The 112,980-nt window shown below is 68.6% G+C and carries 110 protein-coding genes and 1 tRNA gene (1 of these 111 only partly in view); 56 read left to right on the top strand and 55 right to left on the bottom strand.

Annotated features, from left to right (window positions below):
- On the bottom strand, positions 1–360 hold the 5' portion of the coding sequence (gene rho, locus KLK06_RS08705; RefSeq protein WP_308168166.1) for a transcription termination factor Rho. The gene continues 744 nt to the left of window position 1, outside the view; the window shows 360 of its 1,104 coding nt (coding positions 1–360); its start codon is at positions 358–360; its stop codon lies beyond the left edge, outside the window.
- Positions 361–740: 380 nt separating this feature from the next.
- Here rho and KLK06_RS08700 point away from each other — a divergent pair, with 380 nt between their 5' ends.
- Both KLK06_RS08700 and KLK06_RS08695 read left to right on the top strand, forming a co-directional pair.
- Positions 741–884 (top strand): hypothetical protein, encoded by a 144-nt coding sequence (locus KLK06_RS08700; protein WP_214634839.1) that lies wholly within the window; start codon positions 741–743, stop codon positions 882–884.
- Between the two features lie 9 nt (positions 885–893).
- Positions 894–1,634, top strand: coding sequence for an MBL fold metallo-hydrolase (locus KLK06_RS08695; RefSeq protein WP_250905146.1), 741 nt, complete (start codon positions 894–896; stop codon positions 1,632–1,634).
- 104 nt (positions 1,635–1,738) lie between these two features.
- Here the strand turns inward: KLK06_RS08695 and KLK06_RS08690 are convergent, their stop codons facing one another.
- Positions 1,739–3,631 carry a nitrate- and nitrite sensing domain-containing protein gene (locus KLK06_RS08690; RefSeq protein WP_214634838.1) on the bottom strand — a complete coding sequence of 631 codons (1,893 nt, stop codon included), beginning with the start codon at positions 3,629–3,631 and terminating at the stop codon, positions 1,739–1,741.
- Between the two features lie 134 nt (positions 3,632–3,765).
- Positions 3,766–4,173: a hypothetical protein gene (locus KLK06_RS08685; RefSeq protein WP_214634837.1), complete on the bottom strand. Its 408-nt coding sequence runs from the start codon at positions 4,171–4,173 to the stop codon at positions 3,766–3,768.
- 105 nt (positions 4,174–4,278) lie between these two features.
- Here KLK06_RS08685 and KLK06_RS08680 point away from each other — a divergent pair, with 105 nt between their 5' ends.
- Positions 4,279–4,806 (top strand): DUF6886 family protein, encoded by a 528-nt coding sequence (locus KLK06_RS08680; protein WP_250905145.1) that lies wholly within the window; start codon positions 4,279–4,281, stop codon positions 4,804–4,806.
- On the opposite strand, the gene KLK06_RS08675 is transcribed toward KLK06_RS08680, so the two are convergent.
- The 3 genes from KLK06_RS08675 to KLK06_RS08665 form a co-directional block, all read right to left on the bottom strand.
- Entirely contained in the window at positions 4,772–5,743 is a 972-nt protein-coding gene (locus KLK06_RS08675; RefSeq protein ID WP_214634836.1) for a ketopantoate reductase family protein, read from the bottom strand. The two genes, KLK06_RS08680 and KLK06_RS08675, sit on opposite strands and share 35 nt — an antisense overlap.
- Before the next feature lie 19 nt (positions 5,744–5,762).
- Positions 5,763–6,485, bottom strand: a complete 723-nt coding sequence (locus tag KLK06_RS08670) for a glycosyltransferase family 2 protein (protein WP_214634835.1) — start codon at positions 6,483–6,485, stop codon at positions 5,763–5,765.
- A gap of 82 nt (positions 6,486–6,567) precedes the next feature.
- A complete protein-coding gene (locus tag KLK06_RS08665) occupies positions 6,568–7,032 on the bottom strand; it encodes a DUF2000 domain-containing protein (protein ID WP_214634834.1) in 465 nt (154 codons plus the stop codon).
- 116 nt (positions 7,033–7,148) lie between these two features.
- Here KLK06_RS08665 and KLK06_RS08660 point away from each other — a divergent pair, with 116 nt between their 5' ends.
- Positions 7,149–7,640 (top strand): Lrp/AsnC family transcriptional regulator, encoded by a 492-nt coding sequence (locus KLK06_RS08660; RefSeq protein ID WP_308168165.1) that lies wholly within the window; start codon positions 7,149–7,151, stop codon positions 7,638–7,640.
- Positions 7,641–7,798: 158 nt separating this feature from the next.
- Here the strand turns inward: KLK06_RS08660 and lysS are convergent, their stop codons facing one another.
- The 10 genes from lysS to KLK06_RS08615 form a co-directional block, all read right to left on the bottom strand.
- A complete protein-coding gene (gene lysS / locus KLK06_RS08655; protein WP_214634832.1) occupies positions 7,799–9,418 on the bottom strand; it encodes a lysine--tRNA ligase in 1,620 nt (539 codons plus the stop codon).
- 48 nt (positions 9,419–9,466) lie between these two features.
- Positions 9,467–10,087 carry a VOC family protein gene (locus KLK06_RS08650; RefSeq protein ID WP_214634831.1) on the bottom strand — a complete coding sequence of 207 codons (621 nt, stop codon included), beginning with the start codon at positions 10,085–10,087 and terminating at the stop codon, positions 9,467–9,469.
- 49 nt (positions 10,088–10,136) lie between these two features.
- Complete coding sequence (locus tag KLK06_RS59680; protein ID WP_250905144.1) at positions 10,137–10,700, bottom strand: alkylhydroperoxidase domain protein; 564 nt, start codon at positions 10,698–10,700, stop codon at positions 10,137–10,139.
- Positions 10,697–11,290: a CMD domain protein gene (locus KLK06_RS59675; RefSeq protein WP_250905143.1), complete on the bottom strand. Its 594-nt coding sequence runs from the start codon at positions 11,288–11,290 to the stop codon at positions 10,697–10,699. Before KLK06_RS59675 ends, KLK06_RS59680 begins: the two co-directional genes overlap by 4 nt.
- Positions 11,287–12,273, bottom strand: a complete 987-nt coding sequence (locus tag KLK06_RS08640) for a putative FMN-dependent luciferase-like monooxygenase (RefSeq protein WP_214634830.1) — start codon at positions 12,271–12,273, stop codon at positions 11,287–11,289. Before KLK06_RS08640 ends, KLK06_RS59675 begins: the two co-directional genes overlap by 4 nt.
- On the bottom strand, positions 12,270–13,838 hold the full coding sequence (locus tag KLK06_RS08635; protein ID WP_214634829.1) for an ABC transporter ATP-binding protein: 1,569 nt from the start codon (positions 13,836–13,838) through the stop codon (positions 12,270–12,272). Before KLK06_RS08635 ends, KLK06_RS08640 begins: the two co-directional genes overlap by 4 nt.
- Positions 13,835–14,614 (bottom strand): ABC transporter permease, encoded by a 780-nt coding sequence (locus tag KLK06_RS08630; protein WP_214634828.1) that lies wholly within the window; start codon positions 14,612–14,614, stop codon positions 13,835–13,837. The genes KLK06_RS08635 and KLK06_RS08630 overlap by 4 nt, the downstream gene beginning before the upstream one ends.
- Positions 14,611–15,543, bottom strand: a complete 933-nt coding sequence (locus KLK06_RS08625; RefSeq protein ID WP_214634827.1) for an ABC transporter permease — start codon at positions 15,541–15,543, stop codon at positions 14,611–14,613. Before KLK06_RS08625 ends, KLK06_RS08630 begins: the two co-directional genes overlap by 4 nt.
- Positions 15,540–17,144, bottom strand: coding sequence for a TIGR04028 family ABC transporter substrate-binding protein (locus KLK06_RS08620; protein ID WP_214634826.1), 1,605 nt, complete (start codon positions 17,142–17,144; stop codon positions 15,540–15,542). Before KLK06_RS08620 ends, KLK06_RS08625 begins: the two co-directional genes overlap by 4 nt.
- Positions 17,145–17,210: 66 nt before the next feature.
- Entirely contained in the window at positions 17,211–18,275 is a 1,065-nt protein-coding gene (locus KLK06_RS08615) for a LacI family DNA-binding transcriptional regulator (RefSeq protein WP_214634825.1), read from the bottom strand.
- 226 nt (positions 18,276–18,501) lie between these two features.
- Between KLK06_RS08615 and KLK06_RS08610 the strand changes: the two genes are divergently transcribed.
- Complete coding sequence (locus KLK06_RS08610) at positions 18,502–20,001, top strand: glycoside hydrolase family 43 protein (protein WP_308168164.1); 1,500 nt, start codon at positions 18,502–18,504, stop codon at positions 19,999–20,001.
- A 3-nt stretch (positions 20,002–20,004) separates the two neighbouring features.
- Here KLK06_RS08610 and KLK06_RS08605 read toward each other — a convergent pair whose 3' ends face one another.
- Complete coding sequence (locus KLK06_RS08605; protein ID WP_214634823.1) at positions 20,005–20,511, bottom strand: DinB family protein; 507 nt, start codon at positions 20,509–20,511, stop codon at positions 20,005–20,007.
- Between the two features lie 173 nt (positions 20,512–20,684).
- Between KLK06_RS08605 and KLK06_RS59670 the strand changes: the two genes are divergently transcribed.
- A complete protein-coding gene (locus KLK06_RS59670; RefSeq protein ID WP_250905142.1) occupies positions 20,685–22,034 on the top strand; it encodes a polysaccharide deacetylase family protein in 1,350 nt (449 codons plus the stop codon).
- 88 nt (positions 22,035–22,122) lie between these two features.
- A complete protein-coding gene (locus KLK06_RS08595; protein WP_214634822.1) occupies positions 22,123–22,473 on the top strand; it encodes a glycoside hydrolase N-terminal domain-containing protein in 351 nt (116 codons plus the stop codon).
- Positions 22,474–22,534: 61 nt separating this feature from the next.
- Here KLK06_RS08595 and KLK06_RS08590 read toward each other — a convergent pair whose 3' ends face one another.
- The gene (locus tag KLK06_RS08590; RefSeq protein ID WP_214634821.1) at positions 22,535–22,975 is read right to left on the bottom strand and encodes a hypothetical protein; all 441 of its coding nucleotides are present in this window, start codon (positions 22,973–22,975) and stop codon (positions 22,535–22,537) included.
- Positions 22,976–23,106: 131 nt separating this feature from the next.
- On the opposite strand from KLK06_RS08590, the gene KLK06_RS08585 reads away from it, so the two are divergent.
- The 4 genes from KLK06_RS08585 to KLK06_RS08570 all read left to right on the top strand — a co-directional run bounded on the left by KLK06_RS08585 (position 23,107) and on the right by KLK06_RS08570 (position 27,775).
- Positions 23,107–23,727, top strand: coding sequence for an RNA polymerase sigma factor (locus KLK06_RS08585; protein WP_308168163.1), 621 nt, complete (start codon positions 23,107–23,109; stop codon positions 23,725–23,727).
- The gene (locus tag KLK06_RS08580) at positions 23,720–24,781 is read left to right on the top strand and encodes a hypothetical protein (RefSeq protein ID WP_214634820.1); all 1,062 of its coding nucleotides are present in this window, start codon (positions 23,720–23,722) and stop codon (positions 24,779–24,781) included. Before KLK06_RS08585 ends, KLK06_RS08580 begins: the two co-directional genes overlap by 8 nt.
- On the top strand, positions 24,778–25,665 hold the full coding sequence (locus KLK06_RS08575) for a hypothetical protein (RefSeq protein WP_214634819.1): 888 nt from the start codon (positions 24,778–24,780) through the stop codon (positions 25,663–25,665). The genes KLK06_RS08580 and KLK06_RS08575 overlap by 4 nt, the downstream gene beginning before the upstream one ends.
- A 175-nt stretch (positions 25,666–25,840) precedes the next feature.
- The gene (locus KLK06_RS08570; protein ID WP_214634818.1) at positions 25,841–27,775 is read left to right on the top strand and encodes a glycosyl hydrolase family 18 protein; all 1,935 of its coding nucleotides are present in this window, start codon (positions 25,841–25,843) and stop codon (positions 27,773–27,775) included.
- A gap of 516 nt (positions 27,776–28,291) precedes the next feature.
- On the opposite strand, the gene KLK06_RS08565 is transcribed toward KLK06_RS08570, so the two are convergent.
- Positions 28,292–29,023 carry a class I SAM-dependent methyltransferase gene (locus tag KLK06_RS08565; RefSeq protein WP_214634817.1) on the bottom strand — a complete coding sequence of 244 codons (732 nt, stop codon included), beginning with the start codon at positions 29,021–29,023 and terminating at the stop codon, positions 28,292–28,294.
- Positions 29,024–29,176: 153 nt separating this feature from the next.
- Between KLK06_RS08565 and KLK06_RS08560 the strand changes: the two genes are divergently transcribed.
- Positions 29,177–30,682 carry a helicase HerA-like domain-containing protein gene (locus KLK06_RS08560; protein ID WP_214635478.1) on the top strand — a complete coding sequence of 502 codons (1,506 nt, stop codon included), beginning with the start codon at positions 29,177–29,179 and terminating at the stop codon, positions 30,680–30,682.
- 284 nt (positions 30,683–30,966) lie between these two features.
- Here the strand turns inward: KLK06_RS08560 and KLK06_RS08555 are convergent, their stop codons facing one another.
- Positions 30,967–31,503, bottom strand: coding sequence for a MarR family winged helix-turn-helix transcriptional regulator (locus KLK06_RS08555; RefSeq protein ID WP_214634816.1), 537 nt, complete (start codon positions 31,501–31,503; stop codon positions 30,967–30,969).
- 129 nt (positions 31,504–31,632) lie between these two features.
- Between KLK06_RS08555 and KLK06_RS08550 the strand changes: the two genes are divergently transcribed.
- From KLK06_RS08550 to KLK06_RS08535, 4 genes are all read left to right on the top strand, one after another.
- Complete coding sequence (locus KLK06_RS08550; RefSeq protein WP_214634815.1) at positions 31,633–32,052, top strand: alcohol dehydrogenase catalytic domain-containing protein; 420 nt, start codon at positions 31,633–31,635, stop codon at positions 32,050–32,052.
- A gap of 114 nt (positions 32,053–32,166) precedes the next feature.
- Positions 32,167–33,117 (top strand): alpha/beta hydrolase, encoded by a 951-nt coding sequence (locus tag KLK06_RS08545; RefSeq protein ID WP_214634814.1) that lies wholly within the window; start codon positions 32,167–32,169, stop codon positions 33,115–33,117.
- A 537-nt stretch (positions 33,118–33,654) separates the two neighbouring features.
- Entirely contained in the window at positions 33,655–34,095 is a 441-nt protein-coding gene (locus KLK06_RS08540) for a nuclear transport factor 2 family protein (protein ID WP_214634813.1), read from the top strand.
- Between the two features lie 60 nt (positions 34,096–34,155).
- On the top strand, positions 34,156–34,719 hold the full coding sequence (locus KLK06_RS08535) for a YceI family protein (protein WP_214634812.1): 564 nt from the start codon (positions 34,156–34,158) through the stop codon (positions 34,717–34,719).
- A gap of 456 nt (positions 34,720–35,175) precedes the next feature.
- On the opposite strand, the gene KLK06_RS08530 is transcribed toward KLK06_RS08535, so the two are convergent.
- Positions 35,176–36,075: a LysR family transcriptional regulator gene (locus tag KLK06_RS08530; RefSeq protein ID WP_250905141.1), complete on the bottom strand. Its 900-nt coding sequence runs from the start codon at positions 36,073–36,075 to the stop codon at positions 35,176–35,178.
- Positions 36,076–36,177: 102 nt separating this feature from the next.
- Between KLK06_RS08530 and KLK06_RS08525 the strand changes: the two genes are divergently transcribed.
- The gene (locus tag KLK06_RS08525) at positions 36,178–36,543 is read left to right on the top strand and encodes a hypothetical protein (protein WP_214634811.1); all 366 of its coding nucleotides are present in this window, start codon (positions 36,178–36,180) and stop codon (positions 36,541–36,543) included.
- A 577-nt stretch (positions 36,544–37,120) separates the two neighbouring features.
- Here the strand turns inward: KLK06_RS08525 and KLK06_RS08520 are convergent.
- Entirely contained in the window at positions 37,121–38,572 is a 1,452-nt protein-coding gene (locus KLK06_RS08520) for a GNAT family N-acetyltransferase (RefSeq protein ID WP_214634810.1), read from the bottom strand.
- 1,892 nt (positions 38,573–40,464) lie between these two features.
- Between KLK06_RS08520 and KLK06_RS08515 the strand changes: the two genes are divergently transcribed.
- A complete protein-coding gene (locus tag KLK06_RS08515) occupies positions 40,465–41,580 on the top strand; it encodes a hypothetical protein (protein ID WP_214634809.1) in 1,116 nt (371 codons plus the stop codon).
- A gap of 100 nt (positions 41,581–41,680) precedes the next feature.
- On the opposite strand, the gene KLK06_RS08510 is transcribed toward KLK06_RS08515, so the two are convergent.
- Together KLK06_RS08510 and KLK06_RS08505 are read right to left on the bottom strand one after the other, a co-directional pair.
- Positions 41,681–41,754 (bottom strand) — tRNA-Pro (locus KLK06_RS08510).
- Positions 41,755–41,817: 63 nt separating this feature from the next.
- Positions 41,818–42,681 carry a metallophosphoesterase gene (locus tag KLK06_RS08505; protein WP_250905201.1) on the bottom strand — a complete coding sequence of 288 codons (864 nt, stop codon included), beginning with the start codon at positions 42,679–42,681 and terminating at the stop codon, positions 41,818–41,820.
- Positions 42,682–42,920: 239 nt separating this feature from the next.
- On the opposite strand from KLK06_RS08505, the gene KLK06_RS08500 reads away from it, so the two are divergent.
- Positions 42,921–43,376, top strand: coding sequence for a GatB/YqeY domain-containing protein (locus tag KLK06_RS08500; protein WP_214634807.1), 456 nt, complete (start codon positions 42,921–42,923; stop codon positions 43,374–43,376).
- A 65-nt stretch (positions 43,377–43,441) separates the two neighbouring features.
- On the opposite strand, the gene KLK06_RS08495 is transcribed toward KLK06_RS08500, so the two are convergent.
- Positions 43,442–45,658 (bottom strand): transglycosylase domain-containing protein, encoded by a 2,217-nt coding sequence (locus KLK06_RS08495; protein WP_308168162.1) that lies wholly within the window; start codon positions 45,656–45,658, stop codon positions 43,442–43,444.
- 277 nt (positions 45,659–45,935) lie between these two features.
- Between KLK06_RS08495 and KLK06_RS08490 the strand changes: the two genes are divergently transcribed.
- Positions 45,936–46,232, top strand: a complete 297-nt coding sequence (locus KLK06_RS08490; protein ID WP_148036282.1) for a WhiB family transcriptional regulator — start codon at positions 45,936–45,938, stop codon at positions 46,230–46,232.
- A 44-nt stretch (positions 46,233–46,276) separates the two neighbouring features.
- On the opposite strand, the gene KLK06_RS08485 is transcribed toward KLK06_RS08490, so the two are convergent.
- Both KLK06_RS08485 and KLK06_RS08480 read right to left on the bottom strand, forming a co-directional pair.
- On the bottom strand, positions 46,277–47,404 hold the full coding sequence (locus KLK06_RS08485) for an ArsA family ATPase (protein WP_214634805.1): 1,128 nt from the start codon (positions 47,402–47,404) through the stop codon (positions 46,277–46,279).
- The gene (locus KLK06_RS08480) at positions 47,401–48,396 is read right to left on the bottom strand and encodes an ArsA-related P-loop ATPase (protein ID WP_214634804.1); all 996 of its coding nucleotides are present in this window, start codon (positions 48,394–48,396) and stop codon (positions 47,401–47,403) included. Before KLK06_RS08480 ends, KLK06_RS08485 begins: the two co-directional genes overlap by 4 nt.
- Positions 48,397–48,516: 120 nt before the next feature.
- Between KLK06_RS08480 and KLK06_RS08475 the strand changes: the two genes are divergently transcribed.
- The 4 genes from KLK06_RS08475 to KLK06_RS08460 are packed head-to-tail and all read left to right on the top strand — an operon-like array spanning position 48,517 to position 50,765.
- Positions 48,517–48,672, top strand: a complete 156-nt coding sequence (locus KLK06_RS08475) for a hypothetical protein (RefSeq protein ID WP_165959776.1) — start codon at positions 48,517–48,519, stop codon at positions 48,670–48,672.
- Positions 48,669–49,127, top strand: a complete 459-nt coding sequence (locus tag KLK06_RS08470; RefSeq protein ID WP_214634803.1) for a RidA family protein — start codon at positions 48,669–48,671, stop codon at positions 49,125–49,127. The genes KLK06_RS08475 and KLK06_RS08470 overlap by 4 nt, the downstream gene beginning before the upstream one ends.
- Before the next feature lie 58 nt (positions 49,128–49,185).
- Positions 49,186–49,980 carry an NUDIX hydrolase gene (locus KLK06_RS08465; RefSeq protein ID WP_214635476.1) on the top strand — a complete coding sequence of 265 codons (795 nt, stop codon included), beginning with the start codon at positions 49,186–49,188 and terminating at the stop codon, positions 49,978–49,980.
- Positions 49,977–50,765, top strand: a complete 789-nt coding sequence (locus KLK06_RS08460; protein WP_214634802.1) for an MBL fold metallo-hydrolase — start codon at positions 49,977–49,979, stop codon at positions 50,763–50,765. The genes KLK06_RS08465 and KLK06_RS08460 overlap by 4 nt, the downstream gene beginning before the upstream one ends.
- Here the strand turns inward: KLK06_RS08460 and KLK06_RS08455 are convergent.
- Positions 50,747–51,427: a Crp/Fnr family transcriptional regulator gene (locus KLK06_RS08455; protein ID WP_185069893.1), complete on the bottom strand. Its 681-nt coding sequence runs from the start codon at positions 51,425–51,427 to the stop codon at positions 50,747–50,749. The genes KLK06_RS08460 and KLK06_RS08455 overlap by 19 nt on opposite strands.
- A 56-nt stretch (positions 51,428–51,483) precedes the next feature.
- Between KLK06_RS08455 and nth the strand changes: the two genes are divergently transcribed.
- Together nth and KLK06_RS08445 are read left to right on the top strand one after the other, a co-directional pair.
- Positions 51,484–52,191 carry an endonuclease III gene (gene nth / locus KLK06_RS08450; protein WP_214634801.1) on the top strand — a complete coding sequence of 236 codons (708 nt, stop codon included), beginning with the start codon at positions 51,484–51,486 and terminating at the stop codon, positions 52,189–52,191.
- Positions 52,192–52,230: 39 nt separating this feature from the next.
- Positions 52,231–52,878 (top strand): CoA pyrophosphatase, encoded by a 648-nt coding sequence (locus KLK06_RS08445; protein ID WP_214634800.1) that lies wholly within the window; start codon positions 52,231–52,233, stop codon positions 52,876–52,878.
- A 49-nt stretch (positions 52,879–52,927) separates the two neighbouring features.
- On the opposite strand, the gene KLK06_RS08440 is transcribed toward KLK06_RS08445, so the two are convergent.
- A complete protein-coding gene (locus KLK06_RS08440; RefSeq protein WP_214634799.1) occupies positions 52,928–53,464 on the bottom strand; it encodes a HEAT repeat domain-containing protein in 537 nt (178 codons plus the stop codon).
- 80 nt (positions 53,465–53,544) lie between these two features.
- Here KLK06_RS08440 and KLK06_RS08435 point away from each other — a divergent pair, with 80 nt between their 5' ends.
- Positions 53,545–54,735 (top strand): MarP family serine protease, encoded by a 1,191-nt coding sequence (locus KLK06_RS08435; RefSeq protein ID WP_214634798.1) that lies wholly within the window; start codon positions 53,545–53,547, stop codon positions 54,733–54,735.
- On the opposite strand, the gene KLK06_RS08430 is transcribed toward KLK06_RS08435, so the two are convergent.
- The 5 genes from KLK06_RS08430 to acs form a co-directional block, all read right to left on the bottom strand.
- Positions 54,732–55,175: a DUF309 domain-containing protein gene (locus tag KLK06_RS08430; protein ID WP_214634797.1), complete on the bottom strand. Its 444-nt coding sequence runs from the start codon at positions 55,173–55,175 to the stop codon at positions 54,732–54,734. The genes KLK06_RS08435 and KLK06_RS08430 overlap by 4 nt on opposite strands.
- Complete coding sequence (locus KLK06_RS08425; protein ID WP_214634796.1) at positions 55,172–56,092, bottom strand: alpha/beta fold hydrolase; 921 nt, start codon at positions 56,090–56,092, stop codon at positions 55,172–55,174. The genes KLK06_RS08430 and KLK06_RS08425 overlap by 4 nt, the downstream gene beginning before the upstream one ends.
- A complete protein-coding gene (locus KLK06_RS08420) occupies positions 56,082–56,498 on the bottom strand; it encodes a phage holin family protein (protein ID WP_214634795.1) in 417 nt (138 codons plus the stop codon). The genes KLK06_RS08425 and KLK06_RS08420 overlap by 11 nt, the downstream gene beginning before the upstream one ends.
- Before the next feature lie 31 nt (positions 56,499–56,529).
- Entirely contained in the window at positions 56,530–57,738 is a 1,209-nt protein-coding gene (nhaA, locus tag KLK06_RS08415; RefSeq protein ID WP_214634794.1) for a Na+/H+ antiporter NhaA, read from the bottom strand.
- 219 nt (positions 57,739–57,957) lie between these two features.
- Positions 57,958–59,931, bottom strand: a complete 1,974-nt coding sequence (gene acs, locus KLK06_RS08410; RefSeq protein WP_214634793.1) for an acetate--CoA ligase — start codon at positions 59,929–59,931, stop codon at positions 57,958–57,960.
- A 227-nt stretch (positions 59,932–60,158) separates the two neighbouring features.
- Here acs and KLK06_RS08405 point away from each other — a divergent pair, with 227 nt between their 5' ends.
- The 8 genes from KLK06_RS08405 (at position 60,159) to KLK06_RS62980 (ending at position 68,280) form a co-directional block, all read left to right on the top strand.
- Complete coding sequence (locus KLK06_RS08405; RefSeq protein WP_214634792.1) at positions 60,159–60,890, top strand: oxidoreductase; 732 nt, start codon at positions 60,159–60,161, stop codon at positions 60,888–60,890.
- A 1,054-nt stretch (positions 60,891–61,944) separates the two neighbouring features.
- On the top strand, positions 61,945–62,985 hold the full coding sequence (gene ssd, locus KLK06_RS08400; protein WP_214634791.1) for a septum site-determining protein Ssd: 1,041 nt from the start codon (positions 61,945–61,947) through the stop codon (positions 62,983–62,985).
- Positions 62,986–63,160: 175 nt separating this feature from the next.
- Positions 63,161–64,321 (top strand): TadA family conjugal transfer-associated ATPase, encoded by a 1,161-nt coding sequence (locus tag KLK06_RS08395; protein ID WP_214634790.1) that lies wholly within the window; start codon positions 63,161–63,163, stop codon positions 64,319–64,321.
- A 597-nt stretch (positions 64,322–64,918) separates the two neighbouring features.
- Positions 64,919–65,629 (top strand): type II secretion system F family protein, encoded by a 711-nt coding sequence (locus KLK06_RS08390; RefSeq protein WP_308168161.1) that lies wholly within the window; start codon positions 64,919–64,921, stop codon positions 65,627–65,629.
- Between the two features lie 383 nt (positions 65,630–66,012).
- Positions 66,013–66,681 carry a type II secretion system F family protein gene (locus tag KLK06_RS08385; RefSeq protein WP_214634789.1) on the top strand — a complete coding sequence of 223 codons (669 nt, stop codon included), beginning with the start codon at positions 66,013–66,015 and terminating at the stop codon, positions 66,679–66,681.
- Positions 66,682–67,166: 485 nt separating this feature from the next.
- Complete coding sequence (locus KLK06_RS62250) at positions 67,167–67,451, top strand: DUF4244 domain-containing protein (protein ID WP_308168160.1); 285 nt, start codon at positions 67,167–67,169, stop codon at positions 67,449–67,451.
- Positions 67,352–67,849: a TadE family type IV pilus minor pilin gene (locus KLK06_RS59665; protein WP_308168159.1), complete on the top strand. Its 498-nt coding sequence runs from the start codon at positions 67,352–67,354 to the stop codon at positions 67,847–67,849. The genes KLK06_RS62250 and KLK06_RS59665 overlap by 100 nt, the downstream gene beginning before the upstream one ends.
- Positions 67,786–68,280 (top strand): Rv3654c family TadE-like protein, encoded by a 495-nt coding sequence (locus KLK06_RS62980; protein ID WP_374197101.1) that lies wholly within the window; start codon positions 67,786–67,788, stop codon positions 68,278–68,280. Before KLK06_RS59665 ends, KLK06_RS62980 begins: the two co-directional genes overlap by 64 nt.
- A gap of 360 nt (positions 68,281–68,640) precedes the next feature.
- Here KLK06_RS62980 and KLK06_RS08370 read toward each other — a convergent pair whose 3' ends face one another.
- On the bottom strand, positions 68,641–69,297 hold the full coding sequence (locus KLK06_RS08370; protein WP_214634787.1) for a trans-aconitate 2-methyltransferase: 657 nt from the start codon (positions 69,295–69,297) through the stop codon (positions 68,641–68,643).
- 891 nt (positions 69,298–70,188) lie between these two features.
- On the opposite strand from KLK06_RS08370, the gene KLK06_RS08365 reads away from it, so the two are divergent.
- Positions 70,189–72,318, top strand: coding sequence for a hypothetical protein (locus KLK06_RS08365; RefSeq protein WP_214634786.1), 2,130 nt, complete (start codon positions 70,189–70,191; stop codon positions 72,316–72,318).
- Between the two features lie 241 nt (positions 72,319–72,559).
- On the opposite strand, the gene KLK06_RS08360 is transcribed toward KLK06_RS08365, so the two are convergent.
- Positions 72,560–75,151 carry a DEAD/DEAH box helicase gene (locus KLK06_RS08360; protein ID WP_308168158.1) on the bottom strand — a complete coding sequence of 864 codons (2,592 nt, stop codon included), beginning with the start codon at positions 75,149–75,151 and terminating at the stop codon, positions 72,560–72,562.
- A gap of 408 nt (positions 75,152–75,559) precedes the next feature.
- Here KLK06_RS08360 and KLK06_RS08355 point away from each other — a divergent pair, with 408 nt between their 5' ends.
- The 4 genes from KLK06_RS08355 to KLK06_RS08340 all read left to right on the top strand — a co-directional run bounded on the left by KLK06_RS08355 (position 75,560) and on the right by KLK06_RS08340 (position 79,903).
- A complete protein-coding gene (locus KLK06_RS08355) occupies positions 75,560–75,910 on the top strand; it encodes an STAS domain-containing protein (RefSeq protein ID WP_020542579.1) in 351 nt (116 codons plus the stop codon).
- 2 nt (positions 75,911–75,912) lie between these two features.
- Positions 75,913–76,344 (top strand): ATP-binding protein, encoded by a 432-nt coding sequence (locus tag KLK06_RS08350; protein WP_214634784.1) that lies wholly within the window; start codon positions 75,913–75,915, stop codon positions 76,342–76,344.
- Between the two features lie 535 nt (positions 76,345–76,879).
- Positions 76,880–79,198 (top strand): sodium-translocating pyrophosphatase, encoded by a 2,319-nt coding sequence (locus KLK06_RS08345; protein WP_214634783.1) that lies wholly within the window; start codon positions 76,880–76,882, stop codon positions 79,196–79,198.
- Between the two features lie 228 nt (positions 79,199–79,426).
- Complete coding sequence (locus KLK06_RS08340; protein WP_308168157.1) at positions 79,427–79,903, top strand: histidine phosphatase family protein; 477 nt, start codon at positions 79,427–79,429, stop codon at positions 79,901–79,903.
- Here KLK06_RS08340 and serB read toward each other — a convergent pair.
- Genes serB through KLK06_RS08325 form a run of 3 tightly spaced genes read right to left on the bottom strand, consistent with a single transcriptional unit; the run spans position 79,893 to position 82,823 of the window.
- Positions 79,893–81,110 (bottom strand): phosphoserine phosphatase SerB, encoded by a 1,218-nt coding sequence (gene serB / locus KLK06_RS08335; RefSeq protein ID WP_214634782.1) that lies wholly within the window; start codon positions 81,108–81,110, stop codon positions 79,893–79,895. The genes KLK06_RS08340 and serB overlap by 11 nt on opposite strands.
- A gap of 49 nt (positions 81,111–81,159) precedes the next feature.
- Positions 81,160–82,170 (bottom strand): S-adenosylmethionine:tRNA ribosyltransferase-isomerase, encoded by a 1,011-nt coding sequence (locus KLK06_RS08330; protein WP_214634781.1) that lies wholly within the window; start codon positions 82,168–82,170, stop codon positions 81,160–81,162.
- On the bottom strand, positions 82,167–82,823 hold the full coding sequence (locus KLK06_RS08325; protein WP_214634780.1) for an SDR family oxidoreductase: 657 nt from the start codon (positions 82,821–82,823) through the stop codon (positions 82,167–82,169). The genes KLK06_RS08330 and KLK06_RS08325 overlap by 4 nt, the downstream gene beginning before the upstream one ends.
- Positions 82,824–82,945: 122 nt before the next feature.
- On the opposite strand from KLK06_RS08325, the gene KLK06_RS08320 reads away from it, so the two are divergent.
- Together KLK06_RS08320 and KLK06_RS08315 are read left to right on the top strand one after the other, a co-directional pair.
- Positions 82,946–84,061 (top strand): GAF domain-containing sensor histidine kinase, encoded by a 1,116-nt coding sequence (locus KLK06_RS08320; protein ID WP_308168156.1) that lies wholly within the window; start codon positions 82,946–82,948, stop codon positions 84,059–84,061.
- Positions 84,058–84,681 carry a response regulator transcription factor gene (locus KLK06_RS08315; RefSeq protein ID WP_214634778.1) on the top strand — a complete coding sequence of 208 codons (624 nt, stop codon included), beginning with the start codon at positions 84,058–84,060 and terminating at the stop codon, positions 84,679–84,681. Before KLK06_RS08320 ends, KLK06_RS08315 begins: the two co-directional genes overlap by 4 nt.
- Positions 84,682–84,781: 100 nt before the next feature.
- Here KLK06_RS08315 and KLK06_RS61360 read toward each other — a convergent pair whose 3' ends face one another.
- Together KLK06_RS61360 and KLK06_RS08310 are read right to left on the bottom strand one after the other, a co-directional pair.
- Positions 84,782–84,907 carry a hypothetical protein gene (locus KLK06_RS61360; RefSeq protein WP_284734939.1) on the bottom strand — a complete coding sequence of 42 codons (126 nt, stop codon included), beginning with the start codon at positions 84,905–84,907 and terminating at the stop codon, positions 84,782–84,784.
- Positions 84,904–85,233 (bottom strand): hypothetical protein, encoded by a 330-nt coding sequence (locus KLK06_RS08310; RefSeq protein WP_214634777.1) that lies wholly within the window; start codon positions 85,231–85,233, stop codon positions 84,904–84,906. Before KLK06_RS08310 ends, KLK06_RS61360 begins: the two co-directional genes overlap by 4 nt.
- 177 nt (positions 85,234–85,410) lie before the next feature.
- Between KLK06_RS08310 and KLK06_RS08305 the strand changes: the two genes are divergently transcribed.
- A complete protein-coding gene (locus tag KLK06_RS08305) occupies positions 85,411–86,229 on the top strand; it encodes a helix-turn-helix transcriptional regulator (RefSeq protein ID WP_214634776.1) in 819 nt (272 codons plus the stop codon).
- Entirely contained in the window at positions 86,226–86,420 is a 195-nt protein-coding gene (locus KLK06_RS08300) for a DUF397 domain-containing protein (protein WP_214634775.1), read from the top strand. Before KLK06_RS08305 ends, KLK06_RS08300 begins: the two co-directional genes overlap by 4 nt.
- Before the next feature lie 194 nt (positions 86,421–86,614).
- On the opposite strand, the gene KLK06_RS08295 is transcribed toward KLK06_RS08300, so the two are convergent.
- Positions 86,615–87,151 (bottom strand): hypothetical protein, encoded by a 537-nt coding sequence (locus KLK06_RS08295; protein ID WP_214634774.1) that lies wholly within the window; start codon positions 87,149–87,151, stop codon positions 86,615–86,617.
- 116 nt (positions 87,152–87,267) lie between these two features.
- Here KLK06_RS08295 and KLK06_RS08290 point away from each other — a divergent pair, with 116 nt between their 5' ends.
- Positions 87,268–90,591, top strand: a complete 3,324-nt coding sequence (locus KLK06_RS08290; RefSeq protein WP_250905190.1) for a serine/threonine-protein kinase — start codon at positions 87,268–87,270, stop codon at positions 90,589–90,591.
- 136 nt (positions 90,592–90,727) lie between these two features.
- Here the strand turns inward: KLK06_RS08290 and KLK06_RS08285 are convergent, their stop codons facing one another.
- The gene (locus KLK06_RS08285) at positions 90,728–91,519 is read right to left on the bottom strand and encodes a hypothetical protein (RefSeq protein WP_308168155.1); all 792 of its coding nucleotides are present in this window, start codon (positions 91,517–91,519) and stop codon (positions 90,728–90,730) included.
- A gap of 70 nt (positions 91,520–91,589) precedes the next feature.
- On the opposite strand from KLK06_RS08285, the gene KLK06_RS08280 reads away from it, so the two are divergent.
- A complete protein-coding gene (locus tag KLK06_RS08280; protein WP_214634772.1) occupies positions 91,590–92,378 on the top strand; it encodes an ABC transporter ATP-binding protein in 789 nt (262 codons plus the stop codon).
- A 20-nt stretch (positions 92,379–92,398) separates the two neighbouring features.
- Here KLK06_RS08280 and KLK06_RS08275 read toward each other — a convergent pair whose 3' ends face one another.
- Positions 92,399–93,187, bottom strand: a complete 789-nt coding sequence (locus tag KLK06_RS08275) for a metalloregulator ArsR/SmtB family transcription factor (RefSeq protein ID WP_214634771.1) — start codon at positions 93,185–93,187, stop codon at positions 92,399–92,401.
- 155 nt (positions 93,188–93,342) lie between these two features.
- Here KLK06_RS08275 and KLK06_RS08270 point away from each other — a divergent pair, with 155 nt between their 5' ends.
- The 3 genes from KLK06_RS08270 to KLK06_RS08260 are packed head-to-tail and all read left to right on the top strand — an operon-like array spanning position 93,343 to position 95,297.
- Positions 93,343–94,260, top strand: a complete 918-nt coding sequence (locus KLK06_RS08270; RefSeq protein WP_214635471.1) for an SPFH domain-containing protein — start codon at positions 93,343–93,345, stop codon at positions 94,258–94,260.
- Between the two features lie 32 nt (positions 94,261–94,292).
- A complete protein-coding gene (locus KLK06_RS08265) occupies positions 94,293–95,048 on the top strand; it encodes a sulfite exporter TauE/SafE family protein (RefSeq protein ID WP_214634770.1) in 756 nt (251 codons plus the stop codon).
- 30 nt (positions 95,049–95,078) lie between these two features.
- Positions 95,079–95,297 (top strand): hypothetical protein, encoded by a 219-nt coding sequence (locus KLK06_RS08260; RefSeq protein WP_214634769.1) that lies wholly within the window; start codon positions 95,079–95,081, stop codon positions 95,295–95,297.
- 84 nt (positions 95,298–95,381) lie between these two features.
- On the opposite strand, the gene KLK06_RS08255 is transcribed toward KLK06_RS08260, so the two are convergent.
- From KLK06_RS08255 to KLK06_RS08230, 7 genes are all read right to left on the bottom strand, one after another.
- Positions 95,382–96,221 (bottom strand): NAD(P)H-binding protein, encoded by an 840-nt coding sequence (locus KLK06_RS08255; protein WP_214634768.1) that lies wholly within the window; start codon positions 96,219–96,221, stop codon positions 95,382–95,384.
- 28 nt (positions 96,222–96,249) lie between these two features.
- Complete coding sequence (locus KLK06_RS08250; protein WP_250905138.1) at positions 96,250–97,128, bottom strand: Rieske 2Fe-2S domain-containing protein; 879 nt, start codon at positions 97,126–97,128, stop codon at positions 96,250–96,252.
- Between the two features lie 63 nt (positions 97,129–97,191).
- Positions 97,192–97,803 carry an HD family hydrolase gene (locus KLK06_RS08245; RefSeq protein ID WP_214634767.1) on the bottom strand — a complete coding sequence of 204 codons (612 nt, stop codon included), beginning with the start codon at positions 97,801–97,803 and terminating at the stop codon, positions 97,192–97,194.
- A gap of 1 nt (position 97,804) precedes the next feature.
- Positions 97,805–99,994 (bottom strand): molybdopterin-dependent oxidoreductase, encoded by a 2,190-nt coding sequence (locus KLK06_RS08240; protein WP_214634766.1) that lies wholly within the window; start codon positions 99,992–99,994, stop codon positions 97,805–97,807.
- A gap of 140 nt (positions 99,995–100,134) precedes the next feature.
- Positions 100,135–100,776, bottom strand: a complete 642-nt coding sequence (locus KLK06_RS08235) for a hypothetical protein (RefSeq protein ID WP_214634765.1) — start codon at positions 100,774–100,776, stop codon at positions 100,135–100,137.
- 1 nt (position 100,777) lies between these two features.
- Entirely contained in the window at positions 100,778–100,909 is a 132-nt protein-coding gene (locus tag KLK06_RS61355; protein WP_284734938.1) for a hypothetical protein, read from the bottom strand.
- A gap of 256 nt (positions 100,910–101,165) precedes the next feature.
- Positions 101,166–101,435, bottom strand: a complete 270-nt coding sequence (locus KLK06_RS08230; RefSeq protein WP_214634764.1) for a hypothetical protein — start codon at positions 101,433–101,435, stop codon at positions 101,166–101,168.
- Between the two features lie 253 nt (positions 101,436–101,688).
- Here KLK06_RS08230 and KLK06_RS08225 point away from each other — a divergent pair, with 253 nt between their 5' ends.
- Together KLK06_RS08225 and KLK06_RS08220 are read left to right on the top strand one after the other, a co-directional pair.
- On the top strand, positions 101,689–102,552 hold the full coding sequence (locus KLK06_RS08225) for a helix-turn-helix transcriptional regulator (RefSeq protein ID WP_214634763.1): 864 nt from the start codon (positions 101,689–101,691) through the stop codon (positions 102,550–102,552).
- Between the two features lie 54 nt (positions 102,553–102,606).
- Positions 102,607–102,834 (top strand): DUF397 domain-containing protein, encoded by a 228-nt coding sequence (locus KLK06_RS08220; RefSeq protein WP_214634762.1) that lies wholly within the window; start codon positions 102,607–102,609, stop codon positions 102,832–102,834.
- Between the two features lie 322 nt (positions 102,835–103,156).
- On the opposite strand, the gene KLK06_RS08215 is transcribed toward KLK06_RS08220, so the two are convergent.
- Complete coding sequence (locus KLK06_RS08215) at positions 103,157–104,602, bottom strand: catalase (RefSeq protein WP_214634761.1); 1,446 nt, start codon at positions 104,600–104,602, stop codon at positions 103,157–103,159.
- Positions 104,603–104,748: 146 nt separating this feature from the next.
- The gene (locus KLK06_RS08210) at positions 104,749–106,155 is read right to left on the bottom strand and encodes an MFS transporter (RefSeq protein WP_214634760.1); all 1,407 of its coding nucleotides are present in this window, start codon (positions 106,153–106,155) and stop codon (positions 104,749–104,751) included.
- Between the two features lie 107 nt (positions 106,156–106,262).
- On the opposite strand from KLK06_RS08210, the gene KLK06_RS08205 reads away from it, so the two are divergent.
- From KLK06_RS08205 to KLK06_RS08190, 4 genes are all read left to right on the top strand, one after another.
- Positions 106,263–107,096: a helix-turn-helix transcriptional regulator gene (locus KLK06_RS08205; protein ID WP_308168154.1), complete on the top strand. Its 834-nt coding sequence runs from the start codon at positions 106,263–106,265 to the stop codon at positions 107,094–107,096.
- Between the two features lie 71 nt (positions 107,097–107,167).
- Positions 107,168–108,268, top strand: coding sequence for a CapA family protein (locus tag KLK06_RS08200; protein WP_214634759.1), 1,101 nt, complete (start codon positions 107,168–107,170; stop codon positions 108,266–108,268).
- Between the two features lie 41 nt (positions 108,269–108,309).
- Positions 108,310–110,043 (top strand): SDR family oxidoreductase, encoded by a 1,734-nt coding sequence (locus KLK06_RS08195; RefSeq protein ID WP_214634758.1) that lies wholly within the window; start codon positions 108,310–108,312, stop codon positions 110,041–110,043.
- 43 nt (positions 110,044–110,086) lie between these two features.
- Positions 110,087–110,728: a TetR family transcriptional regulator gene (locus tag KLK06_RS08190; protein WP_214635469.1), complete on the top strand. Its 642-nt coding sequence runs from the start codon at positions 110,087–110,089 to the stop codon at positions 110,726–110,728.
- A 256-nt stretch (positions 110,729–110,984) separates the two neighbouring features.
- On the opposite strand, the gene KLK06_RS08185 is transcribed toward KLK06_RS08190, so the two are convergent.
- The gene (locus KLK06_RS08185; protein ID WP_214634757.1) at positions 110,985–111,344 is read right to left on the bottom strand and encodes a hypothetical protein; all 360 of its coding nucleotides are present in this window, start codon (positions 111,342–111,344) and stop codon (positions 110,985–110,987) included.
- A 170-nt stretch (positions 111,345–111,514) separates the two neighbouring features.
- On the opposite strand from KLK06_RS08185, the gene KLK06_RS08180 reads away from it, so the two are divergent.
- On the top strand, positions 111,515–112,045 hold the full coding sequence (locus KLK06_RS08180) for a tetratricopeptide repeat protein (protein ID WP_308126929.1): 531 nt from the start codon (positions 111,515–111,517) through the stop codon (positions 112,043–112,045).
- A 432-nt stretch (positions 112,046–112,477) separates the two neighbouring features.
- Here the strand turns inward: KLK06_RS08180 and tnpA are convergent, their stop codons facing one another.
- Positions 112,478–112,906, bottom strand: coding sequence for an IS200/IS605 family transposase (tnpA, locus tag KLK06_RS08175; RefSeq protein WP_214635467.1), 429 nt, complete (start codon positions 112,904–112,906; stop codon positions 112,478–112,480).
- Between the last annotated feature and the right edge of the window lie 74 nt (positions 112,907–112,980).

Genomic DNA, 112,980 nt, shown 5'->3' with positions numbered 1-112,980 from the left:
GCCCTTGCCGATGGGCGCGAACAGGTCGATGACGCGAGTGCTGAGCGACTCCGTCTCGATGCGCAGGCGTTCGGTGGGATGGATCGGCGTCAGGTCGGCGAAGTGCGGACGGTGCCGCCAGTCGGCGAGGCCGTTGACGGACTCGATCTCGATCAGCTTGCCACCCGCGACGGTGGCGACGACGTGGTCGCCGGGGCGCAGGCCGAGCTGCTTGACCCGGTCGGGCGGCAAGCGGGTGTCATCCGGGCCGGGCAGGTGCCCCGCGCGGATGAAGGCGCCTTTCTCCCGGATGTCGAGCAGGCCGGTGACCTGCCGAGTGGGAGCGGCGGCGCGCGGTTTGGGAATGGTTTGAACAGACATGGTGAACCCTCCTCGAGGGCAACGCCGAAAAAGCCGGCGAGTGAAGAATGAGCCTGGCCCGAGAAACCGGGCGGGGCGTGGGGGGAAGTGGCGGAGCAAGAAGAAGCTCAACGCCGCTGGCAACGTATCACACGTTCCGGCCCATACAACACCTAGCCCGCATGGGCTATTCCCGGGGGGTTCTCGCGGCTTCCGCCTCGCCGCGTGGAGCGCGGCGTAACAATGTTCTCCTCGGCACGGAGTGCTGCGAATTACCGCAGCTGGTGTGCACGACGACACAGATCGCCCATCAACGCACCGGCATCCTGTCAAGCGAGATGCAGGGCCACTGCAATCCGATGAGGCTTTCATAGAGACACGAACTCCTTGGGGGGATCACCATGAAGACCACCACCCTTTGCCCGCGGTGTGACAACGAGCTCGACGAGGGCCCGATCATGTACCGGTGCGCGCACTGCTGCCGCGCCGTCTACGCCGCGGACCTCGAGAACGAGTACATTCCGCGCCAGCGCGTGGCCGCCTAGTCTGGGCGGATGCCGCACAAGCCGCGTACGATCTCCGGCGTCGAGGTGACGCCTCTCTGCGACGCCGTGGGTCCCATGGGACCGACGATCCGCCGCCCGCTCACCGAGATGTTCCCGGGGGGAGGGCTCGCGGACGGGCCGTGGATCCTGCACTTTCACTGCTATCTGCTGCGTGACCTGGCGGGCCGGGTCACGCTCGTCGACACCGGCATCGGTGGCGCGGACTCACCGGCGTCGAGCTGGGCGCCGGTGCCGGGGACCCTGCCCGGTGAGCTGGCCGCCGCCGGAGTGGATCCGGCCGAGATCGGCACCGTGATCCTCACCCACCTGCACAGCGACCACGCCAGTGGCGCGGTCGCCGACGGCCGGCCGCTGTTCGAGAACGCCAGGTACGTTCTGCAGCAGGCCGAGGTCGACGCGGCCCGGGGCGCGATGCTCGATCAGATCCTCACCCCGCTCAAGGGGCAGCTGCAGGTCGTCGACGGCGAGGCCGAGGTCGCGCCGGGCGTGCGCGTCCATCTGGCGGCGGGGCACACCCCTGGCCACCAGATCGTCCGGCTGGGCGAGCTGGCGATGACCGGCGACCTGGTGCTGCATCCGGCGCAGCTCGCCGATCCGAGCATTCGTTACCTCTACGACGACGACCCGGCGAAGGCGGCCGCCACGCGTGCCGAGGTGCTCGGCGGGCTGCGGACCGAGCGCGCGGTGCTCGCCACCGCGCACTTCGGCGACCCGTTCCTGGAGCTCTGAGGCACCTCGGCTCCTGGAGCTCTGAGCCACTTCGGCTCCTGAAGCCCTGAGCCGCCCCCGCCGGAAGCCCGCCCCGCGAGCCTGTGGTCCGTCGTGACGGCCGGTCAGGCGGGGACGGGCAACTCGGCCAGCAGATCGGCGGGGAGGCTGACGATCGCGGTCAGCCCCCCGTACGGCGAGGCACCGAGCGCGACCTTGATCCTGTTCCTGGCCGCCAGCCTGGCCACCACGAACAACCCCAGCCGATCGCTCTGCGCCAGGTCGAACTCCGGCATCTCGGCCAGCCGCGTGTTGAGCTCGTCGAGTTCCTCCCTGGTCAGGCCGAGACCGCGGTCCTCGATCTCGACGTTCACCCCGTGCGGGGTGATCGTCGTCCGCAGGTCCACCCGGGTCTGCGGCGGCGAGAAGAGGGTCGCGTTCTCGATCAGCTCGGCCATCAGGTGAGCGACGTCGGTGACCGCCGCGCCGACCAGTGAGACGGGCGGCGGCTGCAACACCTCGACCCGCGGGTACTCCTCGACCTCGGCCACCGCCGCGCGCAGCACGTCGTGGATCGGCACAGGGTTGCGCCAGCCTCGCCCCGGCGCCTGGTCGGACAGGATGATGAGGCTTTCGGCGTGCCGGCGCATGCGGGTCGTGAGGTGGTCGAGCTTGAACAGGTCTTCGAGCGTCTCAGGCTCCTCGGCGCCGCGTTCCATGCTGTCGAGCTGCAGGAGCTGACGGTGCAGCAGGGTCTGGTTGCGCCTGGCCAGGTTGACGAAGACCTGGCTGACGCCGTGCCGCAGCCTGGCCTGGCTCAGCGCGGTCGCCACGGCCGTGGACTGCACGTTGTTGAACGCCTGCACGATGTCGCGCACCTCGCTGGTCTCCGCCTTCACCTCCAGCGTGGGCAGCTCGTCGGGCGTCGGCGGGCCGACGTCCGTGCGCAGCCGCTTGACCAGCGCCACCAGCCGTACCTCCGCCAGCTCGGTGGCGGCGTCGCGGAGTCCGGCGAGCTCGCGCACCAGGCGGCCGCGGAAGCGGAGTGAGAGCAGGATGGAGGCGAGGACGGCGATCAGGCCGACGCCGCCCGCCACGCCGATCTTGATCAGCACGTTGACGGCCGTGGGTGTGACGCGCTGCGTGATCCCCCGTACGACCTGCAGCTGGTCGCGCTCGACGACCGTCCACACGTTGCTCGCGTCGATGGGCCAGGTGGCCGCCGCGGCGGGCAGGCCGTTCGTGGTGGCCTGGCCGGTGATGGCGTCCTCCGCCTCGAGGAACTCGCGGTAGGCGGGCGAGGAGATCAACTGCTCGTACGGCCCGCGCAGCCCGGAGTCGAGGTGGGACAGCGCTTGAGCGTAGAGGAGCCGCCTGGTGGCGACCATGCCGGTGAACTCCCGGCGCTCAAGAGGGGTCACCTTGCCCCTGCCCAGGAGCACGATGATGAGCGCCCGCTCTCTGGACAGCAGGTCCTTGGCCTCGCCGAGCATGGTGACCGCCCGCGCCTGCCGGTAGAGCGTCATGTCGGGCATGAGGATCATGGCGTCGTACATGCGGAAGGAGGCGTCGGCGATCTGGCTGTAGCCGTCGATCACGTCGAGCGGGGCGGGGTTCGAGCCGTCGACCTGGCGCCGGATCTCGGGTAGCTGGTCGAGCCGGTCGTACAGGGCTCTGAGCTGGTTGGCCATCCCGGACGAGACGTCCTGCGCGCCGGCCCGCTTGCGGAAGTCGGCGACGGCCTCGTTGGTCCGGGTGCGTTGCCTGGCGAGCTGATCGGCGCCGCGCTTGGTCACCAGGAACTCGACGGAGGCCAGCCGCTCGCTCTGGAGCTCGACGTTGACCTGCTCGGACGGGTCGGCCAGGTTCGTCACCAGTTCGTTGATCTCCAGCAGGCGCAGGCCGTCGCCGCCGGTCAGGGTGGCCGCGAACGCCCACAGGCCGACCAGCGACGTGAGCGGGACGATCAGCAGGATGAGGAGCTTGATGGCGATGGGACGGCCACGCTTGGGGGGCATGCGACCTCCGGAGGCATGATGAGATCGCCTCGCAGAGTACACCCCCTTTTATGAGGATTTCTGGCGTCGGCCGGCGCGAGGGTCCCTGGCACCCTCGTGCCGGCCGCGCTCAGAGGCGCCGTCACCGCCCGCTGCTACCGCCGTCTGCTGTCCTCGGCGCCGCCGGCCACGAGGCGGTCGGTCGGCTCGGGCTCGGGCTCGGGCCGAGGCACGGGCCGGGGCACGGGCTGAGTCTCGTGCTCGCGCTCCAGCTTCCGCTGCAGCTCGCGCTTCTCTTCCTCCAGCCGGGCCACCCGGCTGGAGGCCTCGGTCCGCGCTACGCGCGCCTGACGGCGGCGGGTGGCCGACCGGCGAGAGCCGGAGCTGATCATCGCGATGCCCAGCAGCAGAACCGCCGCGGTCACGGCACCGGCGATGAACATGCCGAAGGAATTGAATTCGAACGTATAGCCGAACAGAATGTACCTGGCGGTCTCTTCCGAGGCGACCAGGGCGATGGCGCCACCAGCGAGCAGGACCAGGACTAGACCCAGCAAGATCATTTCAGCTCACTCCCTGTTGTCAGAGCGAGTCCCCACTGCCCAGACGCGGACGGAGTATGCCGCGCATCCCCAGTCTCATAGGGGTTTCCGGCCATGATGGCGTTCATGAGACCCGAGCCCGGCCAGGTGCTGCACTTCTCCGAGGACCCGACGATCGAGCTTTTCGTGCCGCACGTGGCGCCGACCTCCGCGATGCGTGAGCCGTACGTCTGGGCGGTCGGTTACGACCGCTGTCCCGACTACTGGTTCCCGAGGGCCTGCCCGCGGGCGATGGCCTGGAAAGGAGCCGCCACCACCGCGGCCGACGCCGACCGGATCATCGGCGCGGGCAGCGGCGATCGGGTGCACGCCATCGAGTACGGCTGGCTCAAGGCGCTCATGGACGTCAGCCTGTACGCCTACCGGCTGCCCGCCGGCCCCTTCCGCGTCATCGGCGACGACGGCCACGCGCTCGTGGCCGAGGTGGCGGTGCGGCCGCTCGGCCCCGCGGAGCCGGTGCCGGATCTCCTGGACCTGCATGAGGAGGCCGGGATCCAGTTGCGCGTGCTGGACAACCTCTGGCCGTTCTGGAACGAGGTGACGGCCAGCACGATGAAGTTCAGTGGGATCCGGCTGCGGAACGCTCGTCGATGAGCGCGGTCAGTTCGGCGACCGACATCGACCGGGGCGGCAGTTTCTCGCGGGCGAAGCGGTTGGCCTCGCGCTGGAGCACCTCGTTGGCCGGGGTCGGGATCCCGTGCTCGCGGCCGACCAGCACGATTTCGCCGTTGAGGTAGTCGGCCTCGATCGAGCCGGTGGACCTGGCCAGGCTCTGCCAGGAGGATCCGCCGCCGCGTTCGAAGCCGTCGATCGGCCGGTGCTCCACCTTGTTGCCGCGGACCTCCGCCTGCTCGCTCGGAGTGGCATAGGGGATGCCCGCCTCCTCCAGGACGGCCGTGCCCTCGGCCCTGACCTGCTCGTGCAGCGGCTCGTGGCCGGGGCCGCGCCCGCAGAGCGCGTCGACCGCGTTGCCCAGGTTGCCGAGCAGCTTGCCGTACTTCCAGCGCATGACGTCGGGCGCGTCGAGCCCGGCCAGCCTGCTCTTGTTGAGGTCGGTGACGAGCTGCCGGGAGACTTCATCCACACCCTGTGGATAACGTCCGACATGCAGCATGCCGGAGTACGGGTGGCCGTGGGCGGCCACTGTTCCGGGCTCGATGTGTGTCGCGGGCAGCCACACGCACATGCCGTAAACGCGCTCGAACCTCCGCAGGACCATCCGCTCGTTGTCGACGCCGTTCTGGGCGCACACCACCGGCAGGTGCCTGGGCCACGGGTCGAGCGCGCTGATCGTGTCCTGCGACTTGGTGGCCACGATCAGCACGTCGTCGTCACGCGTCGGGACGGGGCCGTCGGCCACGGGCACGTCCAGGGTCTCGGTGGAGTCGGGGGTGAAGAAGCGCAGGCCGCCGTTCTTCAGCGCCTCGTAGTGGGCGCCGCGCGCGACCAGCACGACTTCGTGCCCGCCCTGGTACAACCGTGCTCCGATGGTGCCGCCGACAGCCCCTGCTCCGATGACTATGTAACGCATGATCCGAGAATGTCACCGTTCACTCGGCGAGCGCCACCTGGGCCTGTGCGGCCATGGCCCCCCGGGTGCGCTCGCGGAAGATCGTCTTCAGTACGCGCCAGCCGTCGCGTACGGCGTGCAGGTTGCTCTCGCCATGGATGCGGGAGTGCTCGTGGCTGGGTACCTCGCGGATGCGGAGTCCGGCCTGGGCGGCTCGTACGTTCATCAGCGTCTCGATCTCGAAGCCGTCGCAGTCCAGTGCCAGCGCGTCGAGGTGGTGGGCCCAGAACGCGTTGTAGCCGTAGCAAAGGTCGGTGTAGCGGGTGCCGTACAACAGGTTCGTCAGACCCGTGAGGACCTTGTTGCCGAGCGACCGGAGCAGGCTGATGTCGTCGGAGCCGCCGCCGGGGGCGTACCTGGAGCCCTTGGCGAAGTCGGCGCCTTGCACCAGCGCGCTGACGAAGGAGAAGATCTCTCCGCCGTCGGTCGACCCATCGGCGTCGATCATGACGATGACGTCGCCGCGTGCCGCCGTGAAGCCCTCGATGAGGGCGTTGCCCTTTCCACGTCCCGTCTGCGCGACGACGCGCAGGTCGGGGCGGAGTTGCCGGGCCACGGCGACAGTGTTGTCGATCGAGTTGCCGTCGACGAGGACTACTTCGTCGATCCAGGTAGGCAGCGTCGCGAAGACGTGGGGGAGATTGCCGGCCTCGTTCATCGCAGGAACGACGACACTGACGCTCACGGCGAAGGGCTTGTTCATGCCCTGAAGGTGCGCTTTACCGCATGCAAGCCGCTTGACAGGCCCTTGCATCGCCCTCGGATATATATATATGTCCGGACATTCAGCGCAGCAAAGGGAGCCGTCCGGTGAGGCGCTCCACCACCGCGCGCGGGCCGAGGAGGCTGACGGCGTAGTAGGGCGGCTCCTCCGTCCGAGCGAGTTCGGCCAAGTACTCGTCGTAGACGTTGGTCCGCTGGGCGATGGCCGCCATGTCGGTGACGACCAGGTCGGGTTCGGTGGCGGCCTCGGCCCGCACCCGGCTGACGATCGCGGCGGGCGCGGACAGCACCGTGCAGCCGATCCACGGCAGCCCGGCATGGTGGTGCCCGGAGGCGTCGGTGCCGCCCGAGCCGAGGATGGCGGGCACCGTACGGCCTACGGACGCGGCCAGGCAGGCGGCGGCGTTGGCCTGGAGGCCGCGGGGCAGGTCGCGGTCCATCACCATCACCCATTTCACCGGGAGCTCCCGGGTGGGCAGGTCACTGCGATGGTCGAGGCTGTCGATCCAGCCGGCCAGCATGGTCATCCGAGGTCCTTTCTCCTCCGAACTTACGAAGGAAAGGTGCCATTTTTCCCGCTGAAGTAACAACTCAACGGCCCTGATTCCGCAGGAAATTCGGAGATTCGTGGCAACATGTGGCTGTGGACGAACTTGATACGGCCATCGTCGTCGAGTTGCAGCGCGACGGCCGCCAGACCAACCGCGAGCTCGCCGAGCGGATCGGCATCGCGCCCTCGACCTGCCTCGAACGGGTGCGGTCACTGCGCGGCCACGGCGTGATCGAAGGCTTCCACGCCGAGATCAACCTGGCCGCGATCGGCCGCCCGGTGCAGGCGCTCATCCACGTTCGGCTGCATCCCAAGATCCGCGAGGCGGTCGAGGGGTTCCGCGACTACGTGGCCGCGCTGCCGGAGACGCTGGCGATCTTCGTGGTGTCGGGCGGCGACGACTTCATCATCCAGGTGGCCGTGCGCGACACGGGGCACCTACGCGACTTCGTGCTCGACCACATCTCACGCCACCGCAACATCGCCGACGTCCGCACGTCCCTCGTCTACGACCACATCCGCAAGACCTCTGTTGAGGTGCTTTCTTCCGAACGTCCCAGCCCCCCGCGCACCGGACGCAAGTGACTTTTTTCTTCTTTTACGGCCAGCATGGGCCAGCCCCACCCTTCTGGGCGGGGCTGGCCTCTGTCCAGGGGCACGCTCCTGAGGTTTACCGGGCCGGGCGCCGTGACGTGCGCACTCTTGACCCCGGCCGTCCTCCGAGTTGGCCACTCGCGGGGGTCTTACACGCCCACGAGTTTCCTCACCCGGTCGGCGCCTACGGCCAGGAGCAGCGTGGGCAGCCGTGGTCCCGTGTCCTGGCCTACCAGGAGGCGGTAGAGGAGGGCGAAGAAGGCGCGTTGGGCCGCCTTCAGTTCGGGTGTTGCCTTGGCGTCGGGGTCCAGTCCGGCCCGGACCTTTGGCACGCCGTACACCAGTGTGGTCAGGCCGTCGAGTGACCAGTGTTCGTCGAGGCCGTCGACCAGCAGGCGGAGTGAGTCGCGTTCGGCCTCGTCCAGTGAGGCGAGCAGGTCGGTGTCCGGTGACTCGCGTACGCGGGTGCGCTGGTCGGCGGGGACCTGGGTGTCGATCCAGCGTTGTGCGCGGTCGAGCCGGGGGCGGGCTTCGTCGAGGGAGGTGAGCTCGGCGTCGAGGTCGCGCAGGATGCGTAGCGTCTGGTCGTCGTCGCCCGTGGTGATGTCGACGATGGAGGCGAGGGTCCGGTAGGGGACCGGCCGCGGCGTGGCGGCCAGCGGCCCCTCGGACGTGCGCACGGCCCGCTCGTAGGCGGCCAGCTCGGCGGGCTGGGCGGTCTCGGTGGCGACCTTGCGGCCGAGGCTGTCCCATTCGTCGTAGAGCCGCTGGATCTCCTGGTCGAAGGCGATCTTGAAGGACTGCGACGGCTTGCGCCGCGCGTACAGCCAGCGCAGCACCGGCGCCTCCATGATCTCCAGGGCGTCGGCCGGAGTCGGCACATCACCCTTGGAGCTGCTCATCTTGGCCATGCCGGTGATGCCGACGAAGGCGTACATCGGGCCGATCGGCCGCTCGCCGCCGAACACCTCGCCCACGATCTGCCCGCCGACGATCCAGGCCGAGCCGGGGGAGTGATGGTCGACGCCCGAGGGCTCGAACACCACGCCCTCATGCGCCCAGCGCATCGGCCAGTCGACCTTCCACACCAGCTTGCCGCGGTCGTGCTCGGCCAGGCGCACGGTCTCGCCGAACCCGCACTCGCACGTGTAGGCCAGCTCGGTGCTGTCGTCGTCATAGGCGGTGACCGTGGTGAGATCCCGCTCGCACAGCTCGCAATAGGGCTTGTAGGGGTAGTAGTCGGCCACCTCCTCCTTGGTGTCCTTGGTGCGGTAGCGGGCCAGGACCGCGTTGATCCGCTCCCGTTCGCGCATGGCGAGCAGGATCTGCTCGCGGTAGGTGCCGGCGGTGTACTGCTCGGTCTGGCTGATGCCGGTGAAGGTGACGCCGAGCTCGGCCAGCGCCTCGGTCATCGGCGCCTTGAAGTGCTCGGCCCAGCTCGAGTGCGGGCTGCCCGGAGGGGCGGGCACCGAGGTCAGGGGCTTGCCGATGTGGTCGGCCCACGACGGGTCGATGCCCGCGGGCACCCGGCGGAAGCGGTCATAGTCGTCCCACGACAGCAGGTGGACGCAGTCGTGGCCGCGGCGGCGGATCTCGTCGGCGACGAGGTGAGGGGTCATGACCTCCCGCAGATTGCCCAGATGGATCGGCCCGGACGGGCTCAATCCCGAGGCGCAGACGATCGGTTTGCCCGGGGCGCGACGCTCCGCCTCGGAGATCACCTCATCCGCGAACCTGGAGACCCAGTCGGTCTCCGTAGTGTCAGCCATCGAGCCATTCTTGCGGCTAGCCCGCGATCAGGCCAACGGAATGCGCGGCTAGGCCAGGGTCACGGGGCCGAGCGGGGTGTCGAGCACTGCCCGCAACGCGATCTCCGGGCCTTCGGTGACGTCCAGCTCGACGCCCAGCGCGGCCAGGTCGCGCCGGAGCGCGGCGGGCTCCGGGTGGACTGCGCTGAAGGCGGCCAGGCCCAGCCGGGGCAGCCCCGCGGGACGGGCGGTGCCGCCCCAGTCGATGAGGAACGGCACCGGCTGGACCGGCTCGGGATCCTCTCGCCTGGTGAGCCGCCACTCCAGCAGGGTGCCGTCGGGGGTGCGCCGGGACAGCGGCTCGACGTCGCCGGGGTCGTAGCCGCGCTCGCGGGCCTGCCGTACGGACTTGTCGAGGTCGGCGGAGCGCACGGCCCAGGTGATGAGCCGCGGCTCGGAGAGGGTCTCCAGGTCGAAGATGGGGCGCTGGAGGCCGGCCGCGGCTTCCGGATCGGGGCCGATGATCTCCAGGTAGGAGGTCTCGTCGAAGCCGACCAGGTAGTTGGCGGTGCCGCCGGGGTGGCGGCCCCCGACCGCCGGGGCCACCCCGGTGCGCTCGGCGAAGTCGGCGACGCCGCGCAGGAGGTCGGGCACGGCGTAAACGAGGTGGTCGAGGCGGGGATCGGTCACGGGTCTGCCTTCCGTCGGCGGTGGGCCCTCGGATCGATCACTAGTATGCCTACCGGTCGGCGGTGGGCTCTCCTAGCGAGAGCATGAGCCGGTTGGCCCAGTTGAAGAAGGCCGCCGCGTGAATCGTGTCGCTGATCGCCAGGTCGTCCAGCCCGGCGGCACGCAGCGCCTCGATGTGCTCGGCGCCGAACTCGACCGGCGTGGCCGCGAGCGCCACCGAGGCGTCGATGACCGCCTGCCACCGCCCGTCCTGCGGTGCTCCTACTCCCTCGTCGAGCAGCCGCTGCACGTCGTCGGGCCGTTTGGAGTAGTGCGCCGCGAACCGCGCGTGTACGGAGGCGCAGTAGACGCACCCGTTGCGGCGCGAGGTGGCGGTCGCGGCCAGCTCGCGCTCCGGGCGCGGCAGCCCGCCCTTGGTGTTGTAGAAGATGTCCTTGTCGGTCTTGGTCCGCGCGTGCAGGATCTCCGGGTCGCGGGCCAGCAGCCTGAAGTACGGCGAGGCGGCGCGGGCCGCGTCGACCAGGGCCTCCCGGTGCGCGTCGGTCAGCTCGGGTTCGGTCAGCGGCGCCAGCCACGGCGTCCAGTCCAGTTGGTCCGTGGTGAAGCCGGTCATGAGGTGCCCTTCTGGGTGGCGCCGAGCAGCCGCAGGCCCGCGACCACCCGGATCTGGAAGCTGAGGAAGGCGACGAGCTGCGAGAGCGTCACGATGGCCGTATCACTCCAGCCCGCGTCCGCGAGCGCCCGCAGGTCCTTGGGGTCCGCCTCGCGCGGGCGGAACACGAGCAGGTGCGCGTGCTCGAAGGCGGCGGTGAGCCGGCCCCCGAGCGCCGCGGGATCCTGAGCCCGGTAGCGCAGCCCGTCGTCGCTCTCGACGGCGAGCGGCCCGTCGGCGGGATAGGCGCCGTAGGGGCCGGTTGTGCTCCCGGCCGCGATCTCCCGCCGGACCACGTCGAGCAGATCGGGCGCCAGCTCGGAGAGCCGGTCGGCGTAGAAGCGGGCGGTTCGGGGATCCCGGTGCAGACCGGTCACGAAGGCCGCCACCGCGTCCCGCTCGACCAGCGAGACCTCGCCCGGCACGTCAGGGGTGAGCAGCGCGTCGAAGCCGCGCTGGGCGTGCTCGCGGGCGTCCGGCCGCTGGTCACGCAGGTGATCGAGCGGCGAGTCCGGCTCGATCCCGGCCAGGTGGTCGATCACGTCGATCATGTGGTGCTCATTTCGGTGGAGGGAGCCGGTGCCCAGCCGAGCGCGGGCGCGACCTCGGTGGCCAGCAGCTCGATGGAGCGGAGGATCAGTGGGTGCGGCGGGTCGACCGAGTGCACCTGCAGGACCAGGTCGGTGACCCGGTCGAGCGTGGGATCGGCCTTGAGGCTGTCGATGACGTCCTGCGGGGTGCCCACGTGCACGTCGAAGGCCGTGATGCGGTCGCGGGAGGTCTCGAAGGGGAGCCGGGCGCGGCTCAGCCCGCGTTCGGCGTAACGCAGCGCCTCGGCCCGGCTGTCGGCCACGAACGCGGTCCGCGACGCCACGATCCGGGGCGTGGCGTCCGCGGGCAGGTTCGCGTAATAGGCGTCCACGATGGGCCGCTGGATCTCCGCCAGCGTCGCCTCGGGATGCTCCTCGGGGCGTGGCTGGGTGCGCGACAGCATCAGCCCGTTGCCCGCCCGGCCCGCCCTGGCGCCGCCGCTCACCGAGAACGTGGCCTCCCAGACGGCGTCGAGCAGCCGCGGCGCCGCCGGATAGAGCCGGTTGCCGCCGCCGAGATCGCGCCCCGACCAGGCGTCGACGAGCACCGCGAGATGCTCGGCGTAGATGGCCGCGCGCTGCGCGCTCTCCTTCCCGAACGCGGTGAACGACGACGGCGTGCCGCCGCTGCCGACGCCCACTTCGAGCCGGCCGCCGGTCAGCAGGTCGAGTACGGCGGTGTCCTCGGCCACCCGCACCGGGTGTTCGAGCGGCAGCGTGATGATGCCGGTGCCGAGCCGGATCCGGCTGGTGCGCGCCGCGACGTGGGCCAGGAAGACCAGCGGCGCGGGCAGCCCGCCCTCGGCGCCGTCGAAGTGGTGCTGCGCCACCCACGCCGTGTCGAACCCGAAGGCCTCCGCGTGCCCGATCTGCTCGGCGGCCAGCCGGTAGCGCTCGCCCGCGGGCACCTCGTCGAGCAGCCGGCTGAAGAATCCCAGCCTCATAGCACCGGCTCCGGGATCGCGGCCAGGAGTTCGCGGGTGTAGTCGTGCCGCGGGTCGGTGAAGACCCGTTGTGTGGTTCCGAATTCCACTATGCGTCCCTTGTTCATGACAGAAACGGTGTGCGAGATCTGGCGCACCACCGCGAGGTCGTGCGAGATGAACAGATAGGTCAGGCCGAGGTCGCGCTGGAGCTCTTCGAGCAGGTCCAGGATCTGCGCCTGGACGGTCACGTCGAGCGCGGAGACCGCCTCGTCGAGCACCACGACCGCCGGGTCGACGGCCAGGGCGCGGGCGATGGCCACGCGCTGCCGCTGGCCGCCGGACAGCTCGCGTGGCCCGCGTTCGAGCAGGCTCTCGGGGAGCGCCACACGTTCCATCAGATCACGCACCCTGGTACGGCGGGCGGCGCGGTCCCCGAGCCGGAAGTTACGCAGCGGCTCGGCCACGATCGCGGCGACGGACTGCCGGGGGTCGAGCGAGCCGTAGGGGTTCTGGTAGACGAGCTGCACGTGCCGCCGGAAGTCGCGCCCCGTCCCCGCCCCGGCGATCGTCACGGTGCCGGAGGTGGGCTCGGCGAAGCGGACGACCATACGGGCCGTGGTCGTCTTGCCCGATCCGGACTCGCCCACGAGGGCGTGCGTGGTGCCGGGCCGTACGTCGAAGGACACCCCGTCGACCGCGCGGAACGGACGTCTCCCGACGCGGAACTCCTTGACCAGGTCGCGGACCACGATCGCGGGCTCTTGCGTGACGGTCTCGTCCACCGCCTCGTCCACTGCCCGGAACTCGCGCACCGACAGGGCGGGCGCGTCGCGCAGCAACTGCCCGGTGTAGGCGGCCTGCGGAGCCGACAGCACCTGGGATGAGGGGCCCTGCTCCTCGATCCGGCCGTCCTTCATGACGACCAGGCGGTCGGAGCGGTTCGCGGCGATGCCCAGGTCGTGGGTGACCAGGAGCACCGCCGTGCCGAACTCGGCGCGCAGGTCGTCGATGAGGTCCAGGATGCGCCGCTGCACGGTGACGTCCAGGGCGCTCGTCGGCTCGTCGGCGATGATGAGCCGAGGTTCCAGGGCGATCGCGATGGCGATGAGGACCCGCTGGCGCATCCCGCCGGACAGCTCGTGCGGGTACTGGCGGGCGCGCGTCTCCGGGTCCGGCAGGCCGACGCGGGTGAGCAGGTCCACGACGCGGCGGGAGATCGTCCGGCGGTCGCCGCGTTTGTGGATGCGCAGGACCTCGCCGATCTGGGCGCCGACGGTCTTGACCGGGTTGAGGGAGTTGGACGGGTCCTGCGGGATCAGGCCGATCTGGGCGCCCCTGATCGATTCCATCCGCCGGTCGGACCAGGTGGCCAGGTCGGTGCCGCCGAGCAGGATCTGGCCGCCGTCGAGGGTGGCGTTCGGGGGCAGCAGGCCGATGATCGCGTGGGCGGTGGTGGTCTTGCCGGAGCCGGACTCGCCGACGACCGCGACCATCTCGCCGGGCTCGACCGTGAGGGAGATCCCCTCGACCGCCCGCCTGGCGTCGTAGGAGACCGCGAGGTCGCGTACCTCCAGCAGGCTCATGTCCCGTCCCTTCCGATCGACCGGCTGATCCGGCTCGCGGCCAGCACCACGGCCACGACCACCACGCCGGGCAGAGTCGTCAGCCACCAGGAGGTCGCCAGGTAGTTGCGGCCCTCCGAGATGAGCAGTCCCCACTCGGGCGTGGGCGGCTCGGCGCCGTAGCCGAGGAAGCCGAGCGTCGAGATGGCCAGGATCGCCACCCCGAACTGCAGCGCGGCGAGCGCGATGACCGGGCCGAGCGAGTTGGGCAGGACGTGCCGCCAGAGCACGGCCGGGAACCGGCCGCCACTGCCGAACGCGGCCTCCACGTAGTCGGACCGGCGCACCCGTACGACCTCCGAGCGCGACAGCCGGGCGAACGCGGCGACGGACCCGATGCCCACCGCGATCGCCACGTGGACCGTGCCGGGCCCGAGCAGAATGATCACCGTCAGCGCCAGAAGCAGGCCGGGCACGGACAGCAGCACGTCGGCCACCCGCATGACGGCGTCGTCGAGCAGCCCACCGGCCGACCCGGCCAGCAGGCCGAGCAGCGTGCCCGCGAGCAGGCCCACGGCGACGGCGACGAACGCTCCCGACAGGGAGTGCACGGAGCCGTGCACCACGCGGGCGAACAGGTCGCGGCCCACGGCATCGGTGCCGAACAGGTGCTCAGGGCTCGGCGGGCGCAGCTTCTCGGCCGGCACCCCGGCCAGCGGGTCGTAACCGGTGAACAGGCCGGGCACGACGGCCCAGAGCACGACGACGGCGACCGTCAACCAGGAAAGGATCTTCACGCCGCCGCCTTCAGCCGGGGGTCGAGCACCGGGAACAGCAGGTCCACGGCCAGGTTGACGAGGACGAACACAGTGCTCGCGAGCACCACGACGGCCAGCATGACCGGCGTGTCCTGCGCGTTGACCGCCTGCTCGGTCAGCCGTCCGACGCCGTTGCGGCCGAAGACCGTCTCGGTGACGACCGATCCGGCGATGAGCTCGCCGAACGTCATCCCGGCGACGGTCAGCGCGGGTAGCACCGCGTTGCGTGCCACGTGCCGCCACAGGATCCACCGGCGCGACGCGCCCTTGGCGGCCACGACGGGCACGAACGGCTGCGTGTAGACCTGGTCGATGCCGCGCGCCAGCACCTGGGCGATCGGCGCCGAGATCGGTACGGCCAGCGTCAGCACCGGCAGGATGAGCTGCTGCGCCGGGCTGCCGCCGATCACCGGCACCAGCCCGAGCCGGAACGAGAACACCTGGATCAGCAGGATCCCCAGCCAGAAGGCGGGCACCGAGATGAACAGCGACGGCACGGCCAGCAGCGCCCCGCGCAGCCAGGACGTCCGGCTGTAGCCGGCGGCGAAGGCGATCACCACGGCGATCAGCACGGCCAGCGCGAAGCCCGCCGTGGCCAGCTTCGCCGTCTCCGGCAGCGCCTCGGCCAGCCGCTCGACCACTGGCGTGCCGGTGTCGATCGAGTAGCCGAAGCCGCCGCGCAGGAAGCCGAGCAGCGTGTGGAGGTAGCCGACGAGCGGCGGGTCGCCGCCGCCGTAGTACGCGCGGATCTCGGAGATCTGTTGCGGCGACAGCCCGAGCTCCGGGTTCTGGAACTTGATCAGGATCGAGTCGCCGGGCAGCAGCCAGAGGAGCACGTAGCCGGCCGTGAAGGCGGCCCACAGCACCAGCGCCGCCTGCCCGACGCGCCGCAGGACGTATCGGGTCACCGCTTCGACAGCCAGACCGAGTAGAACGAGGGCCTGGCCACCGCCTCGAAGGCGACACCCTGCACGTAGGGGGCGGCGCCGTAGACCTGCGGCTCCTCGAACAGCGGGATCGCGTAACCCTGCTCCACCACGTAGCGCTGGATCTCGCCGACCTTGGCGTCCCGCGCGGCCTTGTCCGCCAGGGCCGACTCCTCCTCCAGGAGCCGGTCGAGCTTGGCGTCCTTGGACAGGATGACGTCGCGGTTCTGGCTGTGGAAGTGGCTCTTGATTACGTCCTCGTCGGCGCGGCCGACCATCGAGTGGGCGATGGCGGTCTTCTCCGCGTCCTTGATGTCGACGGCCTGGGTGCCGGCGTCGGCGGGGCGGATCTCCAGCTTCACGCCGATCTTGGTCCACTGCTGGGCGACGAGTTCGAGGGTCTGCTTGGACAGCGGCTGCGGGCCCGAGACGAACACGCCGAGCTGGAGCTGCTTGCCGTCCTTGGCGCGGATGCCGTCGGCGCCGCGTACCCAGCCGGCCTTGTCGAGCAGCGCGTTGGCCTTGGCGGGGTCGTAGGTGAGCTCCTTGGACAGGTCGACGTACCCCTGGGCGAGGTGGCTGAGGACCGAGGTGGCGACCGGGTAGCTCGGGGTGAACAGGGTGTCGACCACCTCCTTGGCGTCCGTGCCGGCCTGGAGCGCCTTGCGGACGTCGAGGTCGCTGAGGATGCTGTTGCCGGGCCGCAGGTAGAGGCCGTTGTTCACGCCTCTGGTCGGCTCCGCATAAATCTTGAAATTAGCGTCCTTGACGGTTTTTTCGTCATAAGCCTGGACGTAGCGGACGTAGTCCGCCTGGCCGGAGGTGAGCGCGCCCACCCGCACGTTGTCCTCGGGCGTCACGATGATCTTGATCTGGTCGAGGTACGCGCGGCCCTGGTGCTTCGAGGACGCCGGCGCCCAGTTGTAGTCCTTGCGGGCGGCCAGGTCGATCTCCTTGTCCACGACCTGGCTCGCCACGGTGAACGGGCCGGACCCGATGACGTTCTTGAGCTGGCACTGCTGCTCGTACGGCAGCGAGATCGTCTTCTTCGACACCAGCCCGGCGCCGATGACCGAGGTGCCCTGGAGGAAGCCGGGTGACGGCTTCTTGAAGTGGAAGCGCACCGTCAGGGGGTCGAGGACCTCGCTGCGGTCGTAGTTGTTGACGAACTCGGCCGGGGGCAGCTTGAGCTCGGTGTTCCCCTTGCCGTACACGTCGAAGTCGGCGGCCACGGCCGACGCGTCGAGCGGGCTGCCGTCGCTGAACGTCACGCCGTCGCGCAGGTGGAAGGTGTACTCGGTGGCGTCCTTGTTCACCTCCCACTTGGTGGCGATCCACGGCTCGATCTTCAACGTCTTGGGGTCCTGCCAGGTCAGCTTGTCGGTGAGCTGGTTCAGCACGCCGCCGTTCGGATAGAACCCGGCGGCGGGCAGGTAGAGGCAGGTCGTCGGCTGATGCTCCAGGTAGGTGAGCGTGCCCCCGTAGACGGGTGCCCCTCCGGCCTGCGCCTGGACGGCGGGACCGCCGCCGCAGGCCGTGAGGAGCCCCGAGACGGCGAGCAAGGTGAGGGCGGCGGAACGCATGGGACATCCTTCATGGTGGTCGGGGAAACCCACCATATCCTACCTAGATTGTAGGTAAATAGTCCCCTACTGCCGAAGCGGCGGCTTGACCGAACCCCGGACCACGATGTGCGTGCCGAGCACCACGTGCTGCGGCTCGTGCCGGTTGAGCGCCAGCCGTACGGCGGTGCGGCCCAGCTCCTCGGTGGGGATGTGCACCGTCGTGAGACCGGGCGCCAGATCGGCGGCGAACGGGATGTCGTCGTAGCCGGCCACCGACACGTCGTCGGGAATGCGCAGCCCCGCCTCGCGCAGCGCGGCGAACACGCCCACGGCCACCATGTCGGTCGCCGCGAAGACCGCCGTGAAGCCGGCCCCCCTGGCCAGCAGCCGCTTGGTCCCCTCGTAGCCCGCCGCGCGGTCGAAGGTGGCGGGGACGACCAGGTCGGGGTCGTAGGGCACGCCGTACGCCTCGTGCGCGCGGGTGAACCCCCGGTCCCTGCCGACCTTGGTGGTGCTGGCGTCCTCCGGGCCGACCGCGCCGAGGTAGACGATGCGCCGGTGGCCCTGTGACAGCAGGTGGCTGGTCATGGCGTAGGCGCCGCCCTCGTTGTCGTACTCGACGACGGTGGTGGGCACGTCGTCGCCCAGCGACGGCCGCCCGCACAGGACCAGCCGGGAGCCCGCCTTGTCCAGGGCGTGCGCGAAGTGCGTCATGCGCTCGCGGTAGGTGTCGTCCAGCGAGCCGCCGCCGACCAGGATGACCGCGTCGGCCCGCTGCTCGCGCATGGCCTCCACGACGGCCAGCTCGCGCGAGGGGTCGCCGTGCGTGGTGCAGACCATGCACAGCCGTCCCTCGGCGGTGGCCTGCTGCTCCACGCCCTTGGCGACGTAGGCGAAGGAGGGCCCGGTGACGTCGTCGAGCACGAACGCCACCATCTTCGTGCTCGCCCCGGACAGCGCCCTGGCGTGCACGTTGAGCACGTAGTCGAGCTCGCGCATCGCGCGCAGCACCCGCACGCGGGTGGACTGGGCGACCGGGTAGTCGCCGGCGATCACCCGGGAGACCGTGGACGCCGACACACCCGCCCGGGCGGCGACGTCGCGGATGGTGGCGCGCTCGCCGTCCTCGGGAGTCACTCTTCGCGACAAGGCTGGCCTTCCATGGTCTTCAGGCGGAGCAGTGTGGCCGAGCGCGGCGTCTCGCGGAACGCCCGCAGTCTACGGCGATCATCGCCCAGCCCTCCTTGAATAGAAACCGATGTCTACGGTAGAAGCACTTCCTCCTAAGTTCAACAGTGCAGGTCATATGCCTTCTATGTAACGTATGCAGCATGCAGCCGTAAGTTCACGGCGACCGGTTTCTATGGGAGGCCCCGTGATCCTCAATCCCGTCCTGCCCGGCTTCCACCCCGACCCGTCGATCCTGCGCGTCGGCGACGACTACTACCTGGCCACCTCGACCTTCGAGTGGTATCCCGGTGTGCGCGTCCACCACTCGCGCGATCTGGTTCACTGGCGGCCCATCGGCGGCCTGCTCACCGAGCGGCGGCTGCTCGACCTGTCCGGGGTGCCCGACTCCGGCGGTGTCTGGGCGCCCGACCTGACCTATCACGACGGGCTGTTCCACCTGGTGTACGGGGTGATGGACAACTACGCCCACGGCTACAAGGACATCGCGAACTTCCTCGTCACCGCGCCCTCGATCGACGGCCCGTGGTCGGACCCGGTCAGGCTGCCGGGGCGCGGGTTCGACGCCGCGCTCTTCCACGACGACGACGGCGCTTCCTGGCTGCTGAACATGGTCTTCGACTCCCGCCCGGGCCACGGCTTCGCCGGCATCGAGCTCCAGCCGCTGGCCGGCGGGGAACCGCGGACGATCCTGGCGAACCGCCACGTGACCGAGGGGCCGCACCTGTACCGGATCGACGGCTGGTACTACCTGATGGTGGCCGAGGGCGGCACCGGCTACGAGCACGGCGTCACGGTCCTCAGGTCGCGCGAGCTCGCCGGGCCGTACGAGGAGGATCCGGCCGGCCCGATGCTGACGGCCCGCCACGACCCCACGCTGGAGCTGCAGAAGGCCGGGCACGGGTGCCTGGTCGAGACGCAGGGCGGCGAGTGGTACGTCGCGCACCTGGTGGCCCGGCCCTACACCCGGCGCGGGCCCTGCGTGCTGGGCAGGGAGACCGCGATCCAGCGCGTGGAGTGGACGGACGGCTGGCCCAGGGTGGCGGGCGGCGTGCCCGCCGTCGAGGTGCCCGCCCCCGACCTGCCGCCGCACCCGTGCTCCCGCCCGCACGAGCCGTTCGCCGCAGACTGGAGCACGCTGCGCCGGCCCGCCTCGCCCGACTGGCTGCGCGTGGAAGGGGACCGGCTGACGATCGAGGGCGGCCAGTCACCGTACGGCCTGCGCTCCCCGAGCCTGGTCGCCCGGCGGGTCACCAGCCGGACGTCCTCGCTGGAGACGGTCGTCCGCTTCGAGCCCGGCAGCGTCCACCAGTCCGCCGGGATCACCGCCTACTACAACACCCGCAACTGGCACTATCTCGCCCTGACCACCGATGGGCTCGTGCTCACCAGCAGCGACAGGGGCAAGCGGACCGTGTGCGGCACCGCCGAGGCCGTCTCCGGCATGGGGCTGCGGGCCGAGTTCGACGGGCCCGTCCTGCGTTTCTCGTACGACGTGGGCCACGGCTGGCAGGCCGTCCCGGCGGAGCTGGACGCCACGATCCTGTCCGACGAGCACGCCGACGAGTTCGTGGACGGGCAGATCCGCGCGTTCGGCTTCACCGGCGCCTTCGTCGGCCTGTGGGTGCAGGACCTGGCGGGCGAGGGTTGCCGGGCGGAGTTCGACCAGACGATCTATCGGAAATGATCGTTATTCGCCGGTCACGCCGTCGATGCGCTCGCGCAGCAGGTCGGCGTGGCCGTTGTGGCGGGCGTACTCCTCGATCATGTGGACGAGGATCCATCGGTGGGAGCAGTCCTGCCCGTGGCGCTGCTGCTTGCCGACGGCGTCCAGCGGCACCCCGGCCGACACCTCGCGGGCGTGCTCGATCTCGGCCCGCCAGGTCTTGAACGCCTCGTCGGCCGAGGCGGTGTCGACGTCCTCGAAGTCGGCGTCCTGGTTGGTGTCCTTGCCCCACAGCTTCGGGCCGACCTCGCCGTTCAGCACTCCCCGGAACCACGCCCGCTCCACGTGGGCCATGTGGCGGACCAGGCCGAGCAGCGACATGCCCGATGGCGACGCGGAGCGCAGACGCAACTGTTCCTCAGACAGACCGGCGCACTTGACGGCCAGGGTCTCACGATGCCAGTCGAGCCAGTTGTCGAGCATGGTGCGTTCGTCGCCGACGAAGGGGGGCGGGATGCGATTGTCACTCATGGTGGGCAAACGTAGCTGACCAGCCGGGTTACCGTCGAAGTAGGCCATCCAGGACGCCGCGCTCCACGAACAGAGAACAAGTAGGTGGAAGCAGGAGTCGAACGGGTCAGGGGTGGAAACGACGGGGGGTCGTGCTCATGAGGCGGTTGATGGCTGCGATGGCGGTGGTCACGTTGACATCGACATCATGCGGGGGGACCGGACAGGAGACCAAGGTATGGCAGGCGTCCGTCCGGTCGGATGATCCGGTCGCGACGGTCGCGCCGACGTGGATCAACGGGTTGCGGGTGGTTCGCGACAGCGGCAAAGAGCAGTCGTGCGCCTGGTCGACCACGTACCCGCAGGTGCCGGGCGCGCAGCCGCTGACGGAGGAGTTTCGCCGCCTCATCGAGGAGCGGCGGGCCGGGTTCCTGGAGTGGGCGCGCGCGAGCGGGTGCGGCGAGTCGGAGGTGAAGGCGCCCGAGCTGAACATCGGGTTCGGCTTCCTGGCCGCCTCGGGCGACGTGATCGGGGTCCGGTTCACCGTCTATCAGCTCGGTGGCGCGGGCGACGGAAAGTCGACCACGTCCCGCTGGTACGACGGGGCCAAGGGGCAGGTGGTGCCCGCGCTGTCGCTCATCAACCCGCCGTCCATGAGCAGGTTCGAGGCGCTGGTCGGGAAGGCGCTGGCGGACATCGACGGGCAGGCGCGGCTCACGGACGCCCGGGGGCTCGACGACCTGGCCTTCACCAAGAGCGGCGACCTGGTCGTGACCTTCGACGAAGGCGAGGTGGCGGCGGGGGCCGTCGGCCAGGCGCACGCCGTGTTGCCGCGCGCCGAGGTGGAGCCGCTGCTGTCGGACTTCGGCCGGCGGGCTCAGGCCCAGGTCATGACGCCGGATGGGCGGCTGGCGCTGCCCGGCTATACGGCGGACGGCTCGGTCGACTGCCGCCGGGTCAAGTGCGTGGCGCTCACCTTCGACGACGGCCCGAGTCCGTACACGGACAGGCTGCTGAAGTATCTCGCCGCGTACCGGGCGCACGCCACGTTCTTCGTCGTCGGGCAGAACGTGGTCATGCGTCCCGGCGTGGTGCGCAGAGCCGTGCAGGCCGGGCACGAGATCGGGAACCACAGCTGGTCGCACCGCGACCTGACCCGGCTGTCCCCCGCCGGGGTGCGAGCGGACCTGACCAGGACCGACAGGGCGATCCAGAAGGCGGCCGGGGTCACGCCCACACTGGTCCGCCCGCCGTACGGCGCGTTCGACCGCATGGTGCGCAGGCAGTCGCCGCACCCGCTGGTGCTGTGGGACGTGGACACGCTCGACTGGCTCTACCGCAACAGCATGCATGTGACCCGTGCCGCGGTCCGCCCGGCGCGGCCCGGATCGATCATTCTCTTTCATGACATCCGGCCGACCACCGTGCAGGCGATCCCGCGGGTGCTGAAGCGGCTGTCCAAGCGCGGTTTTCACTTCGTGACGGTCACCCAGTTGTACGGCGGCAAGGTCCCCGCCCGCGCTTTCCGTGGCCCGCACCCCTGAGGCGGAGGTGGACGTCGAGCGGTCGGCCGTTGATGCCGTTGCGCAAATAGGCTGGTTCGGAAAGCGCTTACCGCACGTCGGAGGCCCGATGCCCGAGCACCGCATTTACGACACCGAGCCCGGTCTGACATGGGAGGACGCGTTCCTGTCCGGTAACGGCGAGTACGGGATCATGGTTTACGGCGAGCCGCACGCCCAGCGCGTGGTGTTCGACCATCACCGTTTCGTCCTGCCCAACGGCACCCGCGACCTGCGCCCGCCCGCGATCGCCGACCGGCTGGGGGAGATCCGCGAGCTGATCCTGTCCGGGCGGGCCGCCGAGGCCCAGTCGGTGCTGCGGTCGCCGGTGGACCAGCGGGTCACCTTGATCCACCGCGCTTCCGGTTACCGGGAGGAGATCGAACTGGTCGCGGGGGAACCGCACCAGGTGGCCCTTTAACCAACGGTGACGAGCGCAGCCCCGTACGGGGTCTGCGCTCGTCACCATGAGGCAGGCTCGATCAGCGCTCGACGGAGCAGCCGATCCACTTGGCGATGTGCTTGTCCTTCTTCGTGAAGCGCTGGGCGTCGACCTTCTCCGTGAACTTGCGCTTGTGCACGACGCCCTTCTGGTCACGGAACCTGACCTGCCAGCGGTCGCCGTCCTTGTGATTGACCAGGCACTTCATCTTCCCGGCTTCACCGCACGCCTCGGGTCCGTCGATCTCCTCCGAGATGCGGATTCCCGCTTCGCCCTTGTACACCTTCTCGCCCTTGACCACCTTGAACCTCGCGACGTGCTCGACCTCAGGCTCGGCACATTCGAGGATGGGCGTGAGCTGGTCGCTGGTGATGAGCGCCGGCTGGTGCGGGTCGTCCGCCGCGAACGCCGGAGTGGACAGGGCAGCGGTGGTGCCGAAGGCCGCCATGGCGAGAATGGCGGCGCCAAGTGCGCGTCTCATGTGAGTCTCTTCTCTGAATGGCTGAGGATGAAGACCGGCCGGTCACCATGAAGATTGCCGGGGCGGGTGTTAATTCCATGTATGTCGGGTGAGCGCGTGAAAGCAGATCGCCCTATCGGTTGAGTACAGGTGTGACTGCCAACCTGACGGTTCCACTCCGCCTCGTTGATCCTCCGGGGGCGATCAACGATGCGGACCTGCTGAAGGCGTCGTACCGAAAACCCGAGCGGTTCGGTGAGCTCTACGACCGCTACTTCCGGGAGATCCACGGATATCTGGGCAGGCGGCTCGACCAGCAGGCCGCCGACGACCTCGCCGCGGAGGTGTTCCTCACCGCGTTCAGGAAGCGCACCACGTTCGACCGAGAGCGCGGGGAGGTGCGTGCCTGGCTGTACGGCATCGCGACCAACCTGGTCGCGTTGCACCGCCGTACCGAGACCAGGAAGCTGGCGGCGCTGCGCCGCAGCGCGGCCGCTCCCGCGGGCGCTGACCACGGCCACGAGGAACGCGTGGTCAGCCGCGTCGACGCCGCGAACGAGCAGGCGCGGCTCACGGCGGAGCTGCTGGCGCTGTCCGACGGCGACCGGGACGTGTTGCTGCTGAGCGCCCTGGGCGAGCTGAGCCACGAGGAGGTGGCCAAGACGCTGGGCATCCCGTACGGCACCGTCGGGTCCCGCCTGTCACGGGTGCGCAGGAAGCTCCGGGCCGCCCTGGGCGGCGTCAATCCCCTGAATGGAGGCTCTGATGGATGATTACCAGGCGGTACGCGAACTGCTGCCCATACCGCCGCTGTCGCCGGAGGTCCAGCGGGCCGGGCGCGAACGGCTGGCCTACGCGTTCGCCCAGGAGCGGGTACGGCGGGGCCGCAAGGCCGCCATCTGGAGCACACTGGGGCTCGGCCTGGCCGGGGCGGCGGCCGTGGGCTTGTTGACCACCACCGGTGTGACGTTGACGCCGCGCCCCCCTGCCACGCAGAGCGCGGTCGCTCCGGCGAACGCCAACCGGATCCTGCTGGCCGCCGCGACCTCGGTGGCCGCGACGTCCGACTCGGGCGCCTGGTGGAGCAGCAAGCTGGTCAATGGCCGCGAGTTCTACGACCCCGGCCACCGCTACCTGCTGCGGCAGACCAAGTCGGTGGAGGCCTGGATCCCGGCGGACCCGGAGGCCCGCACCTGGTACCGCGAGACCTATCTCGGTGCCGCGCCCGCGAGCTCCGAGGCCGAGGCCGCCTGGCGGGCAGCCGGCGCGCCCACGTCCTGGACCTACGAGAAGAACACCCCCGGCCTGATCACGGACGACCGGGCGTCGGGCATCGTCCGAGCGGCCCGGGGCAAGCCGTGGACCTTTTCCAGCGAGGACTGGGACTTCCGCATCGTCCTGGCGGACAAGCCGCTGACCAGGATGAACGAGGTTCCGGAGACTCCCGAGGGGCTGCGCGCGCTCTTCGCCGGCGTCCCCGACCAGGCGCTCGTCGACAACGTCGTGCGGCTGCTCGTGTACGCGCCGGTGACGAGCGAGACCCGGGCCGCCGCCTACCGCCTGCTCGCGTCGATGCCCGGGGTCTCGGCCGTCGGCCCGGTGACGGACACGCTCGGGCGTACTGGACAAGCCCTCGAATACCAGTCCGCAGAGCTTCCCGTGACCGAGTACGCGGGGGCCACCCGCACTCGGCTGGTGATCGATCCAGCCACCGGAAAGCCCCTCTCGATCGAGACGCGCGCCACGGACGATGGCCGTCTCCTGGAGTTCACCGCGATCCAGGAGAGCGTCTGGACAGATGACAACCCACTGAAGGAGCAGAAGTGAGATCGCTGATAGCCGGTTTGGCCTTCATCGGAGTATTCGCCCTACCCGCGCAGGCGACCCCGCCTGGGGGCGCGTACTGGCGGGTCGAGACGGTCATAACCATGACCCATCCACGGGCGGTCGGCAGCGGCTACTGGCTGACGGAGCGGGAGGCCTCCACCAACTGGAAGACGCCCGAAGGCAAGGGCTGGACCGGCACCCGGTCGCTCGGCGCCCGGCCCGCGACCAAGAAGGACGAGGCGGCCTGGCGCGCTGACGGCTCGCCGAAATCGTGGACCTACCGCACGGAAGGCATGAAGATCTCCCTGTCCACGGAGCCTGGCAAGGGATTTGTGGGGCCGGCGAAGGGCGAGCCGAAGGGCTTCCGCCTGGGCGAGAAGACCGTGACCTACCAGCAGCTCCAGAACCTGCCGTCGGATCCGGCCGCCCTCAAGGAGCACGTCGTGGCGGAGGTGAAGTCCTGGATCGCCGAGGCCGCCGAGGAGGCCAAGACCACCGCCCCGAAAGCCACGATCAACGACTGGCTGTCCAGGCTGGATTCGTACGTGGCCCGCGACCTGAGCCAGATGCTGTTCAAGGTCCCGGTGCCGCCGAAGGTCAGAAGCGCCGCCTTCCAGGCACTCAAGACGACCAAGGGCGTCACCGACCTAGGGCGGGCCAAGGATCCGCTGGGCCGCTCCGGGCAGAAACTGGCCCTGCCGACGGGCACCGCCAAGGGCTCGGTGGTCAAGCAGCAAGTCATCGTGGACACCAAGACCATGATGCTGCTGGCCGAGTACACCGACGTCACTGTCGACGGTAAGCCGATGCTGGGCAAGACGCATGTGGAGACGTACACGGCCGGCTGGACCGACGAGCAGCCCGCCGTCCCGGACGGCAAGTAGCCGCGACACCCACTCGCCCCGAGGATCTCGGGGCGAGTTTTTCGATTTCACGATCACATATTGACGGTCCCGCAGGCAGAAGCTAGCGTCGTCTCATAATTGACAGGAAACTTTACTATAAATTTCCTGTCGGACCTCCCATCCACCCCCCAAACCCGCCGGAGGTCGGAACACTATGAGACACACCATCCTGAGCAAGGGCCTCGCGGTCCTGGCGGCGCTCCTCCTGCCGCTGACCGCGACGGTCGCCGTCCCCACCGGGGCGTACGGCGCCACCTCGGTCGTTTTCGCCGCCGCCTGGGCGCCGTGGACCGCGTACACCGCGGGGACCCGCGTCACCTACAACGGCGTCGACTACGAGTGCATCCAGAGCCACACCTCCCAGCCCGGCTGGGAGCCGCCCAACGTGCCCGCCCTGTGGAAACCGGTCACCGGCGGCGGCACCGACACCACCGCGCCGTCCGTGCCTGTCAACCTGCGCTCGACGGGCACCACCTCCAGCAGCGTCTCGCTGGCCTGGGACGCCGCCACCGACAACGTCGGCGTCACCGGCTATGACGTCTACCGAGGCTCGACGCAGGTGACCACGGCCACCGGCACCACCTACACCGACACGGGCCTGGCCGCCGCCACCAGCTACACGTACACGGTCCGCGCCCGCGACGCCGCCGGGAACGTCTCGGCCGCCGGCACCGCGGTCACCGCCTCCACCTCGGGCGGCACCGGTGCTCCCGGCCAGCCGGGCGCGCCCAACGTCACCGGCTCGACCAGCAGCTCGATCACCCTGTCGTGGGGCGCCTCCTCCGGCACCGTCACCGGTTACCGCGTCTACGAGGGGACCACGGTCAGGGCCACGGTGACCGGCACGTCGGCCACCATCGGGTCGCTGAGCGCCTGTACGTCGCACACGTACACCGTCAAGGCGTACAACTCGGTCGGCGAGTCCGCGGCCAGCGCCCAGGCCACCGGCGCCACCACCGGATGCACCGGCGGCGGCAACAAGGTGCTCGGGTACTTCGTCCAGTGGGGCGTCTACCAGCGCGGCTACCACGTCAAGAACATCGACACCAGCGGCTCGGCGGCCAAGCTGACCCACATCAACTACGCCTTCGGCAACGTACAGAACGGGCAGTGCGCCATCGGCGACAGCTACGCCGACTACGACCGCTTCTACCAGGCGGGCGAGAGCGTGGACGGCGTCGCCGACACCTGGGACACGGGCGCGCTGCGCGGCAGCTTCAACCAGCTCCGCAAGCTCAAGAAGAAGTACCCGAACCTGAAGGTGCTCTTCTCCTTCGGCGGCTGGACCTGGTCCGGCGGCTTCACCCAGGCCGCGCAGAACCCGACGGCCTTCGCCAACTCCTGCTACAACCTGGTCGAGGACCCGCGCTGGGCGGACGTGTTCGACGGCATCGACATCGACTGGGAGTACCCGAACGCCTGCGGCCTCACCTGCGACTCCAGTGGCGCCGCCGCGTTCAAGAACGTCATGTCGGCCCTGCGCTCCCGCTTCGGCTCCGGCAACCTCGTCACCGCGGCCATCACCGCCGACGGCACCAGCGGCGGCAAGATCGACGCGGCCGACTACGGTGGCGCCGCGCAGTACGTCGACTGGTACAACGTCATGACATACGACTACTTCGGCGCCTTCACCCCGTCGGGCCCCACCGCCCCGCATTCGCCGCTCACCTCGTACGCGGGCATCCCGATCGCGGGCTTCTACTCCGACAACGCCATCCAGAAGCTCAAGAGCAAGGGCATCCCGTCGAGCAAGCTGCTGCTCGGCATCGGTTTCTACGGCCGCGGCTGGGCCGGGGTCACGCAGTCCGCCCCCGGCGGCACGGCGACGGGACCGGCGCCCGGCACGTACGAGCAGGGCATCGAGGACTACAAGGTGCTCAAGACCCGCTGCCCGTCCACCGGCACCGTCGCCGGCACGGCCTACGCCTACTGCGGCGGCCAGTGGTGGAGCTACGACACGCCCGGCACCATCGGCGGCAAGATGAGTTACTCGAAGGGTCAGGGGTTGGGAGGAGCGTTCTTCTGGGAGCTCAGCGGTGACACCACCAACGGTGAGTTGATCACCTCCATGAAGAGCGGCCTGGGGTGATCACCTCCCCCTGACGAGTCCTCGCCCGGGCCGGCCCCGCACCGCGGGGCCGGCCTTTCGCCCCTGATTGGAGGGTTGACCTGGGATCTGAGCGGAAATCTTGAAGCGGTGACGATGAGCATGCTTCCGCCGTCGGCGTTCATCCGCAGAACACCATCCGCGCCGCGACGGAGGCGGAGAGCAGGGTGGGTTGCGCTCGCGCTCACTGGAGCCGTGGGCTTCGGCTACTTGGTGGGACGAACCACCCAGGACCCTCAGCCGCCGGCCCAGCAACGTGTGGCGGCCATGTCGGTCACGACGGCTCTGACCGCCGCACCGGCCTCTCCGTCACTCCCGTCGCCGGCGACGGGGCCCCCAGTGCCCAAGCCCGTCTCCCGTCCGGTGCCCGAGCTGAAACATCGCCTGAAGAGCGCCAAGCATCGCACGGCGCACCGATCGCCCTGCCTCCGGTTCGAGGGGTTCAGGGCGCGGTTGTGCAGGAGCCTCTTCGCATCCGAAGGAGACTGAAACCCGCTCTCATTCCTCTGGCCGCAGCGCGAAGAACACGAACTCCAGACCGGGCCGGTCGGGCGCATCACGTACTTCTTCCACCGCGTACCCATGCGTGACCAGCGACGCTTCGACCTCGTCACGCTCGCGGAAGCGCAGTGTCGAATCCGACGTCAGCACTTGCCCGTCCGAAGCGAACACCCACGTCCCCCGGAACGTCACCAGCGGCCCGCTGACGTCGATCACCTCGGACCACGTCTCCACCGCGCCGACGCCCGGAATCTCGGTGACCTGGTACGAAGCGGCGCGATTCCACTCCCGCCAGGCCCGTTTCGCCGGATCGCGGGTCTCGAACACGAGCCGCCCACCGGGCCGCAACGCGTCATGGACCCCACGCAACGTCCCCTCCCAATCCCGCTGGTCAACGATGGCTTGGGCGACATTTCCGGTCATGGTGGCAAGATCAACCTGGATCGAGGGCAGGGTTGTCGCGTCACCATGGATCCAGCGCACCCGTTCACTGCTCGGCTTGGCCCGCGCGACATCGAGCGAAGCGCCGGCCGGGTCAACACCTATGACGGTGACCCCGCGACCAGCCAGAAGCAGCGCGAACTCACCCGTCCCGCACCCCACATCCAGCACGCTACGCGCGCCGAGCTTCTCAGCGATGGCGACGTACACGTCTAAGTCACTGCGATCGGGGTCGAGCGCGTCGTAGACCGCGGCCAGCCGCGGATGCTCGAAAATATCGTCGGCCATCCGGCAACGGTATGCCGTGGCCATCGGCCGGTACTGGAAGGATGCCGCTTTGGTCATCTTTTGCGACCGACGCGTCACGGTGGGTAGTAAGAAGGCGGGTGTCTGGGAGGTCGCGCTTACCCATTGGACAGCAAACGGGGAGATGTGGTGCAGATGAAGGGGTACGACTTCGAGGGACCCGCGCTGGAACTCGGGGCCTTGGTACGTGAGGACGGCACCCCCGGCCCCACGGAGCAGATCCGGATCCCCCTGAGCATGCTGAACCGGCACGGACTGGTGGCCGGCGCCACCGGAACCGGCAAGACCAAGACCCTCCAGCTCATGGCGGAGCAGCTCGCCGCCCAGGGTGTTCCGATCTTCCTCGCCGACATCAAGGGCGACCTGTCGGGGCTCGCCTCGCCGGGTACCGTCTCCGAGCGCGTCACCCAGCGTGCCGCCGAGGTGGGGCAGACGTGGCAGCCTACGGCCTATCCGGTGGAGTTCCTCTCCCTGGGCGGTCTGGGGTCCGGCGTCCCGATCCGCGCCACCATGACCGCCTTCGGGCCTACCTTGCTCTCCAAGGTCCTCGGACTCAACGAGACGCAGGAGTCGTCGCTCGGGCTGATCTTCTATTTCGCCGACAAGCAGGGAATGCCCCTGCTGGACCTCAAGGACCTGATCGCGGTCATCCGGTATCTGACCACCACACCGGAGGCGCTGAACGGGATCGGCGGGCTGTCAGCCTCGACGGCGGGGGTCATCCTCCGCGCGTTGACCAACTTCGAGGCGCAGGGGGCGGGGGCGTTCTTCGGCGAGCCGGAGTTCGACGTGCGTGACCTGATCCGGGTGACGCAGGACGGCCGTGGGATGATCTCCGTTCTCGAGCTGCCCGCCGTACAGGACCGGCCGCAGCTCTTCTCCACCTTCCTGATGTGGCTCCTCGCCGATCTCTTCAATGTGCTTCCCGAGGTGGGCGATGTCGACAAGCCGAAGCTCGTGTTCTTCTTCGACGAGGCGCATCTGCTGTTCGACGACGCGTCCAAGGCGTTCCTGCAGTCGATCACCCAGACCGTGCGGCTGATCCGGTCGAAGGGCTTGGGCGTGTTCTTCGTCACCCAGACACCGAAGGACGTGCCGGCCGACGTACTGGCTCAGCTCGGCGCGCGCGTGCAGCACGCCCTGCGCGCCTTCACCCCCCAGGACGCCAAGGCGCTCAAGGCCACCGTGTCGACGTTCCCCGAGTCCTCCTACGACCTGAAGCGCCTGCTCACCGAGCTCGGTATCGGCGAGGCCGTCGTCACGGTCCTGTCGGAGACGGGCGCGCCGACCCCGGTGGCCTGGACGCGTCTGCGTGCCCCCCAGACGCTCATGGCGCCGTCGAGCCCGGACGTGATCCAGGGCGCCATCGCCGCTTCGCCACTTCAGCAGAAGTACGGCACGGCGATCGACCGCGAGTCGGCCTACGAGATCCTGGCCACAAAGCTGGCCGCCCAGACTCCCGCAGTCCCCACTCCCGCAGCCCCCCGCGAGCCGGAAAGGCGCAGAGAGCCGGAACCCGAACCGCAGCATTCCGTATTGGAGTCGAAGGAGTTCCGCTCCCTGGCCCGGTCGGCGGCATCCGCCCTCGGCCGGGAGATCGTCAGATCCATCTTCGGCACCGCCCGCCGCGGCCGACGCTGAACCAGAGCACGACCGAGGCCCGGACCACGACGCCCGGCCGGTGTCGGGGAGAGGATTACTGCGGGGCGTCGAAGTTCCAGACGGCCTGGGCGCCGGGGCCCACGTCGCGACTCGCGGGACCCGCGCGGCCTCAGCATTCTCAAGATGGCCATCCGCTCGGTAGATCCGCTTGTGTCCCCGGGCGCAAGGCGAGTGACGCCCGGGTGTCGTCTGGGCCTTCAGCCTTGTGCGTCGTTCCCGTCGACCGACCGCGCGGTCATCGCCGAGACGTACAGCGTGACCGGTTACGACGCGGTCGGGGCCGCGGGAGTGGTGTGGCCTTTGCGGGGGGCGGCGGAGCGGGGTGGCAGGGCGCGCATGTGGTCGCGTACGCGGGTCATGATGTCGCCGAGATGGTGCAGGTCGTCATTGGCCAGGGGGTCGAACAGCAGCCGGCGGGTGACCTGGACGTGGCCGGGCAGGACGCGGTCGACGAGAGCCCGGCCGTTGCCGGTGATCGTGACCAGGGTGGCGCGCTCGTCGTCGGGATTGGGGCCGCGGGTGATGAGGCCGGCCTTCTCCAGCAGGCCGGCCTGGTAGGTCAGGCCGCTGCGGCTGTAGACGACGCCGTCGGCCAGTTCGGTCATGGTCAGTGGGCCATGACCGTGGGCAAGGCGGGCCAGCAACTGGAACTGAACGTAGGTGATGCCGCCCTCGGCGCGTAGCTGCTGTTCGACCTGGTGCTGGAGCAGGCTGACGGCTTCCATGAGCACGAAGTAGGCGCCCAGCTGGGCGGGGTCGAGCGGCTGGATGCCCTCGGCGTCGGGCTGGCTGTCAGTCATTCCTTCACGCTACATGTTGCGAATTCAAAGCGTTGTGACGAGCGTCACCTATCCGAGGGCTATTGCTTCGAAGTCGAAGCAGATTAGAGTCTCCATATGCTTCAACTTCGAAGCATTGGAGGAGCGAACATGAAGGCAGTGCGTTACCACTCCTACGGCGACAGCGACGTCCTGGTCTACGAGGAGGCGGACCGTCCGGTGGCCGGTGCGGGGCAGGTGGTGGTGCGGGTGGCCGGCACCGCGTTCAACCTCTTGGATGCCGCGATCCGGGCGGGTTTGCTGCAACAGGTGTTCCCGGTGGCACTCCCGCACGTTCCGAGCTACGACGTGGCCGGCGTCGTCGCCGAGGTAGGCGAGGGCGTGCGCGGCTGGAGCGCCGGGGACGCGGTGGTGGCGTTCCTGCCGCCGGCCGCGCCCGGCGCGGCCGCCGAGTACGTCGCCGCGCCCGCCGAGGCGCTGGCCGCCGCTCCCCGCACGGGCGAGCTCGCCGACGCCGCGGCGCTGCCCTCGGTCGGGCTGGCGGCCGGCTGGCCGACAAGACCGTCCTGACTCCCTGACCTCCGCGACCCGTCCCGGCAACCGCCGGGTCCGTCCCCGGACACACCATCCACCGCGAGCACATCGCCCGTTCGCAAAATCGCCCGTTCACAAAGGAGAGCCGTCATGTCCTTCACTCTTGACCCCGAGGTCGCCGAAGCCCTCGCCCCCTTCGCTGACGCCGACAGCACGCCTCCGCCGGTCGGGGACGTCGCCGCCCGCCGCGCCACGCTGGAGGGCATCTTCCGTTACGGCGACACCGCCCAGCCGTTCCCGGACGACGTCACGATCACCGACCACGAGCTGACCACCGCCGATGGCGCGACGATCCTGCTGCGCTGGTACGCCCGCAAGGACGCCTCCGGCGAGCCCGGCCCCGCCGCGCTCTACCTGCACGGCGGCGGGATGATCGTCGGCAACGTCGGCCTGTTCGACGGGTTGGTCTCCCGGTACGTATCGGCCAGCGGCACCCCGATCCTGTCGGTCGACTACCGGCTCGCCCCCGAGCACCCCTATCCGGTCCCGGTCGAAGACGTCCATGCCGCCCTGGTCTGGCTGCATGAGCACGCCGCCGACCTGCGCGTCGACCCGGCTCGCATCGGTGTCTTCGGCGACAGCGCCGGCGGCGGCCTGGCCGCCGCGGTCTCGATCCTGGCCCGCGACCGCAAGGGCCCGGCCATCGCCAAGCAGATCCTCGTCATGCCGATGCTGGATGACCGCACGCTGACCCCCGACCCGCAGCTCGCTCCGTTCGCCGTGTGGTCGTGGGACGACAACCGCACCGGCTGGCAAGCCCTGCTCGGCGACGCCGCCGGCGGCCCGGACACCCCTGCCTACGCCGCCCCCGCGCGCGTCGCCGACCCGGCCGGGCTGCCGCCCGCCTATATCGAGGTCGGCCAGCTCGACATCTTCCGCGACGAGGACCTCACCTACGCCCTGCGCCTCGGCCAGGCCGGCGTCCCGGTCGAGTTCCACCTCCATCCCGGTGTCCCGCACGAGTTCGACTTCATCGCCTTCAACACCGCCGCCGCCCGCCGCGTCATCGCCGACCGCGTCCGCGTCCTCGCGTCCCTGTGACCACGCCACCACCAGGACCGGCGAACGCATAGATCAACAGGCACCAGCGGCGGCCCCAGAGATCACCCGTTTCCACCGAGTCAATCCCACAAGGGGAGCGTGCCGCCGGCGCCGCTCTCAGCACGGTGATTGTCCAAGTCGACCGTCTCGACGATCTGACGACTGATCGCTTTGGTGGGCGTGGCCATGTTGATGATGGTCTGGGAGGCCATGCGCATGGACGACCCCGCGAACGCCGCCCACATCGCCGAGGCCCTGGCCAAGGTGCTGCACGACCGGTAACGGCCCGCTGTCCGGCGCAGCGCGGCGGGGGAACCGCCCCGACCCGCGTACGGTTCACCGTCGATGGGGGGCAGCCGACGCTTCGCGCGCAGTCGGCGCTGCGGGTGTAGCGGAGGTCGCGCGCGCACCGGGCCATCATGCCGCCCAGGGCATAACACCATAGCAATATTTATCTTAGACAAGATAACTTCTGAGGCATAGCGTCGGAGGTGTGAGAAGCCAGATTTCACCGCAAAGGGAAGGGTTGGGGTAGCGATGCCTACGCAACGCGAGGTAGATGAAGCCAAGATCCGCCAACTCGTCGACAAGATCGTCGAAGGGCTCCAAGGCAAGGATCTCGAGGGTCTGAAGCGGCTTTACGCGACGGACATCGTGTCCTTCGACGTCGAGCCGCCGCTCCAGCATGTGGGGATCGAGGCGAAGCTCAAGAACTGGGCTCCCGTGTTCACGTTCTTCGAGAGTGTGACATATGAGGTTCGCGACCTGGCACTCACCGTGGGCGATGATGTGGCGTTCGGGCACGCGTTCGCTCGTCTCAGCGGCACGCTGAAGGACGGGACGGCGACGAGCGGTATGTGGGTCAGGGTCACGTACTGCCTCCAGAAGATCGACAGCACATGGTTGATCGTGCACGACCAGGTCTCGGTGCCGCTCGACATCTCCAGCGGCAAGGGAGTTGTCGACCTCGAGCCCTGATCCCGCCACCCACCCCGCTTGCGCCGCGTCGCCGCGGCACCACGTCCCATGAAGGAAGCCATGAACTCCGCCCCCGCGACCGTCGACATCCCGGGCTATCTGGTCGGCACCTGGAAAGCCGACCCGATGCACTCCGAGATCGCTTTCACTGTCCGTCATCTCGTGATCAGCAAGACGCGTGGCCGGTTCACCAGCTACGACGTCACGATCGTCACGAGCGAGGACCTGCTGGGCTCGTCGGTGGCCGCGACGATCGACCTCGCGTCCATCGACACCGGCAGCGAAATACGTGACAACCACCTTCGCAGCGCCGACTACCTCGAGATCGAGAAGTACCCGACGATGAGCTACCGCTCGACCGGCATCCGCCAGACCGGCGACGGTTGGGCCATCGACGGTGAGCTGACGTTGCACGGCGTCACACGGAAGGTACCGCTGGCCGTCGAGGTGAACGGGTTCGGCCCGGACCAGTGGGGTGGACAGCGGGCCGGCTTCTCCGCGACCGCGGAGATCAACCGGCGCGACTTCGGCATTGACATCAGTACCCCGATGGAGGCCGGTGGCGTCGTAGTCGGTGACAAGGTGTCGATCAGCCTCGAGATCGAGGCCGTTCTCCAGAAGTGACCCGACCCGGACGGGCAGCCGCAAGGCCCCCATCCACCGACCGTGTGGTGGTCCGATTCCGCGGTTCGACCGAGCGGGATCGGGACATCGCCACTCTGGTCCAGCGCCTCGTCGAGCCTGGGCTGATTGCCATGAGCGCCGATCCCGGCATCGCCATCATCGGAGCGAGCCTGGCCGGCGCTAAGGCCGCCCAGGCCCTGCGACTCGACCACGACTACGACGGACCATTTTGTACGGCAGGCCAAGGAGGCCAAACCCCAGGCCAGGGCAGCGCGAGCACCCCTCACGCGCCCCGGCCAGCCAACGCTTGAGGCGGGGCACGGCAGGTGTGTCCACCGACGGCGGCGGACTGGTCGCCACGCGCACCGCCCGATCGAAGTGGTGAGCGGATCACGCCTCACATCGTCGACGTCGCCGGCAGGACACCCGGCAATGTGACGATCACGAAGCGCGTCCTCAGCGCTTCTCCTGGGGCTCGCCGGTGATCCAGTTCCAGCCGGCGATCGTGGTGCGCATCAGGCGGGCGGCGGTGGATAGGTGGCTGCCAGCGCCCCAGTACAGGGTGACCGCGCGTCGGCAGTCAGGGCTGTCGACGGGGACCCAGGCGGCGGGGACCCGCGTGGAGCCGGTCCGGGCGAAGGAGGGGACGAGACCGATGCCGAGCCCCGCGCTGATCAGGGCCGCGATGGCGCTGGGCTCGTCGACCTCGCAGACGATCTTCGGGGTATGGTCTCGTGCGGCGAAGAGCCGGTCCAGGAGGCGGCGTTGCCAGTGCCCTTTGCGGGCGCTGACGAAGGGCTGGCCGGTGAGCTCGTCGATGCTCACCGACGTACGGCTCGCCAGCGGATGGTCGAGCGGCGTGGCCACGCCGACCGCCTCATCGAGCAGTTGGACCGCCTCCAGGCCCTCAGCGGAGATCGGCTGGGAGGCGACGCACAGGTCGACCTCCTGGGCCCGCAGGTGACGGCCCATGTCCTCGGCCGCCATCCAGCGGAGTTCGACCTCAATGGTCGGGTGAGCTCGTTTGAAGGCCGCCAGCGGCCCGGTGAGCGTGAGGAAGGTCTCCGACGCAAGCCGTACGGTGCCCACACCCTCGCTGACGGCCTCGGCGACGGCTCGCCGCCCCGCATCCAGCTCACCCAGGGAGCGTTCGACGTAGTCGCGGAAGAGCTTGCCCGCGTCATTCAGCCGCAGCCGGCCGCTCCGGTCGAACAGCGGTGTGCGCAGCTCGCTCTCCAGCCGGGCGATGGTACGGCTCAGCGACGGCTGGGCGACGCGAAGCTCCTCGGCCGCGCCGCTGAGGTGCTCCAGCCGCGCCACCACCAGGAACTGCCTGAGCGAGTTCAACTCCATCATGCCTCCAAATGCATAGCACTCCGGCGATAACAATCTTAGACGATATAACCCGTGAGCCATGGTGTCTGGATCTGTTCGCACATCGAGTGAGGAGGGTCCCTCATGGCCGGCATCACGGGGTCGACCAAGCAGGAGGAGGATCTGCGGTCGCGGATGCCCGATCCGCTGTGGTGCTTCCCGGAGATGGCTGGAGTCGCCGAGGGCCTGCACAAGGCCATCCGGAACGGTGCTATTCCGCAGCATCAGGCTGCCGCAGAGGATGACTCTCACTCGTGGCTGGTGCCGCACTCGTGGCGCGGCTGTTCGCCAAGCGCTTCTGAGCCCACCCCGCCTGGAGGAAGTGCAGCTGACGGACCTTCGACGAACCGCGCTGACTCACGCTCTCGCCGCGATCTGGAACGGATTCGACCGCGGTTCCACTTCACCGCAAATCACGCCGCGCTGCTCATTCTGGTCGAAGGCTGTTGAAAGCCAGGGGAGAGACGTCTAGCTGGGCTGCCGCGACGGTCGCCAGGGCTTGTGCATCTTGCATCACGTCACGGCGGCGAATCAGACCCGCCAAGGTGGCCGCCATGCCGACCACGCGTGTGTCCGTAAGGGGCGAGCGGGGGTCTACGTTCCGAAGCCCGGAATGAACGTCCTGGCATCGGAGTCCCTGACCAAGAATCTCCATGACTGTGTCTTGATCGAAGAGTCCTGGAGAGCCACCCGCCCGAGTGCATGGGCATAGTCAGTACGCGAACTGGCCTCCCTGATCTTTCAGGAAGGCCAGCTCAACTGGGTCGGGGTGGCGGGATTTGAACCCACGGCCGCTTCGTCCCGAAGCAAATCGAACCCCAGTTCATAATGGTGTCACACAGCTCGTGACCTGCGATGACAGTGTGAGAACGTCCGCTGGTGTTCGTGATCGTCCTTTCCGGTTGTCACGCAGAACGTCACGCAGAGCCCCGCCGTCAGCTTCTGGTCGACTTGTCGCAGCCTTCCAACAGGCGCATCGACGTAAGGAGGGCAATCCTCTGCGAGTACCTGCGACAACGGGCATGAGTCACTGGATGAACAGGATGCTGGGCCTATCAGAGGGTTCGTGGATCCGGCCGAGCGTGCGTAGGAAGCGGCGGCTGTGCGGATACAGGTAGTCCTCGGGAAGCCAGCCGGTGATGCGGGTTATGCCGGCGTCTTGGAGGTCTTGGCGGACGTGACGGGCGAGCATGGCGGCGACGGCCTGTCCATGACGGGTGCGGGTGATCTGGAAGTGGGTGAACTCGCACGTGTCAGGCGAGGGCTGTTGAAATTGGATTTCCACGGTGCCGAGCACCTCTCCGGCCGTCACGTCGCCTGATGGTCGCTTCTCGTAGGACCATCGGCGAAGGTCCCACACGCGTGGCTCATCGTGGGGTTGGGCCTCTCGTACCTGCGTCTGACCATCGTCTCCGACTACGGCGACGTACCGGACTCGGTTGTCGGAGCATGGGGTGTGGTACATGTGGCGGCGTGAGCAGAGCGGGTCCCAGTGGTAGGCGAACCAGATCAGCGAAGTGGCCAGATCAGGGTGGGTGCCGGCCCATTGGTCGTCGAAGAAGAACCACTGTTCGAAGGTGTCGTAGCCGTCGTGGATGAACATCTGGGCCACATGCTCGCCCACCTGGATGACGGTGCGTTCGCGATGACGCTCTGGCTTGGGAGGGTCAGTCTCAAGGAGACGCAGTGCTGCGATGTGGGAGCGAGGTGGGCGAGGCTCCTCCCCTGAAATCCACGTGTACTCAGGCCAGCGGTTGCAGCGCTCCAGCGCGGCCTCGATGCCATCTTCGCCGGGTGCGACCAGCACGCGCAAAACTTCCAGCTCCAACGGCCATTCGTCGGTGGAGGTGTCGAGGTCGCGTAGCGCCGCGCCGAACTGCGGGAGTCGTACACCGGGTAACGCATGAGTAGGATCCCAGCCGATGCTGTTATGTTTCGCCTTGCAGGTGAGCAGGACGGCGTACACGATCCCTTCACCCGTAAGCGGGTGGTCGGCCAAATCAGTGACCTGTATCGGCCCCGTGAACGCCGTGGTGCTTGAAGGAGGGCCGGCATTCTCGGGTAGCGGCCCATTGTGTACGGCAAAGGACCATCGCTCAGGATCGGCCGCGATGGCGACGTCGTCCACGAGATAGTAGGCCACCTCATAGTCCAGTCCATTGGCGAGAACGCGAACGCTGTGCTCGTCAACGTTGCACTGGTAGACGTCCGGGAGTCGCGTTCTGGCCAGAGTGCGCAGTTCCTGCATGGTCTCCGGGGCTGAGCCCTCCTCCGAGAAGAGCCGGTCCAGCCCATAGACGTTCGTGCCCAGCTCACGTGTGAGCCAGTCGTAGGCATCTTGGGCAGAAGCAACACTCCAAACGTTGCGGACCCAGTCCAGCACCGTGGGCTCGGCCAGATGCCGAACCGACTTGCCCAACATCCCTTGATTCCACGATCGATAGATCACATACATAGTGGCCCGCCTGAAGATCGCCAAGTAGAAGCATCCTAGCCACGCCCGATCAAGACTTGCATGGCAGTCTCTGCCCTTCAGGATCCGTAAAGGAGCCGATTGAACTGACTCGACTGAGGGATCAGTGCGCTCGGCTAAGCCAGTCCTTTCATCCAAGGATGCTGCAACACTCGGGGATGTCGTCCAGTAATCCACCGACTCGACAGTTACTCGTGCACGGCGACAGCGTCTTTTCTTCTGATGGCAGGGCGGCTATCTGCTTATGCAGATAGCCGCCCTGCCCATCCACGCCAGGGCGTGCTAGGGCAGTATCTCGATACCAAGCGCTATCGACATGATGATTACTACGACGACAAGCACGTCTCGAAGGTGACCACCCCACGTCTCTGGGATCGAGATTACGATCCTGCAGCTCACAGGCTTGGCCATGCATAACTCCTTGGTTTGGGTCATACGACGATTCGCCGCAGCCAAGGCGCACAACCAACTTGCAACAACCTGCTACAACGTGCTACAAAAGCTTCTAGCGAAATGAAGCAATGTGAAGCACGATGATACAAAGTGAAGCAATGCCTCGGCGTGACTTCACACCGAAGGTCCGGATGCCGTTGGCGCGGCGCCCGGGCCTTTAGTGTGCGAGGGATAGCTTAACGTCATCTAGCGCTAATTCGCCAAGAAACTGCGCCCGATGTGGGAAGCGAACGCCGAAAGATCCGCCAATCTTGCTGAAACACTGGACACCCGTTCCCGTAAACCAGTGTTTCAGCAGTACTCGGAGACAGCACGAACATCGCTGTCCCCCGGTGATCCAAAGGATTTCCGCAGCTCGGAAGGGGATGAGGGACAGCGGAGACAGCGGGGACACTCCCTACTACTTCGAGCCTGCCAACGAGTCCTTGATTGCTTGGACGCCGGGAGCGCCTGCCGACGCTAGGTCATGCGCGGTGCGTCGGAGCTCGGTCACGGCGTAGGCGTTCAGTACTGTGGCGTCCGATGCGACGCCGAGGGCGACGGCCACGGCGGCTTCGGCATCCCCCTGGATGGCTTGAGCGCGGGCGAGGCAGGCTCCGTACCAGGCTCTGCCGCGGCGGTAGTGATCGGGCAGAGTACTTCAAGGTGGCGCTACAGCCATGGATCGTATCTTCCACAACGATTAACGCAACGCGGTGAGGCCCCATCCAGCGTTCGGATGGGGCCTCACGGTTGCTACGCTCGTGATCCCTGAGCGGGGGGTGTGCTGCCAATTACACCAACTATCGCCAGAACGACTCGCAGAGACGAGAACTTCCTAGCCTTGATCAGCTTTGCAACCATCCTCTTGCACTCCTTCCAGAGTTCACGGAGTTCCGGAATTAGCAATAGAGACGCGACGATGGGCCCGACCAGCGAAAGCCACGGACTCGAACCGAGAACTCCCCCATTCAGGGATCACGAACGGTCCTCATCCTAGCCCGCACTAGCTTCATTTCGGCGATGAGCCGCTGAGCTACGCTTCGGGCGCGATGCAGGAGCTGGTCGGCCTACCAGGAGTAGGCGGTCTGGATGTTCCTGTGGGGTCGTCGTCATACTGACCAGTGAACCCGAGCGGAACGGCGACCGGCCAGGATCAAGGCGTCCACCGGTGTCGTCTATGCGCAGCCCTTCACGTGACAGATCACGAGGTGCCACTGACATAACTACAGTGAAACCATGCAGCATTCGCGACGATAGGGCATGCTGGTGACGTGTCAGCATCAGATACCTCCGTCCCCCGATTCTTACGTCCCATCTATCGCCTGTCAGCCAACGGAGAGGCTGTCCTCTACGCAGGAGACCTGATCATTCTTGGTGAAAACCAAGGCCCAGAGGAGCAAGTGCCCGGCACTCTACGGCTTCGCTTTGGCGAGACCAGAGCACGATTCGACGCTAGCGTCTACGTGGATCGCAAAACCAGACTTCACATGCTCACACTTCCTGAGTTTGCGCACGTAAACCTGCCGCCCGGCGCTAATCTCGCCGCTCCAAGCGTCACAGACGTTGCTCCGAACGGCCTGCCTGGCAAAGAGTGGCATTCCATTCTCATTAACAATCTAATTGCAGGAAATCCGGCCGCTGTCAATAAGCTGATCTTTCACGTCATCAGCGAATTAACCGACTTCCCTCTGCCGGCCTGCAATACTGATGAGGGAGTTCAGGGGCAACTTGAGTTCACTCTCCCGGGCTGGCGTCTGCGTATGGCTGCCATCGAGCTGCCTCATGCCTCTGGGCCGTCCACCGTTATCGAGGCCACACCTGATGATCCTGCGCCTACAAGCGAAATGATCGACCTTCTAGAAGAACGGCTCTTTGACCTCCTCGGCTTGGTCGCAGGGGCCGAACCGGGCGTCGGTCCTATCGTAGGACTGGATGCGTCGGGCGAGGTCGTCTGGGTTCATTGGGGCGTCCCCAGGAGTGGCCAAGCAAGCTGGCGCTGGTGCGAGCCCGAAATGGTGGAGTCGGTGCTGCCGGCGTTGGCGCAAGGCGTTTCTGCCTTGGCTCAGGATGTAGCCACTCAGAAGATCGTCAGCCGTGCAATCAGATACTGGATGGCAGCAAACGCCCGTGGCGTAGTCCTCGACGTCAAGATTCCTGTTGCGTGTTCCGGGCTTGAACTACTCGCGTGGGCTGTACTTCAGCAGCGTGGTTGGCTCACTGCGGAGTCGCTCAACAAGCTCAACGTGGCTGCAAATCTCAGACTGCTTCTGCACAGTATGAGCATCCCTGTCGGACTGCCTGTCGGCTTCGGAGCGCTCATGAAGCGTAACGGCGCCTACCACGGCGGAACGGCGGAGGGTCCGGAGTTGATCTTTGCAGTGCGCAACGATCTGGTGCATCCGGCAAAGAAGTCCGCCAAGCTTGAGTGGCCATCGTCGGAGGAGTTGACCGAGGCGTGGCGGCTGTCGATGTGGTACCTGGAGCTTGTGATCATCCGGTTGCTCGATTACCAGGGTGGTCATCTGTCACGGCTCAAGAAGGGAGCGTTCTCCATCGACCCTGTGCCTTGGGCCTCCTGAGTGGTGATGGTCGGTGCGGTAGTCACGCAGCTAGTCACTCAGGAGACAAGAGAGGCCGCTTCCGATCTTCGGAAGCGGCCTTCTACCTGGTACTTCTGGGTCGGGGTGGCGGGATTTGAACCCACGGCCTCTTCGTCCCGAACGAAGCGCGCTGCCAAGCTGCGCTACACCCCGCTGCACGCCTCTGCAGCGTGCTTGAGAAAGTCTAGCTGACTTCGCGGGTGCTTGTGACCGCCTTTACCGGCGCGGAAGCAGGGTGAGCAACGAGGCCTCCGGGAAGCAGGCGAAGCGGACCGGAGCGTACGGCGAGGTGCCGAGGCCGGCCGAGACGTGCAGCCAGGCGTCGTCGTGGCGGTTGAGGCCCTTGACGCGGGCCCGGTCGATGCCGCAGTTGGTGACCAGGGCGCCGTAGAAGGGGATGCAGAGCTGGCCGCCGTGCGTGTGGCCGGCCAGGAGGAGCTGGTAGCCGTCGGCGGCGAAGCGGGTCATGTTGCGGGGCTCGGGGGAGTGCATGACGCCGAGGCGGAGGTCCGCGTCGGCCGGGGCGGGGCCGGCGACCAGGTCGTAGCGGTCGCGGTCGATGTGGGAGTCGTGGATGCCCGCCACCGCCACGTCGAGGTCGCCGATCTTGACGCGGGCCGTGGTGTTGTTCATGTCGAGCCAGCCCTCGGCCGTCATGCCGGCGCCGAGCTCCTCCCAGGGGAGGGACGGGACGTGCTGGCGGCGGTCCTTCTTGGAGGTGCGCCAGAGGTAGCGGGCCGGGTTCTTGGGCTTGGGGGCGTAGAGGTCGTTCGAGCCGTAGACGAACATCCCGGGGCGGGCCAGCAGGGGCTCCAGGGCGTACAGGAGCGCGGGCACGGCCTCCGGGTGGGCGATCGAGTCGCCCGTGTTGACGACTAGGTCGGGCTCCAGGGAGCCGAGCGAGCGGACCCAGTTGATCAGCTTCTTGCGGCCCGGCGTCAGGTGCAGGTCGGACAGGTGGAGGATGCGTACGGGTCGCTGCCCGCGCTCGAGTACGGGCACGTCGAAGCGGCGCAGCCGGAACCAGTTGCGTTCGACGACGGAGGCGTAACCCAACCCGGCCAGGCCGAGCCCGAGCATGGACAGTGGTACAGCGGCGGCTTTCCTCACCCATTCATGATGCCCGACATCTGGCCCGAGCCGTCCCGAGTCCGCGAGAAGGCCGCGAGAAGGCCGCGAGAAGGCCGCACGAAGGCCGCGCGAAGGCCGCACCTAGGCCACGAGCAGACCGCACAAAGGCCGCGAAAGGGCCGGGTGACGGGCCGCGTAGTGGGACGCGCGAGCGCGTAGCCGTCCGTACACGCGGCAAGATGGACCGCATGAGCGCATTGAAGGACAAGCTGAAGGCCGATCTCACGGCCTCCATGAAGAGCCGGGACGAGGTACGTCTCCGGACGATTCGGATGGCACTGGCCGCGGTCAACGTCGAGGAGGTCGCTGGCAAGGCGGCCAGGGAGCTCTCCGACGACGAGATCGTCAAGGTACTGACCAAGGAGGCCAAGAAGCGCCGGGAGGCGGCGGAGGCGTTCGGCAACGCCGGGCGCGCGGAGCAGGCTCAGGCGGAGCTGGACGAGCACGCGGTGCTGGAGGAATACCTGCCGGCGCAGCTCTCCGACGAGGAGCTCGGCCGCCTCGTCGACGAGGCCGTCGCCGAGACCGGCGCCGCCGGCCCGCAGGCGATGGGCCAGGTCATGAAGGTCGTCAACCCGAAGGTCGCCGGCCGCGCGGAGGGGGGACGTGTCGCCGCCGCCGTCCGCGCGCGACTGTCCGCCTAGCAAGACCTGCGGCACCAAGAGGGTGCCCGCCCCAAAGCGGGCACCCAGGGCTAAAACTAAAGCAGTCAGTTCACCGGAGCGACGTTCGCCGGAGTGATGGGCGACTCGCCGCCGCGTCCCCGGCCGCGCCCCCGGCCGTTGTCGTCGCGGTTGAACTGGTCGAACTGGTCGAAGAAGTCGTCCGGCGGGCCGCCCTGATCGTCCTTCTTCTCCTTCTTGGGCTTGGGCGCGCAGTTGTCGGCGCAGCCACCGAACCGGTCCTGATCCACCGGCGTGAACTTGGTGGGCTCGACGCCCTTGAGCGCCCCCATCATCGCCTGCTTCCAGATGCGGCCCGAGATCGATGCCCCGTACACGTAGCTGTAGTAGCGGCCGCCGATCGTGACGCCGATCAGGTTGTGCGTGAAGGCGCCACGTGGGTCGCCGAGGCTGACGGCGGAGGCGAGGTTCGGGGTGTAACCGGCGAACCAGGCGGCCGTGTAACCGTCTGTGGTGCCCGTCTTGCCCGCGGCGTCCCGGCCGATGCCGCCGACCTCCCGCATCGTGCCCTTGGTGAACACGCCCGACAGGATGCCGCTGACGGCGTCGGCGACCTCCTCCTCCATGACCTTGGAGCACTTGGGTTTGTACTGCGTGGCCTTGCCGAAGCGGTCCTTGATCTCGGTGATCGCCAGCGGCTTGCAGTACTGGCCGCGTGAGGCGAAGACCGCGTAGGTGCTGGCCACCGTGACCGGGTCGACCTCGTTGATGCCGAGCGTGAACGTCTCGAACTCGCGGAGCTTCGTGCCGTCGGCCCGCTTGAGCCCGATCCGCTTGGCCAGCTTGACGACCTTGCAGAGCGTGACGCGCTCCTCAAGCCGCATGAAGAACGTGTTGACCGAGCCCCAGGTGCCGGTCTGCAGCGTCTTGAAGCCGCCGCCGCCCTCGCTGGAGTTGCGCACCTCGTGCGTGGGGTCGCCGACCCGCTTGCCGTCGCAGTTCTTGAACGCGCCGTAGCCGGACGCGGTGAAGCCGGCGGGGGCCGGGTAGCCGTCGCCGTACTTCAGGCCCTCCTCGAGCGCTGTGGCGAGCGTGTAGGCCTTCGCCGTCGAGCCCTGCTGGAAGCCGCCGCCACCGCCGTGCTTGGCGTCGGCGACGACGTTGTAGCTCATTTCATTCTTCTTCTTGCTGCCGCCGAACTTGCGCGAGGCCGCCATCGCCTTGATCTCGCCGGTGCCCGGCACGACCATCGCCTGCGAGGCCACCGGCTTGTCCTTGGTGCTGACGTACTCCTTGATGGCCTTCTCAGCGGCTTTCTGCATCTTCTTGTCGATGGTGGTCTTGATGGTGAGACCGCCGCGCTGGAGCAGTTTGAGGCGTTCCTTGGGGGTCTTGCCAAAATCCTCGTCGTTGAGAATCTCGTTCTGAACGTAGAGGCAGAAGTACGGGTACGTGCTCTCCTCGCAGCCGCCGGAGACCTTGGTGTCCTTGAAGACCAGCTTCTTGGCCTTGGCCTCGGCGGCCTCCTGCGGTGTGATCTTGCCGAGCTCGGCCATCCGGTCGAGGACGACGTTGCGCCGGGCCTTCAGCAGCTCCCTGGACGCCTTGTTGACGTTCGGGTCGGTCCGGTTGGGGTTCTGGACCGCGCCCGCGAGAGTGGCCGCCTCGACGAGATTGAGCGCGGAGGCCGGCTTGCCGAAGAAGCGCTTGGAGGCGGCCTGGATGCCGTGTGCGCCGGCGCCGAAGTAGGCGATGTTCAGATATTTTTCAAGGATCTGATCCTTGGTGTACTTCTTCTCGATGGCCATGGCATAGCGCAGTTCGTTGAGCTTGCGCCCGACAGTGGCCTCGATGGCCGCGGCCTGTTCCTCTTTGGTCTCGGCCGAGTTGAGCAGCACCTGCTTGACGTACTGCTGCGTGATCGACGAGCCGCCCTGGGTCACGCCGCCCGTGGTGAGGTTTTTGACCAGGGCTCGGGCCGTTCCCTCCACGTCGATCGGGCCGTGCTGATAGAAGCGGAAGTCCTCGATCGAGATCAGCGCGGTGCGCATGATGGGGGCGACTTGGTCCAGGCGCACCGACTGGCGGTTCTCGTAGTAGAACTGGGCTATCTGCTTGCCGTTGGCGTCCTGGAGGACCGTGCGCTCAGGCAGTGGGGGTTCTTCCAGGTCCTCGGGTTTTAGGTTGATCCCCGTCATCGCGGATTTGGCGGACATCCCCGCCCCGCCGACGGCCGGAAGGGCTATGGCAGCCGTGAGCACGCCCGCGGCCGCACCCGCGGCGATCAGCCGCGTGATGTTCAAGAACGGCGAGGAACGATCTTTGCCCTGAGCTTGCACAAGACCAAGAGTACGTCGAATGGGTGACCTTATCGGTAACTCGGCACCATTTCGCCTTGACTGACGGGGGTGACTAGTCATTCCCGGTCAAGACTGCAGCGAGAAATTGGTCCTCTGGGGTCTGTCGGCCCGAACGTCTAGTTGCGTACGTTCTCCTCTGCGGCAACTGAATACGGAGGCTCGGCGCCCGCGCCCGTCGGCCCCAAATGACGACTGACCACCTAAGGGGAGTGGGGTCGAAATGTGGATCACGGATTGGACCTCCCGTGCCGCCTGTCGAGGTGCGGATCCGGACGCGCTATTCGTCCAGGGAGCCGCACAGAACAGGGCGAAGCTGATCTGCCGAGGATGCCCGGTCCGTACCGAATGCCTCGCCGATGCGCTGGACAACCGCATCGAGTTTGGCGTGTGGGGCGGCATGACGGAACGGGAACGACGGGCTCTGCTACGGCGGCGACCAGACGTGGACTCGTGGCGAGAGCTGCTCGAGTCCGCCAAGGAAGAGTACGAACGGACTAACGAGTTGATCGCAGGCTGACCCAAGCCTCGGGAGTACGGCCGGTGCCGGCACCGGCCGTACTCTCATGTGTTCGCGAGGAGTTCCCCGATCCGGCGTAGACCCGCTAGATCGTGGACATCCTCCGACATCGCACTTACCTGGACGACCGGCACTGTGGGGTGGGCCGAACTGAAATGGTCCCGCTCCCGGTGCTCGCGGGCGGCGAGCTGCATCCTGCCGGTGTGCAGCCGCAGTACGGCGGCGGTCAGCTCATGTTCGCCCCGCGACTCCAGGTCTTCCGCCGCGGCGGCGCTACGCGCGGCTGAGAGCGCCGCCGCGGTGGGTTCGTGCACCCGGTTGACCACCAGTCCGGCCAGGGGCATGCGCTCCTCAGCGAGCCGCTCGACGAAGTAGGACGCCTCACGCATCGCGTCGCGCTCGGGCGTGGCCACCACCACGAAAGCCGTGCCGGGCGCCTGGAGCAGCCGGTAGGTCATCTCCGCGCGCTGCCTGAACCCGCCGAAGACGGCGTCGAGCGCCGACACGAACGTCTGCAGATCCTTGATGACCTGGGCGCCCAGCAGCTTGGTCATCGCGCCCGCCATGAGCCCGAACCCGGCGTTGAGCAGCCGGAACGCGCTGCGCCCTCCCGCCTTGGCCGGTGCGGTCAGCAGCCGGATGAACCGCCCGTCGAGGAAGCGGCCGAGCCGCTCGGGGGCGTCGAGGAAGTCGAGCGCGGACCGCGAGGGCGGCGTGTCGACGATGATCAGGTCCCACTCGTCCGAGCGGCGCAACTGGCCCAGCTTCTCCATCGCCATGTACTCCTGGGTGCCGGCGAAGCTGGAGGACAGCGACTGGTAGAAGGGGTTCGACAGGATCTGGCGGGCCCGCTCGGGGTCAGCGTGCGCCTCGATGATCTCGTCGAACGTACGCTTCATGTCGAGCATCATCGCGAACAACTGACCGCCGCCCTCGGGCGAACTGATCAGCCGCGGCGTGTTGTCGAGCTCGGTGAGCCCCATCGACTGCGCCAGCCGCCGCGCGGGGTCGACGGTCAGCACGACCGCGCACCTGCCGCGCTCGGCGGCCCGCAGCCCCAGCGCGGCGGCCGTGGTGGTCTTGCCCACGCCGCCGGCGCCGCAGCAGACGATGATCCGGGTGCCCTGGTCGTCGAGGATGGCGTCGACGTCGAGTACGGCGGGCTTCTTCACGCTGCTCCCTGGGTGCGGATGGCTTCGGCCAGCTCGTACAGGCCGGCCAGATCGACACCGTCGGTCAGCAGCGGCAACTCGTAGGACGGCAGTGTCTCCTGTGCCAGCGAGGCGCGCTCGGCGCGTTCCAGGACGGTGCGGCGGGCATGCTCGGCGACCTCTTCCGCCAGCGCCTCAGCCGTCGAGGAGGCGCCGTCGGAGAGACCGGCCGCCTTGAGCCCGAGCGTGAGTTCGGCCACATCGAATCGGCCCTTGACAGCACTGTCAAGTGCGGCCTGCGGAAGAAGTGATTCACGCACCATGTTGATGAAGATCCCGCCGGGCGGCAGCCCCGCCGAACGCAATTCGGCGATGCCGTCCAGCGTCTCCTGAACCGGCATCTCCTCCAGCAAGGTGATGAAGTGCACCGCTGTTTCCGGAGATTTCACGACCTTGCTCACCAGATCGGAGTGGTTCTTGATCGGACCGACTCTGGCCAGCCCGGCGACCTCCTGGGTTACGTTCAGGAAACGCGAGATGCGGCCGGTCGGCGGCGCGTCGAGCACGACGGCGTCGTAGATCCGCTTGCCGTTCTTGCCGCGACGGCGCACGGCCTCGGTGGTCTTGCCGGTCACCAAGACGTCGCGGAAGCCGGGTGCGACGGTGGTCGCGAAGTCGACGATGCCCATCTTGGTCAGCGCCCGACCCGCCCTGCGCATGCCGTAGAACATCTCCATGTATTCGAGCATGGCCTCCTCGGGGTCTATGGCCAGCGCGTAGACGTCGCCGCCCGACGGTGCCACGGCGATCCGGCGCTCCTCGTACGGCAGCGGTGGCAGGTCGAAGATCTGGGCGATGCCCTGCCTGCCCTCCACCTCGACGAGCAGCACCTTGCGCCCGCCCGAGGCCAGTGCCAGGGCGAGGGCCGCGGCGACCGTGGTCTTGCCTGTGCCGCCCTTGCCGGTGACCACGTGCAGTCGCACGCCGTCCCAATCGGTGTCCCGAGAGTCCACGTTTCGAGGCTACCGAACGGTCACTTGCCGGACATCGACGACCACCCTTTGAGATTGCTCACACTATGGTGCTCAGCGGTGCGCCACAGGTTGCTGGTTCCAGCACCTACGCTGGCCTTCATGAAGAAATGGGAGTACCTGACGGCTCCGGTGCTGATCCACAACACCAAGATGATCCTGGACAACTTCGGAGCCGACGGCTGGGAGCTGGTCCAGATCCTGCAGGGTGCCACGCCCGAGCAGCTCGTCGCCTACTTCAAGAGGGAGAAGCAGTGACGCCCGAAGAGAAGATCGCCGAGCTGGGGCTGACGCTGCCCGAGGTGGTCGCGCCGCTGGCCGCCTATGTGCCGGCCGTACGGACCGGCGACCTCGTCTACACCTCGGGCCAGGTGCCCATGGTCGACGGCAAGATGGCCCAGACCGGCAAGGTCGGCGCCGAGGTCGGCCTCGACGACGCCCGCGAGCTGGCCAGGATCTGCGCGCTCAACGCGCTGGCCGCGCTGAAGGCCGAAATCGGCGACCTGAGCAAGGTCGTACGGATCGTCAAGGTCGTGGCGTTCGTGGCCAGCGACCCCGCCTTCACGCAGCATCCCCAGGTCGCCAACGGCGCCAGCGAGCTGCTCGCCGAGGTGCTGGGTGAGGCGGGCAAGCACGCCCGCAGCGCCGTGGGCGTCGCCGCGCTGCCGCTCGACGCTCCGGTCGAAGTGGAGCTGATCGCCGAGGTCTCCTAGAGTCCGGATATGTCACGATGACCCGAGTGATGTTCTAGAAGGAGGTCATGTGACTGGTCTGCGACTCCCGGACGAGCTCGCCGAGCGGGCCAGGGACATCCTCGCCGGACGTGTTCAGCCGGTCCCCGCGCGGGACGCCGCCACGGTGGTGATCCTGCGCGAGGGGCCAGAGGTATATCTGCTCCGGCGCAAGGCCACGATGGCCTTCGCGGCGGGCGCCTACGTCTTCCCAGGCGGCTCGGTCGATCCCCGTGACACCGACCACGCCGTCGCCTGGGCCGGGCCGTCTCCGGCGGACTGGGGCGAGGTCTTCGGCGCGGACGAGGCCGTCGCGCGCGGCCTGGTCTGCGCGGCCGTACGAGAGACGTTCGAGGAGTCGGGGGTGCTGCTCGCGGGGCCGGGGCCCGATTCGGTCGTCGACGACACCACCGGAGACGACTGGGAGGCCGACCGGCTCGCGCTGATCGACCGGAGCCTGGCCTTCGCCGACTTCCTCGCCAAGCGCGGCCTGGTGCTCCGCTCGGACCTGCTCAAGCCCTGGGCGCACTGGATCACGCCGGAGATCGAGACCCGGCGCTTCGACACCCGCTTCTTCGCCGCCGTGCTCCCCGAGGGGCAGCGCACCCGCGACGTCGGCGGCGAGGCCGACCAGGTCGCCTGGAAACGCCCGGCCGACGCCGTCGAGCTGGCGCACGAGGGAAAGATCTTCCTGATGCCGCCCACCTACCGCACGCTGAACGAGCTGGCCGCCTGCGACTCGGTGGCGGCCGTCCTGGCCGCGCGGCGCGAGATCGTCACGATCCTGCCCAGAGTGGTGGAGGTCGACGGTGAGTTCCAGTTGGTGACGACATGAGCGGTCTGCACATCCCGGCCGGCTCACCCGACGGATCCCGTACGGCCCACGCCGAGAACCTGCTCGCCCCCAACCCGTCGCCGATGACCCTCGACGGCACCAACACCTGGATCATCGGCGGCCAGGACACCATCGTCATAGACCCGGGCCCCGACGACGAGCGGCACCTGCGCCGGGTCGCCGATCACCTGGCCGGGCGCCGGGTGAGCCGGATCCTGCTCACCCACGGCCACCACGACCACAGCGGCGGCGCCAAGCGCTTCGCCGAGCTGGTCGGCGCGCCCGTGCGGGCGCTCGACCCCAAGCACCGGCTCGGCGACGAGGGGCTCGGCGACGGCGACGTGGTGCGCGCCGGCGACGTCGAGGTGCGCGTGTACGGCACGCCGGGGCACTCGTTCGACTCGCTGTGCTTCTGGCTGCCCCAGGACCAGGCCATGCTGACCGGCGACACCGTGCTCGGCCGCGGCACCACGGTGATCGCCCACGACGGTGACCTGGCCGACTATCTGCGCAGCCTCGACCGGCTCAGGGCCATGGCCGAGGAGCTCGGCGTGGCGGCGCTGCTGCCGGGCCACGGCCCGGTGCTCGCCGACCCGATCGGCGTGCTCGACGGCTATCTCGCGCACCGGCGGCAGCGCCTCGACCAGATCAGGGCGGCCCTGCGCCAGGGCGCCAAGACGCCCCGCCAGATCGTGGAGATCGTCTACAGCGACGTGGACACGTCGCTCTGGCCCGCGGCCGAGATGTCGGTGCGGGCCCAGCTCGACTATCTGGAGCGGTTGTAGAGGCGGTCCATGTCGAGGATGACCACGGCCTTGGCCTCGATGCGCAGCCAGCCGCGCTGCGCGAAGTCGGCGAGAGCCTTGTTGACCGTCTCGCGTGAGGCGCCGACGAGCTGGGCCAGCTCCTCCTGGGTGAGGTCGTGGTGGACGCGCAGCCCGTCGTCGGTCTTGGTGCCGAACCGCTCGGCCAGGTCGAGCAACTGCTTGGCCACCCGGCCGGGCACATCGGTGAAGACCAGGTCGGCCAGCACGTCGTTGGTGCGGCGCAGCCGCTGGGCCAGTGCCCGCAGCAGATGGAGCGCCACCTCGGGTCGGCCGGTGAGCCAGGGACGCAGGTCGTCGTGGCCCAGCCCGGCCAGGCGCACGTCGGTCAGCGCGGTCGCGGAGGCCGTACGGGGGCGCGGGTCGAACAGCGACAGCTCGCCGAACATCTCACTCGGTCCCAGCACGCTGAGCAGGTTCTCGCGGCCGTCGGGCGAGGTGCGCGACAGCTTGATCTTGCCTTCGAGCACGACGTAGAGCCGGTCGCCCGTCTCGTTCTCGTGGAAGAGCGTCTGCCCCTTGGACAACTGGACTTCGGTGATGCTCGTCCGCAGCGCCGCGGCGCTCTCACGGTCAAGCGCGGCGAACAGGGGGGCCTTGCCCAGCACATCTTCGGTGTTCACTCTGCCTCCTCTGCTGCCATTGTGACGCACCCCACTCCAGGCGGCACACGTAGGCTATGGGAATGCCCACTGAGTCCAGGCTCGCCCTCGTGCGTCGCGCACGCCGGATGAATCGCATCCTGGCGGAAACCTACCCCGACGCTCATTGCGAGCTCGACTTCGGTACCCCGCTCGAACTGCTGGTCGCGACGATCCTCTCGGCGCAGTGTACGGACAAGAGGGTCAACATGGTTACTCCTACCCTCTTCGCCAAGTACCCGACGGTGGATGACTATGCGGGCGCCGACCGAGCCGAAATGGAAGAGATCATCCGCTCGACGGGGTTCTTCCGCGCCAAGACCAACAGCATCATCGGCATGGCCCAGGCCGTGTGCGAGCACCACGGAGGGGTGGTGCCCGGCAAGCTGAAGGACCTGGTCAAGCTGCCCGGCGTGGGCCGCAAGACGGCCAACGTGGTGCTCGGCAACGCCTTCGGCGTGCCGGGGCTCACCGTCGACACGCACTTCCAGAGGCTGGTCCGCCGCTTCGGCTGGACCGACGAGACCGACCCGGTCAAGATCGAGCACGTGGTGGCGGAGCTGATCCCCAAGCGCGAGTGGACGATCTTCTCGCACCGGGTGATCTGGCACGGCCGCCGCATCTGCCACTCCCGCACGCCGGCCTGCGGTGTCTGCCCGCTGGCCGCCCTCTGCCCCTCGTACGGCACCGGCCCCACGGACACCGCCAAAGCCCAGAAGCTCGTGAGATCAGGCCCCTTTTCGTAAACGGGGAAGTCCCCGAACCCCCGGCGTGTTGGAGATTGCGTGACTCAGGTGCCTGACTGGCTCGACCGGCTCGCGGCGCGGGCCGTACGGACTTCGGTGCCCTCCGGGCTGCTGCCGCCCGCCGAGGGCGGCCGGCCTGCGGCGGTCCTGCTGCTGTTCGGCGAGGGGCCGCTCGGCCCCGACGTGCTGCTCATTCAGCGCAGCTCGCGCGGGCGCAGGCACGCGGGCCAGCCGGCGTTCCCGGGCGGCGGCGTGGACCCGGAGGACGGCGGGCCCGTCGGGGCGGCGCTGCGTGAGGCGGAGGAGGAGACCGGCCTCGACCCGAGCGGCGTGACCGTGCTCGGCACGATGCCCGAGCTCTTCATCTGGCGCAGCGACAACCGGGTCACGCCGGTCGTCGGCTGGTGGCATACGCCGTCGGCGGTGCACGCGGCCTCGCCCGCCGAGGTCGAGTCCGTGGAGCGGGTGCCGATCTCCGAGCTGGTCGATCCGGGCAACCGGTTCACGCTGCGGCATCCGCGTGGCTTCGCCGGGCCGGCCTTCCGGGTGCGCGGCATGCTGGTGTGGGGGTTCACCGCGATGGTGCTCGACGCGGTGCTGCGCGAAGGCGGCCTGGAGCGGCCATGGGACCCCGGACAGGTGGAGGAGATGCCGCCCGACGTCCTGGACCTGGCCTCACGGGGCTGAACAGGGCTTCACAGGGCTTGAACGGGGCCTCACAGGGCCGAACAGAGCTTCAGACGACCGGGCCCAGGCGATCCGAGTCGCCCGTGGTCAGCGCGACGCCGAGCGCGGCCCAGCCGGCCACGTCGGCGTCGCTGTCGGCGGCCAGCGCCCGTAGCGCGTTCAGCCCGGCCCGGTCCGGCGGGTCGCCCAGCACGTGCTGGAGCGCGTACGCGGCGCCGTACCTGACGCGTGGGTCGCCGTGCACGGCCAGGTCCAGCACGGACGGCAGCGACCGGCGGTCGGCCAGGTGGCCGAAGGCGATGAGCACGGAGTAGAGCACCATGACGTCGTCATCGCTGGCCGCCAGATAGCGCAGGACGGGCAGCGTCCGGTCCGCGAACGTCTTCAGCATGCCCATGATGTCCACTCCCAGCAGGCGCTGGGTGACGTCGTCCGCCGCGCAGAGCCGCCGCGCCTCGATGAAGGACTCCAGATCGTCGCGCTGCCGTAGTACGGAGATCACGTGCCAGCGCACCGCCCCGTCGGGATCGGCGTCGTCAAGAGCTGCTTCGATGAGGCCGCGCACTGTTTCGTCGGTCGGCGGCATGCCGCCAAAGGTAGCCAGCCGGTGACGACGTCCTTGGGAAGACGTGCACACTTGACCGGATCGCTGGTTACCTTTGAAGCGTGCGCGGTGATCTGCTTGACCTCATATTGATCGGCCTCGTGATCGCCTTCGGCATCTCGGGTTACCGGCAGGGCTTCATCATCGGCGTCATGAGCTTCGTCGGTTTCGTCGGCGGGGCGGTGCTCGGGGTCTTCATCGCGCCTCCCATCGCCAAGGCCGTCGTCGGCGGTGACACGCCTCAGGCGTTGCTCGCGATCGTGATCGTCTTCCTGGCCGCGACGATCGGCCAGTTCGCCTCCTCGACCATCGGCGCCGTGGTGCGCAGCCACGTCACCTGGGAGCCGGCCAAGGTCGCCGACGCGGTCGGCGGCACGTTCGCCAGCGCGCTGTCGGTGCTGGTGATCGCCTGGCTGATCGGGTCGCTGATCGTGTCGACGGCCTTCACCCCGCTCGTTGACCAGGTGAAGAACTCCATGCTGCTCACCACGGTCGACGACTCGATCCCGCAGACCGCGCGCAACTGGCAGCAGCCGTTCAAGAAGTTCGTCGACCGGTCGGAGTTCCCGCCGGTGTTCGACGCCATCGGCGCGGGCCAGCTCGTCGACGTGCCGCCGCCGGCGCGCAGCATTTTGCAGGGCGCCAAGCTCGGCCGGGCGCAGCGGGCCATCGTCAAGGTGCAGGGCAACGCCGAGAGCTGCAACAAGCTCATCGAGGGCACCGGGTTCGTCTACGCCAAGGACCGGATCATGACCAACGCGCACGTGGTCGCCGGTGTCACACGTGACCTGCAGGTCCTCGCCTACGACAACAAGCGCCACCCGGCCACGGTCGTCCGCTACAACCCGCAGCGCGACATCGCGATCCTGTACGTGCCCGGGCTGGACCTGCCGCAGCTCTCCTTCGACGGCACCGCGGAGAAGGGCGACAACGCCATCGTCGCCGGGTTCCCCAAGGGCCAGGGCTTCACGGCGGAGCCGGCTCGCATCCGCAGCCAGCTCGACGCCGAGGGCCCTGACATCTACCACAGCTCGAACGTCACCCGGAAGGTCTACGCGATCCGCGGCAAGGTGCTGCCCGGCAACTCCGGCGGCCCGCTCCTGACCGTGAACGGGCAGGTGTTCGGCGTCGTCTTCGCCGCCGCGGTCAGCCAGGAGGACACCGGCTACGTGCTGACGGCCAACGAGGTCAAGCCCGACGCCGACCAGGGCAGGAACGACACCACGCCGGCCGGCACGCAGGAGTGCGACTAGCCGGGCAGCTCGCTCAGGATCAGCTCGATGGCCTGCTCCGGGTCGGTGTCCTGGCTCAGGCCCGACGCCGCCCGGCCCACCGAGTCGTACGGCTCACCGTACGACTGCACGCGGGCGGCGCCCCGGCCGAAGAGGGTCAGCGCCCCGCGCCCGTTGCCGCGTTGGAGGTGCGTCAGCCCGACGCAGATCTGCGCCAGCCCCTGCCACAGCTCGCGCTCGTCGTCGGGGGCGCACTTCCAGCGGCCCTCGAACACCTCGTGCGCGTTGAACGGCATGCCCTCGCTGAGGAAGTGGCGCCCGTCGGCCAGAGCCTGCGGTGTCGAGGGCGCGTAGTCGTCGGGCACCCGGTCCACGCCGGTCGAGCCGTAGGGCAGCGGCCGGCCGTAGGCGTCGCGTGGCCGGGCGTTGCGCGGCTTGCCGTCGGGGTCGCGGTCTCTCATCGGTCAGGCTCCGGGTCGGACAGCCAGCCGATCAGCTCGGCATCGAACACGTCGGGGGTCTCCTCATGGGGGAAGTGGCCTGCGCCCTCGATCAGCCGCCACTGGTAGGGAGCGGTCACGTAGCCGCCCGAACCATGGGCGGTGCGCGGCAGCACCCGGCGGTCGAGCGCGCCGTGCAGCTGCAGGGTGGGGGCCTCGATCTCAGCCTTCATGGTCCTGGCGAAACGCAGGCCGTCGGGACGGAACTGGGAGCGGCCGAACCAGCGGTGATACTCCAGCGCGCAGTGGGCGACGGCCGGGATGCGGAAGGCCTCGCGGTAGACGCGCGCGGTCTGCGCGTCCGGCCAGTCCGAGCCCGACCACGCGTCGAGCATCTTGCCGACCAGCGAGCCGTCGTTACGGGTGAGCCGGCGCTCGGGCAGCAGCGGCAACTGGTAGCCGATCGCCGGGCGGGTCGCCCGTAGCTGGCCGAACGGGTCGGTCAGCAGCGACCTGCGCATGCGCAGCGGGTGCGGCGCGGACACGGTGACCAGCCGGCGCACGCACTTCGGGTCGAGCACCGCCATCGTCCAGGCGAGCAGGCCGCCCCAGTCGTGGCCGACCACGATGGCCCCGGTCTCGCCGAGCGCGCGGATCAGGCCGCTCGCGTCGCCGGCCAGTGTGGGCAGGTCATAGCCGCGCGGCGGCTTGTCGCTGCCGCCGTAACCGCGCAGGTCCACCGCAGCCGCGCGGAACCCGGCGGCGGGCAGCGTCCGCAGCTGGTTGCGCCAGGTCCACCAGAACTGCGGGAACCCGTGCAGCAGCAGGACCAGCGGCCCCTCACCGGCCTCCACGACGTGGAAGCGGGTGCCGCCGGCGTGCACCGCGCGGTGCTTCCACGGCCCCTCGATCTGGACGACTGACTCGTCAGGCGCCATCACTGGTCACCGGCTCTATCTCCTTCTCCGGAGTGGCGATCTCCTTGAGGCCCTTGATCGACCTGGTCGTACGCTTCATCCCGGCGAGCCCTTTCAGCCTACGCGTCCCGATGAACACCAGCAGCGCGGCCACCACCAGGTAGAAGACGGTGACGATGAGGAAGGCCACCCAGTTCGGCAGCCACTGGGCGAGCACGAAGGCGATCGTGAACGAGGCGAGAATGAGGCACAGGTGCGCCATGAAGGCGGCGGCGGCGAACAGGCCGCCGGCCGTGCCGACCCGCTTGGCGTCGAACCTGAGCTCGGCCTTGGCCAGCTCGATCTCCGAGCGGACCAGGGTCGAGATGTGATCGCTCGCCTGGGCGACCAGTGAGCCCAGGGATTCTTCCTCGGGAGTCTGCGGCATGAACGTCTCCTATCGAGGCCTGGTGGCCCTGTCAAACATCATCCAGCGCGATGCGGCGCTTGCGCACCCGTACGTGGAGCAGTACCGCCGCCAGGACGGACGCGGTGAGGCTGGCCGCGAGGATCCCGGTCGTCACGGCGTCGGCCCGCTCCCGGTCGGCGCCGAAAGCCAGGTCGCCGATCAGTAGCGACACCGTGAACCCGATCCCGGCCAGCAGCGACACCGCCGCCATGTCCCGCCATTGGAGCTCTTCGGATAGTTTCGCCAGGCCAAGCCGTACGGACAGCCAGGCACCGCCGAACACACCCAGGAACTTCCCGATCACGAGCCCCGCTACCACTCCCAGAACTACCCGATCGGAGAAGATACCGCCGAGGCTGGAGCCGTCGAGTTTCACCCCCGCCGACAGGAACGCGAAGACCGGCACCGCGAAGCCCGCGGAGATGGGGCGGAGGTAGTGGTCGGCGGCCTCCGCGGGGGAGCGGGTCTCGTGCTCTCGCGTCGTGACACGGGTGAGCAGGCCGAGCGCCACCCCCGCCACGGTCGCGTGCACACCGCTGGCCTCCACGGCGTACCAGGCGCCCACGGCCAGCGGCAGGTACATCCACAGCTTCCCGGCGCCCGAGCGCTGCAGGATCCCGTATACGGCGATGAGGGCGGCGCCGGCCAGCAGCATGAGCAGGTTCAGGTGGTCGGTGTAGAAGGCGGCGATGATGGTGATGGCGCCGAGGTCGTCGACGACCGCGCTGGTCAGCAGGAACGCCCGCAGGGCCGGGGGCATCGCGCTGGCGGTCACGGCCAGCACGGCGAGCGCGAAGGCGATGTCGGTGGCGGTGGGAATCGCCCAGCCGCGCGCCGCGTCCGGCGCCCCCCAGCTCACCGCGAGGTACACGAGCGCGGGCACGGCCATGCCGGACAGGGAGGCGACGATGGGCAGCGCGGCCTTACGGAGGTTGGCCAGCTCCCCGTGAACGAACTCCTCCTTGACCTCCAGCCCGGCCACGAAGAAGAAGACCGTCAGCAGGCCGTGCTGCGCCCACTCATAGAGCTCCATGGGGCCGAGCGCGGTGTGCTGGAGCGCGGCGTAGCCGCCGTGCGCGACGTTGGCCCAGATCAGCGCGGCGACGGTGGCGGCGAGCATGACGATGCCGCCGACCGTCTCCGCGCGCAGCGCCTCGGCCACGGTGCGTGCGTAGCGGACGGTGGGTGGGAAGGGCCATTTCTCGGTGGTCTTGCGCACGGGGTCTCCTCTGGCGGGTGTCGCGAGGATCGCTTCCCCGTGACGCCGACCCGACTTCCCGGCACACCGCTATCACCCTAACCCGGTAACCGGCCCAGAACGCGCACGTCACGGCGGCCGGCCCCGTGCGGGTTCAGCGGCCGTTCCCCTGGAGGCCACCCGCCACGTGCGGCGGGTGGCGCCAGGTTGGCTGTGCCGTAAAGGCGTAAAGGGCCTTTCTTAGTCTTCGCTCTTCGCGGACGGGAGCTTCTCTGAGATGAGGTCCATCACGGTGCTGTCGGCCAGCGTGGTGACGTCGCCCACGCTGCGGTTCTCCGCGACGTCGCGGAGCAGACGGCGCATGATCTTCCCCGAGCGGGTCTTGGGCAGCTCGGGCACCACCAGGATCTGCCGCGGCTTGGCGATGGGCCCCAGCGCCTTGGCCACGTGGTTGCGCAGCTCAGAGGCGATGTCGGCGCCCTCCTCCGCGGTGCCGCGCAGGATCACGAACGCCACGATTGCCTGCCCGGTCACCGGGTCGGTCGCGCCCACGACGGCCGCCTCGGCGACCTTCGGGTGGCTCACCAGCGCGCTCTCCACCTCCGTCGTGGAGATGTTGTGGCCCGAGACGAGCATGACGTCGTCGACACGGCCGAGCAGCCACAGGTCGCCGTCCGAGTCCTTCTTGGCGCCGTCGCCGGGAAAGTACATGCCCTCGAACCGGCTCCAGTACGTGTCGATGTAGCGCTGGTCGTCGCCCCAGATCGTCCGGAGCATGGCCGGCCACGGCTCACGGATCACCAGGAAGCCGCCACCGCCGTCGGGCACGCTGTTGCCCTGGTCGTCGACCACGTCCGCGCTGATGCCCGGCAGCGCGCGCATCGCGGCGCCCGGCTTACCGCTGGTGACGCCCGGCAGCGGGCTGATCATGATGGCGCCGGTCTCGGTCTGCCACCAGGTGTCGACGACCGGGCAGCGCTCGTGGCCGATGTGCTCGCGGTACCAGACGTACGCCTCGGGGTTGATGGGCTCGCCGACCGAGCCGAGGATGCGCAGGCTGGACATGTCGTACTTGGCGGGGATGTCGTCGCCCCACTTCATGAACGTCCGGATCGCCGTGGGGGCGGTGTAGAGGATCGTGATCTTGTACTTCTGCACGATCTCCCAGAACCGGCCCCGGTGCGGGGTGTCGGGAGTCCCCTCATAGATGACGCTGGTCGCGCCGTTGGCGAGCGGGCCGTACACGATGTAGGAGTGTCCGGTCACCCAGCCGATGTCGGCGGTGCACCAGTAGATGTCGGTCTCCGGCTTGAGGTCGAAGACCGCGTGGTGCGTCCAAGCCGTCTGGGTCAGGTACCCGCCGGTGGTGTGCAGGATGCCCTTCGGCCGGCCGGTGGTGCCGCTGGTGTACAGGATGTACAGCGGGTCCTCGGCGTCGTGCGGCTCGGGGGTGTGCTGGTCGCTCTGCCGCTCGACCACGTCGTGCCACCACACGTCCTTGCCGTTCGTCGCCACGTCCTGGCCGGTGCGACGGACTACCAGAACGTGCTCGACCTGCGGGCACTCGGCGACGGCCTCGTCCACGGTCGGCTTGAGCGCCGAGGGGGCGCCGCGGCGGTAGCCGCCGTCGGCCGTGATGACCAGCTTGGCGTCGGCGTCGTCGATGCGGCTCTTCAGCGCGGTCGCCGAGAACCCGCCGAACACCACCGAGTGGACCGCGCCGATCCTGGCGCAGGCCAGCATCGCGATCGGCAGCTCGGGGATCATCGGCATGTAGACGGCGACGCGGTCGCCCTTACGCACGCCCAGCTCCAGCAGGGCGTTGGCGGCCTTGCTGACCTCGGACTTCAGATCGTTGTAGGTGAGGGTACGGGTGTCGCCCTCGGGCTCGCCCTCCCAGTGGTAGGCGACCTTGTCGCCGCGGCCCTCTTCGACGTGGCGGTCGACGCAGTTGTAGGCGACGTTCAGCTCGCCGCCGACGAACCACTTGGCGAACGGCGCGTTCCACTCAAGCGTGGTCTCCCACCGCTTGGCCCAGGTCAGCCGGTCAGCCGCACTCTCCCAGAACGCGAGCCGGTCGGCCGCCGCCTCGGTGTACGCGGCGGAGGTCACATTCGCCGCCGCCGCCAGGTTGGCCGGCGGTGCGAACCGGCGGTTCTCCTGCAGCAGGTTCGACAGCGCCTGGGGCTCGTTGCCAGGGGTTTCCGAGGCCACCTCGTACTCCTTCTATGGCCAGATCTGACAGGTCGGGTCCCACTCCACCAGGTCACCTGCTCCGCACACAAGAGGTCTAGACAGGTCTGTACATGTGGCGAAGCGCGGCTGATCCGGTTATCAAGTGGTCTTACACGTGCTATTGAACTGTTGTCATCTTGGCACCAAACGAATATGGAACGAGCCAATGGGTGGGTTTATTGGGTCCCCCGCTAGTGTTGAATCCCGTGAGTGATCCACTGGCTGTCATCGCGGCACTTCCTGGCGTTCCCGAGGCGGTGGAGGAGGCCAGACAGGCCGTCGACGGGCTGTATCGCCATCGCGTCCTGCGCCGCGCGAGCCCGGCGGTGTCGGCCGAGTCGTCCCTGCGCGGAGCGCGGGCGTCGGCGGCCATCGAGGGCGTCGACGTGCCCCTGGACGAGCTGCGACAGGGCTCGGTAGAGGATCCCGTCGTCCAGGGCGCCCTGCGCGCGTCGGCCGAGCTGGGCCGGCTGGGCTCCACCTGGCGCAAGGCCCCCCGTCAGGTGCTCGCCCGCCTGCACACGGTCGCCGCGGCCGGTCTCACGGACTCACTCGGCCGGCCGCGCACCCCGGACGAGGAGCTGGCCGCGCGTCTGGAGAGCTTGTTCGGGCTGCTCGAAGCGCCCACGAAGGCGCCCGCGCTCGTGCTGGCCGCCGTCGTCCACGCGGAGCTGGCCGTGCTGCGCCCGTTCGGTACGGCCGACGGCGTCGTCGCGCGCTCGGCCGAACGGCTCACACTGGTCGAGTACGGGCTGGACCCGAAGTCGCTGGTGGCCGTCGAAGTGGGGCATCTGGAGCTGCCCTATGCCGATGGCCTGCGGGCCTACCTGAGCGGATCGCCCGACGGGGTGGCGGCCTGGGTACGACACTGTGCCGCCGCGGTCACCCTTGGCGTACGCGAGACGACCGCGATCTGCGAGGCGCTGCAAAGAGGCTGACATACCCGAGGCTGACATAGCTGACGGCGTCTCAGTCATGAGACGCCGTCGGCCGATACGTCACACCGGGTTACCAAGCGTGCACCTCTATTCGTCGGAGCGGGACAAGCCCGTCACGACGCGCCTCCCGCGGCTGGTCGCGCGTGGGTGCCTGGTTGACGCACCCGGACAAGTGGTCCGTGTCACCTTTGTACGACGGATCCGCCCTGATGGGAACCCCTGGGAGCAAGACCTTTACCCGGGCGAGGGCCTCCGGGGGCGGAGATTTCGCGCGACCGGGGGTTTTGCTGTGGTTATCAACCTGTGACGATCACTCTGAGTGAGCTGCTTTATGTGATCGTTATGAGGGGGCGAAAAAACTTGGCGAAAATGCGAGATTGCTCCTCGACGAAACTCGAGTTGATCGGGCAGCATACGGGGGTATCTCTTGAAACTGGAGCGACTGTGCATGGGTTTGCTTTGCCAGTCTCTTGCCATGCTCTGGTCAAGTGATGAAAGCTTTCTTCTGAAACGGGACCGGCTCTACCCCCCCGGAGCCGGACCGATCAGGCGACCCCCGCTCTCCCCCCCGGCGGGGGTCGCCCCTTTTCTGGGCGGCTCGGGTCTGCTTGCTGTGCTCGGCTTGGATCCGGGCGGTCGGCAGGGCGCCCGCACTAGCTGCCGCGTCCGAGTCCCCACAGAACCCTGGCCCTTCGGCCCCCTGGCCCTTCGGCCCCCTGGCCCTTCGGCCCCCTGGCCCTTCGGCCCCCTGGCCCTTCGGCCCCCTGGCCCTTCGGCCACGGGGCCGTCCTCCGGCCGCGTGCTCCACAGGCCTTTGTCCAGCGGTCCCGTCGTCCACAGGACCTCGGTCTTGTGGACGGTCTCATAGTCCGTCTTGCGATCTAGCTAGTAGCCGTCCACCGGGACAGACTCCCTCCCCGCCTCCTCCCATCCCGTTGTCCACACGCCCTCCCTCCTCCAGCCCCGTCATCCACAGAACCACGTTCGGCGGCCCGCCACTCCACCCTCCCGACGCATGGTGTACCTCCCAACCACCAGATCAGGGAGGCCCCTCATGCACCGCCCACTGGTCATCACCGAAGACCGAGACCTACTCGACGACCTCGTCCGCATGGCCGCCGCAGCCGGAGCCCAGCTCGACGTGGCCCACGCCCCCGCCCACGCACGCCCTTTCTGGAACCTCGCGCCCCTGGTGGTGATAGGCGGCGACCTGGCCGACGCGATGGCCGCCACCTCACCCCCCGCCAGAGACGGCGTGCTCCTGGTCACCCGCGACCCAGAAGACCCCGACAGCTGGCGCCGATGTGTGGCAGTGGGCGCCCAGGCCGTCATCGACCTGCCAGGCGGCGAGCGGCGCCTTGTGGAGGAGTTCGCCGACGCCATGGAGCCCGATCCCCGCTCCGGCGTCGTACTCTGCGTCATCGGCGGCCGGGGTGGGGTGGGCGCGAGCGTCCTGTCGGCCTGCCTGGCCCTGCGCGCCTCCGGCGACCGCCTGCGCACGCTGCTGATCGACGCCGACCCGCTGGGCGGCGGCATCGACGCGTTGCTGGGACAGGAGGAGGCCAGCGGCGCGCGCTGGGGAGACCTGGTAGCCCGCGAGGGCCGGGTCGGTTCGGCAGCCCTGCAGGCCGCGCTACCGGCGTTCGGCGACCTGACGGTCCTGTCCTTCCACCGCGGCGAGGTACGCGCGATCCCCGCCCAGGCCATGCGCTCAGTGCTGGAAGCCGGACGCCGCGGCTTCGACGTGGTGGTCGTCGACCTCCCGCGCCACCTCGACCCCGCCGCCATCGAGGCCCTGACAAGGGCGAGCGGCACACTGCTCGTAGCCACGGCCGACGTACGCGGCGTCCTGGCCGCCGCCCAGGTCCTCACGGAGGTCAACCGGCACACCTCAGACATCCGCGCGGTCATCCGCCCCGGCGTCCTCGACGACGACGTGGTGGCGAGCTCCCTCGGCATCCCCTCCGCCGGCCACCTACCCGACCAGCCCCGCCTCCCCACCACCCTGAACCGCGGCGAACTCCCCAAACTCGGCCCCCGCACCGTCCTCGGCGCCCTCTGCACATCCCTCCTACGCGACCTACTCCCGCCGTGACGAGACCCGCACCCTCACTCGACGCTTTCTGGTGCTACCGGACTCACCGGGACGAAATGACGAAGGGCACCCTCCACGGCGGGCGCGCTGTCTCCCGGTCGGCCAGAAATTAGCGCATGCCAGCCCAGAAGCGAGCACATGTCAGCACAGAAACAGACCACAGAGAAATGAGCACATGAACCCGGGCGTTTCACCCGAGCTGATCGAGGCCGTCCGCGTACGGCTGGCCCGGACCGGCGTCGAACCAAGCGCCGCCCAGGTAGCAGTAGCCCTACGAGCCGAAAAATCCGTATACGGCGACGCAGAGATCCTCGCCGTAGCCCGTTCCCTCTGCGCCGACCTCATAGGAGCAGGCCCGCTGGAGCCCCTCCTGGCAGAACCCGACGTCACCGACGTCCTGGTCAACGGCTCTCGCGAGGTATGGGTCGACGACGGCCACGGCCTCCGCAGGACCTCGGTGACGTTCACCGACGACGGCGCCGTCCGCAGGCTGGCCCAACGCCTGGCGGCCGCCGCCGGCAGACGCCTGGACGACGCCTCGCCGTACGTGGACGCCAGACTGGCCGGAGGAGTACGCCTCCACGCCGTGCTCCCGCCGATCGCCTCAGGCGGCACCTGCGTGTCGCTCCGCCTGCCACCGAGACGTACGTTCACCTTGCCCGACTTGGTGGCGGCAGGCACGATCCCACCGTCGGCAGTACCACTACTGACGGCCATCGTGACGGCCAGGCTGGCATTCCTAGTGACAGGCGGCACCGGCACAGGCAAGACAACCCTCCTATCAGCCCTGCTGTCGCTGGCCGACCCAGGTGAACGCCTGCTTCTCGTAGAAGACTCAGCCGAACTCCGCCCGCTCCACCCCCACGTCGTCCGCCTGGAGTCCCGTCCGCCAAACCTCGAAGGCGCCGGCGGCGTCGGCCTACGAGACCTGGTACGCCAGGCCCTCCGCATGCGCCCAGACCGCGTAGTGGTCGGAGAGGTCAGGGGCGCCGAAGTAGTGGACTTGCTGGCCGCCCTGAACACCGGCCACGAGGGCGGCTGCGGCACTTTGCACGCCAACGCGGCCGCCGACGTACCGCCCCGGCTGGAGGCACTGGGATGCGCAGCAGGCTTGAGCAGAGAAGCCGTCCACAGCCAACTCGCTGCAGCCTTGGACGTGGTCATCCACCTGACCCGCAACCGCTCCGACAGCCGCCGCCGCGTAGCGGAAATCTGCCTCCTGTCGAGATCTTCGACAGGCTTCGTCGAATCCGAAACCGCCCTGACCTTCGACACAAAAGGCCACCCGCGCACCGGCCCAGGACACGACGCCCTGACAGAGAGGACTCACCCGTGACCAACTTCGCGTCGTGGCGAACACGTCGCCAACCGGATCCGCCAACGACCACTCGCCGAGCGATACCCATGAAAACGTCACCTCCACGCTGCACCCCAGCCGTATCACCAGCCATACACAGGCAGCGCGACCAGGCCAAACGATAAGCAAGATGCAGCCCGCGACCGAAGCCGAGTCACGCGTCACGTCCCCCGCGAAGCTCGCCGGCCCACACCGCACCCGGCAACGTTTGTCCTACGCCCAGACCATTACTGAGAGCTCCTCTCGTACGTCCCCCGCCTCGTACGTCCGGCGACGTGTCGTACGCCCCGACCATGACCGAAGAGCACCCGACCTGTGCCCCCACCCAGCCGTAGCGCCATCAGTGAAGTCCGTACAACCAACCCGTACCTCCACTGGCCCTTACCGCCACCGGTGAGCCTCACTCGATCCGCACCGCCCCCGGCGAGGCTCACCCGACCCCGTACCGTCGCCGAGCCACCGACCCCGCACCGTCACTCACCCCGCACCGTCATCGGCCAGGCTCACCCGACCAGACCGCACCGTCATCAGCCAGGCTCACCCGACCAGACCGAGACGAGCAGGGAGCGTAAACCCGTGATCGCAGCCCTCATGGCTGCATTGTCCACAGCAGCCGCCATATGGCTGTGGACCGGCCCAAGCACCGCCACAGCCCGCCTCGACAGGCTGACCTTCACCCGCGAGCCCTTCCAGCAGCGATCCATAAAACACCTGATCACCCGCCCCAGCCCAGCCCGCCGCGCCGACGCCTGGCGCCGAGCATCGATCGAGCTCTGCCAAGCCCTCTCAGCCGAACTGACCGCTGGCCGCACTCCAGGCGAAGCTCTCACCAGAGCGATCACCGCAGTCGACTTCCCAGACCCGGATGCCCTGCGCCCGGTGATGGCGGCGGCAAGAGACGGCGGCGACGTGTCCACAGCTCTCATATCCGTGGCACCGCAGCAAGGCGGCGAAGGACTACGCCGCCTGGCCGCCTGCTGGAGCGTCAGCGTGACCGTAGGCGCAGGACTAGCCGCCCTCGTAGAACGCGTCGGCAGCACGCTACGTACAGCCCAAGCCCACCGCCAGGACGTCACGGCACAATTGGCCGGCCCTCGCACCACCGCGAGAATGCTGGCCGCACTGCCCGCCCTGGGCCTCCTCATGGGAAGCGCACTGGGAATGCACCCACTCGCCTTCCTCTTCGGCAACCTCCCCGGCCTCGCCTGCCTCACGGCCGGTATCGCCCTCGACGCCTGCGGCCTGTGGTGGACCCACCAGATGGCGACCCGCGCTGAAAACTCGTAGCCACGACCCGCCCGGACCTCCGCCACGACCCGCCATCACCGCCACCACCATGGCCGCCACCGCCATGGCCGCCATGGCCGCTGAGAGGCGCCCGCTTCAGCCCGTCCACTTCAGCGGCAGCCACCGGCTCATTGGCTTCTATCTCTTTCCTCAAGCGATCGCACCGCACAGCCGACCGGAACGGATCCCCGACGATGTTCGAACTGCTCTCCGCAGCCTGTGCCTGCGCAGCAACCTGGCTATGGATCTCACCGACAACCCCGGCCGAACGCCTGACCCGCCTGCTCCCGCCAGGAGCAGCCGCCCAAAACCGCCCACACCACCACGGACCACAACGACCCACACGCTCACCTTCCGCAGGGCCAGATGCCAACACGTCCCCCATGCGACCGGATACCGACACTCTCTCCCCACCAACCTGGCTCGATCACCCCGCCACTTCACCCCAACCGATCACCCGCCGCACGATCGTCGGAGCCCTCGGCGCCGCCCTCATCGCCGCTCTACTCATCGGCGGAGCAGCCGGCCTGATAACGGCCCTGCTCATCGCCCCCATCGTCGGCGTGGCCCTACACAGACGAGACGACCCAGAAACCCGTCAAGACAGCAAACAGATCACCGCCGACCTGCCGTTCGCCGCCGACCTGATGGCAGCTTGCCTCCTCGCCGGACAGCCGGTCAGCGCGGCCACTGAGATAGCAGCAGAGGCGCTGGCCGGCCCACTCGGCCAGCGCCTGTCGTGGGTTAGCCGCCAACTCCGACTGGGCGCCGACCCAGACCCCACATGGGCCTTCCTCGCCCGAGAGCCGGCCACGGCACAACTGTCACGAGCAATGAGCAGAGCCGCTCAGACCGGCGCCCCAGTGGCAGACGTCCTGACCCGCCTAGCCAACGACGCACGCGAATCCACCCGAGCCACGTCTGTGGCCGCAGCCAGGACCGTGGGCGTAAAGGCAGTAGCGCCTCTCGGCCTGTGCTTCCTACCGGCCTTCGTCCTGCTCGGCATCATCCCCATCGTCGCCGGCCTCGCAACCGCCATCACCTTCCCGTAGCACCCACCCCGAGACCAGCCCGTGCGTCGGGGTCAGCCTTCCCCCCGGGACCGGCCTGCCTTCCGGGACCGGCCTGCCCTCAGGATCGGCTTGCCCCCTGAGACTGGCCTGCTCAGGATCGGCCTGTGCCCAGGAATTTGCCTGCCCGGACTCCGGGGCGGGGCCTGAGTTCCCGAACCCGCCTGAAACCTGGAGTCGGCCTGCGCCCTGGAATTGAAACCTGCCAGTGCTCCGCGGAACCCGCGTGAGCCCTCGAACCGGCCCGGCCTCAAATTGGCGTGGGTTTCCGACCCGACCCGACCCAGGCGCGGGCGGTATCCCATCGCCCTATCGCCTATCCACAGGTGCCCTATCACCTATCCACAGGCCGCTCCGACGCCTCCACTTATCCCCAGAACCACGTTCGGGCCGTCCGCCGCATACAGCCTTCAGGCACCGTTGGACCCACGCCGGACAACGCCCGGCCCCGATCACCTGGAGGCACCATGCACGATGCGGCAACCACCCCGAACGCTGCCGCCACACCCCCAGAAGACCAACTGCTCGCCAAAGCGGCCAACCCAGCCGCCCGCCTCCACCGCTGGCTCGGCGACAGGTGGGCCCGCTGTTCGGGACCGCTCCGCGATCGCGGCATGTCCACAGCCGAATACGCGGTGGGCACGATCGCCGCATGCGCCTTCGCAGCGGTGCTGTTCAAGGTGGTCAGCAGCCCAAAGGTGCAAGTGATGCTCTCGAAGCTCATCGACCAAGCACTCAACGCAGCCGGATGACCCCACTCCAGGCTGCGGTCCCCAAACGCGTGAAGCGTTCAACATCGCGTCTGAAGCGGCTGGCATCGCGCGGCTCGGTGACGGCTGAGACCGCCATGGTCCTACCCGCACTCATGGTCGTCTTGGCCGCCGCATTGTGGGCGATCCAAGCAGTCGGGGTCCAGTTGGAGTGCGTCGACGCGGCGCGCGCGGCAGCGAGGGCCGCCGCCAGAGGCGAGCCGCTGGACAAAGTCCGCGAACTCGTTCAATCCGCCACCCGGCCCAACGCACAGGTGGACATCAGCCGCAATCCAGAGAGTACAAAAGTAGAGGTCTCGGTGGAGGTACGACCAGCATGGGGAGCGTCTCTGCCCGCCGTACAAGTAGCCGCCTCCGCGACCGCCGACACAGAATCATGACGTACTGGCACACATGGGCGAAGAAGCATCGGGAGTCAACGTTCACCAAGCAAGCAGACCGTGGCTCCGCGACATTGTGGGGCGTCGCCCTCATGGGCCTGCTCATGACGGTCGCCACAGCTTTCGCCGCGGTGGGCTCCGTACGCGTCGCACGCCATCACGTACACGACGCAGCCGACCTGAGCGCGCTTGCCGCAGCCAGGCTTGCGATCGTCGATCCTCAAGCCGCCTGCGACAGGGCGAAGATCGTAGCCACGAAGAACGCCGTCCAACTCCTCCAATGCACACTCACGGGTGAAATCGCGGATGTCCGAACCTCGCTGACCATCACCCTGCCCGCCATAGGGACACGAACCCTGACCGGCAGAGCCCGCGCCGGCCCAAGCGAGTACGCGGACCCGGCAGAGCGCCCAAGGACCGAAGCCCCATGAACCGAAGCCCCATGGACCGGAGTAGGGAAGCGACCGGGGGAGCACGACCGGAGCGGGAACGCGGACAGACCAATCACCTACAAGAAATGCGGGCTGGATAAGCATGCATGGACACGAGTAGTGACGCGGCCTGATAGCTGGTAAACGCGCTGGCCTGTGGGGTGGACACGGTAGGGCGCGGACAAGCAGCCCAAGGCCGACGGACCTGGTGAACGAAGGCGGGCGAGTGGATGATCAGGACCTCGCTCAGCTAGGGCGCGGACATCCGGACCCACTCGGAGCGGGAGACCACCTTGGTGATTCGGGCACGTACGCAAGACCGCAGGTGAAAGACCCTATCCGGCGGTTCTCCTGGGCTGGTCAGATCCGCGTGCCGCTGAGCAACAGGAAGAGCGGAACGCGGCGGCGACGCGCCAACTCGGCCAAGTCGCCGTCGAACCGCTCTTCCCGAGGAGCGCACTCACGCAGAGCCGACAGCGCAAACCCGGCGTTCACCAGCGCATCCACATAGTCCTCAACAGTCCGATGAAACCAGGTGACACTGCCACCCAACCAGTTGCGCTGCCGTGGCCCCTTGAGGAAGTAGTCGTCGACGATCCAGTTCGTGCGGGGCTCCTGCGTCCCGGCGTCATAGGAGCTGAGAACAGGATGAACAACCGAAATGACCATCCGCCCACCAGGCGACAGGCATGCCTGGCAAGCCATCAACACCGCTGCAAAATCCTCGACGTAGTGCAGTGCGAGACGAGAAACGATCAGATCGAACGACGACGGCGGAGCGGCAAAGTCCTCCATATCCACCTGCTCAGCACGCCCACAGGTGCCCCGAAGAGTCTCGCTGGCAGCCTCGACCATGGCTGCAGAACCGTCCAAGCCCAGATAACTACTACAGCCAGCGTTCAGCAGAGTCCGCCCGATGGCCGCGTCACCGCAGCCGAGATCCAAAACCCGCAGGCCGGTGACCGTGCCCATCGCGTCCAGTAGCGCGGGCTCCTCCATGACGTGGTTGGGGCTCATCACTCCGCTGTGACGATGGTCGAGATACCTCTGGGAGGTCGTGGGCGAGTCGTAGAAAGAGCCACCACGCTGGGATGCAGCAGTCACGAGGGGAAGTGTAGATCGATCGGCCGCTCTGACGACGTGGCCACCGAGGCTGAGGATGCGGCGCTGCGAGTGCGACGAAGACACGTTTGTGGCTGCCCGTCCTGGCCTGTGGCCTTGGCTCCTTAATCCCCGAACTCGGCCTCCCCAGCCCACAACTACCCTGCGGGTCACCGTGCTGCGGGACCGTGCTGCGGGACCGTGCTGCGGGACCGTGCTGCGTTCGAAGTCTGCTTCGGGTTCTTGGGAGGGGTGGATCTTTGCCCGCGCGGAGGGCGTTCGGGCCGGACAGGGGCGGTATTTAGCGCAATGTTCGTGAAAGCAGAGGCGATTTTCCCCTCCCAGAACAATGTGGCTTCTGGGGCTGTCGGGGCTAGGTCGCAATCGAATTACGACTTCTTAGACAGAGTGTCCAAGAGTTAGATAGCTCACATATGGTGCCGCTTACCCGTGAGTCCATGCCGTCTGGGACCGGAGTCTGGGATTGCCGGGACCTGGGCCGTTAGGGTGCGGATTCAGGGGCGGTCGATGATCTATGTCGGCCGAGCGGACTGCACTTCCGGTCGTCGCGTGAACGCCCCAGGGTGGTCAGGCGGCGCGAAGCTCTCTATGGAGGGAAGCGCCGTGACGGTGGTTGGCAGAGCGATAGTCGCGACGGCGGTCGTGGCGGGATCCATCGTGCTCGGTGGGTCCGCTCAGGCGGCCGTGGTTATGCGGCAAGGTGCGAGCCCCGGGGAGATCACGTCTCCGTCCGACGGTCAGGTGGTCACGAGCGGATCCGTGCCGATCTCAGCGCATACCGGTGTGATGCAGCTCAACATGGGCGTGTACGTAGAGGGGCCCTCGACCGCCAAGCAGAAGGTCGCCGGCGGAGGGGCCAACCAGACGCTCTCCGGTACGTTCGACGCCGGCAGCGTCCCCAACGGGACCTTCAACGTGATCCTCAAGGGCGAGATCACCGGCACCACCTACGCGACGAGCACCTTCAAGCTGAGGCGGCCCGCCGCTGCGCCGGACAATGTCGCCGCAGTCCTGGAGGACGCCAAGAAGATCGTGGTGACCTGGAGCAAGGGTTCGGAGCCCGATCTCCAGTCGTACGAGGTCGCGACCAGCCAGTCCGGCATCGTGGGCAGGTTGCCCGCCGACAGCGCGTGTTCCGGATCGTCGTGCAAGGCCGTGCTCGCCGTACCGTCCAAGGCGGCTGGGCAGCGGGTGGGCTTCACCGTGAAGGCGTTCAGGGGTGACGGTGACGGGGGGTCGATCGGGTCGGGCAATTCCGGCGCCGCGTACGTGACCGTTCCCGCGCCCCCGGTCGCCAAGCCGAAGAAGACCGCCACGAAACAGGAGACGCCGACCACCAAGAAGGGCGTCGACACCCTGCCGACGCTGCCCGGCAAGAAGCACACCCAACCCACGGCCGCGCCCACGCGCAAGGCGACCACGACGAAGAACACCGGCAAGCTCCCCGCCATGCCCGACACCGACCCCAAGGGCAACCTCCCGATTCCGACCGCTGACACGACCGGAGACTCGGGCAAGACCGACGGCCTCTCTCCCGACGGCACCAAGGGCGACACGGAATCCGCTCCCATCGACTCCAAGGTGAAGGCTCAGTCGTCGGAGTCGCCGACCGGAAGTATCGGCCAGTACGGCCTGTACGTCGCAGGTGGGCTTGTCTTGTTGCTGTTGGCCGCGCACGGAGGCGCGTGGGCGCGTCGCCGGTCTCTCGCCGGAGCCGCTGCGACTGCTGGGGGGCCGGGGCCGCACGCGGCTGCCGCTTCGCCCAGTCCGGGCATTTCGCCCCAGCACAGTACGGACAGCATTCCGCCCACCACTACCTCGGTGCCCCGGCGTCCGGCGGTGGTCCTGGCCGTTGCCAAGGTTCGTCCGGCCAGTGAGCATTCTCGTACGCAGATGCCTGAACAGTCCCGCGCGCCGGAGCGGCCCGGCATCGTCCAGACGCCGGAGCTTTCTCGCACGTCAGAGCGGCTTGGTGGGCGCCCTCAGCCTCAAGCTTCGGGAGCCTCGCGTACGCCGGAACGGTCAGGCGCGCAGGTGCCCGCACGGTCTCGTATGCAGGCGCTGGAACACCCTCGCTCAGCCGCGTCCGACCGGCTCAGTTTGGAAGTGTCTGACCAGGTCGGTGCGGGGGTGCCGGATCGGTTGGGTCTGGGCGTTTCAGGACAATCTGGCCTGGCAACGTCTGATCGGCTCGGTCAGGGAGTGCCTGATCCGTCCGGTTCGGGGGCGCCTGATCGGTCCGGTGCAGGGCTGCCCGATCGGTCCGGTGCGGGGATGTCTGATCGGTCCGGTGTGGGGGTGCACGATCGGCCAGGTTTGGGCGTGTCTGGACAGTTCGGTACGGCTGCTGCGTCTGATCGCTTCAACCTGGCGGCGGCCTCGGACCTACCCGTCACACCATCCGCCGCAGCTTGGCGTTCGGCAGAGGGGCCGAGTGTTGGTCGGGCTCAAGGGCCGGTGTCGGGGGCGGTTCGAGCGGAGGTGCGTGCTGTTCTCCCGCTGCACCTCAGCGACGCCGATATGGGTGCTGATCAGGATGACTGGGTGTCCATCGACCAGGATGTTCGGGCGCCTGCCGATCAGGGTGGGTGGACGGGGGCTGACCGAGGGGCCGTTGACCAGGGCGGTCGGATGCGGGCTGCGCTGGACGGTCGGGAAGTCCGCCAGGAGCCCATTCGGATCGCACTGCCCAGTTCGGCCGTGATCGTGGTGCCTGAGTCGGCCGCCGTCGTCACGTCGGCCGATGTACGCATCGAGGAGCGCTGGGACGACTACCTGCCGCCGTCGCCCAGAGCCATGGAGGACAGCGGCTTCTGGGAGCGCCCACAGCCCGGCGCCGGTGACTTCTGGGCAGCTGACGAGGACGAGGACGAGAACGCGTTCGCCGGTCACCGCCATCGCGGCGGCGACAGCTAGCCCACAGCTAACCCACGGCTAGCCCGGCCTCGGTCTCGGCTCCGGTCTCGGCTCCGGTCTCGGCTCCGGTCTCGGCTCCGGTCTCGGCTCCGGTCCCGGTCCCGGCCTCGACCCTCGACCCTTGGCCCCGGCTCGCGGCCTTCGACCCCCAACTCGCCGGACCTCGCGCTCGATGCCGGAGGAATCGGCCGAGGGTGTTTGCATCTGGTCACATCCAGGAGTCGGGTGGTTGAGTGTCCGGTTAGTCCGAGGTGGGAGTGGAGCGGAGCAGGGTGTCCAGGAGGTGGATGGCGCCGCGTTTGTCCAGTGGTTCGTTGCCGTTGCCGCATTTCGGGGACTGGATGCAGGATGGGCAGCCGCGTTCGCATTCGCAGGAGGCGATGGCCTCGCGGGTGGCCGTGAGCCAGTCGGTCGCACGGGCGTAGCCGCGTTCGGCGAAGCCGGCGCCTCCCTCGTGCCCGTCGTACACGAACACCGTCAGCAGGCCCGTGTCCGCGTGAAGTTCCGTGGAGACGCCGCCGATGTCCCAGCGGTCGCAGGTGGCGAAGAGGGGGAGTAGGCCGATGGCGGCGTGTTCGGCGGCGTGGGCGGCGCCGCCCAGGTCGAAGCCCTCCTCGGCCAGAGTGGCCACCTCTGAGGCGGGGAGTGTCCACCAGACCGCGCGGGTGCGCAGGGTACGCGGCGGGAGGTCCAGGGGCTCATCGCCGAGCATCTCGCCGGACTGGAGGCGGCGCTTGAGGTACGAGACCACCTGGCGGGTCACCTCCACCTCGCCGAAGTGGAGGCTGCCGGGGCCGAGGTCATGCGAACGCAGGGAGGCGAGGACAGAGAGGTCCGTGATGTCGCGCGCGAACGTCGTGTAGTCGGGCTGCGAGCTGCCCACGAGGGCGACCCCGGCTTCCAGGTCGAGGAGCTCCACGAGGTACGTCTCGCCCTGGTGCAGGTAGACGGCGCCGGTGTGCACGGTGGTGTGGGCGGAGGCCTCGTCCACGCTGCCCAGGAGGCGGCCGGTCGCGGACTCCACGACCTGGATGGGCGCGCCTCCGCCGCCTCTGATGTCGGCCAGGTCGGTGGCGCGTTCGCGCCTGGTCCAGAACCAGCCTGCGGGACGCTGTCGGAGCAGGCCCTGGGTGACGAGGTCGGCGAGGACGTTCGGGGTGGTGGGGCCGAAGACGGGCAGGTCGGCTTCGGTCAGTGGGATCTCCGCGGCGGCGGCGCAGAGATGGGGGCCGAGGACGTACGGGTTGTCCGGGTCGAGCACGATCGCCTCTACGGGCTGGCCGAAAAGGGCTTGGGGGTGGTGGACGAGGTAGGTGTCGAGGGGGTCGTCTCTGGCGATGAGTACGGCGAGGGCTTCCTGGCCGTCGCGGCCTGCTCGGCCTGCCTGTTGCCAGAGGGAGGCGCGGGTGCCTGGCCAGCCGGCGATGAGGACGGCGTCCAGGCCGGAGACGTCTACGCCCAGTTCGAGGGCGTTCGTGGTGGCCAGACCCATGATGGAGCCCGAGCGGAGGGCCTTTTCGAGCAGCCGGCGGTCTTCGGCGAGGTATCCGGCCCGGTAGGCGGCGATCCGGTCCGGTAGGTCGGCCCAGTCGGCGGAGTCGGGCAACGCCCACGACAACGCGCCTTGGTCTGGAGATGGCGACAACGCGACCGGGTCTGGAGGCGGCGAGGGCTCCTCGCGATCAGCCGACGCCGAGGGAACGTCCTCGCCCTGGTCGAGGAACTGCGGGGTGGTGCTGCGGCCCAGGGGCTGAGAGGGGGTGTCGCGTTGGGAGAGTGTCGGGCGTGTGCCGTGGCCTGGGAGTTGTGAGGCAGTTCCCTGGTCAGAGGGCTGTGAGAGGTCGTCGCGGTCGGCGGGCGACAAGGGTGTGTCGTGGTCTGGGGTCTGCGAGGGGTCGTCACGTTGGGAGGGTGCCGGGGGTGCGTTGTGGTTTGGGGGCGGTGAGGTGGGGGCGCGGTCAGGGGTTGCTGTGGGGATGTTCTGGCCTGTGGGAAGTGGGGGTGTGCCGAAAGCGCCGGCCGTTGGGGCGGGGCTGACGGTCGTACCCGATTGCGTGTCTGAGACGCCTGTACGCGCCCCCGGCGTACCAGCCAGGGAGAAAGCGACGTCGGCGAGTTTGGCGCGGGCGGTGAGGGCGACTGTTTCGGCGGCGCGCCGTGAGCGGACGAAGGCGAGTGTGCGGACGTTCGCCAGGACGAGGTCCGTGAGGAGGTCCGCGGCCTCGGCCGTGGCCGTGCGGCGCACCGGAGCGCCTCTCTCGCCCCGTAGTTCGGTCAGGGGCGGCTCCCAGAGCGCGATGGTCGTCGCACCCTTCGGAGACCCGTCCGACGTCACCTCGGCCATCTCAAGCCCCGTCAGGCGCATCGCGAACGCCCCGGGCTCGCTGGCGGTTGCTGAGGCCAGCAGGAAAACGGGCTGAGAGCCGTATCGGGCGCAGATCCGGCGCAGGCGGCGCAGGATCTGCGCCACGTGTGAGCCGAACACCCCGCGGTACCCGTGGCACTCGTCCACCACGACCATGCGCAACCGCCGGAAGTACGACGACCACTGGGCATGTCGGGGCAGGATGCTCCGATGGAGCATGTCGGGATTTGTCAGTACGTAGTTGGCGTGCTGCCGGACCCAGGTGCGTTCCTCGAACGGGGTGTCGCCATCGAAGCAGGCCGCGCGGAGCTGGGTGATGCGGAGTTCGCGGAGGCTGCGGAGCTGGTCGGCGGCCAGGGCCTTGGTGGGCGTGAGGTAGAGGACGGTGCCGCCGTCGAGGCAGGAGGCGACGGCCGGAGTGAGGTACGCCAGCGACTTCCCGGACGCCGTTCCGGTAGAAATGATCACGTTTCGGCCACGATGGGCTAGGTCGGCGGCTTCAAACTGGTGTGGCCACAATCCTGAGATGCCGCGGTTCGCCAAGCGCGTAACCAAGAGTTCGGGCGCCCAATTCGGCCATCCCGCTTGACCTGCCTGACGTGCTGGAACATGCTCCACATGGGTGACACGCTCATGACGTGCGGGAACTCCGAGCAGGTGACGGAGGAGTGGACCTGGCCGGTGTGGGGAGGAAGCGGAGGAAGTCACTGTTTCCAGTCTGCATCCGTGGGCAAAGTCGCCGGGAATCGTGATTTCGTATAGACACAAGCCAGACGCGTGGTTGAATGCCGCGCGTCGGGGTCAGACGGTCTGGAGCCCCGTTCCAGACTGCCAGGCCCGCAAGGGTACTTTCGCAGGCGAGGCGCTGGAGGATCTGTGGATCTGAAGTTGGATCACCACAACGAGGACCGACTCACCATCGTCGAGGTCGAGGGTGAGATCGATGTCTACACGGCGCCGAGATTGCGTGAGCTCCTCATAGACCTGGTGAACAAGGGCAACTTCCACCTTCTCGTCAACATGGAGAAGGTCGACTTCCTCGACTCGACGGGCCTCGGTGTCCTGGTCGGGGGACTCAAGCGGGTTCGGGCGCACGACGGTTCGCTCGAGCTGGTGTGCACGCAGGAGCGCATCCTCAAGATCTTCCGGATCACCGGGCTGACCAAGGTCTTCGGGATCTACGCTTCGGTCGACGAGGCCAAGGAAGCTCACGGCAAAGACAAGTAGTGATGGCTACCGTCGAGCTCACGTTCAGCGCCCTCCCCGCGCATGTGCGGACCGCCCGGCTGGTCGCGACGGCGATCGCCCGGCGCACCGGCGTGGAGGAGTCACTGCTGGACGAGGTCAGGCTCGCAGTCGGTGAGGCCTGCTCCCGGGCGGTTGAGGCGCATCGCGCACACTGCCCGGGAGAGCCCATCCGCATCGAGCTGAAAGACGATTCGGGGCGGTTCGAGGTAACGGTCAGCGATCAGGCTCCCAGTGACGAGATCAAGCAGGAGCAACCTCTCGATCTGGGCATGCTGTCCGACTCGTTCATGTCAGGGTTCGGCATCGCGGTGATCGCGGGGCTGGCCGATGACGTGGAGGTGTTCCCCAGTCCCAAGGGGATGCGCATCCGCATGAGCTGGCCCGCCGCGCGCCACGTACCGACACAAGCATAATTTTCTTTTACGGCACAGCACGGTGGGCCCCAGTCGCCGACCGTGCCTGAGCCCTGTCCAGGGGTACGCTCCTCTGGTGATGCGGGGCCGGGCGCCGATACGAGGCCCGGCACCCATGGCTTCCGGCCAGCCGGCAGCCGTAGAGCTCCTACAAGGCCGAGTCGTGATCCCCACGGCTCGGCTTTGGCATGCCCCAGAGCCCCGGCCTGCCCCAGAGCTCCGGCGCGACCGAATTCCAGGTTTCGGGCGTGTCGTTTCGGGCACCTTGTCATGGCCGTAAACCGGTGGAAATATCGGTTGTCAGATGGCAAATCGCCGTGCTGGCAGGGGATTACTGGACGCGTGGCCAAATAGCGACCGGCAGAGCCTTCATATCCGCGCAGCCCGTGCGTAGACTCCCGGCACCGGCCAAGGTGATCCGGCGAAACTGCGGACTCATCCGGAAGCGGCACCCACAACCCGGATGGTGCCGCACCAGCCCGCCGATCTTTGCAGCACCGCCCGGGCAGGACGACCGGTCTTGCCGAGGAGAACGATGTTTAGGCAACTGCTGGCCGCGGAGCCAGCGTCCAATCTGGCCCTGAGCGGTAACAATCTCACTATCGTGATCGTGGTCGCCGCGGTCGCACTGATCGCCCTAGCCGTCGCCGGCGGCTTGGTGCGCGAGGTGCTGTCCGCCGACCCGGGCACGGAGCGAATGCAGGACATCGCCCGTGCCGTACAAGAAGGGGCCGCCGCGTATCTCGCGCGACAGTTCCGCACGTTGGCGGTCTTCGTCGTCGTGATCCCCTTCCTGCTGCTCCTTCTGCCGGGTGAGACCGATGTACGCATCGGCCGCTCGATATTCTTCGTGGTCGGGGCGGTATTCTCCGCGCTGACCGGCTTCATGGGCATGTGGCTGGCCGTACGCGGAAACGTGCGCGTCGCGGCCGCCGCCCGTGATGCGGGCGAGAAGCGCGCCATGCGCATCGCCTTCCGTACGGGCGGCGTGGCCGGCATGTTCACCGTGGGCCTCGGCCTGTTCGGTGCGGCCATCGTCGTCTTCGTCTATCAAGGTGACGCGCCGGGCGTCCTCGAGGGCTTCGGCTTCGGGGCGGCGCTGCTGGCGATGTTCATGCGAGTCGGCGGCGGCATCTTCACCAAGGCCGCCGACGTGGGCGCCGACCTGGTCGGCAAGGTCGAACAGGGCATCCCGGAGGACGATCCGCGCAACGCGGCGACGATCGCCGACAACGTGGGCGACAACGTCGGCGACTGCGCGGGTATGGCCGCCGACCTGTTCGAGTCGTACGCGGTCATGCTGGTCGCCAGCCTCATCCTGGGCAAGGTGGCCTTCGGCGAGCAGGGACTCATCTTCCCGCTGATCGTGCCCATGATCGGCGTGCTCACCGCGATCATCGGCATCTTCGTCACCCGGATGCGCGACGGCGACCGCAGCGGCATGGCCGCCATCAACCGCAGCTTCTTCATCTCGGCCGCGATCTCCGCGGTGCTGGTCGCGGCGGCGGCGTTCTGGTACCTGCCCGACACCTTCGCCGACCTGACCGGCTCGGCCGTGCAATCCACCGCCAACCCGAGGCTCATCGCCATCGGCGCGGTGATCATCGGCCTGGTCCTGGCCAGCGCGATCCAGCTGCTGACCGGCTACTTCACCGAGACGACCAGGCGTCCGGTACGGGAGATTGGCGAGAGCTCGGCCACCGGGCCGGCGACCGTCATCCTGGCGGGCATCAGCGTCGGCCTCGAGTCGGCCGTCTACTCGGCGCTGATCATCGCCGGCGCGGTCTACGGCGCGTTCCTGCTGGGCTTCGGGAACGTGACGATCGCGCTGTTCGCGGTGGCGCTGGCCGGCACCGGCCTGCTGACCACGGTCGGGGTCATCGTCTCGATGGACACCTTCGGCCCGGTCTCCGACAACGCGCAGGGCATCGCCGAGATGTCCGGCGACGTCGAGGGTGAGGGCGCACGCGTGCTCACCAGCCTCGACGCCGTCGGCAACACGACGAAGGCCATCACCAAGGGCATCGCGATCGCCACGGCGGTGCTCGCGGCGACCGCGCTGTTCGGCGCCTTCCGCACGGCCGTGGAGACGCAGCTCACCGATGCGACTCAGTCGGTCAAGGAGGCGCTCGGCGCGTTCTCCACGTTCAGCCTGAGCATCGACCAGCCCAACGTGCTCGTCGGTCTGATCATCGGCGCGGCGGTCGTGTTCCTCTTCTCCGGCCTGGCGATCAGCGCGGTCGGACGGGCCGCGATGCGCGTGGTCTTCGAGGTACGCGACCAGTTCCGCAACCACCCGGGCATCATGGACGGCACCGAGAAGCCCGAGTACGGCCGCGTCGTCGACATCTGCACCCGTGACTCGCTGCGCGAGTTGGCCACGCCAGGCCTGCTGGCGGTCATGACGCCCATCGCGGTCGGGTTCGCCCTCGGTTACGCGCCGCTGGGCGCGTTCCTGGCGGGGGCCATCGCGTGCGGCACGCTCATGGCGGTCTTCCTGTCCAACTCGGGCGGTGCCTGGGACAACGCCAAGAAACTGGTCGAGGACGGGCACCACGGCGGCAAGGGGTCCCCGGCTCACGAAGCCACGATCATCGGTGACACGGTCGGCGACCCGTTCAAGGACACGGCCGGTCCGGCCATCAACCCGCTGATCAAGGTGATGAACCTGGTGGCGCTCCTGGTGGCGCCGGCGGTGGTCCTGTACGCGGGCAACCCGGCGCTGCGCATCGGGATCACGGTCGTGGCCGTGGGCGTGGTGGTCGGCGCCATCCTCGTCTCCAAGCGCCGTTCGGTCTCCAGCGAATCGACCAGCAACGACAACAACCGGGAGCACGAGCCGGTGGCTTCGTAGCGACCCAGTCCGGACGCCCGCTCCTCCGAGGTCTGGGGGAGCGGGCGTTTCACGTGCGAGAAACGGAGGGTCAGGTGCGGCACCCGCGGCCCCCCGGTGGGAAACTGGGCGGATGAACGACAAGCGGCCAAGTGGCGGCAAGACGCTGGCCTACATCCTGCTGGCGATGCTGGCCATCCTCGCCGTGATCGTCGCGCTGGGCGTGTGGGCGACGAGAGGATGAAGCACGTGCGTACGTTGATCGTGCTCCGCCACGCCAAGGCCGTGCATGTCCCCGGCATGGAAGACCGCGAGCGCCCACTGACCGACAGGGGCGAGCGCGACGCGAGGCGGGCCGGGGAAGAGGTACGGGCCCTGGGGCTGGCTCCCGACCTGGTGCTGTGCTCCCCGTCCGTGCGTACGCGGCGCACCGCCGAACTGGCCTTTCCCGAAGTGGAGGTCAGCTATGAGCGGGACGTCTACCAGGCCTACCCGGAGGAGCTGCTCGCGCTGGTCAAGCTGACCGATCCGGAGCTCGAGACGGTGGTGCTGTGCGGTCACAACCCGGGCGTGCACGAGCTGGCGATCTCGCTGGCCGGGGGCGACTACGGGTTCCGGCCGGGCGCGTTCGCCGTCATCCGTACCGAATCCGACTGGGTGGACCTGTGGCCGGGCCAGGCCGAGCTGGTCACGCGCTGGGACCCCAAGGGGGAGGTCACCGGGTGAGTACGCCGTCCTCGGCGTCCGCCGCCTCCACCTCGTCCCTGGAGATGCCGAGCAGGTAGAGGATCGAGTCGAGGTAAGGCGTGTTGACCGCCGTGTCCGCCGCCTGCCGGACGACCGGCTTGGCGTTGAACGCGATGCCGAGCCCGGCCGCCGCGATCATGTCGAGGTCGTTGGCTCCGTCGCCGATGGCCACCGTCTGGCTGATCGGCAGTCCCGCCTCGCGGGCGAACCGCTCCAGGGCGCGGGCCTTGCCCGGCCGGTCGACGATCTCGCCGACGACGCGGCCGGTGAGCTTGCCGTCGACGACCTCCAGGACGTTCGCCGCCGAGTAGTCAATGCCGAGGTCGTCGACCAGGGAGTCGGTGATCTGGGTGAATCCGCCGCTGACGATGGCGAAGCGGTAGTCGAGCCGCTTGAGCGTGCGGACGAGCGTACGGGCGCCGGGGGTGAGCACGACCTGCTGCCGTACCTGCTCGAACACCTCGGCCGGCAGCCCTTCGAGCAGCGCGACCCGGCGGCGCAGCGACTCGGCGAAGTCGAGCTCGCCGCGCATGGCCTCCTCGGTGACCCGGGCGACCTCTTCGAGGCAGCCCGCGTGCCCGGCCAGCAGCTCGATGACCTCGCCCTGGATGAGTGTGGAGTCGACGTCCATGACGACCAGCCGCTTGGCCCGCCGCGACAGGCCGGTGCGCTGTACGGCCACGTCGACGTGCAGGGCGGCGGCCTCGGCGGCCAGTTCGACGCGGAGCGCGCTCGGGTCGGCGCCGGAGACCGACAGCTCGATGCAGGTGACCGGCCACTGGGCGAGGCGTTCGATGCGGTCGATGTTCGCGCCGGCGGCGGCGATGCGCCCGGCGATCCCGGCGATCGCGGCGGGCTGGAGGGTCGCGCCCAGCACGCTGACCGACAGGCGGCCACGCCGGCGCTGCTCCTTGGTCTGCGAGCCGGTGGAGAGCTCCAGCTCCAGGCCGAGGTCCTCAGCCACCCGCTCGACGGCGGTCCACATGGCGCCGAGCGTGCTGCCCGTGCCGGTCGACGGACCGCCCGCGTACGCGACGAGCACGCCCAGGGTGAGCCGGCCGCGGATGACGACCTGCTCGATGTCGGCCACGGTCACCGGGAAGCCCGAGAGAACCGAGAAAAGCCGGGAGGTGACGCCCGGCCGGTCTGGGCCGGTCAGGGTAATCAGGAGGGAGCGCTGGTCCACATTGAGCCAGGCTACTGGCACGTTCCGGGGCGCGAGCAGGTGGGGCCAACTATCGGCGCAGCAGCAGGTGGGTGTCACCGAACTCGTGCCAGAGGTATCCCTCCCGCAGCGCCGCCTCATAGGCACGGGTGAGCGGCTCCCGCTCGGCGATCGCGCTGAGCATCATCAGGTGGCTCGACCTCGGCTCGTGCAACCCGGTGATCAGCCCGTTCACGGCCATGACCCCGATGGCGGGCGTCACGATGTGCCGGGTCCAGCCCGCCGAGGCGGCCACCAGCCCGTCGCCGCCGACGGCGGTCTCCAGCGCGCGCACCACGGTGGTCCCGGCCGCCACCACCCGCCCGCCGTTCGCCGCGGTCAGGTTGACCAAGCGCGCCGTGGCCGCGGGCACCTCATAACGCTCGGCGTAGGGCGGCTCGTCCTTCTCCGGCGAGGCGACGCCGGTGTGCAGGGTGATCGGCGCGATCCCGACGCCGCGCGCCACCAGAGCCGTGACCAGCTCGGCGGTGAACGGCCGGGCCGCGCTCGGCATCTCGGCGCTGCCCGGCACGGTGGCGAAGACCGTCTGGTAGGAGTCGAGCGGCCAGTCGCGGGACACGTAGGAGTAGCGGATCGGCACCCCGTGATCGCGCAGGTACGCCTCCACGTCACGGTCGAGCACGGCCCGCCACAGGCGTGGCGTCTCGCGTTCGATGAGCCGCAGCGTCGCCCGTCCCGGCAGCGGCAGCCACTCGCCCGGCTCGCCGCCGCCGTACGGCTCGGACGCCTTGGAGGTACGGCGGCGCAGCTCGACCAGCCAGGTGCCGTCCTCGCGTGCGGTGGAGAAGTGCACGGCGAGCCGGTCGAGCCTGATGGCGGCGGGCAATGTCGCCGAGTTGTTGACCACGATCAGGTCGCCGGGGTCGAGCAGCCCCGGCAGGTCGGTGAAGCGGTGATGCTCCGGCGGGAGCGAGCCGCGCGAGACCAGCAGGCGCACCGAGTCGCGGGCCAGCCCGCGGGCCTCGGGCGGTTCGTGCGCCGAGAGCGTGTCCGGCAGCGCGAAGTCGAGCGCGGCGGTCATTGCAGGCTCACCCGGCCGCTCGCCGGGCGGGACCTGACCAGGTCGTACAGTGCCGCGGCCACCTTGGCGGGATCCGTGGTGCCGGACGCCTCCTCCGCGCCGACGGCGTCGGCCAGCATGCGGGTGTTCATCTCGCCGGGATCGGCCCACCAGACGGCCAGATCGGGCTCTTCGGCCGCCAGCACGTTGGAGAGCTGTTCCAGGGCGGCCTTGGTGGCGCCGTAAGCGCCCCAGCCCTCGTAGGCGCCGGTCGCGGCGTCGGAGGTGATGTTCACGATCGCGCCGCGCGTGGCGCGCAGCGCGGGCAGCGTCGCCTGGATGAGGGCCAGGGGAGCGATCACGTTGGTCTCCAGCAGGGCCCCGAACTCCTCCCGCGGGTACACCGCCAGCGGTGGCAGCGGCGTCACGCCCAGCCCGCTCGCGTTGTTGACCAGCAGGTCCAGCTCGGGTACGGCCCGCGCGAGCCGCTCGACGTGTGCCGGGTCGGTCACGTCACCGGGGATGGCGGTGGCGCCCAGCTCGGCCGCGACCCGCTCCAGGTCCGCCGCGCCACGGGCGGTGAGCAGGAGCTCCCACCCGGCGGCGGCGAGTGTCGTCGCCAGTGCCAGACCCAGTCCGCGGGAGGCGCCGGTGATCAGTGCGGTGTTCGTCATGCCTCGACGTTAGGAGCGCGGCAGCGGCCGGACATCGGGCTGAGGGTCCGCCTCGTCCTGGGCATATGGACCTAGGACCAAGGAACGTGGGCATTGAGGCCCAGGACCATAGAGTGGATCCCGTGGCCTCCGACAGAGACGAGATCATGCAGGCGGTGAGCACCGCCGTGCTCGCGGTCACCCGGCACCTCTCGGTGCGCGAGGTGCTGCAGGTGATCGTCCGCTCGGCCCAGCGGCTGCTCGACGCCCGTTATGCGGCGCTCGGCGTGCCCGACGAGGACGGCTCGTTCGCCGAGTTCGTCGCCGAGGGCCTCACAGACAAGCAGTGGGACGCGATCGGCCCGCTGCCCAGGCAGCATGGCATGCTCGGCGCGATGCTCCACGACGGGGCTCCGGTGCGGCTGCCCGACCTGCGCGAGGACCCCAGGTTCGAGTGGTGGCCCAAGGCGCACCCCGTGATGAAGGACTTCCTCGGCGTCCCGATCCGCGACGGCGACGAGGTGCTCGGCATCATCTTCCTGGCCAACAAGCGCACGCCCGACGGCTTCACCGCGGCGGACCAGGACCTGCTCACACTGTTCGCCGCGCACGCCGCGATCGCGCTGACCAACGCCCGGCTGTACGAGCGGGGCCGCGAGCTGGCCATGCTCGAAGAGCGCAACCGGATGGCCCGCGAGCTGCACGACGCCGTCACCCAGAAGCTGTTCTCGCTCCGGCTGACCGCGCAGTCCGCCGCCGTCCTGCTGCGCAGCGCCCCGGACGAGGCCGCCGCCGAGCTCGAACGCGTGCAGCGGCTGGCCGGCGAGGCCCTGGCCGAGCTCCGGGCGGTGATCGTCGAGCTGCGCCCGGCCGAACTCGACCGGCACGGCCTGACGGAGACGCTGCGCAAGCACGTGCGCCTGCTCGACCGGCTCCACCCCGCGCGCGTCACGTTCGAGGGCGACGAACTGCCGCCGCTCGACTCGGCGATCGAGGTGGCCGTGCTACGGGTCGCGCAGGAGGCACTGCACAACGCGCTCAGGCATTCCGACGCCGGCCTCGTAGAGGTATCCCTGGGCGACGAGGGCGGCAAACTGGTGCTGACCGTACGCGACGACGGCAAGGGCTTCGAACAAGCCGAGTCGCGCGGCCTGGGCCTGGTGTCGATGAGGGACCGGGCGGAGTCCGTCGGCGGCGTCATGACCGTGGCCTCGGCCCGCGACGAGGGCACGACGGTCCGAGTGGAGGTGGGCGTTTGATCCGGGTGCTGATCGCCGACGATCATCCAGTGGTGCGGCAGGGCCTGCGGACCTTCCTCGACCTCCAGGAGGACATCACGGTCGTCGGCGAGGCGGCCGACGGGGCCGAGGCCGTCGCGCTGGCCGATGAGCTCGTTCCCGACGTGCTGCTGCTCGATCTGAAGATGCCGGTGCTCGACGGGCTCGGCGCGCTGGCGCGGCTCTCGGGGGCGCTGCCCAGGGTGATCGTGCTGACCTCGGTTAGCGACCGGTCCGACGTGGCTCCGGCGATGCGGGCGGGGGCCGCCGGGTTCCTCTACAAGGACGTCGATCCGAACGCGCTCGTGCAGGCGGTGCGGGCCGTACACGGGGGGCAGGTGCTGCTCGCCCCCGAGGCGGCGGAGGCGATGCTGGCCGGCGCGAACGGCTCACCGACGCCGATGGGTCCGGTGACGCTGACGGAACGGGAGCGCGAGGTGCTGGCGCTGATCGCGGCTGGCAACTCCAACCGGGAGATCGCCAGGAGCCTGTCCGTCGCCGAGAAGACGGTCAAGACCCACGTGTCCAACGTGCTGATGAAGCTCGGCGTGCAGGACCGCACCCAGGCCGCCCTGTACGCCGTCCGCCACGGCTTAGCTTGACCTCACGATGAGGAGTGGGCCAGGAGCCATCCCGTTGACCCCTGACCCCCTGGTGGCCGTGGCGACGCCGTCCCTCCAGATCCCACGCCGCCACACCCGTCTACCGGGCGCTACCGGACAGCAACGCCGCCCAGATCACCCGAGCTTCGGCGAGAGACCATCGGCTGGTCTCGTGGATCTCGTGCTTGGCCACGTGCGGGCTCAGGCACCCTTCCAGCGACTTCACGACGTGCCTCCGTGGACCGGCTCCACCAACGAGCGGCTTTGATGTAGTTCCACGTACCGATGTGCGACACAACGGGCGACGGTAGCTGGGTTGTCCACGTTGTAGACCGTGTAGAGCCATCGGCCCGTCCGCCCCGAGATCTGCCCCTTCCACCAGCGGTAGACGAAGCCGTCCGTCCAGACCAGAAGATCAACCCAGACCGACACCAGGGCGACGCCGTAGCCACCATGAACGTCAGCGAAGATCCCGTGCTGTTTCAGTGCGTTACTGAGCTGGTCAGCGGCGTGTACAGCGGGCGGGCGGGCCAGTAGAGCGGGAGCGATCATCGTTGTCCGCCTCCTCTCGGCGCGGTTGATGTTTGTCTTCGGATTGCCCTTCCAAGGGTGTAGCGAGACGGCTACGTTCGGTAGTGGAGCGCCCTCAACGCTGAATCCGCACATTGAGTCGCGTCTTCGGTAGGCCGCACAACGATTCGTGTAGACCCATGTAGGACAGGAGTAGAGATGCCCTCTCCGAGCGAGCTGGACGCGAACGCGAGTGTTCTTGCTTACTGGGGTTCCGAACTGCGGAAATACCGGGAGGCGGCGCAATGGAGTCAGAAGGATCTCGCGCGTAGGATCTCCTACTCCATATCTCTTGTCGGTCTCATCGAGACGGCCAAACGCGCGCCGACAAGGGAGTTCGCGGAGAAGTGTGACGAGGCACTGGAAGCGGATGGCGCTCTCGTCCGTCTATGGCCTTTGATCGGCAGGGATGTCTACCCCGTATGGTTCCGGCCGTTCGTCGAACTGGAGCGAGAGGCCCGGACGCTGCGGAGCTTCCAACCTGTCCTCGTTCCGGGACTACTGCAGACCGAGGACTACGCGCGAGCGGTTCTACGAGCAGGACGACCCGGCGATACCGACGAGCAGGTGGAAGATCTGGTGACCACACGCATGGAACGGCAACGAATCCTCACCAAGCCGGACCCGCCTATGTTCTTGGCCACCCTGGACGAAGCCGTGTTGATCCGTCCTGTCGGCGGCCCACAGGTCATGCGCAAGCAGCTTGAGCAGCTTCTCGAATTTGTTCAGCGACCCCGAATCACCATTCAAGTCATCCCACTTGAAGTAGGTGCGCATGCCGGTCTAACCGGGGCTTTCGTCATCGCGAGCTTCAGGGGGTCGCCCGATATAGTCTATTTGGAAACCGCAGCTGAGGGTCAGATCGTCAACGGTGCCGCCGAAATCGAGACCCTGTTGACCCAGCTCGACGCGCTACGGGCGTGCGCTCTGCCACAGTCCGCGTCGGTGGCCCTGATCGAGAAAGCGATGGGATCATGAACCTGACGGACGCCCAGTGGTTCAAGAGCAGCCACAGTGGCGGCAACGGTGGTGACTGCGTCGAGGTGGCCACCAACCTCCCCGGCATCGTGGCCGTCCGCGACAGTAAGGACCCCAGCGGCCCAGCCCTGGTGTTCGCTCCCGAGGTATGGGCCGACTTCATCGTGCAGGTGAAGGCGGACAAGATCTAGGACCAGTCCCCCAACGGGCCAGCGACTAACTGTCACACCTTCGGGTCGGTGCTGGTGGCGCTGCTCACGCTGAACGGGCGCGGCTGTGGAAGGCGAGCCCCCTGGCCGGAGGGCCGGCCACGTTGTGCGAGGTGGGCGTGGTCCTCGCCTTGGGAATCGTTCGCCCACAGCTCGGCCCGACTTTTCCGCCGGTCTTACTTCCAGACGGCCTTGCCGAGGATGTCCCCGAGGCCCGGTGTCTTCCACTCGTCGATGACGATCACTTGCTTGGCCTGGGAGAACCAGACGCGCTGAGTGTAGGTGACGGAGTTCGGCTTCTTCCCGTCGCAGAACCTCTTCCACTCGGTGAACTGGGCGCGCTGGCCGGCGCCGAACGGGACCTTCGAGGTCCGGACCAGGTTGCCCGTGCCGTTGGCGAAGATCCGCTTGTCGAGGACGCACTCGGTGGCGCCGGTGCTGGCGCCTCGGTAGGGCTGGTCAGGCGTGTACTTCTTGTTCTCGTTGCCGTACTTGATGGCCACGGGGCCGCCCAGCGTGAAGCCCTCGCACTCGGCGGCCTTCCTGGAGCAGGCACCGGTGAAGATGTGCAAGTCGCCGGTGACCAGCCTCTTGGCCGTCCACTTCGCCGGGATCTGGACGGTGAGACCCCGGAAGAACACTGGCTTGGTCGCGGCCTGGGCAGGCGAGCCGGTCAGTACGAGTGACGCGCTGAGCGCGATAGTCGTGATCACGCCGAGTGATCTTATGGGCACCATGCATCAGGTCGTCAACGACTCTTTCGTATGCTCAAAAACACATTTTCCGGCAGAACTTTATGGTCAGTCCTGGCATCCAAAGTCCCGTGGATATGTTGATCGCCGGCGACCCGCAGCGGTTGGGCGAGTACTGGCTGGCCGGCAGATTAGGCGCCGGCGGCCAGGGGGTGGTGTACGAGGCGTACGCCGAGGACGGCACCCGCGTGGCCATCAAGGTCCTGCACAGCCATCAGGCCGCGCAGCTGGCCAAGGAGGCGGCGGCCGCGCAGCGGGTCTCCTCCTTCTGCACCGCGCGGGTGATCGCGGCCGAGCTGGAAGAGCCGCGCCCGTACCTGGTCAGCGAGTACGTCCCCGGCCCCAGCCTGCGCAAGGCGGTTGCCGAGGGGCGCCGGTTCCTGGGTGACGACCTGCACCGGCTGGGCACCGCGGTGGCCACCGCGCTGACCGCGATCCATGAGGTCGGCGTGGTCCACCGCGACCTCAAGCCGGACAACGTGCTGCTGGGCCCCGACGGCCCCCGGGTGATCGACTTCGGCATCGCCAGGACCGCGGAGATGTCGCTGACCGCGACCGGCCTGGTGACCGGTACCCCCACCTACATGGCGCCGGAGGTGTTCTCCGGGCAGCGGGCGGGCGCGCCCGCCGACGTGTTCGGCTGGGGCGGGATCATGCTCTACGCGGCCACCGGCACCGACCCGTTCGAGGCGGAGAGCCTGGGCGGGGTGATGCACCGGGTGCTGTCGTCCAACCCCGACCTGCGGGTGCTGCCCGAGGCGATGCGCCCGCTGGTCGCGGCGGCGCTCATGAAGGACCCGCGCGAGCGCCCCACCGCCCGGCAGCTCCTGCTCGCGCTGGTCAGCGGTGACAGCAGGCTCGACACGGCACGCCTGCTGGCGCAGGGCGACCAGGCGGCCGCCCAGATGGCGGTGTCCGGCGACGACCCGGCGCTCGGCATGCTGGCCGAGGAGTGCTACGCGCTGCTCAACCCGGCCGAGCGCGAGCTGGCCCCCGAAGTGTTCCTGCGGCTGGTCACGGTGGGCGAGCAGAGCGAGCTGTCCGTACGGCATGCGGACCTGTCCGAGCTGGTGGAAGGCCGTCCCCTGCCCGAGGTGTCGTCGATCACCCGGATCCTGGAGGTGTTCGATTACCTGCTGGGCCGCGACGACCAGGAGGTCTGGCTGGCCCATCCCGCCCTGCCGCGCGCCTGGCCGCGTCTGGGCCGCTGGATCGACGCCAACCGCGACGGCTTGGCCGTACACCGCCAGATCCTGACCGCCGCGAAGAGGTGGACGGCGGCCGGGCGCAAGGACGGGGACCTGTTCCAGAGCACCAGCCTGGAGAACGCGCTGCAGTGGGCGGCCACCTCGCGCAGGAACATCACGCTCTCCCCGGCCGAACGCGACTTCCTGGACTCGTCGGCGCGGCTGACCAGGCGCCGGGCCAGGCGGACCAGGCTCGTCTCGCTGAGCCTGGCGGGACTGCTGCTCATCGCGCTGATGGCCGGCGGGCTGGCGATTCAGCAGGGTGTTGTCGCCAACTCCAGGGCGGAGCAGCTGGCGGTGCAGTTGAGCAGGTCGGAGTCGATCCGCCTGGCCGCCCTGGCGGACGTCACCAGAAGCTCAGATCCGCGGCTCGCCATGCTGCTGAGCGTGGCCGCCTGGCGGCTGGACGAGACGCCGCAGGCCAGGACGGCGCTGAACGGCTCGCTCGCCCAGCGCGACCTGGCGATGTTCCGATACCCGTTCGGCGCGATGACGGTGCTCGGCGGCGACGGGCGCACGCTGGTCAGCGTCAGCAAGGACCAGGCACGGCTGTGGGACGTGCGCACCGGCAGGCAGATCACGGTGATCCCCGGTCTCAAGCTCGATGGCGGACCGCTGACGGACGTCACCCTGTCACCTTCGGCCCGCACGCTCATGGCCGCGAACGCCGTGCGGGCCGGCGCCTGGGACGCCCACACCGGCGAGATCGTCGGCGTCTGGCCCTACGACCGTACGAACTACCTGGCCAAAGCCTGGATCACGGCCATCGAGAAGAACGAGGGCCAGGACGTGTACGTCAGGGCCCGCACCCGCTGGACCGTGACCGCCGCGGACCCGAAGGCCGGCACCGCCGTCGCGAGCCAGGACGGCACGTGGACGGCGCGGAACAACCTGGGCCGGCTGATGCTGACCAACCTCCGGGAAGGCTGGTCGCAAGAGTCCGGCAAGGCGAGCTACAACAAGGGCGACCCGGTCTTCAGCGCGAACGGGCGGCTACTGGCCACGGTGACCAGGGACGACATCCAGTTCTGGCGGCTGCCCGACTTCCGCCTGCTCACCAAGGTCCGGGTCCTGGGGGACGGAGACGCCGGCGAGCAGCCGTACGGCGCCTTCGACGGCTCGACGTTCCGGTACGTCATGAGAGATCAGGTCTTCTCCGTGGACGTCACCGACCTCATGGCCGAGGTGAAGCCGGAGCTGATGGACCCGGCGACGATCAGCCCCGATGGCCGCTACCTGGTGGCCCCCGAGGAGGGTGGCACGACGATACGCGCGGTCGCCACGGGAAAGACACTCGGCCCCATGCCCGTCGCCGACAGCTTCGACTTCAATCGCGACGGCCGGTTGGCCGTCCTGTCCAAGGGGCAGATCAAGGTGCTGGACGCGGCCACACGGAAGGTTCTGGCCGAGTTCGCCACGGGCAAGGGGGGCTCGCAGGTGTTCTTCAGCCCCGACGGGACCAGGCTCGCGCTCTCGCGGCGGCTTGGGCGCGGCCACGCCGTGGAGCTCTGGGACTGGCGGTCGCACCGCAGGCTGTGGCAGACGCCGACCCGTACGCCCCTCGCCGTGACGTTCTCCCCCGACGGGCGGCGGTTGGCAGTCGGCGGCCCCGACCAGCGCATCCTCGACACCGCCGACGGCAAGATGATCGGCGAGCCGTTCGGCGGCGACGCGGCCGCCACCGGCGACCGGGTGTGGTTCACCCACTCAGGCAAGATCCTGGTCGTGCAGGATTCGCGCGGGCGCGTCACCCGCTGGGACACCGCCACCCGGCGCGGCATCGGCACGCCCACACCCAAGATTTTCGGCTGGAGCGCTTCCTACTCGCCCACCGAGGATCTCATCGCGTTCACGCAGGACGCGGGCCATGTGCTGCTGTTCGACCCGATCTCGGGAAGCGGTCTCGGCCGCTCCGCGGACACGGGCGGCGGGCTGGCGCCAGGCACCGGTGAACTGTCGTCCGTGGCCTTCACCCCCGACGGGACGCAGGTGCTCACCGTGGACGGCCATGGCACGGTCAACCGGGTCCCCGCCGCCGCGCAGGCCGTCGCCAGATCCGTCTGCGCCCGGGCCGGACGGTCGCTGACCCCGCAGGAGTGGGCGGCCCACATCCCCGCGCTCCCCTTCCGGGAAGTCTGCCCGCGCCAAGGGTGACCGATCCGCGCCTTAGCTGGTGAATTCACGGCCGGAGGTCGCACGCGGGGGCTGCTCGCGGCCCGCCTGACGGGCTCGAAGATGGCGTTGCTCGCGGCCCGCCTGACCGGCTCAAGGAGGGCGCTGCTCGCGGCCGCTACTGTCTGACGGGCTCGAAGATGGCGTGGTGTGCCGCCACCAGGGCCCGTCGTACGGCCCGGTCGAGCTCCCGCAGGGCGGCGCCGCGGGCGGCGATCTCCCCGGAGGTCAGGCCCCGCTCGTCGGCCAGCCGCAGCACCGCGGCCAGGCGCGTGGCCAGGGCGGAGACGCGGTGCGCCCGTCCCGGATAGCCGGGCGCCAGCTCGCCGCCGAGCCGCCCCAGCCGATCGGGCCACTCCTGTGCCGGCCCGCCGGCATCGGCCAGCGTCTCCGTCGCCGACCGCATCGCGATCGCCAGCTCCTGCTCCGCCTCGGCCACGGACGGCAGGTCCACGCGTACGGGGCCGGACGGGTGTACGGCCAGTCGTACTCCCACATAGGACGATCCGCGCAGGTCGGGCGAGGGCACCAGTCCGAGGCACCGGTCGGAGAGCACCGCGATGACGGCCTGGCCGGCTTCCACCGCGGCCGCGTTGAAGGCGGGCGGCCCGGAGAGCCCGAGCGGGTCGCCGGGCGCGGGCAGCGCCAGCCGGAACTCGGTCAGCCCGTCGGACCGCAGCCCGGCGAGGTAGGCACGCAACGGCACGTCGCCCATGGCAGCGGAACCCGAGACGTCGGCAGCGGAGCCCGGGACGTCGGCAGGGGAACCTGGGACGTCGGGGGGTCCCACGACGGCGGGGCCCGAGGCGGCTTCGACCCGGTCGACGGCCTCGTCGAGACCGACGTGACCGGCGAGCCAGGCGTTGCCCCAGGCGACCAGCGGAGGAGAGACAGGTGATTCAGGGCGCACCGATCCACGATATGCCCCCGCCCTGCAATAGGTTTGTCCCGAGCGTTACTCCTAAAGGAGGGATCCGGGGATGGGTGGTCAGGTGCTGCGGCTCCAGGACGTCGCCGTCAGGCGCGACGGGGCGGCCCTGCTGCGCGGCATCGACTGGACGGTCAACGAGGACGAGCGATGGGTCGTCATCGGGCCGAACGGAGCAGGAAAGACGACGTTGTTGCAGGTCGCGGCCACGCTGCTGTACCCGAGCGAGGGGATCGTGGAGGTGCTCGGCGAGCGGCTGGGTCAGGCCGACGTCTTCGATCTGCGGCCGCGCATCGGTCTGGCGAGCGCCGCGCTGGCCGAGCGCATCCCGCCGGAGGAGAAGGTCATCGACCTGGTTCTGACGGCGTCATACGCGATCATGGGCCGCTGGACCGAAGAGTACGACTCCAACGATGTCACCAGGGCCGTCGAGCTGATCGACATGATGGGCGCCGCGCATCTGATCAGGCGCAGGTTCGGCACCCTCTCCGAGGGAGAGCGTAAACGGGTGCAGATCGCCCGCGCGCTCATGCCCGACCCCGAGATGCTGCTGCTGGACGAGCCGGCGGCCGGGCTCGACCTGGGCGGCCGGGAGGACCTGGTGCGCCGTCTGTCGGTGCTGGCCAACGACCTCCGCTCGCCCACGCTGGTGCTCGTCACGCATCACGTGGAGGAGGTGCCCAACGGGTTCACTCACGGGCTGCTGCTCAAGCACGGCTCGGTCGTGGCCCAGGGGCCGCTGGAGCACGTGATGACGGCCGACAACCTGTCGCAGACGTTCGGGGTGCCGCTGTCACTGGACCGCAGCGCCGAAGGACGTTGGTACGCCCGCGCGCACTAGAGCGTGCGGCGGCTGCCGCCTCAGGCGTGCGCGCGATGCATCTCCCATGGGGCCTGCGGGAGGACGTCGCCGGTCTCGAGCAGCGACTTGAGGTTCGCCAGCACGGCGGGCCATCCGTTCGAAATGCCGTTGAGCATCTCCAGGTTGGGGAGATTCTCGTGGGTCACGGTGAGGCGGACGATGTCGTGGTGCGGTTCGACGAGGAAGGTGACGACCGACGGCTCTCTTGGCGCTTCGGGGTCAGGGGCGTCGTCGAAGGTGATGACCAGGCGCGTCGGGGGCTCGGCCTTGAGCACTTGACCGACGACGTCGACGACGCCTGATCCGTCGACGCGCTGGTGCTCCCAGGCCGAGCCCGGCTGCCAGTCCGAAACGTTGGCGTGTCCCCAGTAACGCGCCGTCAGGTCGGCGTCCGTCAGGGCCTGCCACACCTGCTCCGCGCTCGCGCGGATGTAGGTGACATAGACGTAGGTCGGCACGGACGTGGGTTCGTTGGTCATGGCGTACTCCTCTGCCTGGTTCTTGATGGCACTGATCGCTTGTAGGCGGGGCTTGTCGAACCCCGAGATCCAGCGCTCCTCGATCTCATGGATCGGCGCCGGGTTGAGGTAATGAAGCCGCTCCCGTCCGCGCCGGACGACGGTCACGAGATTGGCCTGCTCAAGGATGCCGAGATGCTGTGTCGCCGACTGGCGGGCCATGTCCAGGCGGTCACACAGCTCGCGCAGCGACTGGCCGTTCTTCTCCCGTAGACGGTCGAGCAGGAGTCGCCGGGTCGGATCGGCCAGCGCTTTGAAAATCGAGTCCATCGCTCTCGCTTCGAGGCTCACGCTCCATTATGCAGGTATTTACCTGCCTAATGTCAACTGGGTCTTGAGACGTCTGCTGTAGATCGCTTTTATCCGGTGAACGGCCAGTAGCATCTACGAAGGCGGTCCCCTCGGCCTCGGAGCGTGCCATGTCCATGGAGCAGCTCATCGTCGCCCTCGTTGTGGTCGCGGCGGTGGGGTTAGGGGTGGCGCGTACGGTCCGCATCATTCCCCAGGCGACCGCGGCGATCATCGAGCGGCTCGGCCGCTATCACCGCACGCTGAAACCGGGGCTCAACCTGGTCGTGCCGTTCGTCGACCGGATCAAGGACCTGATCGACCTCCGGGAGCAGGTCGTCTCGTTCCCGCCGCAGCCGGTGATCACCTCCGACAACCTGGTCGTCTCGATCGACACCGTCATCTACTTCCAGGTGACCAATCCGAAGGCGGCCACGTACGAGATCGCGAACTTCCTGGTCGGGGTCGAGCAACTGACCGTCACCACGCTGCGTAACGTGGTCGGCGGCATGGACCTGGAGAGCACGCTGACCTCCCGCGAGGAGATCAACACCGAGCTGCGCGGCGTGCTCGACGAGGCGACCGGCAAGTGGGGCATCCGGGTCAACCGGGTCGAGCTCAAGGCCATCGACCCGCCGTCCTCCATCCAGGACTCGATGGAGAAGCAGATGCGCGCCGACCGCGACAAGCGGGCCGCGGTGTTGGCCGCGGAGGGGCAGCGGCAGGCGGCGATCCTGACGGCCGAAGGTGAGCAGCAGGCGGCGGTCCTGCGCGCCCGCGGCGAGGCGGAGGCGGCCGTCCTGCGCGCCCAGGCGGAGGCCGAGGCCCAGGCCATGCGGGCCAAGGGGCAGGCGGACGCGATCGGGATGGTGTTCAAGGCGATCCACGAGGGCAAACCGGACCAGCGGCTGCTGGCCTACCAATACCTGCAGATGCTCCCGGAGATCGCCAAGGGTGACGCCAACAAGATCTGGATCGTCCCGTCGGAGATGGGCCGGGCGCTGGAGAACCTGGGCGGGCTCTTCTCGCCGCCCAAGGATGACCCCGACCAGTAGCCGGGAAACGGTCCACCTCTAAGCTCTGTCGGATGACATTGTGGGAGGCCGTCGCGGTGTTCGCGGCCGGGATCGCGGCCGGGGCCATCAACGCGGTAGTCGGCTCGGGCTCGCTGATCACCTTTCCCGCACTCGTGGCAATCGGCATCGACCCGGTTGTGGCGAACGTCTCGAACAACATCGGCCTCGTGCCCGGCTCCTTCACTGGCGCGTACGGCTACCGCGCCGAGCTCGCCGGGCAGCGCGAACGGCTGCTGCGCCTCGGGCCCGCCTCGGCGATCGGATCGCTGATCGGCGGGATCCTGCTGCTGTTCCTCGACCCGAGTGTCTTCAAGGTCGTGGTCCCGGTGCTGATCGGGCTGTCCTGCGTGCTGGTCGTGGTGCAGCCCAAGCTCAGCGGGTGGCTGTCGGCCCGGCGCGAGGAGGCCGACCCCCACGGCGGCGTGGTGCTCTGGCTCGGCGTGCTGGGGGCGGGGATCTACGGCGGCTACTTCGGCGCGGCCCAGGGCGTGCTGCTGATCGGGTTGCTCGGCAGCTTCCTGACCGAACCCCTGCAGCGGGTGAACGCGGCCAAGAACGTCCTGGCGCTGATCGTCAACGGGACCGCGGCCGTGCTGTTCATCCTCATCGCCCACGTGGACTGGTGGGCGGTGCTGGCGGTTGCGGTGGGTGCCACGCTGGGCGGGTTCATCGGGGCCAAGGTCGGGCGCCGCATCCCCGCTCCGGTGCTGCGGGGCATCATCGTGTGCGTGGGAATTGTGGCGATTGTCAAACTAGTGTACGGATAAATACCAGGCATTCTGGGTATAAATCCGTACATGAAGGGTGATCGGGTCGAGATCGTCATTGATGCGGGCGGCTCCCCGCGCACCTACGAGATCACCGCCACCCGCGCGGGCCGCCGCGTCGAGGTGGCCACCGGGCGCGGGGTGGTCGAGGTCAGTGAGGTGACCAGGAGCGGCACCGCGGTACGTACCGCGCGATTCATGTCCAGCCGCATCCTGGCCCTGGTGGAACACCCGGCCGACGAGAGCTGAGTCAGCGGGAGCCGGCCGCGGTGGCCGTGCGCGCGGAACGTCACCGGAAGTCGGCCACGTGGTCCACGGCACACCTACGGAAGGTCACCGGAAGTCGGCCGCGTGGTCGGCGGCCCACTCGCGGAAGGTCAGCGCGGGCCGGCCGAGCAGCTTCGGCACCGTGTCCGTGATCCGCTCCGGCGTGTCCACGAACGCCGCCCAGCCCGCGAGCGCGCCGTCAACGAACCGCGCGTCGCCCCACGCGGCCAGCAACTGCTCGCGGGCGGCCTCCAGCGGCAGCTCCGCCCACCGCACCTCGCGTCCGACCGCCTCGCCGATGATCCGCGCCTGCTCGGCCTGCGACAACTGCTCGGGCCCGCTGAGGGCGTACCTGGCCCCGCCGTGCCCGGCCGAGGTGAGCACGTGCACGGCCACGGCCGCGATGTCCTTCTCGTGGATCAGCGCCCGGCGGGCCTCCCCGTACGGCCAGCGCACCACGCCCTGCCTGACCTGGTCGGCCCAGCCGAGCGTGTTCGTCGCGAAGCCGCCGGGCCGCAGGAACGTCCAGCTCATACCGGTATGCCGGATCAGCCGTTCCACCTCTTGATGGAACAGCGTCGCCTCCTCCCCGTCGGCCAGATCCTCGACGTCGGCCGACAGGTAGATGACGCGGCGCGCGTGGGCGGCGATGGCCTTCACCACGGATGCGGCGGTCTCGGCCGCGAAGCCGGGCCAGATCAGGAAGACGGACTCGACGTCCTTCAACGCCGGTTCCAGGCTCTCGGGGACGGACAGGTCGCCCTTGACCGCCTCGACGCCTTCGGGCAGCTTCGCCCTGCCGGGGTCGCGGACCAGGGCGCGGACCGGGAGGCCCGCCCCGGCCAGTTGGGAGACGACGTGCGTGCCTACGTTGCCGGTCGCTCCGGTCACCAGAATTCTGCTCATGGTCGGACCGTAGAACTTAAACCAATGTTCAGGTCAAGCTCGGCCGTACCTGGATCGTGCCGTCGCTCCGGATCCGGGTCTCGAAGGTGGGCGCGGGCGCGGTCGCGGGGCCATGCCTGACGGAGCCGTCGGCCAGCCGGAACGTGCTGCCGTGCCAGGGGCAGACCACGCACGCCTCGCCGTTCTCCACGACGAGCCGGCCCTGGTGGAGCGGGCCCGCGAGGTGCGAGCACCGGTCGGCGAGCACGGTGACGCCCTCGGCGTGCCGCAGCACGAAGAGCTGGATGTAGCCGAGTCGCCGCGACACCGGACGGTCCTTGGGCAGGTCGTTGACCAGGCACAGGTCGTGCCAGCCCAGTGGCACGAGATGGGTGACCTGGGGCGCGTGGTTGGCGCCCGCCGCCTGCCGGTAGGCCAGATGCCCGCCCAGGTAGGCGCCGAGGCTGCCGGCGCTGAGCCCGGCGACGGTCAGCATCTTGCCCGCGCGTTCGTTGCCGCGCAGCCGGGACAGCAGCGAGGCGGAGAGGAACCCCAGCGCGGTCACGTTCGCCAGCATGTGTACGAACCCGACACGCTGCTGCTCGCGGTGGAGCGACGACCAGTCGGTCAGGCCGGCGGCAGCGGTCGGCAGCGCACTGCCGAGGCCCGTGGCCAGCAGCAGTCGCGCGGCCCGGGGGTCGGCGTTGGTCCAGTCGAGCACCGCGGTGGACATCCAGCAGCCCAGGCTGAAGGTGGCGAGCGGCGGATGCAGCGGTTTGCCCGTGGGCACGCCGTGCAGCCAGTCGCGCAGCCGTCCCGGCCGGATCCGGTCGCGTACGGCCTTGGCCAGCACTCGGATCGGCCGGTCCATGGCCTTGGACCGCTCAAGCCGGTCGGCCAGATCGACCGGACCCGCGAAACGCCGCAAATACCGCCGGTTAGCTCGTACTATCTCTTTCACGACAAGTCCCCTACCCCGGGCATGAGGGCATCACTCGGACAGGTGCCCCCTCGCCACGGAGAGCTCGACCAGCTCCAGCGCGTACGCCCCGAGCGACGGCGAGCCGTCCTCGATGAGCCGCACCTTCTCCTTGACCTGCGCGGCCGTCACCTTGAACAGCGTCCAGGTGCCGCCCTCGGTGTGGTGGTTGGCCAGGATCGGCGCGAACCGGTCGAGCGCTCTGGCGAACCGCGCCTCCTGCGTCTCCCGAGCCTCGAACTCATCCCAGAGCGCCCGCATCCCCGCCCCCTGCTCGCCCGGGAGCAGCGCGAAGATGCGGTCGGCGGCGGCCCGCTCCGCGTCGGGCTGGGCGGCCACCGCGGCCGTGTCGTAGACGAAGGTGTCACCGGCGTCGATCTCGACCAGATCGTGCACGAGCAGCATCGCCACCACCCGCTGGATGTCGGTCCCCGGTGGCGCGTGCTCACCCAGGACCATGGCCAGCGTGCCTACGTACCAGGAGTGCTCTGCGTCGTTCTCTCGCCGTGAGCCGTCCATGAGATGGTTGCGGCGGAGGACCCGCTTTAACTTGTCGATCTCGACGGCGAACGCGATCTGGGCGGTCAGGCGGTCCTCTTCTGGCGCGATAGTCACGCGCGACACCCTAATGTGCGGTGATCACACTGGTTGGCAGAATTGTTACGGGAACCCCATTGAACACGGCATTTCCCGACGGAACGTCGATTGCCGACTCATCGGTCAGCTCATTCGCGCTGACCCCCGCGTGCTCGGCGGCGACCGTCTGAGCGCTGCCCGCGTGTCCCCAGCCGTGGGGCAGGCTGACCACGCCCGGCATGATCGTGTCGGTGGGTTCGAGCGGCACTCTGAGCTCTCCCTTGGCCGAGCGGATCAGGGCCTCGCCGTCCAGCCCGAGCCTGGCCACGTCGGCCGGGTTGATCTGGAGCGTGCAGGTGTTGCTGCCGCCGACCAGCGAGCCCACGTTGTGCAGCCAGCTGTTGTTGGAGCGCAGATGGCGCCGCCCGATCAGCACGATCTCCGGCGGCTCCTGCTCCAGCCCGGCGCGCAGCCGCTCCACGTCCTCGATGAGCTGCGGCGGCGCGAGCTCGATCACCCCGGAGGCGGTCTTCAGCACCTCGGCCAGCCGGGGCTCCAGCGGCCCGAGATCCAGTCCGTGCGGGTTGTCGAGCAGCTTGCGCAGCGACAGGTCGCCCTTGCCCGCCCACTCGCCGTACGGGCCCAGCTTGAGCATCAGGTCGAGCCGGAGCTCGGCCCCCGAATCGCCGTCGAGCGCGGCCCGCAGCTCGGCCACGTCCCGCCCCTCCACACCGGAACCCGGCAGGTCGACGGCCTTGCGCAGCATCTGGTCGATGACGAACTCGTCGAGGTCACCCTCCAGCCCGGACGCGATCATGGTGAGCCTGGACAGGATCTGCGCCTCCGACGGCTGCCCGTCCAGCGGCAGCAGCGGACGCGAGTAACGGGTGTAGTTGCGTACCGCGAAATTGAGCAGGGCGAAGTCGTAGTGCCCCGACTGGAGCGCCCGCGGCGGCGGCAGGATGACGTTCGCGTGCTTGGTGGTCTCGTTCAGGTACGGGTCGACGCTGACCATGAAGTCGAGCCGCCCGAAGGCCGCGTCGAGCCGGGCGCCGTGCGGCGCCGAGAGCACCGGATTGCCCGCCACGGTGACCAGGAACCGGATCTGCCCGTCACCGGGCGTCTCGATCTCGTCGGCGAGCGTGGCGACCGGCAGCTCGCCGTTCGCCTCGGGCAGGCTCCTGACGCGGCTCTTCCACCGGCCCAGTGTGTACGGCCTGCGGGCCAGGCCGAACTCGGTGGCGGGTTTGGCGAACATGGCGCCGCCGGGCCGGTCGAGGTTGCCGGTGAGCACGTTGAGCACGTCCACCAGCCACTGGGCCAGCGTGCCGAACTCGGCCGTACAGGTGCCGATCCTGGCGTAGACGGCCGCCGTCCTGGCCGCCGCCAGCTCCCTGGCCAGCCGGACGATCACCTCGGCGGGCACGCCCGTGCGGCGGGACACCACGTCGGGCGGGAAGTGCTTGGCCGCCTCGCGTACCTCGTCCAGGCCGTTGACCTCGTGCGACACCGTGGTCAGGTCTTCGGCGAAGAGCGTGTGCGCGATGCCGAAGAGCAGGTAGGCGTCGGTGCCCGGCCGGACGAACACGTGCTCGTCGGCCAGGCCGGCGGTCCTGGTGCGGCGCGGATCGACCACGACCAGGCGGCCGCCGCGAGCGCGCAGCGCCTTGAGCCTGCCGGGGAAGTCGGGCGCGGTGCACAGCGAGCCGTTGGACTCCAGCGGGTTGGCGCCCAGCATGAGCAGGTAGTCGGTCCTGTCGAGGTCCGGCACCGGGACGGCGAGCGGATGGCCGAACATCAGCCCGCTGGCCACGTGCTTGGGCATCTGGTCGGCGGTGCTGGCCGAGAAGATGTTGCGGGTGCCGAGGGACTTGAGCAGCGGCGTGCCGTAGAGCTGGCCCGCCATGTTGTGCACGTTCGGGTTGCCGAGATAAACGCCGACCGACTGGCGGCCGTGCCGCTCCGTGACCTGGTCGAGGCCCTGCTTGACGGCGGCGAACGCCTCGTCCCAGCCGACCTCGCGCCAGAGCTCGCCCTCCCTGATCAGCGGCTTGCGCAGCCGGTCGGGGTCCTCGTCCAGGCGGCCCAGACTGGCGCCCTTGGGGCAGATGAAGCCCTTGCTGAACGGGTCGTCCTTGTCGCCCCGCACGCTCGTCACGTGCCCGCCCTCGTCGAGGGTGAGTGTCAGGCCGCAGACGGCCTCGCACAGGGGACAGGTCCGGTGAACGGTCGACGTCATCACGACTCCTGAGTTCGTCAGTTGAACTCATCTTGGCTCGTACGACACGCGTGGGGAAGCCCCGGAGCCCCCGCGGTCTCCGGGGCTTGCACTGGAGAGCACCTCAGGCCCGAGGCGCCCCCCAGGTCATCGGCAGGCCGTCAGCCGACCTGCGGCAGCGCGAGCGGCCTGGCCAGATCAGGGGGCTCCTCAAGGTCGGTGCGCAAGGAGACCCAGGCATGGCCGTAGAGCCGGGCGAGCCCGGGGGAGGCCGCGCCGGGCAGTTCGTCACGCCGGACGACCTCAACGATCAGCAGGTGCGCCCATTTGCGGTGCCGGTAGACGTTGGCGCTCCTGGCCCAGCACGCCGCCGCGATCTCCTCGGCGTAAGCCTCGAACTCCGCGGCGGAGATGCCCGCCCGGGTCATGACGAGGGCCTTCTCACCCGTGCGCGTGGGGGTGATCCACAACACCAGCGGGATCCTGCCCGCGCGGGTGTGCATCGTGGTCTCCAGGCAGGTCTTCTGCAGCCGGTGCCTGGTCGCCACGCACCAGAAGTGCGCCGCCACCCAGTTGCGGCCGGTCCTGGTCACCGCCGGCACCGAGACCGCGCTGGTCAGCATGATGAACGGCCACCACCGGCCCTGCTGGGTGGCGCCCAGCAGCGTCAGCACGAACAGGCTGAGCGCCCCGATCAGCAGCAGCTCGGTGCGGATCCGCCACAGCCTGGCGAGCAGTCCGGAACCGGCGGCCGGCAGGTCCTCGTTGGCCGGGTAGATCTGGTTACGGGGGTTCCTCGACATCTCAGGACACCTCCTCGACGATGCGGGAGGGAACCTTGAGCTGGTCGAACCGGGGGTCGCGGTAGCGACGTGCCCCGAATCCGGTCCTCGCGACGGTCCAGCCTCGCCGGAAGGCGAACTCATCCGGCTCCATGCAGATCTCTCGATCCGCCCAAGCGATGAGTTCCTGGATCCGGGTCTTGATTCGGCTGAGTCCCTTGGTACCTTGTGAGTACATAGAACACCTCTTTCGCGGCATTACTCGAGGTGGGTTCTTGCGCCGGATCGCAGGCTGATGACCGGTGTCGCCGCAGGGTGGCAGCCCTTTTGAGCGGCAATGAGGTGGTCAGCCTGGGTCCGGCTTCTCTGTGGTTCTCCGTGCTCGAATGAGCGACATTTGCGGCGGTCGATCAGATGAATGCGGGGTCCTTCCGGCAAGCGGCCTCCCTGGGGCAGAGATTCAGATCCGGGACGGCGACGTTGCCGGTGGTGCGGCCCGCGTGGCCGCCAGCGATGAAGAGCGGTAGGCCCGGTGTGTTCGGCCGTGTCGTCATCTCGGCCTCCCATCCGTCGGCAACCTTCCAGAGCTCGATCGTCTCTCCCGGACCCGCCTGGTGCAATACGTTCAGCAAGAGAAGATTTTGTTTTCTTCGGTCCTTGCTTGCGGCTTTGCTATGCATCTGTGGATGCAACTTGCACGAGAACTGTCGGAGGTGCCTGGTGTCGGAGTGGGTAAGGGGGAACTGTCGCTTGTATCCCACCCCAGATGAGGCCCCTCTTGCCCCCTACGCTCTCCCCGTGAAAGCCTTATGGCAAGCCTTAGTGGCACTACACATGCAAGTTGCAGTGTAAGATTGAGCGAGCGGCCCAGAAAGCCGGGCTCCAAACGGTCCTTTCCCGCTACACCTTCATTCCCGACGAGGAGAGTGGACGGTGCCATCGCAGCAGGGCAGTCCGACTGTTCGCAGGCTGATGCTCGGCCAGGAGCTGCGCCTCCTACGCGAACGCAAAAAGCTGACGGGGGCCAAGGCGGCTAGGGAGCTGGGCTGGAGTCCCAGCAAGGTCAGCCGGATCGAAGCAGCCAAGACCATGCCAAGTGCCGAGGACATCAAGGCAATGGGCAAGCTGTACAAGGCGGATGACGACAAGCTCGAAGAACTCTTTGGCTTGTTGCGTGATGCGGATCAGCGTGGCTGGTGGGAAGATTATGAAGACGCTCTGCCGGGGGAGTACACAAGACTCCTCGGGCTGGAGGCGGAGGCCACGTTTCAGCGGAGCTGGGAACCCCAGGTCGTGCCGGGCCTCCTGCAGACTGAGGACTACGCGCGGGAGGTCATTCTGGCCACCCGTGGCATCGCGCGCATCACGCACAGCGGTGTCCGGAGCCGGGTCGAGGCGCGCCTCGACAGGCAGCGGCGCGTCCTTCGTCGACCCGAGCCATCCATGCTCAACGTTGTGCTGGATGAAGCGGTCTTGATGCGCCGTTTCGGCGAGCCCTCAGTGATGCGCGAGCAGATGGATCATCTCCTGGAGATCTCCCTGACGCCGCACATCAGTGTCCGCGTGCTGACCCTGGAATCGCTCCACCCGGTCAACACCGGCGCCTTCATCCACCTCAAGTTCCCGGAATTCGATGATGTTGTATACCTTGAGCAGCTGTACAACGCTCAATTCGTCGAAGACCTCGGACTGGTGGCTGGATACGAGACAGCCTTCGACCACATCAGGTCAGAGGCGCTGGACGAGGACGAGTCTCGCGTGCTCATCCAGCGCAAGGCCATGTTGTGGCGACGTTAGAGACGAAGTCACATAAAGGGGCAATGGAGCCCCTTTCGCCCGTTTGGGGAGAAAATGTACACCGACACCTCAGTGGCGGCATGGCGGAAGAGCCGGTTCTGCAACGGCGCATCGGCTTGCGTCGAGGTCGCCAGCCTCGCGGATGGCAACGTGGCGCTCAGGGACAGCAAGGCGCAGGACGGTCCTGTCCTGGTCTTCACCCCGAGTGAGTGGGCTGCCTTCACGGCCGGGGTCCGTGATGGCGAGTTCGACCTGACCTCGCTTGCCGCTACCGCGTCATGAATAACGGCCCTGGCAGGTTGCTACCACAACACCATCAGGGCCGCCGCGACTCCAGCTCGTCATCTTTCGCGAGAACCGAAGATCCCCATATCTTGGCCTGAAGTGCGTTGGAGATCAACTAGCGACTCACCTGGTTCGACGCAGAGGATCAGCCTCCTTCGCGGAGTACGGTATGACGACTCCAGCACGAAGAGCCCTCTGCTCCACTTGGACCGCCCCCCAACAGGCTCCACGTGAAACGGCTCGCGCCCTCATAGGGACGCGAGCCGTTTCAGTGTCGACGTCAGTGCTCGACGTCAGTGCTCGACGTCAATGCTCGGTGTCAGGCGAGATCGAGGCCGCGGGCGACGCCCTGGCCGAGGTCCTTGTGGATGTTGCTCCAGTACTCCACGACCCGCCGCTTCATGTCCGAGGTGACCTCGGGGGCCGAGGCGTGGCCGACGATGTTGCTCACCAGGTGCTCGCGGTCCGTCTCGGACAGCACGTTCTCCCAGAGGGCGCGCGGCTGGACGTAGTCGTCGTCCTCGGCGTGCTTGGTGTACGCCGAACGGACGATCTCGCCCGCCACCTGGTAGTTCTCGCCCTCGTACCGCGACGGGTCCGCCGCCGGGCCGTTGACGCTGTTGGGCGCGTACACCGGGTCCTGCTGGTTCCTGAAGGTCATCGGACCGTCGAAGTTGTAGGAGTTGACCGCGGCCCGGGGCTGGTTGATCGGCAACTGCAGGTAGTTGGGGCCGATCCGGTAGCGGTGCGTGTCGGGGTAGGAGAACAGCCGGCCCTGCAGCATCTTGTCCGGCGACGTGTCGATGCCGGGCACCAGGTTCGACGGCTCGAAGCCGGCCTGCTCCACCTCGGCGAAGTAGTTGGCCGGGTTGCGGTTCAGGGTGAACGTGCCGATCGTGATCTCGGGGTAGTCGCTGTGCGGCCACACCTTGGTCAGGTCGAACGGGTTGAACCGGTAGTCGGCCGCGGCCTCGAACGGCATGATCTGGACGTTCACCCGCCACGACGGGTGGTCGCCCGCCGCGATGGCCGTGTGCAGGTCGCGGATGTGGTGGTCGGGGTCGACGAGCAGCGCGGCGCCTTCGGCGCCGGTGTAGTTCTTGATGCCCTGCTCGGTCCTGAAGTGGTACTTCACCCAGAACTTCTCGCCCCCGGCGTTGTACCAGAGGAAGGTGTGCGAGCCGAAGCCGTGCATGTGCCGCCACGAGGCGGGGATGCCGCGGTCGGTCATCAGGAAGGTGACCTGGTGCGCCGACTCCGGCGACAGGGTCCAGAAGTCCCACTGCATGTTGTTGTCACGCAGGTGGTTGTCGGCCCGGCGCTTCTGGCTGTGGATGAAGTCGGAGAACTTCTGCGGGTCCCGGATGAAGAAGATCGGCGTGTTGTTGCCGACGAGGTCGTAGTTGCCCTCTTCGGTGTAGAACTTGATCGCGAACCCGCGCGGGTCGCGAGCGGTGTCGGGGCTGCCGAGCTCGCCGGCGACGGTCGAGAAGCGCAGGAAGAGCGGGGTCTCCTTGCCCTTCTGGAAGAGGCCGGCCTTGGTGAACTGGCTGACGTCCTCGGTGATCCGCAGGAAGCCATGGGCGCCGCCGCCTTTGGCGTGCACGACGCGCTCGGGAACACGTTCCCGGTTGAAGTGCGCCATCTTCTGGATCAGGTAGTGATCCTGCATAAGAAGAGGGCCGTTCGGGCCGACGGAGAGCGAGTGCTCGTCACTCGGCGCGGGAATGCCCGCATCGTCGGTGGTGATAGGCCTGTTCGTCATAAGCGCGATCCTTCGCGATCATCGTTGACAGCTCGGGCAGACGCCTCAGTTCGCCACGTGGGCGGCGGTCCCCCGGAAGTAGGTCATAGACCCCCATATCCGGACAGCTATGCGGTAAACATGAATAATTCAAGTAAAGGAATACTTCAGCTCGTGCCGCGTCGTACCAGGAAGATCGAGCTCAACCCGGCCAGTACGGCCAGCCCCGCGAGCGCCACGGCGGTCACCATCGAGGCGGACCCGGTGCCGCCGCCCTGGCTCAGGGAGATGAACAGCGTGCCCACCGTCGAGACCCCGATCACCTGGCCGAGCTGCATCACGGTGAGGAGCGCCCCGCTCGCGTCCGCGGCGTAGACGTCGTCGACGTGGGTGGTGGCCAGGTTGGTCACCGCGACCTGCACGCCGAGCCCGGCGCCGATGAGCGCGCTCATGACCGCGTACGCCACACCGCCTCCAGCGGCCAGCCCGAGACCCACGTAGGCGGGTGCGGCCACCACGTAACCGAAGGGCACGAACGAGCGCTGACGGCGGGGCGGCAGCAGCGGCCAGCCGAGCCCCACGAGCGCGAACGCCAGCGCGCACGGCACCAGCATCATGCCCGAGGCCAGCGGCGACAGGTTCAGGTCGCCCTGCAGGTGCAGCGCCGAGGTGAACAGGAACGCGCCCCAGGTCGCCGGCCCGAGCAGCAGCACGGCGAGCCCCGGCCGCATGCCGGGCGCGCGCAGCACGCGCGCGTTCACCAGCGGGCGCCCGCCGCGGTTCGTCACCCATCGCTCAACGCGGACGAACACCACGAAGAGCACCACGCTCAGCGCCATGGAAGCCCAGCCCCACAACGGCCAGCCGAGGTCCCTGCCGAGCACGAGCGGGACCACGAACAGCAACACGGCGGCCGACAGGCTCACCAGACCCCACGGGTCGAGCCCGCCCTGGCCGCTGCCCTGGTCGGCGGGGAGCACGCGCAGGCCCGCGATCAACAGCAAGACGCCGATCGGCACCAGGACGAGGAAGACGATCCGCCAGCCGGCGCCGAGCCCGAGCAGGATCCCGCCGAGCGCCTGGCCGACCACGATGCCGCCGCTCACCACCGCGGACCACAAGCCCAGCGCCCGGCCCCTGGCCGCGCCCTGGTAGTTGTGCTGGATCAGCGTCATGACCTGGGGCATCATCAGCGCGGCTCCGGCGCCCTGGGCGAGCCGGGCGGCGACCAGCGTGCCGGTCGTGGGCGCGAGCCCCGCCCCCAGCGTGGTGAGCGTGAAAAAGGCGAGCCCGATGAGAAAGGCCCGGCGATAGCCGAACAGGTCGCCCAGCCTGGCACCGGTGATCAACAGGACGGCGTAGACAATGGTGTAACCGGCGACGATCATCTGCAGCCCGGCACCGGATGAGTGCAGATCGGCCTCGATGGTCGGGGTGGCCACGTTGACGATGTTGACGTTCAGGATGGCCAGGAACTGCCCCACGAGGATGACCGCCAGGAGCAGCCCGCTGGCCTTGCTCTTGTCCGGCTGTTGAACCGGCACAGGGGGAGCAACGGGAGCGGATTGGGTCATGGGTTAAGTGTGGCGGCAATCCAGTACCAGTAACGAGAGCCCCTTTATACTGGTATTAACGCTACCTGGATGAGTGATGACCGCTATCCCATAGTGAAGGGGTGACCGTGACAGAAGCAAGGCGCTCCGATCTGTCGGCATTCCTGCGCACCCGGCGCGGGCGGATCACCCCCGAGATGGTCGATCTGGCGCCGGGGCCCCGCAGGCGCACGCCCGGTCTGCGCCGTGAGGAGGTCGCCCAGCTCGCCGGGGTGGGCGTCACCTGGTACACGTGGCTGGAGCAGGGGCGGCCGATCAACGCCAGCAGCCAGGTGCTCGACGCGATCTCACGCACGCTCCGGCTCGACACCGCCGAGCGGCAGCACCTCTACCGGCTCGCGGGCCAGTCGGGAACGCCCGTCCTCGACGGCTCCACGCCGGTGACGCCGGAGATGCAGGCCATACTCGACCAGCTCGGCGCGATGCCCGCGTGCATCACGAACAGCCGCTACGACGTGCTGGCCTGGAACTCCGCCTATGCCACGATCTTCCCCGAGACCGTCGGCGCCCAGGAGTGCGAGCGCAACTCGCTCTGGCAGGCGTTCGTCAATCCTTCCTGGACGACCATGCTGGTCAATCGCGGTCAGGAGCTGCCCCGCAGCGTGGCCGTCTTCAGGGGCGCCTACAGCCGCCACTCCGACGACCCGTGCTGGCAGGACTTCGTCCGGCGGCTCGCCGCGGAGAGCGCCGAGTTCGCCCGGCTCTGGGCCAGGCAGGACGTGGCCGAGCCCGGGCCGCGCGTGAAGTCGTTCGAGCACCGGCAGATGGGCCGGATCAGCTTCAGGACGACCAGCTTCAACCTCTCGTCGGCGCCCGAAACCCGCATGATCGTCTACACGCCCCTGGACCAGGGGTGCCTCGATGCCATGACCCGTCTCATGACCGAAGGTCAGCGCGGCTAGAATCACCGCGATTCATCCGCTCATGCCATGCTCGATGGCTGAAAGTCAGGATCGAGCGGAAGTGACCGCACATGAGACTCCCCCGACCCCTACTCTCGGCTCCCCTCGCCGTCACGCTGGCCGCGGTCGCCGCATGCACGGCGGCCAAGCCGGAGCAGCCGCCGAAGAACGAACAGCCGCCGAAGACCGAACAGGCGGCGGAGAAGCCTGAGGAGGCGACGGTCTCCGCCACCCCCACCCGGCAGCCGTACACGATCTCGTTCGGCGGGGACGTGCACTTCGAGGGCGGGCTCCGCAACAGGCTCGCCGCGCCGCGCACGGCGCTCGGGCCGATCGCGCAGGTGCTGCGCAAGGCCGACCTCGCGATGGTCAACCTGGAGACGGCGATCACGACCGGCGGAACGCCCGCGCCCGGCAAGGAGTTCACGTTCAGGGCGCCCGCCACGGCGTTCGCCGCGCTGAAGGCCGCCGGGGTGGACGTGGCGTCGATGGCCAACAACCACGGCATGGACTACATGGAGACGGGGCTCACCGACTCGCTGGCGGCGATCAAGCAGAGCAAGTTCCCGATCGTGGGCATCGGGGCGAACTCCACGCAGGCCTACAAACCATTCAGGAAGACCGTCAACGGCAACCGGGTCTCCATCATCGGCGCCACACAGGTGCTCGACGCCGAGTTCATCCAGGCGTGGACGGCGACGTCCACCAAGGGCGGGCTCGCGTCGGCCAAGGACGAGCCGCGCCTGCTCCAGGCCGTACGGCAGGCTCGCAAGAACTCCGACACCGTCATCGTGCACCTGCACTGGGGCACCGAGATGCAGAAGTGCCCCAACCCGGCGCAGCTCGCGCTCGGCCCGAAGCTGATCAAGGCGGGCGCCGACGTGGTGGTCGGCGGGCACGCGCACATCCTGCTCGGCGCCGGGTACATCGGCAACGGCTACGTCAGCTACGGATTAGGCAACTTCGTCTTCTACAACTCCACGCCCGGCACCACCGGCACGACCGGCGTGCTGACGCTCACCATCAAGGGCCGCAAGGTGCTCAAAGACCAGTGGACCCCGGCCACGATCCAGGGGGGCATACCGATCCCCATGACGGGCACGGCCAAGACGCAGGCGGTGGCCGACTGGAGGGCCCTGCGATCCTGTACGGGTCTGGCCGCCCGTCCTTGACGGGATCTATCATTGGATTCCCCGTCCAATAGGAGGTCGCGATGCGCTGGGTCGAGTCCGATGACGTACGGCTGGCGGTCTTCGAGGAAGGCGATCCAGGCAACCCCACGATCCTGCTCGTGCACGGCTACCCGGACACGCACCGGGTCTGGGACGAGGTCGCCGAGCGGCTGCGCGACCGCTTCCACGTGGTCCGCTACGACGTACGCGGCGCGGGCTCCTCGACGGCCCCGCGCCACACCCGCGACTACGCCTTCGACCGGCTCGCGGCCGACCTGACGGCGGTGCTCGACGCGATCGGCAAGCCGCGGGTCCATCTCGTGGGGCACGACTGGGGTTCGCTGCAGGGCTGGGACGCCGTGAGCCGGCCCGGCCTCCGTGACCGGGTGGCCTCCTTCACCAGCTTCGGGGGTCCGGGTCTCGCGCAGTGGCGTCACTTCATGAAGCACGGCCGGCGGCGCGAGGTGCTGTCACAGAGGGCCAAGTCCTGGTACATCGGCGTCTTCCGGCTTCCGGTGCTGCCTGAGGTGGGGTGGAGCACGTTCATGCCGCGGGTCATGGAACGGACCATGCGGCTGAACGAGGGCATCGAGCCCAGACCGGGCCACCCGGCCGACACGCTGGTAAGCGACGCCCGCAACGGTCTGCGGCTCTACCGCAGCAACATGGCCGACCGGCCCGGCGATGACGCGGTCGGTGGTGACGGTCCGGTCGTCGCCGTGCCCGTTCAGCTCATCGAGCCAACGCGGGACCCGTTCGTCACCTCGGCGTTGCTGGCCTCCCTCGGGCAGTGGGTCCCGAGGTTCTGGCACCGCAAGATCGCGGCCGGTCACTGGGCCCAGCGCAGCCATCCCGAGGTCATCGCCAGGATGATCGCCGAGTTCGCCACGCACACCGACGGCGGCGCGCCCAGCAGAAGCCTGCGCGGAGCACGCGTCGAAGAGGGACAGAAGGCCTTCCACGGGCAACTGGTGGTGATCACCGGTGCCGGTAGCGGCATCGGGCGCGCCACCGCACGCGCCTTCGCGGCGCACGGGGCCGAGGTCGTCTGTGCGGACCTCGATCTCGAAGCGGCGGCGCGCACGGCCGACGGCATCGCCAAGGACCTCGGCGGTACGGCCCACGCCGTACGGGTCGATGTCGCCGACACCACCCAGATGGAAGACTTCGCCAGAAATATCCGCTCTGAGTATGGAGTGCCGGACATTGTGGTGAACAATGCCGGGATCGCGGTCAGCGGGCCGTTCCTCGAGCACTCGGTCGACGACTGGCGCCGGACTCTCGACGTCAACTTGTGGGGCGTCATCCACGGCTGCCGCCTGTTCGCCGCTCAGATGGTCGAGCGGGGAGAAGGCGGCCACGTCGTCAACATCGCCTCACTGGCCGCGTTCGTACCGTCGCGGCTGCTGCCCGCCTACTCCACCTCGAAGGCGGCCGTGAAGATGCTGAGCGAGTGCCTCAGAGCGGAAGTCGCCGCGCAGGGCATCGGGGTCACCGCGATATGCCCCGGTTTCGTGTCCACGCCCATCGCCCGCAACGCCACGTACGTCGGACCGGACATCAGGGAGACGGCCGAACAGAGTCTCGCCCGCCGCGGCTACCCGCCCGAGCGCGTCGCCGCCCACATCCTGCGGGCCGTACACCGTGACCAGGCCGTCGTCCCGGTCAACGCGGAAGGGAAGATCGGCTACGCGCTGTCGAGAATCTCGCCGGGAGCACTGCGGCGGCTGGCACGAGTGACCGGCGTCACAGGAATTCCGCCATTCGCCAGGTAACGATCGTGCACTTGGGGGGAAGATGGAGCTCGTGTCCTCCCCGATGATTGAAGACGGCTGCGCGCCGCCCAAATCGCTCCGGCGACGGCCGACGCAGCGCCGCAGTGCCCGCCGCGTCGAGCGGATGCTCGACGCGTGCGCCGAGCTACTCGACGAGATCGGCTACGAGGGTCTCTCCACCACCCGCATCGCCGAGCGCGCCGGCGTCGCGATCGGGTCGGTCTACCAGTTCTTTCCCGACAAGCGGGCCATCACGCAGGAGCTGACCCGGCGCAACGTCGAGCAGTTCGTCTCCCGGGTCGGCCGCAGGTTCCTCGAAGAGGACTACCGCGGCTGGTGGGAGGCGGTCGACGCGATCATCGACGAGTTCGTCGACATGCATCGGAGCGTGCCCGGGTTCAGGAACCTACGCTTCGGCGACGTGGTCGACCTCAACCTGCTCGACTCCGACTCCGACAACAACATGGTGATCGCCGGGCGGCTGCGCGGGCTGCTGCTGAAGGAGTTCGGGTTGGCCGACAGCCAGGAGCTCGACCTGGCCGTGCTGGTCGCCGTCGAGGCGGGCGACGCGGTGCTGAAGCTGGCCTTCCGCCGCGATCCCGACGGGTCACCGGAGATCATCGAGGCGGCCAAGCAACTGATCCGCGGCTTCCTGTCCCGCCAGCTCAAGTCCTGGTCCCCGTGAGGCGCCCGGGCCACGCGCCGTCCCGGCTTCCAGGCCTTCTTCAGGGCGCCTGATCCTCCTCGAGACGCGTGGCCGGTCTCCTTGGCGCCGGTCGGCTCTCCTTCGAAAGGCTCGGCCGGTGCCCCCAGGCACCGTCGGCTCCCCGTCGGGAGGCCTGGGGTCCCTAGGCGGCCTTCGGGAGCTTGGCGGCACGGGTCGACTTCTTCGGGAGACGTAGTCGGTTCCCCGGGCGCCCAGTCGGCTTTGTTCTGGGCGTCTAGTCGGTTTCGCGTAGCTCCTTGAGGAGTTCCGGGAGCCAGGCGGGAGTCGAGCTGCCGAGGCCGTGCTGGCGCTGTGGCTGGTCGGTCGATTCCGGGACGAGCGCGGCGGCGGGTGGCTGGCGTAGCTGGGTCCGCGACGGGCCGGCACCCGGCACGCACGGTGCCGGGAACGTCACCGGCCGTGCGTCACGCGCCTCCCTCGCCATCCTGGTATGCAGTCTGGCCTCCAGCGCGTGGAGGTTTCGCTCAGCCGATTCGATGGCCTCCAGGCGGGCCGAAAAGTAGCCAACCGCGCCGGGAATCACAGCCGACAGCACGATGACGCAGGCCAGCATGAAGGTCATCTGCTTGGACATGCCCATCGCGACTCCCTCCACTAGCGGACGAGCGCGACGGTAATATCCCCTACGACCAGCACAGACACGCTGGCTGTAGTCATACTTTAACGCTACGTTGCCGAACCCGTGCGAGATCCGCGATGTGCATTGACCGGGCAAAACCGCAAGCGGCTCGGTAGTCTCGCGGTGTGGCGCATGTGACCCGTGAGCACCTTGATCGCCTGCTAGAGCAGGCACTGCTGGCCGACGACCACGGTTCGCTGGCCAAGCGGCTGTACGACGTCGCGCTCGGCTATTCGTCGGGCGACGTTTCCAGGGCATCCATCCTGGTCCTGGCCGCCGAGGAATGGCGAGCGGCGGGACAACCCGCGCGTGCGATGGAGTGCTTCCAGCGTGCGATGGAAGACGGTGGCGAGTCGAGCATCGACCCGCGAGCCGGCATAGCCGACACGCTCTTCGAGCTCGACAGACCGGACGAGGCAAGGGAGGTCATCGAGACCATCCGCGCGGAGGGCCGTGCCACCACGGCGACCGCTCACACGATCGCCGAGACCCTGGTCGCCTACGGTGACCTAAGGGCCGGGCACGAGTGGGCGACCCAGGCGGTGCTGGCCTGCGACGAGAACGACCCCGAGCAAGTGGCCCTACTACGCACCCGTTACCGCATCCGGGTGGACCTCGGCCTGCCGGAGGACGACCTGGACGCCTTGGTGTCCTGACGAGGGATGCCGTGGGCAGACGACGCGATCCGCCCCCTGTGGGAGGGCGGCGCGGTCTGTCCGGCTGGGCGGGTGACCTAATCCGCGGGGGGGGGTAGCGCGATCTTTCCCCTCGGGTGGGTAGCGCGTCCGTCTCTCGGGTGAGTGGCGCGTCCTTCCCCGCAAGTGGGTGGCGCGTCCGTTCATCGGGTGGGTGGCGCGGTCTGTTCCGCTGGGCGAGTGGGGTATTGGCGGGTGGGTTGCGCGATCCGTCCCCTCGGGCGGGTGGTGCGAGCCGTTCTGCGGGTGAATGGTGTGGGCGGAGGCGCGCTGGGCGTCAGTTCAGCGGATTCTGGCGTGGAACCCCGGGCGTTTACGCCCGGGAGGAAACGACAGCGCGGGAGGGCCTCCCGGCCCGGGTGGTGTAGTAGCGGGCAGGTCTGGATAGGCAGATCAGCCGGGTCGTTTCTGGTTCTCGATGTACTCCTTGATGATCGATAGTGGGGCACCGCCGCAGGAGGCGGCGAAGTAGGACGGGGACCAGAAGTGCCCGCCCCACAGGTACTGGCGCACGTGCGGGCCGAACTCCTTGCGCAGCAGTCGGGCCGAGACGCCCTTGAGGGAGTTGACCAGGACCGACAGGGCGACCTTGGGCGGGTAGTGAACCAGGAGATGGACGTGGTCGTGTTCGCCGTTGAACTCGACCAGTACGGCCCCGAAGCTGTCGCACACCTCAATCATGATCTCTTCGCAACGGGTCAGGAGCTCATTGGTGAAGACCTTCCGCCGGTATTTGGGGGTAAAGACCAAATGTGCGTGAAGGCTGTAGACGACGGTGCGTCCCCGTCGGATATCGGGATTGGGTTCCCAGCGCGGTGACATGGACCAAACGGTAGTGTGTTCGAGGTGAAGCTGGTGGTGCAGGTGAAGCTTCTGCCGACGCCTGAGCAGGCGGC

The organism is Nonomuraea sp. NEAU-A123 (assembly GCF_018603905.1).
Classification (GTDB): Bacteria; Actinomycetota; Actinomycetes; order Streptosporangiales; family Streptosporangiaceae; genus Nonomuraea.
This window is presented reverse-complemented; position numbering and strand designations above follow the sequence as displayed.

Bases quoted from the DNA above. Each gene is read 5' to 3' on its own strand.
- KLK06_RS08700 (WP_214634839.1), top strand. From the start codon at position 741: ATGAAGACCACCACCCTTTGCCCGCGGTGTGACAACGAGCTCGACGAG.
- KLK06_RS08695 (WP_250905146.1), top strand. From the start codon at position 894: ATGCCGCACAAGCCGCGTACGATCTCCGGCGTCGAGGTGACGCCTCTC.
- KLK06_RS08690 (WP_214634838.1), bottom strand. From the start codon at position 3,631: ATGCCCCCCAAGCGTGGCCGTCCCATCGCCATCAAGCTCCTCATCCTG.
- KLK06_RS08685 (WP_214634837.1), bottom strand. From the start codon at position 4,173: ATGATCTTGCTGGGTCTAGTCCTGGTCCTGCTCGCTGGTGGCGCCATC.
- KLK06_RS08680 (WP_250905145.1), top strand. From the start codon at position 4,279: ATGAGACCCGAGCCCGGCCAGGTGCTGCACTTCTCCGAGGACCCGACG.
- KLK06_RS08675 (WP_214634836.1), bottom strand. From the start codon at position 5,743: ATGCGTTACATAGTCATCGGAGCAGGGGCTGTCGGCGGCACCATCGGA.
- KLK06_RS08670 (WP_214634835.1), bottom strand. From the start codon at position 6,485: ATGAACAAGCCCTTCGCCGTGAGCGTCAGTGTCGTCGTTCCTGCGATG.
- KLK06_RS08665 (WP_214634834.1), bottom strand. From the start codon at position 7,032: ATGACCATGCTGGCCGGCTGGATCGACAGCCTCGACCATCGCAGTGAC.
- lysS (WP_214634832.1), bottom strand. From the start codon at position 9,418: ATGGCTGACACTACGGAGACCGACTGGGTCTCCAGGTTCGCGGATGAG.
- KLK06_RS59680 (WP_250905144.1), bottom strand. From the start codon at position 10,700: ATGACCGGCTTCACCACGGACCAACTGGACTGGACGCCGTGGCTGGCG.
- KLK06_RS59675 (WP_250905143.1), bottom strand. From the start codon at position 11,290: ATGATCGACGTGATCGACCACCTGGCCGGGATCGAGCCGGACTCGCCG.
- KLK06_RS08640 (WP_214634830.1), bottom strand. From the start codon at position 12,273: ATGAGGCTGGGATTCTTCAGCCGGCTGCTCGACGAGGTGCCCGCGGGC.
- KLK06_RS08635 (WP_214634829.1), bottom strand. From the start codon at position 13,838: ATGAGCCTGCTGGAGGTACGCGACCTCGCGGTCTCCTACGACGCCAGG.
- KLK06_RS08620 (WP_214634826.1), bottom strand. From the start codon at position 17,144: ATGCGTTCCGCCGCCCTCACCTTGCTCGCCGTCTCGGGGCTCCTCACG.
- KLK06_RS08605 (WP_214634823.1), bottom strand. From the start codon at position 20,511: ATGAGTGACAATCGCATCCCGCCCCCCTTCGTCGGCGACGAACGCACC.
- KLK06_RS08595 (WP_214634822.1), top strand. From the start codon at position 22,123: ATGCCCGAGCACCGCATTTACGACACCGAGCCCGGTCTGACATGGGAG.
- KLK06_RS08590 (WP_214634821.1), bottom strand. From the start codon at position 22,975: ATGAGACGCGCACTTGGCGCCGCCATTCTCGCCATGGCGGCCTTCGGC.
- KLK06_RS08580 (WP_214634820.1), top strand. From the start codon at position 23,720: ATGGATGATTACCAGGCGGTACGCGAACTGCTGCCCATACCGCCGCTG.
- KLK06_RS08570 (WP_214634818.1), top strand. From the start codon at position 25,841: ATGAGACACACCATCCTGAGCAAGGGCCTCGCGGTCCTGGCGGCGCTC.
- KLK06_RS08565 (WP_214634817.1), bottom strand. From the start codon at position 29,023: ATGGCCGACGATATTTTCGAGCATCCGCGGCTGGCCGCGGTCTACGAC.
- KLK06_RS08560 (WP_214635478.1), top strand. From the start codon at position 29,177: ATGAAGGGGTACGACTTCGAGGGACCCGCGCTGGAACTCGGGGCCTTG.
- KLK06_RS08555 (WP_214634816.1), bottom strand. From the start codon at position 31,503: ATGACTGACAGCCAGCCCGACGCCGAGGGCATCCAGCCGCTCGACCCC.
- KLK06_RS08550 (WP_214634815.1), top strand. From the start codon at position 31,633: ATGAAGGCAGTGCGTTACCACTCCTACGGCGACAGCGACGTCCTGGTC.
- KLK06_RS08545 (WP_214634814.1), top strand. From the start codon at position 32,167: ATGTCCTTCACTCTTGACCCCGAGGTCGCCGAAGCCCTCGCCCCCTTC.
- KLK06_RS08540 (WP_214634813.1), top strand. From the start codon at position 33,655: ATGCCTACGCAACGCGAGGTAGATGAAGCCAAGATCCGCCAACTCGTC.
- KLK06_RS08535 (WP_214634812.1), top strand. From the start codon at position 34,156: ATGAACTCCGCCCCCGCGACCGTCGACATCCCGGGCTATCTGGTCGGC.
- KLK06_RS08530 (WP_250905141.1), bottom strand. From the start codon at position 36,075: ATGATGGAGTTGAACTCGCTCAGGCAGTTCCTGGTGGTGGCGCGGCTG.
- KLK06_RS08525 (WP_214634811.1), top strand. From the start codon at position 36,178: ATGGCCGGCATCACGGGGTCGACCAAGCAGGAGGAGGATCTGCGGTCG.
- KLK06_RS08505 (WP_250905201.1), bottom strand. From the start codon at position 42,681: ATGCTCGGGCTCGGCCTGGCCGGGTTGGGTTACGCCTCCGTCGTCGAA.
- KLK06_RS08500 (WP_214634807.1), top strand. From the start codon at position 42,921: ATGAGCGCATTGAAGGACAAGCTGAAGGCCGATCTCACGGCCTCCATG.
- KLK06_RS08490 (WP_148036282.1), top strand. From the start codon at position 45,936: ATGTGGATCACGGATTGGACCTCCCGTGCCGCCTGTCGAGGTGCGGAT.
- KLK06_RS08475 (WP_165959776.1), top strand. From the start codon at position 48,517: ATGAAGAAATGGGAGTACCTGACGGCTCCGGTGCTGATCCACAACACC.
- KLK06_RS08460 (WP_214634802.1), top strand. From the start codon at position 49,977: ATGAGCGGTCTGCACATCCCGGCCGGCTCACCCGACGGATCCCGTACG.
- nth (WP_214634801.1), top strand. From the start codon at position 51,484: ATGGGAATGCCCACTGAGTCCAGGCTCGCCCTCGTGCGTCGCGCACGC.
- KLK06_RS08440 (WP_214634799.1), bottom strand. From the start codon at position 53,464: ATGCCGCCGACCGACGAAACAGTGCGCGGCCTCATCGAAGCAGCTCTT.
- KLK06_RS08430 (WP_214634797.1), bottom strand. From the start codon at position 55,175: ATGAGAGACCGCGACCCCGACGGCAAGCCGCGCAACGCCCGGCCACGC.
- KLK06_RS08425 (WP_214634796.1), bottom strand. From the start codon at position 56,092: ATGGCGCCTGACGAGTCAGTCGTCCAGATCGAGGGGCCGTGGAAGCAC.
- KLK06_RS08420 (WP_214634795.1), bottom strand. From the start codon at position 56,498: ATGCCGCAGACTCCCGAGGAAGAATCCCTGGGCTCACTGGTCGCCCAG.
- ssd (WP_214634791.1), top strand. From the start codon at position 61,945: ATGCACCGCCCACTGGTCATCACCGAAGACCGAGACCTACTCGACGAC.
- KLK06_RS08395 (WP_214634790.1), top strand. From the start codon at position 63,161: ATGAACCCGGGCGTTTCACCCGAGCTGATCGAGGCCGTCCGCGTACGG.
- KLK06_RS08385 (WP_214634789.1), top strand. From the start codon at position 66,013: ATGCGACCGGATACCGACACTCTCTCCCCACCAACCTGGCTCGATCAC.
- KLK06_RS62250 (WP_308168160.1), top strand. From the start codon at position 67,167: ATGCACGATGCGGCAACCACCCCGAACGCTGCCGCCACACCCCCAGAA.
- KLK06_RS59665 (WP_308168159.1), top strand. From the start codon at position 67,352: ATGCGCCTTCGCAGCGGTGCTGTTCAAGGTGGTCAGCAGCCCAAAGGT.
- KLK06_RS62980 (WP_374197101.1), top strand. From the start codon at position 67,786: ATGGGGAGCGTCTCTGCCCGCCGTACAAGTAGCCGCCTCCGCGACCGC.
- KLK06_RS08370 (WP_214634787.1), bottom strand. From the start codon at position 69,297: ATGAGCCCCAACCACGTCATGGAGGAGCCCGCGCTACTGGACGCGATG.
- KLK06_RS08365 (WP_214634786.1), top strand. From the start codon at position 70,189: ATGCAGCTCAACATGGGCGTGTACGTAGAGGGGCCCTCGACCGCCAAG.
- KLK06_RS08350 (WP_214634784.1), top strand. From the start codon at position 75,913: ATGGCTACCGTCGAGCTCACGTTCAGCGCCCTCCCCGCGCATGTGCGG.
- KLK06_RS08345 (WP_214634783.1), top strand. From the start codon at position 76,880: ATGTTTAGGCAACTGCTGGCCGCGGAGCCAGCGTCCAATCTGGCCCTG.
- KLK06_RS08330 (WP_214634781.1), bottom strand. From the start codon at position 82,170: ATGACCGCCGCGCTCGACTTCGCGCTGCCGGACACGCTCTCGGCGCAC.
- KLK06_RS08325 (WP_214634780.1), bottom strand. From the start codon at position 82,823: ATGACGAACACCGCACTGATCACCGGCGCCTCCCGCGGACTGGGTCTG.
- KLK06_RS08310 (WP_214634777.1), bottom strand. From the start codon at position 85,233: ATGATCGCTCCCGCTCTACTGGCCCGCCCGCCCGCTGTACACGCCGCT.
- KLK06_RS08305 (WP_214634776.1), top strand. From the start codon at position 85,411: ATGCCCTCTCCGAGCGAGCTGGACGCGAACGCGAGTGTTCTTGCTTAC.
- KLK06_RS08300 (WP_214634775.1), top strand. From the start codon at position 86,226: ATGAACCTGACGGACGCCCAGTGGTTCAAGAGCAGCCACAGTGGCGGC.
- KLK06_RS08290 (WP_250905190.1), top strand. From the start codon at position 87,268: ATGTTGATCGCCGGCGACCCGCAGCGGTTGGGCGAGTACTGGCTGGCC.
- KLK06_RS08280 (WP_214634772.1), top strand. From the start codon at position 91,590: ATGGGTGGTCAGGTGCTGCGGCTCCAGGACGTCGCCGTCAGGCGCGAC.
- KLK06_RS08275 (WP_214634771.1), bottom strand. From the start codon at position 93,187: ATGGACTCGATTTTCAAAGCGCTGGCCGATCCGACCCGGCGACTCCTG.
- KLK06_RS08270 (WP_214635471.1), top strand. From the start codon at position 93,343: ATGGAGCAGCTCATCGTCGCCCTCGTTGTGGTCGCGGCGGTGGGGTTA.
- KLK06_RS08265 (WP_214634770.1), top strand. From the start codon at position 94,293: ATGACATTGTGGGAGGCCGTCGCGGTGTTCGCGGCCGGGATCGCGGCC.
- KLK06_RS08260 (WP_214634769.1), top strand. From the start codon at position 95,079: ATGAAGGGTGATCGGGTCGAGATCGTCATTGATGCGGGCGGCTCCCCG.
- KLK06_RS08255 (WP_214634768.1), bottom strand. From the start codon at position 96,221: ATGAGCAGAATTCTGGTGACCGGAGCGACCGGCAACGTAGGCACGCAC.
- KLK06_RS08240 (WP_214634766.1), bottom strand. From the start codon at position 99,994: ATGACGTCGACCGTTCACCGGACCTGTCCCCTGTGCGAGGCCGTCTGC.
- KLK06_RS08235 (WP_214634765.1), bottom strand. From the start codon at position 100,776: ATGTCGAGGAACCCCCGTAACCAGATCTACCCGGCCAACGAGGACCTG.
- KLK06_RS61355 (WP_284734938.1), bottom strand. From the start codon at position 100,909: ATGGAGCCGGATGAGTTCGCCTTCCGGCGAGGCTGGACCGTCGCGAGG.
- KLK06_RS08230 (WP_214634764.1), bottom strand. From the start codon at position 101,435: ATGCATAGCAAAGCCGCAAGCAAGGACCGAAGAAAACAAAATCTTCTC.
- KLK06_RS08220 (WP_214634762.1), top strand. From the start codon at position 102,607: ATGTACACCGACACCTCAGTGGCGGCATGGCGGAAGAGCCGGTTCTGC.
- KLK06_RS08215 (WP_214634761.1), bottom strand. From the start codon at position 104,602: ATGACGAACAGGCCTATCACCACCGACGATGCGGGCATTCCCGCGCCG.
- KLK06_RS08210 (WP_214634760.1), bottom strand. From the start codon at position 106,155: ATGACCCAATCCGCTCCCGTTGCTCCCCCTGTGCCGGTTCAACAGCCG.
- KLK06_RS08200 (WP_214634759.1), top strand. From the start codon at position 107,168: ATGAGACTCCCCCGACCCCTACTCTCGGCTCCCCTCGCCGTCACGCTG.
- KLK06_RS08195 (WP_214634758.1), top strand. From the start codon at position 108,310: ATGCGCTGGGTCGAGTCCGATGACGTACGGCTGGCGGTCTTCGAGGAA.
- KLK06_RS08190 (WP_214635469.1), top strand. From the start codon at position 110,087: ATGATTGAAGACGGCTGCGCGCCGCCCAAATCGCTCCGGCGACGGCCG.
- KLK06_RS08185 (WP_214634757.1), bottom strand. From the start codon at position 111,344: ATGTCCAAGCAGATGACCTTCATGCTGGCCTGCGTCATCGTGCTGTCG.
- tnpA (WP_214635467.1), bottom strand. From the start codon at position 112,906: ATGTCACCGCGCTGGGAACCCAATCCCGATATCCGACGGGGACGCACC.